Origin of the sequence: Delftia acidovorans NBRC 14950, assembly GCF_001598795.1 — a bacterium.
GTDB lineage: Bacteria > Pseudomonadota > Gammaproteobacteria > Burkholderiales > Burkholderiaceae_C > Comamonas > Comamonas acidovorans.
The window spans coordinates 111,723-226,727 of record NZ_BCZP01000003.1 but is presented as its reverse complement, the minus strand read 5'-3'; the positions used below and the strand labels follow the sequence as shown (position 1 = coordinate 226,727).

Annotated in this window: 92 protein-coding genes, 1 CRISPR repeat array and 1 riboswitch (2 of these 94 running past the window's edge); of the genes, 48 read left to right on the top strand and 44 right to left on the bottom strand. The window is 65.6% G+C overall.

Annotated features, from left to right (window positions below; translation table 11 throughout):
- Positions 1-920, top strand: partial view of a PTS sugar transporter subunit IIC/EAL domain-containing protein gene (locus DA1_RS05415; protein ID WP_034391269.1) — the 3' portion only. 1,189 nt of this gene lie to the left of the window's left edge; 920 of the gene's 2,109 nt are visible here — the last part of the coding sequence; the start codon falls outside the window, past its left edge; it ends in the stop codon at positions 918-920.
- 51 nt (positions 921-971) lie between these two features.
- On the opposite strand, the gene flhC is transcribed toward DA1_RS05415, so the two are convergent.
- From flhC to DA1_RS05390, 5 genes are all read right to left on the bottom strand, one after another.
- A complete protein-coding gene (gene flhC / locus DA1_RS05410) occupies positions 972-1,514 on the bottom strand; it encodes a flagellar transcriptional regulator FlhC (RefSeq protein ID WP_012204158.1) in 543 nt (180 codons plus the stop codon).
- Between the two features lie 27 nt (positions 1,515-1,541).
- Complete coding sequence (gene flhD, locus DA1_RS05405; protein ID WP_012204159.1) at positions 1,542-1,868, bottom strand: flagellar transcriptional regulator FlhD; 327 nt, start codon at positions 1,866-1,868, stop codon at positions 1,542-1,544.
- Between the two features lie 320 nt (positions 1,869-2,188).
- Complete coding sequence (locus DA1_RS05400; protein WP_034391272.1) at positions 2,189-3,094, bottom strand: sulfurtransferase; 906 nt, start codon at positions 3,092-3,094, stop codon at positions 2,189-2,191.
- Between the two features lie 93 nt (positions 3,095-3,187).
- A complete protein-coding gene (locus tag DA1_RS05395) occupies positions 3,188-4,093 on the bottom strand; it encodes a DMT family transporter (RefSeq protein ID WP_034391274.1) in 906 nt (301 codons plus the stop codon).
- Between the two features lie 323 nt (positions 4,094-4,416).
- Complete coding sequence (locus DA1_RS05390; protein ID WP_034391277.1) at positions 4,417-5,559, bottom strand: aromatic ring-hydroxylating oxygenase subunit alpha; 1,143 nt, start codon at positions 5,557-5,559, stop codon at positions 4,417-4,419.
- Positions 5,560-5,899: 340 nt separating this feature from the next.
- Here DA1_RS05390 and xseB point away from each other — a divergent pair, with 340 nt between their 5' ends.
- From xseB to DA1_RS05365, 5 genes are all read left to right on the top strand, one after another.
- The gene (gene xseB, locus DA1_RS05385) at positions 5,900-6,136 is read left to right on the top strand and encodes an exodeoxyribonuclease VII small subunit (protein WP_034391280.1); all 237 of its coding nucleotides are present in this window, start codon (positions 5,900-5,902) and stop codon (positions 6,134-6,136) included.
- Positions 6,137-6,144: 8 nt separating this feature from the next.
- Positions 6,145-7,095 carry a polyprenyl synthetase family protein gene (locus DA1_RS05380; RefSeq protein WP_012204164.1) on the top strand — a complete coding sequence of 317 codons (951 nt, stop codon included), beginning with the start codon at positions 6,145-6,147 and terminating at the stop codon, positions 7,093-7,095.
- A gap of 203 nt (positions 7,096-7,298) precedes the next feature.
- On the top strand, positions 7,299-9,179 hold the full coding sequence (dxs, locus tag DA1_RS05375) for a 1-deoxy-D-xylulose-5-phosphate synthase (protein WP_034391284.1): 1,881 nt from the start codon (positions 7,299-7,301) through the stop codon (positions 9,177-9,179).
- 249 nt (positions 9,180-9,428) lie between these two features.
- A complete protein-coding gene (locus DA1_RS05370) occupies positions 9,429-10,511 on the top strand; it encodes a TRAP transporter substrate-binding protein (protein ID WP_012204166.1) in 1,083 nt (360 codons plus the stop codon).
- 282 nt (positions 10,512-10,793) lie between these two features.
- Positions 10,794-11,873, top strand: coding sequence for a TRAP transporter substrate-binding protein (locus DA1_RS05365; protein ID WP_034391287.1), 1,080 nt, complete (start codon positions 10,794-10,796; stop codon positions 11,871-11,873).
- 146 nt (positions 11,874-12,019) lie between these two features.
- On the opposite strand, the gene DA1_RS05360 is transcribed toward DA1_RS05365, so the two are convergent.
- From DA1_RS05360 to DA1_RS05350, 3 genes are all read right to left on the bottom strand, one after another.
- Positions 12,020-13,849 (bottom strand): TRAP transporter large permease, encoded by a 1,830-nt coding sequence (locus DA1_RS05360; RefSeq protein ID WP_034391290.1) that lies wholly within the window; start codon positions 13,847-13,849, stop codon positions 12,020-12,022.
- 17 nt (positions 13,850-13,866) lie between these two features.
- On the bottom strand, positions 13,867-14,475 hold the full coding sequence (locus DA1_RS05355; RefSeq protein WP_034391292.1) for a TRAP transporter small permease subunit: 609 nt from the start codon (positions 14,473-14,475) through the stop codon (positions 13,867-13,869).
- 176 nt (positions 14,476-14,651) lie between these two features.
- Entirely contained in the window at positions 14,652-15,818 is a 1,167-nt protein-coding gene (locus DA1_RS05350; RefSeq protein ID WP_034391295.1) for a helix-turn-helix domain-containing protein, read from the bottom strand.
- A gap of 268 nt (positions 15,819-16,086) precedes the next feature.
- On the opposite strand from DA1_RS05350, the gene DA1_RS05345 reads away from it, so the two are divergent.
- The 7 genes from DA1_RS05345 to DA1_RS05315 all read left to right on the top strand — a co-directional run bounded on the left by DA1_RS05345 (position 16,087) and on the right by DA1_RS05315 (position 24,249).
- The gene (locus DA1_RS05345; protein WP_013803615.1) at positions 16,087-16,563 is read left to right on the top strand and encodes a (2Fe-2S)-binding protein; all 477 of its coding nucleotides are present in this window, start codon (positions 16,087-16,089) and stop codon (positions 16,561-16,563) included.
- 29 nt (positions 16,564-16,592) lie between these two features.
- Entirely contained in the window at positions 16,593-18,983 is a 2,391-nt protein-coding gene (locus DA1_RS05340) for a xanthine dehydrogenase family protein molybdopterin-binding subunit (protein WP_034391298.1), read from the top strand.
- A gap of 10 nt (positions 18,984-18,993) precedes the next feature.
- Positions 18,994-19,785 carry an FAD binding domain-containing protein gene (locus DA1_RS05335; RefSeq protein ID WP_034391301.1) on the top strand — a complete coding sequence of 264 codons (792 nt, stop codon included), beginning with the start codon at positions 18,994-18,996 and terminating at the stop codon, positions 19,783-19,785.
- A gap of 172 nt (positions 19,786-19,957) precedes the next feature.
- Positions 19,958-20,899 (top strand): AAA family ATPase, encoded by a 942-nt coding sequence (locus tag DA1_RS05330; RefSeq protein ID WP_034391304.1) that lies wholly within the window; start codon positions 19,958-19,960, stop codon positions 20,897-20,899.
- Positions 20,896-22,152 (top strand): vWA domain-containing protein, encoded by a 1,257-nt coding sequence (locus DA1_RS05325; RefSeq protein ID WP_034391306.1) that lies wholly within the window; start codon positions 20,896-20,898, stop codon positions 22,150-22,152. The genes DA1_RS05330 and DA1_RS05325 overlap by 4 nt, the downstream gene beginning before the upstream one ends.
- Before the next feature lie 38 nt (positions 22,153-22,190).
- Entirely contained in the window at positions 22,191-22,922 is a 732-nt protein-coding gene (locus DA1_RS05320; protein ID WP_034391308.1) for an SRPBCC family protein, read from the top strand.
- A 256-nt stretch (positions 22,923-23,178) separates the two neighbouring features.
- Positions 23,179-24,249: an XdhC family protein gene (locus DA1_RS05315; protein WP_034391311.1), complete on the top strand. Its 1,071-nt coding sequence runs from the start codon at positions 23,179-23,181 to the stop codon at positions 24,247-24,249.
- On the opposite strand, the gene DA1_RS05310 is transcribed toward DA1_RS05315, so the two are convergent.
- Positions 24,246-24,632 (bottom strand): nuclear transport factor 2 family protein, encoded by a 387-nt coding sequence (locus tag DA1_RS05310; protein WP_034391312.1) that lies wholly within the window; start codon positions 24,630-24,632, stop codon positions 24,246-24,248. The two genes, DA1_RS05315 and DA1_RS05310, sit on opposite strands and share 4 nt — an antisense overlap.
- A 421-nt stretch (positions 24,633-25,053) precedes the next feature.
- On the opposite strand from DA1_RS05310, the gene DA1_RS05305 reads away from it, so the two are divergent.
- From DA1_RS05305 to DA1_RS05290, 4 genes are all read left to right on the top strand, one after another.
- Entirely contained in the window at positions 25,054-26,670 is a 1,617-nt protein-coding gene (locus DA1_RS05305; protein ID WP_034391314.1) for an efflux RND transporter periplasmic adaptor subunit, read from the top strand.
- A gap of 46 nt (positions 26,671-26,716) precedes the next feature.
- On the top strand, positions 26,717-29,848 hold the full coding sequence (locus tag DA1_RS05300) for an MdtB/MuxB family multidrug efflux RND transporter permease subunit (protein WP_034391316.1): 3,132 nt from the start codon (positions 26,717-26,719) through the stop codon (positions 29,846-29,848).
- 345 nt (positions 29,849-30,193) lie between these two features.
- The gene (locus DA1_RS05295; protein ID WP_034391318.1) at positions 30,194-33,355 is read left to right on the top strand and encodes a multidrug efflux RND transporter permease subunit; all 3,162 of its coding nucleotides are present in this window, start codon (positions 30,194-30,196) and stop codon (positions 33,353-33,355) included.
- Positions 33,356-33,378: 23 nt separating this feature from the next.
- A complete protein-coding gene (locus DA1_RS05290; protein ID WP_034391319.1) occupies positions 33,379-34,878 on the top strand; it encodes an efflux transporter outer membrane subunit in 1,500 nt (499 codons plus the stop codon).
- A 3-nt stretch (positions 34,879-34,881) separates the two neighbouring features.
- On the opposite strand, the gene DA1_RS05285 is transcribed toward DA1_RS05290, so the two are convergent.
- Positions 34,882-35,247, bottom strand: coding sequence for a hypothetical protein (locus tag DA1_RS05285; protein ID WP_012204183.1), 366 nt, complete (start codon positions 35,245-35,247; stop codon positions 34,882-34,884).
- Between the two features lie 100 nt (positions 35,248-35,347).
- Between DA1_RS05285 and DA1_RS05280 the strand changes: the two genes are divergently transcribed.
- Complete coding sequence (locus DA1_RS05280) at positions 35,348-36,034, top strand: ABC transporter ATP-binding protein (protein ID WP_034391321.1); 687 nt, start codon at positions 35,348-35,350, stop codon at positions 36,032-36,034.
- 23 nt (positions 36,035-36,057) lie between these two features.
- Here DA1_RS05280 and DA1_RS05275 read toward each other — a convergent pair whose 3' ends face one another.
- The 4 genes from DA1_RS05275 to DA1_RS05260 all read right to left on the bottom strand — a co-directional run bounded on the left by DA1_RS05275 (position 36,058) and on the right by DA1_RS05260 (position 38,928).
- Positions 36,058-36,870: a LytR/AlgR family response regulator transcription factor gene (locus DA1_RS05275; RefSeq protein ID WP_034391322.1), complete on the bottom strand. Its 813-nt coding sequence runs from the start codon at positions 36,868-36,870 to the stop codon at positions 36,058-36,060.
- A gap of 159 nt (positions 36,871-37,029) precedes the next feature.
- Positions 37,030-38,118, bottom strand: coding sequence for a sensor histidine kinase (locus DA1_RS05270; RefSeq protein WP_034391325.1), 1,089 nt, complete (start codon positions 38,116-38,118; stop codon positions 37,030-37,032).
- Positions 38,119-38,147: 29 nt separating this feature from the next.
- Positions 38,148-38,483 carry a 2TM domain-containing protein gene (locus DA1_RS05265; RefSeq protein WP_034391326.1) on the bottom strand — a complete coding sequence of 112 codons (336 nt, stop codon included), beginning with the start codon at positions 38,481-38,483 and terminating at the stop codon, positions 38,148-38,150.
- Positions 38,484-38,517: 34 nt separating this feature from the next.
- Positions 38,518-38,928, bottom strand: a complete 411-nt coding sequence (locus DA1_RS05260; RefSeq protein ID WP_034391329.1) for a DUF2306 domain-containing protein — start codon at positions 38,926-38,928, stop codon at positions 38,518-38,520.
- Positions 38,929-39,250: 322 nt separating this feature from the next.
- On the opposite strand from DA1_RS05260, the gene DA1_RS05255 reads away from it, so the two are divergent.
- On the top strand, positions 39,251-41,416 hold the full coding sequence (locus DA1_RS05255) for a TonB-dependent receptor (protein ID WP_034391331.1): 2,166 nt from the start codon (positions 39,251-39,253) through the stop codon (positions 41,414-41,416).
- Between the two features lie 18 nt (positions 41,417-41,434).
- Complete coding sequence (locus DA1_RS05250; protein WP_034391333.1) at positions 41,435-42,664, top strand: PepSY-associated TM helix domain-containing protein; 1,230 nt, start codon at positions 41,435-41,437, stop codon at positions 42,662-42,664.
- Positions 42,665-42,992: 328 nt separating this feature from the next.
- On the opposite strand, the gene DA1_RS05245 is transcribed toward DA1_RS05250, so the two are convergent.
- Positions 42,993-43,271, bottom strand: coding sequence for a PsiF family protein (locus DA1_RS05245; RefSeq protein WP_043781210.1), 279 nt, complete (start codon positions 43,269-43,271; stop codon positions 42,993-42,995).
- 193 nt (positions 43,272-43,464) lie between these two features.
- Between DA1_RS05245 and DA1_RS05240 the strand changes: the two genes are divergently transcribed.
- Positions 43,465-44,292 (top strand): undecaprenyl-diphosphate phosphatase, encoded by an 828-nt coding sequence (locus DA1_RS05240; RefSeq protein WP_034391335.1) that lies wholly within the window; start codon positions 43,465-43,467, stop codon positions 44,290-44,292.
- A gap of 150 nt (positions 44,293-44,442) precedes the next feature.
- Here DA1_RS05240 and DA1_RS05235 read toward each other — a convergent pair whose 3' ends face one another.
- The 3 genes from DA1_RS05235 to mutS are packed head-to-tail and all read right to left on the bottom strand — an operon-like array spanning position 44,443 to position 49,011.
- Positions 44,443-45,312: an alpha/beta fold hydrolase gene (locus DA1_RS05235; RefSeq protein WP_034391336.1), complete on the bottom strand. Its 870-nt coding sequence runs from the start codon at positions 45,310-45,312 to the stop codon at positions 44,443-44,445.
- Positions 45,309-46,367, bottom strand: a complete 1,059-nt coding sequence (locus tag DA1_RS05230) for a proteasome-type protease (RefSeq protein WP_034391338.1) — start codon at positions 46,365-46,367, stop codon at positions 45,309-45,311. Before DA1_RS05230 ends, DA1_RS05235 begins: the two co-directional genes overlap by 4 nt.
- 55 nt (positions 46,368-46,422) lie before the next feature.
- Entirely contained in the window at positions 46,423-49,011 is a 2,589-nt protein-coding gene (gene mutS, locus DA1_RS05225; protein ID WP_034391340.1) for a DNA mismatch repair protein MutS, read from the bottom strand.
- 240 nt (positions 49,012-49,251) lie between these two features.
- Between mutS and DA1_RS05220 the strand changes: the two genes are divergently transcribed.
- Entirely contained in the window at positions 49,252-49,899 is a 648-nt protein-coding gene (locus tag DA1_RS05220; protein WP_230590732.1) for an Arm DNA-binding domain-containing protein, read from the top strand.
- Between the two features lie 142 nt (positions 49,900-50,041).
- The gene (locus tag DA1_RS30265) at positions 50,042-50,965 is read left to right on the top strand and encodes a hypothetical protein (protein WP_155294186.1); all 924 of its coding nucleotides are present in this window, start codon (positions 50,042-50,044) and stop codon (positions 50,963-50,965) included.
- Positions 50,966-50,990: 25 nt separating this feature from the next.
- On the opposite strand, the gene DA1_RS31115 is transcribed toward DA1_RS30265, so the two are convergent.
- From DA1_RS31115 to DA1_RS05210, 4 genes are all read right to left on the bottom strand, one after another.
- Positions 50,991-51,446, bottom strand: coding sequence for a hypothetical protein (locus DA1_RS31115; protein WP_162269874.1), 456 nt, complete (start codon positions 51,444-51,446; stop codon positions 50,991-50,993).
- Between the two features lie 107 nt (positions 51,447-51,553).
- Entirely contained in the window at positions 51,554-52,069 is a 516-nt protein-coding gene (locus DA1_RS30250) for a hypothetical protein (protein ID WP_155294187.1), read from the bottom strand.
- Between the two features lie 253 nt (positions 52,070-52,322).
- On the bottom strand, positions 52,323-52,844 hold the full coding sequence (locus tag DA1_RS05215) for a glycoside hydrolase family protein (RefSeq protein ID WP_051940571.1): 522 nt from the start codon (positions 52,842-52,844) through the stop codon (positions 52,323-52,325).
- Between the two features lies 1 nt (position 52,845).
- Positions 52,846-53,085, bottom strand: a complete 240-nt coding sequence (locus DA1_RS05210; protein WP_043792502.1) for a holin — start codon at positions 53,083-53,085, stop codon at positions 52,846-52,848.
- Between the two features lie 128 nt (positions 53,086-53,213).
- Between DA1_RS05210 and DA1_RS31240 the strand changes: the two genes are divergently transcribed.
- The gene (locus DA1_RS31240; protein ID WP_034391344.1) at positions 53,214-53,411 is read left to right on the top strand and encodes a TonB-dependent receptor; all 198 of its coding nucleotides are present in this window, start codon (positions 53,214-53,216) and stop codon (positions 53,409-53,411) included.
- Positions 53,412-53,486: 75 nt separating this feature from the next.
- Here DA1_RS31240 and DA1_RS05200 read toward each other — a convergent pair whose 3' ends face one another.
- From DA1_RS05200 to DA1_RS05190, 3 genes are all read right to left on the bottom strand, one after another.
- The gene (locus tag DA1_RS05200; protein WP_034398283.1) at positions 53,487-54,584 is read right to left on the bottom strand and encodes a DNA glycosylase AlkZ-like family protein; all 1,098 of its coding nucleotides are present in this window, start codon (positions 54,582-54,584) and stop codon (positions 53,487-53,489) included.
- A gap of 53 nt (positions 54,585-54,637) precedes the next feature.
- Positions 54,638-55,570: a DUF4349 domain-containing protein gene (locus DA1_RS05195; RefSeq protein WP_034391346.1), complete on the bottom strand. Its 933-nt coding sequence runs from the start codon at positions 55,568-55,570 to the stop codon at positions 54,638-54,640.
- Between the two features lie 65 nt (positions 55,571-55,635).
- A complete protein-coding gene (locus tag DA1_RS05190) occupies positions 55,636-56,463 on the bottom strand; it encodes a hypothetical protein (protein WP_034391347.1) in 828 nt (275 codons plus the stop codon).
- Positions 56,464-56,818: 355 nt separating this feature from the next.
- On the opposite strand from DA1_RS05190, the gene DA1_RS05185 reads away from it, so the two are divergent.
- The 3 genes from DA1_RS05185 (at position 56,819) to DA1_RS05175 (ending at position 60,283) form a co-directional block, all read left to right on the top strand.
- Positions 56,819-58,063, top strand: a complete 1,245-nt coding sequence (locus tag DA1_RS05185) for a class I SAM-dependent methyltransferase (protein ID WP_034391349.1) — start codon at positions 56,819-56,821, stop codon at positions 58,061-58,063.
- A gap of 473 nt (positions 58,064-58,536) precedes the next feature.
- Positions 58,537-59,310 carry an SDR family oxidoreductase gene (locus DA1_RS05180; RefSeq protein WP_034391351.1) on the top strand — a complete coding sequence of 258 codons (774 nt, stop codon included), beginning with the start codon at positions 58,537-58,539 and terminating at the stop codon, positions 59,308-59,310.
- A gap of 40 nt (positions 59,311-59,350) precedes the next feature.
- Positions 59,351-60,283: a LysR family transcriptional regulator gene (locus DA1_RS05175; protein ID WP_034398284.1), complete on the top strand. Its 933-nt coding sequence runs from the start codon at positions 59,351-59,353 to the stop codon at positions 60,281-60,283.
- Here DA1_RS05175 and DA1_RS05170 read toward each other — a convergent pair.
- A complete protein-coding gene (locus DA1_RS05170; RefSeq protein WP_034391352.1) occupies positions 60,237-61,361 on the bottom strand; it encodes a sterol desaturase family protein in 1,125 nt (374 codons plus the stop codon). The two genes, DA1_RS05175 and DA1_RS05170, sit on opposite strands and share 47 nt — an antisense overlap.
- Positions 61,362-61,529: 168 nt before the next feature.
- Positions 61,530-61,901 carry a hypothetical protein gene (locus DA1_RS30245; protein WP_155294188.1) on the bottom strand — a complete coding sequence of 124 codons (372 nt, stop codon included), beginning with the start codon at positions 61,899-61,901 and terminating at the stop codon, positions 61,530-61,532.
- Positions 61,902-62,585: 684 nt separating this feature from the next.
- On the opposite strand from DA1_RS30245, the gene DA1_RS29480 reads away from it, so the two are divergent.
- The gene (locus DA1_RS29480) at positions 62,586-63,305 is read left to right on the top strand and encodes a glycoside hydrolase family 25 protein (RefSeq protein ID WP_080736815.1); all 720 of its coding nucleotides are present in this window, start codon (positions 62,586-62,588) and stop codon (positions 63,303-63,305) included.
- Between the two features lie 152 nt (positions 63,306-63,457).
- Positions 63,458-64,288, top strand: a complete 831-nt coding sequence (locus DA1_RS29475; protein WP_080736816.1) for an N-acetylmuramidase domain-containing protein — start codon at positions 63,458-63,460, stop codon at positions 64,286-64,288.
- 769 nt (positions 64,289-65,057) lie between these two features.
- Here the strand turns inward: DA1_RS29475 and DA1_RS30240 are convergent.
- The 3 genes from DA1_RS30240 to DA1_RS05155 all read right to left on the bottom strand — a co-directional run bounded on the left by DA1_RS30240 (position 65,058) and on the right by DA1_RS05155 (position 67,345).
- Positions 65,058-65,660, bottom strand: coding sequence for a HEPN domain-containing protein (locus DA1_RS30240; RefSeq protein WP_155294189.1), 603 nt, complete (start codon positions 65,658-65,660; stop codon positions 65,058-65,060).
- The gene (locus DA1_RS29470; protein WP_080736817.1) at positions 65,660-66,691 is read right to left on the bottom strand and encodes a ParA family protein; all 1,032 of its coding nucleotides are present in this window, start codon (positions 66,689-66,691) and stop codon (positions 65,660-65,662) included. The genes DA1_RS30240 and DA1_RS29470 overlap by 1 nt, the downstream gene beginning before the upstream one ends.
- A gap of 366 nt (positions 66,692-67,057) precedes the next feature.
- Positions 67,058-67,345, bottom strand: coding sequence for a helix-turn-helix domain-containing protein (locus DA1_RS05155; RefSeq protein ID WP_034391358.1), 288 nt, complete (start codon positions 67,343-67,345; stop codon positions 67,058-67,060).
- Positions 67,346-67,486: 141 nt separating this feature from the next.
- Between DA1_RS05155 and DA1_RS05150 the strand changes: the two genes are divergently transcribed.
- The gene (locus DA1_RS05150) at positions 67,487-67,870 is read left to right on the top strand and encodes a hypothetical protein (RefSeq protein ID WP_034391360.1); all 384 of its coding nucleotides are present in this window, start codon (positions 67,487-67,489) and stop codon (positions 67,868-67,870) included.
- Positions 67,871-67,907: 37 nt separating this feature from the next.
- Here the strand turns inward: DA1_RS05150 and DA1_RS05145 are convergent, their stop codons facing one another.
- Positions 67,908-68,258, bottom strand: a complete 351-nt coding sequence (locus tag DA1_RS05145) for an ArsR/SmtB family transcription factor (RefSeq protein ID WP_034391362.1) — start codon at positions 68,256-68,258, stop codon at positions 67,908-67,910.
- A gap of 345 nt (positions 68,259-68,603) precedes the next feature.
- Here DA1_RS05145 and fusA point away from each other — a divergent pair, with 345 nt between their 5' ends.
- Positions 68,604-70,706 (top strand): elongation factor G, encoded by a 2,103-nt coding sequence (gene fusA, locus DA1_RS05140; protein WP_013803524.1) that lies wholly within the window; start codon positions 68,604-68,606, stop codon positions 70,704-70,706.
- Positions 70,707-71,150: 444 nt separating this feature from the next.
- Here fusA and DA1_RS05135 read toward each other — a convergent pair whose 3' ends face one another.
- Positions 71,151-72,065: an inositol monophosphatase family protein gene (locus DA1_RS05135; RefSeq protein ID WP_016449664.1), complete on the bottom strand. Its 915-nt coding sequence runs from the start codon at positions 72,063-72,065 to the stop codon at positions 71,151-71,153.
- A 216-nt stretch (positions 72,066-72,281) separates the two neighbouring features.
- On the opposite strand from DA1_RS05135, the gene DA1_RS05130 reads away from it, so the two are divergent.
- From DA1_RS05130 to DA1_RS05075, 12 genes are all read left to right on the top strand, one after another.
- Positions 72,282-73,091: an RNA methyltransferase gene (locus tag DA1_RS05130; RefSeq protein ID WP_034391364.1), complete on the top strand. Its 810-nt coding sequence runs from the start codon at positions 72,282-72,284 to the stop codon at positions 73,089-73,091.
- A gap of 35 nt (positions 73,092-73,126) precedes the next feature.
- Positions 73,127-73,951, top strand: coding sequence for a serine O-acetyltransferase (gene cysE / locus DA1_RS05125; RefSeq protein WP_013803521.1), 825 nt, complete (start codon positions 73,127-73,129; stop codon positions 73,949-73,951).
- Positions 73,952-74,013: 62 nt separating this feature from the next.
- Entirely contained in the window at positions 74,014-74,676 is a 663-nt protein-coding gene (locus tag DA1_RS05120; RefSeq protein WP_012204232.1) for a nitroreductase, read from the top strand.
- Between the two features lie 63 nt (positions 74,677-74,739).
- Positions 74,740-74,865: riboswitch (TPP riboswitch) on the top strand.
- Between the two features lie 265 nt (positions 74,866-75,130).
- Entirely contained in the window at positions 75,131-77,074 is a 1,944-nt protein-coding gene (thiC, locus tag DA1_RS05115) for a phosphomethylpyrimidine synthase ThiC (RefSeq protein WP_034368871.1), read from the top strand.
- Between the two features lie 172 nt (positions 77,075-77,246).
- Entirely contained in the window at positions 77,247-79,490 is a 2,244-nt protein-coding gene (locus DA1_RS05110) for a CRISPR-associated helicase/endonuclease Cas3 (protein ID WP_034391365.1), read from the top strand.
- 41 nt (positions 79,491-79,531) lie between these two features.
- Positions 79,532-80,206: a type I-C CRISPR-associated protein Cas5c gene (gene cas5c, locus DA1_RS05105; RefSeq protein ID WP_034391366.1), complete on the top strand. Its 675-nt coding sequence runs from the start codon at positions 79,532-79,534 to the stop codon at positions 80,204-80,206.
- On the top strand, positions 80,203-82,035 hold the full coding sequence (gene cas8c, locus DA1_RS05100) for a type I-C CRISPR-associated protein Cas8c/Csd1 (RefSeq protein ID WP_034391367.1): 1,833 nt from the start codon (positions 80,203-80,205) through the stop codon (positions 82,033-82,035). Before cas5c ends, cas8c begins: the two co-directional genes overlap by 4 nt.
- Positions 82,032-82,913, top strand: coding sequence for a type I-C CRISPR-associated protein Cas7/Csd2 (gene cas7c, locus DA1_RS05095; RefSeq protein WP_034391368.1), 882 nt, complete (start codon positions 82,032-82,034; stop codon positions 82,911-82,913). The genes cas8c and cas7c overlap by 4 nt, the downstream gene beginning before the upstream one ends.
- Positions 82,914-82,940: 27 nt before the next feature.
- Complete coding sequence (cas4, locus tag DA1_RS05090) at positions 82,941-83,597, top strand: CRISPR-associated protein Cas4 (protein ID WP_034391369.1); 657 nt, start codon at positions 82,941-82,943, stop codon at positions 83,595-83,597.
- A complete protein-coding gene (gene cas1c / locus DA1_RS05085) occupies positions 83,582-84,622 on the top strand; it encodes a type I-C CRISPR-associated endonuclease Cas1c (RefSeq protein WP_034391370.1) in 1,041 nt (346 codons plus the stop codon). Before cas4 ends, cas1c begins: the two co-directional genes overlap by 16 nt.
- A gap of 129 nt (positions 84,623-84,751) precedes the next feature.
- Positions 84,752-85,042, top strand: a complete 291-nt coding sequence (gene cas2, locus DA1_RS05080; RefSeq protein ID WP_034391371.1) for a CRISPR-associated endonuclease Cas2 — start codon at positions 84,752-84,754, stop codon at positions 85,040-85,042.
- Positions 85,043-85,225: 183 nt separating this feature from the next.
- A CRISPR array of direct repeats spans positions 85,226-90,143; the repeat unit is 32 nt; unit sequence GTCGCGCCCCGTGCGGGCGCGTGGATTGAAAC.
- A 495-nt stretch (positions 90,144-90,638) separates the two neighbouring features.
- The gene (locus DA1_RS05075; protein ID WP_034391372.1) at positions 90,639-91,694 is read left to right on the top strand and encodes a porin; all 1,056 of its coding nucleotides are present in this window, start codon (positions 90,639-90,641) and stop codon (positions 91,692-91,694) included.
- Positions 91,695-91,719: 25 nt separating this feature from the next.
- On the opposite strand, the gene DA1_RS05070 is transcribed toward DA1_RS05075, so the two are convergent.
- The 6 genes from DA1_RS05070 to yjgA form a co-directional block, all read right to left on the bottom strand.
- Complete coding sequence (locus DA1_RS05070; protein ID WP_034391373.1) at positions 91,720-93,111, bottom strand: efflux transporter outer membrane subunit; 1,392 nt, start codon at positions 93,109-93,111, stop codon at positions 91,720-91,722.
- A gap of 1 nt (position 93,112) precedes the next feature.
- Positions 93,113-95,059 carry a MacB family efflux pump subunit gene (locus tag DA1_RS05065; protein WP_034391374.1) on the bottom strand — a complete coding sequence of 649 codons (1,947 nt, stop codon included), beginning with the start codon at positions 95,057-95,059 and terminating at the stop codon, positions 93,113-93,115.
- 2 nt (positions 95,060-95,061) lie between these two features.
- Positions 95,062-96,243, bottom strand: a complete 1,182-nt coding sequence (locus tag DA1_RS05060) for an efflux RND transporter periplasmic adaptor subunit (RefSeq protein WP_034391377.1) — start codon at positions 96,241-96,243, stop codon at positions 95,062-95,064.
- 200 nt (positions 96,244-96,443) lie between these two features.
- Positions 96,444-97,655, bottom strand: a complete 1,212-nt coding sequence (locus DA1_RS05055; RefSeq protein ID WP_012204238.1) for an ABC transporter substrate-binding protein — start codon at positions 97,653-97,655, stop codon at positions 96,444-96,446.
- A 207-nt stretch (positions 97,656-97,862) separates the two neighbouring features.
- Positions 97,863-98,468 carry a molybdopterin adenylyltransferase gene (mog, locus tag DA1_RS05050; RefSeq protein WP_013803515.1) on the bottom strand — a complete coding sequence of 202 codons (606 nt, stop codon included), beginning with the start codon at positions 98,466-98,468 and terminating at the stop codon, positions 97,863-97,865.
- Positions 98,461-99,138 carry a ribosome biogenesis factor YjgA gene (gene yjgA / locus DA1_RS05045; RefSeq protein ID WP_034391380.1) on the bottom strand — a complete coding sequence of 226 codons (678 nt, stop codon included), beginning with the start codon at positions 99,136-99,138 and terminating at the stop codon, positions 98,461-98,463. Before yjgA ends, mog begins: the two co-directional genes overlap by 8 nt.
- Before the next feature lie 66 nt (positions 99,139-99,204).
- Between yjgA and pmbA the strand changes: the two genes are divergently transcribed.
- Positions 99,205-100,614 carry a metalloprotease PmbA gene (gene pmbA / locus DA1_RS05040; protein WP_012204243.1) on the top strand — a complete coding sequence of 470 codons (1,410 nt, stop codon included), beginning with the start codon at positions 99,205-99,207 and terminating at the stop codon, positions 100,612-100,614.
- Positions 100,615-100,668: 54 nt separating this feature from the next.
- On the opposite strand, the gene DA1_RS05035 is transcribed toward pmbA, so the two are convergent.
- Complete coding sequence (locus DA1_RS05035) at positions 100,669-101,508, bottom strand: fumarylacetoacetate hydrolase family protein (RefSeq protein WP_034391382.1); 840 nt, start codon at positions 101,506-101,508, stop codon at positions 100,669-100,671.
- Positions 101,509-101,866: 358 nt separating this feature from the next.
- Here DA1_RS05035 and DA1_RS05030 point away from each other — a divergent pair, with 358 nt between their 5' ends.
- Entirely contained in the window at positions 101,867-103,615 is a 1,749-nt protein-coding gene (locus DA1_RS05030; RefSeq protein ID WP_080736819.1) for a methyl-accepting chemotaxis protein, read from the top strand.
- A gap of 8 nt (positions 103,616-103,623) precedes the next feature.
- Here DA1_RS05030 and DA1_RS30235 read toward each other — a convergent pair whose 3' ends face one another.
- The 3 genes from DA1_RS30235 to DA1_RS05020 form a co-directional block, all read right to left on the bottom strand.
- On the bottom strand, positions 103,624-104,169 hold the full coding sequence (locus tag DA1_RS30235) for a hypothetical protein (protein ID WP_155294190.1): 546 nt from the start codon (positions 104,167-104,169) through the stop codon (positions 103,624-103,626).
- Positions 104,132-104,713, bottom strand: coding sequence for a hypothetical protein (locus DA1_RS30230; protein ID WP_155294191.1), 582 nt, complete (start codon positions 104,711-104,713; stop codon positions 104,132-104,134). Before DA1_RS30230 ends, DA1_RS30235 begins: the two co-directional genes overlap by 38 nt.
- 208 nt (positions 104,714-104,921) lie before the next feature.
- Positions 104,922-108,293 (bottom strand): mechanosensitive ion channel domain-containing protein, encoded by a 3,372-nt coding sequence (locus DA1_RS05020; RefSeq protein WP_034391385.1) that lies wholly within the window; start codon positions 108,291-108,293, stop codon positions 104,922-104,924.
- Positions 108,294-108,665: 372 nt separating this feature from the next.
- Here DA1_RS05020 and DA1_RS05015 point away from each other — a divergent pair, with 372 nt between their 5' ends.
- Genes DA1_RS05015 through DA1_RS05005 form a run of 3 tightly spaced genes read left to right on the top strand, consistent with a single transcriptional unit; the run spans position 108,666 to position 113,528 of the window.
- Entirely contained in the window at positions 108,666-110,588 is a 1,923-nt protein-coding gene (locus DA1_RS05015; RefSeq protein ID WP_034391387.1) for a PrkA family serine protein kinase, read from the top strand.
- A 46-nt stretch (positions 110,589-110,634) separates the two neighbouring features.
- On the top strand, positions 110,635-111,903 hold the full coding sequence (locus DA1_RS05010) for a YeaH/YhbH family protein (protein ID WP_012204248.1): 1,269 nt from the start codon (positions 110,635-110,637) through the stop codon (positions 111,901-111,903).
- Positions 111,900-113,528, top strand: a complete 1,629-nt coding sequence (locus DA1_RS05005; protein WP_012204249.1) for a SpoVR family protein — start codon at positions 111,900-111,902, stop codon at positions 113,526-113,528. Before DA1_RS05010 ends, DA1_RS05005 begins: the two co-directional genes overlap by 4 nt.
- A gap of 12 nt (positions 113,529-113,540) precedes the next feature.
- On the opposite strand, the gene DA1_RS05000 is transcribed toward DA1_RS05005, so the two are convergent.
- Together DA1_RS05000 and DA1_RS04995 are read right to left on the bottom strand one after the other, a co-directional pair.
- On the bottom strand, positions 113,541-113,849 hold the full coding sequence (locus tag DA1_RS05000) for a hypothetical protein (protein WP_034391390.1): 309 nt from the start codon (positions 113,847-113,849) through the stop codon (positions 113,541-113,543).
- Between the two features lie 62 nt (positions 113,850-113,911).
- Positions 113,912-115,005, bottom strand: the 3' portion of a protein-coding gene (locus DA1_RS04995) for an ammonium transporter (RefSeq protein WP_034391392.1). Its footprint extends 238 nt past the window's final position; 1,094 of the gene's 1,332 nt are visible here — the last part of the coding sequence; its start codon lies off the right edge, out of view — the gene reads right to left on this strand; its stop codon occupies positions 113,912-113,914.

Below are 115,005 nucleotides of genomic sequence, written 5' to 3'. Positions count from 1 at the left end.
CCTACGTGCGGGCCATCGACCGGCTGGGCCAGGACGACGGTGCCATCGTGCTGCACGCGCTGGACACCACGTTCTCGCGCCTGCCCGAAGAGGCCGGGCTGATCGTGCGCGATCCGCTGGTGCAGGCGCACCAGGCGCAGGCCCGGCGCGAGACCATGCTGGCGCATATCCGTCGCATCAGCGAGTACGAGTTCCACCTGGAATTCCAGCCCCAGGTCTCGCACCGCAGCGGCCTGTGCCTGGGCTGCGAGGCCCTGCTGCGCGCGCGGGACGCGCAGGGCCGCTTGCAGCAGCCCGGCAGTTTCCTGCGCTGGCTGGCTGATGCGGGGCTGATGCGCGAGGTGGACCTGTGGGTGGCGGGCGCTGCTGTGCGCCAGAGCCGGCACTGGCGCCAGGAGGGCTTTGCCATGCCGATCAGCATCAATGTGTCGGGTGCCACGTTGACCTCGCCCGAGTACTGCTCGCGCCTGATGCTGCTGCTGGCCCAGGCCAGGGGGCAGGTCGGCGTGGAGATCACGGAGGAAGAAATGGTGGGCGATGTGGAGGCGATCCGCCGCGCCATAGGGCAGATCCATGCGCTGGGCGCCAAGGTGTCCATCGATGACTTCGGCACCGGCTTCTCTTCCATGAGCTACCTGCACCAGTTCGATGTGGATGCCATCAAGATCGACCGCAGCTTCGTCGTGGCCAGCGGCCATGCCAAGGGCGAGCTGGTGCTGGACGGCCTGCTGCGCTTTTGCGAGGCGCTGCAGCTGAATGTGGTGGCCGAGGGCGTGGAGACCGAGGCGCAGTTGCAGGCCCTGGGCTTCGAGGGCGATCTGCTGGTGCAGGGCTGGTACTTCAGCCGCGCCCTGCCGGGCGAGAAACTGCCGCAGTTCGCCAGGGACTGCGCCGCCAGGGCAGGCGGCGGGACGGTCTAGATTCCTGGATTCCTGTGGCGGCATCGCGGGTGCGATGCGCAGTGCAGATCATCAGTGCAGCATCAGCGAGCCGGCGCTCTTGCTCTTGCCGGCGCGTGCGGGCGGATTGCACAGGCCGCACTGGTAGTGGCGCTCGTTCTCGTAGGGCTCGGTCACGAACTGGCCCTTGCACACCGTGCACTGGGTGCGGGTCAGCATCTGCGCATCGACGAACTTCACCAGGCGCCATGCGCGGGTGAAGGACAGCAGCGCTTCCAGCTCGGCGGCCTGGATCTGCTCGGTATAGAGACGGTAGGCCTTGGTCAATTGTTCAACGGCATCCAGCTCGGCGCCCTTGGACAGGTATTCGTAGATATTCAGGAACAGCGAACTGTGGATGTTCTCCTGCCAGGTCAGGAACCAGTCGGTCGAGAACGGCAACTGGCCCTTGGAAGGCGACTTGCCGGCGATCTCCTTGTACAGGCGGATCAGGCGCTCGTAGGACAGCGTGGTCTCGGATTCGAGCACCTGCATGCGTGCACCCATCTCGATGAGCATGGCGGCGCGCTCGATCTGCTTGGACTCGTTCAGGACACTTTTGGCGGGGGTGGACATGGCGGGCTCCAGAGTTCTTCAGGCGGATCAGAGGACTTCGGAGACGCGGCTGGCCATCAGGATGTTGGCGTGCAGCGTGTTGGTCGCACCGTTGCCGATCTTGTTGCTGCTGTGGTTGGTCAGCAAGCTCCAGACCATTTCGTCGTCGACCCGGAAGCTGGCGAGCAAGGTGTTGCGCGAGGCCAGCTTCAGCACCTGGGCTGCCGACAGTGCGGCCAGCAGGTCGCACGATTCTTCGTTCAGTCCCAGGCGGAACACCGCTTCGGCCTTGTCCTGGCGGATCAGGGTCTGGGCCAGCATCAGGTAAGTGAGGTTGGCTTCGCGGATTTCGGCAAGCAGCTGTTCATTGTTCATAGGACCATCCTTTGCATCTCGGCAGCCGCAACGCCCGGGTAGAAACAAGATGTTCAACCTGTTGCGATCTGTTGAGATGGATTGTGGAGGAGGGCCCTTCGCCGTTGAAGTCGGGGCAGGTCTGCGCCGGATGTCTGGTTGTGAGACGGCGTTTGTAAGATTTACCTTACACCTGTAGCAAGGTTTGGATGACTCGATTTCGCTCAGGCCAGGCCGTCTGGGGGCTTGGGAGCAGGCCGCTGCAGTGGCGTTGTTGCATGTCGGCCTTTTGACACAGTGCTGTCATTGTGCAGCCTCCCCAAGGGGAGGCATAAGCCGAATTAGCCGCGCTCCACCGGCCTCTTCGGGTCACTGCACCACTCGCTCCAGCTGCCCGCGAACAGCCTTGCAGGCGGCAGTCCCGCAATGCGCATGGCCAGCAGGTTGGGCAGCGCGCTCACGCCGCTGCCGCACTGGTGCACCACGCTGGCCGGATCGCGGCCTGCCAGCAGCTGTTCGAACTCCGCGCGCAGCAGGGCGGCAGGCTTGAAGCGGCCGTCGGCGGCGATGTTCTCGGTGAAGGGCCGGTTGAGCGCGCCTGGGATGTGGCCGGCCACAGGGTCCAGCGGCTCGACCTCCCCGCGGTAGCGGGCCGGGGCGCGAGCATCGACCACGGTCTGGCCTGCGCTGCCCAGTGCATCGAGCACCTGCTGCGCCGTTGCCAGTTGCTGCAGCGGCTCGCGCAGCTCGAAGTTGGACTGGAAGCGCGCGCTTTCCTCGCCCGATGCCACGGGCTGGCCTGCGGCCTGCCAGGCCTGGAGACCTCCGTCGAGCACGGCCACATCGCCATGGCCGGCCCATTGCAGCATCCACCACAGGCGCCCGCAGTGGTTGGCACCGTTGCGGTCATAGACCACGGCCTGCATGTCGTTGGAAAAACCGATGCTGGACAGCCACACGGCAAAGCGTTCGCGGTTGGGCAGCGGGTGGCGGCCGCCCGAGGCGGCCTGCTCGCTGGCCGCCACGCTGCCATGGGCGCCGGGCACGCCGTGTTTTGCGCTGAGGTCATGGTCCAGATCGGCGAAGACGGCGCCTGGAACATGGGCCTGCAGGTACTGGGCCTTGCCGGCCGCAGGCTGGGTCAGGTCGAAGCTGCAGTCGAAGACCATCAGCGGACGGCCGCTGGCCTGCAGCGCGGCCAGCTCCTGGACGGAGATCAGGGTCTGGTAGGAGGTGTTGGAAGTCATGGATGCGGAACTCCGAAGGCCTGTGCAGGCGGTGGTGCGCCTGCGGCAAAAGATCCGATCCATTATGCGACGGCCCCAGGCGGGCCGGCGGCGTCAGCCGCGCGAACGCAGGGCCGTGGCCAGGGCGCCGCTGGCCACGATCAGGCCAATGCCGGCCCAGCCGATCAGCGGCACGCTTTCGCCGAACATCGCCAGGCTCAGCAGGGCCGCGAAGACGATGCCCGAATACTGCAGGTTGGCCACGACCAGGGTGTTGCGGCTGTTGCTGGCCGAGGCGTAGGCCGCCGTCATGCAGACCTGGGCCACGGCGGCCAGCACGCCCACGGGCAGCAGCCACAGCGCGCGCCAGCCCGGCCAGGCGGACACGCCCGTGAAGCACATGGCCAGGGCACCGGCCACGGCCGAGCCCAGTGCGAAGTAGAAGACCACGCGCGCCTCGGGCTCGCCCATGCGCGACAGCGTGGCCACCTGCATATAGGCCATGGCGGCGAACACCCCGCCGATCAGGCCGCCCGCGCTGGCCACGAATTCCTGCGGCGCCGCGCTGGGGCGCAGCACCAGGATCACGCCCACGAAGCCCAGGGCCACGGTGGCGACCAGGCTCCAGGGAAACGGCGGCAGCGCGCGCAGCGCATGCGATTCGGGCTGGCGGCGCAGCTGGTGGCGCAGCAGCAGGCCCTGGCCGATCAGAAAGACCGCCATCCAGATGCTGCTCATGGAGTTGAACGTGGCCGCCGTGGCCAGCGGCAGATGGCCGATGGAGTAGAACCAGGCGCCCATGGACGTCACGCCCACGAAGCTGCGCCAGGCATGCTCGCGCGGATAGCGCGTGGCCAGCGAGATGCCCTGGTGGCGCGCCAGCCACCACAGCGCCACCATGCTGACCAGCCCGCGGTAGAAGACGATTTCCGCCGCGTTGAAATCCTGGGAGGCGAACTTCACACACACACTCATGACCGCAAAAACGAATGCGGCCGCCACCATCCACAGGGCTTGCATATAAATGACCGGATAGAGCCGCACAAGGACCGCGGCGCTGGACGAGAAAAGGGTTGGGTTTTGTTTTTGGCGCATGCCGCCTGGCTGCGTACGGCCCAGGGCCGTGGCAGGGACACGCGCAAGGAACTGTATTGCATAAGCCAAGACATTGGACTTGCCTCGGGATGCATTGCCGCCGCCAGCCCTGCCCATTGGGCACATCAGGGCGCTTGCATTCAGAGGAGCTGGGCAGCAGGCCTGCCGCTCAATGCAGACGGCCCAATGCCAGCGGCCTAATGCAGACGGCCCGCACGAATGCGGGCCGTCGGGAGAGCGGGAGCAGATCAGCGTGCGGGGACTGCTGCGTCACCCATCACGCCGCGATACCACTCATGGAAGTGCTGCATGCCGTCTTCCATGGGGCTCTGGTAGGGGCCGACCTCGTTGTCGCCGCGCTCATACAGTGCCCTGCGGCCGGCGTCCATGCGCTCGCCGATCTCGTCGTCCTCGATGCAGGTCTCCATGTAGGCGGCCTTTTGCGCCTGCACGAATTCGGGCTCGAAGGCCGCGATCTCTTCGGGGTAGTAGAACTCGACCACGTTCAGCGTCCGGTCCACCGCCAGCGGGTGCAGGGTCGAGACCGTGAGCACGTGCGGATACCACTCCACCATGATGTGCGGGTAGTAGGTCAGCCAGATCGCGCCGCGTTCGGGCAGCTCGCCGTTGCGGTAGGCCAGCAGCACGTCGTGCCACTTCCTGTAGGTGTCCGAGCCGGGCTGGGCAAAGCCGGGCGCCACGCCCACGGTCTGAACCGAGTACTCCTTGGCAAACTCCCACTGCAGGTCGTCGCAGGTCACGAAGTTGCCCAGGCCCGGGTGGAAGGGGCCCACGTGGTAGTCCTCGAGGTAGACCTCGATGAAGGTCTTCCAGTTGTAGTTGCACTCGTGCATCTCGACATGGTCGAGCACGAAGCCCTCGAAGCTCAGCTGCTCGCGCAGCTTCATGCCGGCCAGGTCGGACTCGATGTCGCGGCCGTTGTCCTCGAACAGCAGGCCGTTCCACTCGCGCAGCCGGTAGTTGTTCAGGTTCAGGCAGGGATCGTGGCTGAAGTGCGGTGCGCCCAGCAGCTCGCCGCTGGTGCTGTAGGTCCAGCGGTGCAGCGGGCAGACGATGTTGCCCCCCGCATGGCCCTTGCCTTCGGTCATCAGATTGCCCCGGCCCTTGAGCATCACGGCCTGGCGGTGGCGGCAGACGTTGGAGATCAACTCCACCTGCCCCCTGGCATTGCGCACCAGAGCGCGGCCTTCCTTTTCCTGGGGCAGGGCGTAGTAGTCGCCTATCTCGGGAACGGCCAGTTGGTGGCCCACGTAGCGCGGGCCGCGTTGAAAGATGGTCTCCAACTCGCGCTGGAACAACGCAGGGTCGAAGTAACTGGAAACTGGTAGTTGGCTTGCGGCCTGCTGCAGTTGAAGACTTAAATCAGACATGGGTGACCTGACCTAAAGACTCCCCACAGGGAGGGTGCGCGTGCGCACGGGATTGGAAAAAGCAAAACCGGCCGTTCCTGGACATGGAGGCAGGCTTCACGACGTGAAAAGAAGCGGCGCCCGAGGCGCTGTCTCTTGTCGATGAGCCCGACCGTATGCCCAGGCAAGGGGCCGGTTTGACGGGGAATGGGATTATAGCCCGTGGGGTTATTTCCGGATGCCCGGTACGTGTATTGCGCGCGCCGGATGCCGCCTGTCAAGGGCTGTCCGGTTATTGGCGGCACGGTCATGGAGGGGCGCCTAGAATCGTCGGTTCCCCACAACGCACCGCCATCGCACCATGCCCAAGGCTGCTCCCAAGGCTCTTGCCGAGCCCAACAGTTACGAATCCGCGCTGCAGGAGCTGGAGCAGCTCATCGCGCAGATCGAGTCGGGCCAGCTGCCTCTGGAGCAGATGCTGACAGGCTACCAGCGCGCGGCGCAGCTGCTCGGCTATTGCCGCGGCCAGCTCGACGCGGTGCAGGAACAGGTCAAGGTGCTTGACGAGGGGACGCTGGCCCCGTGGAGCCAGGATTGAAGATTGCCATGAGTGCCGTGATGACTTGCGCTTCCGATGTTTCCCAGCCGGCCGGCCCCGGCGCGCTGGATTTCCCCTGCTGGATGACCGATCGCCTGGCGCGCACCGAAAGCGCGCTGTCGCAATGGGTGGGCGTGGATGCGCCTGCGGGCCTGGGCGAGGCCATGCGCTACGCCGTGCTCGATGGCGGCAAGCGCCTGCGCCCGCTGCTGGTCTGGGCCGCCGCCGAGGCCGTGGATGGCCTGCAGCCCGCCGCCGTGCGCGCCGGCTGCGCGGTGGAGCTGATCCATGCCTATTCGCTGGTGCACGACGACATGCCCTGCATGGACAACGACGTGCTGCGCCGTGGCAAGCCCACGGTGCATGTGCAGTTCGGCGAAGCCTCGGCCCTGCTGGCTGGCGATGCGCTGCAGGCGCTGGCTTTCGAGCTGCTCGTTCCCGAGCCCGATCAGGCCGGCAGCATGCCGGACGCCCTGCAGGCGCGGCTGTGCCGGCTGCTGGGCCGTGCCGCAGGCGCGCAGGGCATGGCCGGTGGCCAGGCCATCGACCTGGCCAGCGTGGGCCTGCAACTGAGCGAGGCCCAGCTGCGCGAGATGCACCGCCTCAAGACCGGCGCCCTGCTGCATGCCAGCGTGCTCATGGGAGCGGCCTGCAAGGAGGGCGTGGATGCCCAGGCCTGGCAGGCGCTGTCCGACTACGGGCAGGCGCTGGGCGTGGCCTTCCAGGTGGTGGATGACATCCTCGACGTGGTGGCCGACTCGGCCACCCTGGGCAAGACGGCCGGCAAGGACGCGGCCAACGACAAGCCGACCTACGTCTCGCTGCTGGGCCTGGACCAGGCCCGCGCCCATGCCGACGAGCTGTGCGCCCTGGCGCACGCGGCGCTGGCGCGCAGCGGCCTGCCGGACACGCGGGCCCTGGCGGCACTGGCCGACATGGTCGTGAGCCGTACTCACTGACAATGAAGCACCCCCTGAGTCGCTTCGCGCCTTCCCCCTCTCTACCCGCTTCGCGGGGGAGGGGGACGACACCCTCGCTGCGGGGCGGCCCTTGCTCGGTGTCCCTTGGTGGGGGTGCGCTACTTGCAAGGGTGGCGTTCGATGCCACAGGCAACTGATACGAAAATATGGGCGATGGTCTTGCGGCCATCAAGATATCTAGCATGACCACGAACACCTACTCCCTGCTGCAGACCATCGACGATCCCGCGGATCTGAGGCGTCTGTCGCGTGCCGAACTCAAGACCCTGGCCCAGCAACTGCGTGCCTATGTGCTGGACAGCGTCTCCAAGACCGGCGGGCATCTGAGTTCCAACCTGGGGACGGTGGAGCTGACGGTGGCGCTGCATGCGGTGTTCGACACGCCCTACGACCGCGTGGTCTGGGACGTGGGCCACCAGACCTATCCGCACAAGATCCTCACGGGCCGGCGCGAGCGCATGGCCTCGCTGCGCCAGTTCGGCGGCCTGTCGGGCTTTCCGCAGCGCGCCGAGAGCCCGTACGACACCTTCGGCACGGCGCACTCCTCCACCAGCATCTCGGCCGCCCTGGGCATGGCCCTGGCTGCCAAGCAAAAGGGCGAGGACCGCCGCGCCATCGCCGTCATCGGCGACGGCGCCATGACGGCCGGCATGGCCTTCGAGGCGCTGAACAACGCCGGCGTGACCGATGCCAACCTGCTGGTCATCCTCAACGACAACGACATGAGCATCAGCCCGCCCGTGGGCGCGCTCAACCGCTACCTGGCCCAGCTCATGAGCGGGCAGTTCTACGCCAAGGCGCGCGACATGGGCAAGAGCGTGCTCAAGCAGGTGCCGCCGCTGCTGGAGCTGGCCAAGCGGCTGGAGCAGCAGGCCAAGGGCATGGTCGTGCCGGCCACGCTGTTCGAGAACTTCGGCTTCAACTACATCGGCCCCATCGACGGGCATGACCTCGATTCGCTGATCCCCACGCTGGAGAACATCAAGAGCCTCAAGGGCCCGCAGTTCCTGCATGTGGTCACCAAGAAGGGCCAGGGCTACAAGCTGGCCGAGGCCGATCCCGTGGCCTACCACGGCCCCGGCAAGTTCGATCCCAGCGTGGGCCTGGTCAAGCCGGCCACGCCCCCGAAGCAGACCTTCACCCAGGTCTTCGGCCATTGGCTGTGCGACATGGCGGACAAGGACCAGCGCCTGGTGGGCATCACCCCCGCCATGCGCGAGGGCTCGGGCATGGTGGAGTTCCACAAGCGCTTTCCGGGCCGCTACTACGACGTGGGCATTGCCGAGCAGCATGCGGTCACCTTCGCGGCCGGCATGGCCTGCGAGGGCCTCAAGCCCGTGGTCGCCATCTATTCGACCTTCCTGCAGCGCGGCTACGACCAGTTGATCCACGACGTGGCGCTGCAAAAGCTGCCCGTGGTCTTTGCGCTGGACCGCGCAGGCCTGGTCGGCGCCGATGGTGCCACGCACGCAGGTGCGTATGACATCGCCTTCGTGCGCTGCATTCCGCACATGAGCATGGCCTGCCCGGCCGACGAGCGCGAATGCCGCCAGCTGCTCACCACCGCCTACGAGCAGGACCATCCCGTGGCCGTGCGCTACCCGCGTGGCGCGGGCGTGGGTGTGGCGCCGCTGGAGAGCCTGGAGGGCCTGCCCTTCGGCAAGGGCGAGGTGCGCCGCGAGTCTGCCAAGAAGCAGGTCGCCATCCTGGCCTTCGGCACCCTGCTGTACCCGGCCCTGGCTGCGGCCGAGGCGCTGGACGCCACCGTGGTCAACATGCGCTGGGCCAAGCCGCTGGACGAGGAACTGCTGCGCCAGGTGGCCTCCACGCACGAGCTCATCGTCACCGTGGAAGAGGGCTGCATCATGGGCGGCGCAGGCAGCGCCGTGGCCGAGTCGCTGCAGGCCGCCGGCATCACGCGCCAGCTGCTGCAGCTGGGCCTGCCCGACGAGTTCATCGAGCACGGCGATCCCGCCAAGCTGCTGGCCCTGCAGGGCCTGGATGCGGCGGGCATCGAGGCCTCGGTGCGCGCCCATCTGGCACCCGAGCGCGCGGTAGCCTGAGCGGCGCCGGGCGGCCGGCCAGCCGAGCAGAACTACGCGGGGGAAAACCCCGTCCGCGCTTGCTTTGCGGCGTTTTTAGAATCGATACCACCTGATACAGTGTGAATGCACGTGCGAACGTGCGTTTTTTTTGCCGCCGGGTCGCCCCAAGGCAAAAAGCGGCCCCCTCGGGGTGGCCGCGGACCTTGCGCAGCAAGGGGGGCGTAGGGGCTTTTTCTGACTGACACAACACATCGCGGAGAGACATTCATGGACCGTCGTTCGATCATCAAACATGCGGGAATCGCTGGCGTGCTGGCTGTGGGAGCCGCACCCGCAGTCCATGCCCAGGAGGCGATCCGCTGGCGTCTGGCTGCGAGCTTTCCCAAGTCGCTGGACACCATCTTCGGCTCGGCCGAAATGTTCTCCAAGACGCTGAAGGCGATGTCGGGCGGCAAGTTCGAAGTCTCGGTGCATGCGGCCGGTGAGCTGATGCCCGCCTTCGGCGTGGTCGACGGCATCCAGAACGGCACCATCGAGATGGCGCTGACGGCGCCCTATTACTTCACCGGCAAGGACTACATCTTCGCCTTCGGCTGCGCCGTGCCCTTCGGCCTGACCGCCCGCCAGATGGATGCCTGGATGGAGCACGGCGGCGGCCGCAAGCTCATGGACGAGTTCTATGCTCAGTACAACATCAAGAGCCAGAGCGCCGGCAACACGGGCACCCAGATGGGCGGCTGGTTCCGCAAGGAAATCAAGTCGGTGGCCGATCTCAAGGGCCTGAAGATGCGCCTGGGCGGCGGCCTGTTCGGCGACGCCATGCTCAAGCTTGGCGTGGTCGCCCAGAACATGCCCGTGGGCGAGGTCTACCAGGCGCTTGAAAAGGGCACGCTGGATGCCGTGGAATTCGTGGGCCCCTACGACGACCAGAAGCTGGGCTTCAACAAGGTCGCTCCCTACTACTACTACCCCGGCTGGTGGGAAGGCGGCGCCGAGCTGGAGTTCTTCATCAACACCAAGGCGTATGCGGCCCTGTCGCCCGAGTACAAGGCCATGGTCGATGCAGCCTGCAACGTGGCGGCACGCGACATGACGGCCAAGTACGACGCCAACAACCCCGTGGCGCTCAAGAAGCTGGTGGCCGACAAGACCCAGCTCAAGGCCTTCCCCAAGGACTTCATGGACGCCGGCTACAAGGCCGTCATGGAGATCATGGCCGAGCATGACGCCAAGTCGCCCATGTTCAAGAAGATCAACCAGAGCCTGCGCACCTTCCAGCGCGACCAGCTGCTGTGGGAGCGCTTCTCGGAGTTCCGCTACAACAGCTACATGACCACGGCCAAGCTGTAAGGCCAGATCTCCAGCCAGCAGCACGCACAAGGACGGTCCATGCCTTCCAAGCCTGCAGGCCAAGCCCGCGTCCCCTCTGCGAAATGCAGCGGGGACGGCGGGCTTTTTTGCCGCCGGGCCGCCCCAAGGCAAAAAGCGGCCCCCTTGGGGGGCAGCGGACCTTGCGCAGCAAGGGTAGCGTGGGGGCTTTTTTGTTCCGATGATGTATGTGGGCCGGGCTGCCAAGAGCAGTCCGGCCTTTTTTGAATGCTCTCAAGCAGAGCGAACCAGGAGGAGACAGTGATGGACAGAAGAAAAGCACTCAAGCACGCCGGTCTGGCCGGTGTGTTGACTGCCGCAGCGGCACCGGCCGTTCACGCGCAGGCGGCAATACGCTGGCGCCTGGCGTCGAGCTTCCCGCGCTCGCTGGACACCATCTACGGCTCGGCCGAGGTGTTCTCCAAGGCGATCAAGGAGATGTCGGGCGGCAAGTTCGAGGTCTCGGTGCATGCGGCCGGCGAGCTGATGCCTGCCTTCGGCGTGGTCGATGGCGTGCAGAACGGCACGGTGGAGATCGCGCACACGGCGCCTTACTACTTCTTTGGCAAGAATGAGGCCTTCGCCATTGGCGGCGCCATTCCGTTCGGCATGAACTCGCGCCAGCTCACGGCGTGGATCGTGGACGGCAACGGCGGCAAGCTGATGCGCGAGTTCTATGCCGAATACGGCATCGTCAACTTCCTGGGCGGCAACACGGGCGCCCAGATGGGGGGCTGGTTCCGCAAGGAGGTGAAGACACCCGAGGACATCAAGGGCCTGAAGTTCCGCATCGGCGGCTTCGCGGGCCGGATCATCGAGCGCATGGGCGGCGTGCCCCAGAACATCCCGGGCGGCGAAATCTACCAGGCGCTGGAAAAGGGCACCATCGATGCGGCCGAATGGATCGGCCCCTATGACGACCTCAAGCTGGGATTCAACAAGGTCGCTCCTTTCTACTACTACCCCGGCTGGTGGGAAGGCAGCCTGAACCTCGAGTTCTACGTGAACCAGAAGGCGCTGGCCGCGCTGACGCCCGAGCAGCGCGCCATGGTGCAGGCCGCCTCGCACGAGGCCCATGTGGTCACCCAGGCCCGCTACGACGCGCGCAATCCCGGCGCGCTCAAGCAACTGGTGGCCAGCAAGGCCAAGGTGCTGGCCTTCCCGCAGACCGTGCTCGATGCTTCCTACAAGACCACCATGGCGGTCTATGCGGAGCTGGCCGAGAAAAATCCTGCGTGGAAGAAGATCTACGGCGACTACCGCAACTTCCAGCGCGACGAGGTGCTGTGGTTCCGCTTTGCCGAGGCGCGCTACGACGCCTTCATGTCGGCGCAAAAGCTGTGAAGTCGCGGCGCCCTCGGGCGTCATGCGGGAAAGCCGGGCACTGCCCGGCTTTTTTCATGGGCGCAGGGGACCGGCGCACGCCGGGGCCCGAACGAAAAAAGGCCCCGCGGTTGCGGGGCCTTTGCTGTCCTTGAGGGAGCTTGCGATCAGCTGCCGGACTTGCTCTCGCCCGGCGTGGCCGGTTGCTCGCGCTGCAACTGGTCCTGCAGCGCCTTGAGTGCATCGTCCTCGCTGCCCGGGGCCGAAGGCTCGCCAGGCGTTGCTCCGGGGGCAGGCGACTGGTTCGCGCCGTCGCCGTTGAACATGGGGTCGTTGAAGTCGATGGCCTCGGGCATGGATGCCTCCATCTCCTGGCGCACCTTGTCCAGGTCGTACTCCACCTTCTTGTCCAGCCCGCTGGAGACGATGCCGGGGAAGATGATGATCAGGGCCACCATGAACAGCTGCAGCACCACGAAGGGAATGGCACCTGCATAGATCTGCATGGTGGTCACGGGCTCGGTCATCTTCTTGGTGACCTTGTCCACGTAGGCCTTGGCGGGGGCCACGCTGCGCAGGAAGAACAGCGCGAAGCCGAAGGGCGGGTGCATGAACGAGGTCTGCATGTTCACGGCCAGCAGCACGCCGAACCAGACCAGGTCGATGCCCAGCTTGTCGGCCACGGGGGCCAGCAGCGGCACGACGATGAAGGACAGCTCGAAGAAGTCCAGGAAGAAGGCCAGCACGAAGATCATGATGTTGACCACGATCAGGAAGCCGATCTCGCCGCCGGGCAGGGACACCAGCAGTTCCTCCACCCACTTGGGGCCGTCCACGCCCTGGAAGGTCAGGCCGAACATGGTCGCGCCGATCAGGATGAACATCACGAAGCACGACAGCTTGGTGGTGGACATCAGCGCCTGCTTGAGCAGGTCCATGTTCAGGCGGCCGCGAGCGAAGGCCATGATGGCCGCGCCCAGCGCGCCCATGGCGCCGCCTTCGGTGGGGGTTGCAACGCCCAGGAAGATGGTGCCCAGCACCAGGAAGATCAGCAGCAGCGGCGGGATCAGCACGAAGGTCACGCGCTCGGCCATGCGGCTGAGCAGGTGCAGGCCCGTGAGCTTGTTGAACATGGCGGCGATGAAGGCCAGGGCCACGCCGAAGCACATGGACACCACGATGGTCTCGTCCAGAGCGACCTTCTCCACCACCTCGCCGGACCACCAGGTGTGCAGCTGGGGCATGTACTGTCCCACCACGATGGAGGCGGCCACGCACAGCAGCGTCAGCACCAGGGTGGAAGGCAGGCCGGAATTGCCATTGGGCTCGCGCAGCGTGCGCGCCTCGGGCGGCAGGGCGGGCACCATGGCGGGCTTGAAGATGGCCAGCACGACGATGAACAGCGCATAGCAGCCCGTCAGCATCAGGCCCGGCAGGAAGGCGCCCTTGTACATGTCGCCCACGCTGCGGCCCAGCTGGTCGGCCAGCACGATCAGCACCAGGGATGGCGGAATGATCTGCGCCAGCGTGCCGGAGGCCGCGATCACGCCCGAGGCCACCCGGCGGTCATAGCCGTAGCGCATCATGATGGGCAGGGAGATCAGGCCCATGGAGATCACCGATGCCGCGACCACGCCCGTGGTCGCCGCCAGCAGCGCACCGACGAAGATCACCGCAAAGGCCACGCCGCCGCGCACGGGGCCGAAGAGCTGGCCCACGGTCTCCAGCAGGTCCTCGGCCATGCCGCTTCGCTCCAGTATCAGCCCCATGAGGGTGAAGAACGGTATGGCCAGCATCGTCTCGTTCTGCATGATGCCGAAGATGCGCAGCGGAAGGGCCTGCAGCAGGGCTTCGGGCAGCACGCCCAGTTCGATGCCGACAAAGGCGAAGAACAGGCCGCAGGCGCCCAGGCTGAATGCCACGGGAAAACCCACGAGCAGGAAAAGTATCAGCCCCGCGAACATGATCGGGGCCAGGTTGTGGATTACGAATTCCATGATGTCTGTTTCCCCGATCAGGCGCTTTGCCCGCTTTTGTCCTTGGCACCTGCCAGCCCGCGCAGGGCGTCGGCCAGGTCTTCCTCGGCGGTCTTCTCGCCCTTCTTGGCCGTGGGATCGTCGATCAGGCCCTTCAGGAAAGCGATGCGCTTGATCAGCTCCGACATGCCCTGCAGCAGCAGCAGCCCGAAGCCGATGGGGATCATCAGGTAGACGGGCCAGCGCACCAGGCCGCCTGCGTTGCCCGACATCTCGCCGGTCTGCATGGCCTGGATCACGAAGGGCGTGCCGAACCACAGGATGGCCAGCGCCATGGGGGTCAGGAAGAAGACGAAGCCGAAGATGTCGATCCAGATCTGCGTGCGCTTGGACAGGCGGCTGGCGATCACATCCACCTTCACATGCTCGCCCTGCAGCAGCGTGTAGCCGGCGGCCAGCAGGAAAGAGGCCGCGAACAGGTACCACTGCACTTCGAGGTAGGCGTTCGAGCTGGTGTGCAACACCTTGCGCACGATGGCATTGATGCCGCTGATGACCGTGGAGGCCAGGATCAGCCAGATAAGCCATCGCCCGACCAGGCTGTTGAGCCAGTCGACCCCCCTTGAGAATTTGAGCAAAGCCTGCATGGTGTCTCCAAAAAGTAGGCTGTATTGGGTCCGTCGCCGTACGCCAGCCTGTAGGCCGGCGCGCAGCGCTCTTGTCGGCGCATGGACCAAAGCCGTCGATTCTACGGAGACCCGACCGCCACAGGCGGCCTGCTCCCCCTAAAAGAAATCCGTGTGAACCCGAGGAAACGTCCCGTTCAAGTGGTGGTGTGTGGCTTGCGGGCCCCCAGTTTGCGGTACAGCGTGGCGCGGCTGATGCCCAGCGCGCGGGCGGCCCGGGTCACATTGCCCTGGGCGTCCTGCAGTGCCTGCTCGATCAGCACGCCCTCGCTGGCGCGCAGCGGGCTGGGCTGGGCGGCTGTGGCCAGCGCTGCCGTGCCCAGCGCGGGCAGCAGCTGGCGCAGCTGGGGGCCGGGCTGCACCAGGGCCTGCAGCCGCAGGCCCGACCACAGCGGCAGGCGCAGCGGCTCGTTGGGGCGCTGGCGTGCATGGTCCACCAGCGCCGTCCAGGGCATGGCCAGCAGTTCGCTGCAGTGCAGCGGCTGGCCCGGCAGCGATAGCGGCTGGGGCACGAGCTGGCGGGCCAGGGTATTGCTGCCCGCCACATGCCCTTCGGCGTCCACGGCCAGCAGGCCTTCGCCCTCCTGGCCCAGCGGCCCGCCGGGCCAGTTCAGGTGCAGCAGCAGGGCATGGGGCAGGGCGCGCAGCAGCCGGTCCTCGATGGCGCGGGCACAGCGCAGCGCCAGGTGCATGAGTTCGGGCCGCTCCGGCACATCCACGCCCGTGATGTCCAGCATGCCCAGGCAGCTCCCGTCCGGGCCGGACAGCGGCGCACCCGCGCAGCTGTAGTGGCGGTTGGCCTCGAAGAAATGCTCGGCCCGGTGCAGCCAGACGGGGCTGTGCTCGGCCAGGGCCGCGCCAATGGCCGTGGTGCCCACGCCCTGCTCGGACAGGTCCACGCCCACGCGGGCAATGGCCTGCACGCGGATGTCGCTGCGCTCCAGCGGCCCCTGCACCTCCAGCACCGTGCCGCGTGCATCGGTCAGGAGGCTGAAGTAGTGCATGGCGCCCACCGCGCCCACCAGCTGGGCCATCACGGGGCGAGCGGCCTGCAGCAGCATCTCATGGCCATCACGGGTCTGGCGCAGCGCATGCGGCCCCAATGCTTCGTAGACCACGCGCTCGTCCGGGCGGCGGCCTGCCGCCAGGCAGCGCTGCCAGGAGCGCCACAGCCAGGGTGCGATGCCGGGCGGTGAACCGGCCAGCGCCTGATCGCCGAAAACCAGGCTGCGGGCCCGGGCGACCTGCTGGTGGCGCGGATCGGCGGGGCAGGGCTGCGCGGCGTCGGGGCTCAGGGCGAACATGGGGCGGGAACTCCTGTGGCTGGCTGGCAAGGGATTGCGAACGGGCTGGCAGGCGGGCACGGTCGAAGCCGGGGCGCGCAGGCGCAAGCGGTGCGGGCTGCGGCTGCGGTGACGACTGTGTCATTTTGAGAATATCCGCGCCGCCCGGCCCGGGCTTGCGGGTCAACCCTAGAACGGGCGCCTGCGGGCAGGGCGACCATGGCAGGCGAGGTTCCCGGCGTTCCCCCACGTTCCAGATCACCGCCGATCACAGGCAGGAGACAGCACGATGAATGTCCAGCTCACCGTCAACGGGCGCGCGCAGCGCATTGATGTTCCTCCCAACACCTTGCTCGTGCATGCGCTGCGCGAGCACCTGCGCCTGACCGGCACGCATGTGGGCTGCGACACCAGCCAGTGCGGGGCCTGCACCGTCATCGTCGACGGCCACGCCGTCAAGTCCTGCGCCATGCTGGCCGTGCAGGCCGAAGGCTGCGAGGTGCGCACCATCGAAGGGCTGGCGGATATCGACGGCGGCCTGCACCCCATGCAGGCGGCCTTCAAGGAGTGCCACGGCCTGCAATGCGGCTTTTGCACGCCGGGCATGGTCATGAGCGCCGTGGACCTGTGCCAGCGCCAGCCGTGCGCGGGCGATCGCGAGATCCGCGAGGCGCTGGAGGGCAACCTGTGCCGCTGCACGGGCTACCAGAACATCGTGGCCGCCGTGAAAAAGGGCAGCCAGGCCATGGCAGGGCCTGCGGCCTGAGCGCCGCAGGTCACCACAAGGAGACAGCCATGGGTGCATCCGACTTTTCCAAGCTCCCCCACATCGGCGAGCCCGTCAAGCGCAAGGAGGACTACCGCTTCCTCACGGGCGCGGGCCAGTACACCGACGACATCGCGCTGGCCGCCCAGGCCCATGCGGTGTTCGTGCGCTCGCCGCACGCGCATGCGCGTGTGCGCTCCGTTTCCACCGATGCGGCCAGGGCCGCGCCCGGCGTCATCGGCGTGCTCACGGGCGCCGACGTGGCGGCCGACAAGATCAACGGCCTGCCCTGCGGCTGGCTGATCACCAGCACCAACGGCGAGCCCATGAAGGAGCCGCCGCATCCCATCCTGGCGCTGGACACGGTGCGCTACGTGGGCGACCAGGTCGCCATGGTCGTGGCCGAGACGCTGGAGCAGGCACGCGACGCGGCCGAGCTGGTGGAGGTGGACTACGACCCGCTGCCCGCCGTGGTGCTGGTGGCCGACGCGGCGGCCGGCAGCGTGCCCGGCGCGGTGGTGCACGACATCGCCCCCGACAACCACTGCTACAAATGGGCCATCGGCGACAAGGCCGCCGTGGATGCGGTGTTTGCGGGCGCCGCCCACGTCGCCCAGCTGGACCTGGTCAACAACCGGCTGATCCCCAACGCCATGGAGCCGCGCGCGGCCATCGGCAGCTACAGCCGCGCCAATGACGAGTACACGCTGTACGTGGCCAACCAGAACCCGCACGTCGAGCGGCTGTTGATGACGGCCTTCGTCATGGGGCTGCCCGAGCACAAGGTGCGCGTGATCGCGCCCGACGTGGGCGGCGGCTTCGGCTCCAAGATCTTCCTGTATGCCGAGGATGTCTGCCTGACCTGGGGGGCGCGCAAGCTCAATCGTTCCATCAAGTGGACGGCAGACCGCAGCGAGTCCTTCCTCACCGACGCCCATGGCCGCGACCATGTCAGCCATGCCGAGATGGCCATGGACGCCAGCGGCAAGTTCCTGGCCATGCGCGTGCACACGGATGCCAACCTGGGCGCCTACCTGAGCACCTTCGCCAGCGCCGTGCCCACCATCCTCTATGCCACCTTGCTGGCGGGCCAGTACGCCACGCCCCAGGTCTATGTGGAAGTCGATGCCTGGTTCACCCACACCGCACCCGTCGATGCCTACCGGGGCGCGGGCCGGCCCGAGGCCACCTACCTGCTGGAGCGCCTGGTCAGCCGCTGCGCCTGGCAGCTGAACCTGACCCAGGCCGAGATACGGCGGCGCAACTTCGTCACCAGCTTCCCCTACCAGACGCCCGTGGCCCTGCAATACGACGTGGGCGACTATGGCGCCTGCATGGACAAGGCCGAGGCCCTGGCCGACGTGGCCGGCTTTGCCGCGCGCCGTGCCGACAGCGAGGCGCGGGGCCTCAGGCGCGGCCTGGGCTACAGCAGCTACATCGAAGCCTGCGGCCTGGCGCCCAGCAACATCGCGGGCGCCCTGGGCGCGCGGGCAGGCCTCTTCGAATGCGGCGAGGTGCGCGTGCACCCCACGGGCAGCGTCACCGTGTTCACGGGCTCGCACAGCCATGGCCAGGGGCACGAGACCACCTTTGCCCAGGTGGTGGCCGCTCGCCTGGGGATACCCGTGGAGAACGTGGACATCGTCCACGGCGACACGGGCCGTGTGCCCTTCGGCATGGGCACCTATGGCTCGCGCTCCATCAGCGTGGGCGGCGCGGCCATCATGAAGGCGCTGGACAAGATCGAGGCCAAGGCCAAGAAGATCGCAGCCCACCTGATGGAGGCCAGCGACGCCGACATCGACTTCGCGGGCGGCGAGTTCACGGTGCGCGGCACCGACAAGAAAATCCCCTTCGCCCAGATCGCGCTCACCGCCTATGTGCCGCACAACTACCCGTTGGACAAGCTGGAGCCCGGCCTCAACGAAACCGCCTTCTACGACCCCACCAACTTCACCTTCCCCGCAGGCACCTACATCTGCGAGGTCGAGGTGGACCCGGCCACGGGCGTGGTGCGCGTGGACCGCTTCAGCGCCGTGGACGACTTCGGCACCATCATCAATCCCATGATCGTCGAAGGCCAGGTGCACGGCGGCGTGGCCCAGGGCATAGGCCAGGCGCTGATGGAAAACTGCGTCTACGACCGCGAGACCGGCCAGCTGCTCACTGGCAGCTTCATGGACTACGCCATGCCGCGCGCCGACGACTTCCCCGAATTCAAGCTCGGCACCGTCTGCACGCCCTGCACGCACAACCCGCTGGGCACCAAGGGCTGCGGCGAGGCGGGGGCCATAGGCTCGCCGCCCGCCGTCATCAATGCCGTGCTCGACGCACTGCATCCCCTGGGTGTCAGGGACCTGGACATGCCGGCCAGCCCGCACCGTGTCTGGTCGGCCATCGACGCCGCAGCCACCTCCTGAGGAGAGCGCCATGTACGCATTCACCTATGAAGCCCCGGGCACCACGGCCGACGCCGCCGCGCTGGCCGCGCAGGGCGGCCAGTACCTGGCCGGCGGGCAAAGTCTGCTGCCATCGATGCGCCTGCGCCTGGCGCGGCCCGAACAGATCGTGGACCTGAACCGCGTCCAGGGCCTGGCCGGCATCGCCGTCAACGGCCAGACCGTGGAAATCCGCGCCATGACGCGCCATGCCGACGTGGCCGCCAACCCGCAGGTCCAGGCCGCCATCCCGGCCCTGGCCGAGCTGGCCGGCGGCATCGGCGACCGCCAGGTGCGTGCGCGCGGCACCATCGGCGGCTCGCTGGCCAACAACGACCCCGCTGCCTGCTACCCCAGCGCCGTGCTGGGCCTGGGCGCCACCGTCGTCACCGACCGGCGCGAGATCGCGGCCGACGACTTCTTCCAGGGCATGTACACCACGGCGCTGGGCAGCGGCGAGCTGATCACGGCCGTGCGCTTTCCCGTGCCGAAGAAGGCCGCCTACCTCAAGTTCAAGCAGCCCGCCTCGCGCTTCGCCCTGGTGGGCGTCTTCGTCGCCCAGACCGACGGCGGCGTGCGCGTGGCCATCACGGGCGCCGGGCTCAGCGTGTTCCGCCATGCGGGGCTGGAGGCCGCGCTCAACCAGAGCTTCACGCCCGACGCGGCTGCCCAGGTGCTGATCGACCATGCCGACCTCAACAGCGACCTGCATGCCAGCGCGCGCTACCGGGCGCAATTGATCAGCGTGCAGACGCAAAGGGCTGTCTCTCAAATGTTGGGGTGACTATGGTGACCCCCTGAGTCGCTTCGCGCCTTCCCCCTGGAAGGGGGGCATACGGGCAGCCGGCGACACCCTCGGTGCGGGGCGGCCCTTCCTCGGTGTCCCTGAGTTGGATTGCGCCAGTTTTGCGCAGCGCAGACGAAGCGCAGTTCCATGACGATTGGATAAGGACTGAATGAAGGTTCCCGAGCAAGCCATTGCCTCCATAGACGCCCTGGTCGCCGCGCTGCAGGCCGAAGGCTATTTCGCCGACCGGCGCCTGGCCACGGCCGTCTTCCTGGCCCTGCGGCTGCAGCGGCCGCTGCTGCTGGAGGGCGAGCCCGGCGTGGGCAAGACCGCGCTGGCCCAGGCGCTGGCACGCGTGCTGGCGCGCCGCCTGATCCGGCTGCAGTGCTATGACGGCATGGAGCAGCGCGAGGCGCTGTATGAATGGAACTACGCGGCCCAGCTGCTGCACCTGCGTGCGGCCGAGCTGGCCTCGGCGCAGCCCGCGGCCGCACCGCAGCAGGACCGACTGCAGCGCGCCGAGCAGGAGGTGTACCAGGAGCGCTATCTGGTAAGCCGCCCGTTGCTGCAGGCCCTGCAGCAGCCCGAGCCCGGCGCCGTGCTGCTGATCGACGAGATCGACCGTGCCGACGAGCCCTTCGAGGCCTTCCTGCTCGAGTACCTGGGCGAGTACCAGGTCAGCATTCCCGAGCTGGGCACGGTGGCGGCGCGCGTGCCGCCCGTGACCGTGCTCACCAGCAACCGCACGCGCGACCTGCACGACGCCGTCAAGCGCCGCTGCCTCTACCACTGGCTGGACTATCCCGGGCGCGAGCGCGAGCTGGCCATCGTGCGCGCCCTGGTGCCCGGGGCCGGGCAGGCCCTGACCGCCCAGGTGGCGAGCTTCGTGGGACGGCTGCGCAGCCAGCCCTTTGCCGACGCCTTCCAGCGCGTGCCCGGCATTGCCGAAAGCGTGGAATGGGCCAAGGCCCTGGTGGCGCTGGACACCCTGGTGGTCGATCCCGAAGTCGTGCACGACACGGCCGGCATCCTCTTCAAGCAGCGCGAGGACGTGGCCGCGCTCACGCCTGAGCGGCTGCAGCAACTGCTGGCGCCGGAGCCCGCGCCGTGACGGCTGGTGCAGCCGGTGCAGCCGGTGCCGCCGATGGGGGCGAGCGCACCAGCTGGCTGGGCGATGCGCGCAGCGGCAAGCTCGCCGGCAACCTGGTCGGCTTTGCGCGTGCGCTGCGCCGTGCGGGCGTGCCCGTGGATGGCGGGCGCATGGCGCTGGCCCAGCAGGCCCTGTCCCTGGTCGGCCTGGCGCGCGAGGACATGGCCGCAGCGCTGGAGGCCGTATTTGTGAGCAACGCCCAGGACCGCGCCGTGTTCCGCGAACTGTTCGACGCCTACTTCCGCAATCCCGATGTGGCCCGGCAACTGCTGGCCCAGTTGCTGCCGCAGGCGCCCCGGCCGTCCGCGCCGCGCCACCGCCCGCGCGTGCAGGAAGCGCTGTCGCCCCGCCAGGCAGGCGAGGGCAGGGCCGCCGTCGATGAAGAGCTGAAGCTGGACGCCGCCATGACGGCCAGCGAGCGCCACCGCCTGCGCCATGCCGACTTCAACCAGCTCAGCGCCAGCGAATACCTGCTGGTGCAGCGCCTGGCCCGGGACATTGCCCTTCCCTTGCCCCGCTACCGCAGCCGCCGCACGCGCACCGGCCAGCGCGGCGCGGTGCCCGACTGGGCTGCCAGCCTGCGTGCGGCATCGCACCATGGCGGCGAAATGCTGCAACTGCTGCGGCGCGAACGCCGGCGCCTGCCGCTGCCCTGGCTGGCCCTGGTCGATGTCTCGGGCTCCATGGAGCGCTATGCGCGGCTGTTGCTGGCCTTCCTGCACGCGGCCACCAGCACGCAGCGCCATGCGGGCCTGCGCCGCCAGGTCTTCAGCTTCGGCACCGAGCTGCGCGACCTGGGCCCGGCCTTTGCCCAGGCCGATACAGACGCCATGCTCGAGCGCGCCAACGCCGCCATTGCCGACTTTGGCGGCGGCACGCGCCTGGGCAGCAGCCTGGGCGAACTGCGCCGCCTGCATGCGCGCCACCGGGTTTCAGGCCTGGTGGGCCGGCGCACCCTGGTGCTCATCATCAGCGACGGCCTGGACACCGGCGATGCCGCCGAGCTGGACCGCGAACTGGCCTGGCTGCGCCGCCACAGCGCGCGGCTGCTGTGGCTCAACCCGCTGCTGCGCTTTGACGGGTATGCCCCACTGGCCCAGGGGGCGGCCGTGCTGCATCGTCATGCCCATGCCATGCTTGCGGTACACAACCTGGAATCGCTGCAGCAACTGGCCGGTCACCTGGCGCGGCTGCTGGCGGTGCCAGGCCGCTGAGCCGCTTGCGGCCACCCCCATCGCAGAAAGGAATTGCCATGGAAATGCAAGCCAGCCGTTCCCTTGCCGTCAGCCAGCAGCAGGCCTGGGAGGCGCTCAACGATCCCGAAACGCTCAAGGCCTGCCTGGCCGGCTGCGACCGCTTCGAACCCCTGGGCGATGACCAGTACGCCGTGGGCATGGCGGTCAAGGTGGGGCCGGTATCGGCCAAGTTCAGCGGCAAGGTCACGCTGTCCGACATCACGCCGCCCGAGCGCTACCGCATCGCCTTTGAAGGCCAGGGCGGCGTGGCCGGCTTCGGCAAGGGCGAGGCCGACGTCACCCTCACCCCCGAGCCCGATGACGCCGCAGGCCAGCCGCGCTGCCTGCTCAGCTACAGCGTGCAGGCCCAGGTCGGCGGCAAGATCGCCCAGCTGGGCCAGCGGCTGATCGACGGCGCCGCGCGCAACATGGCCGACGACTTCTTCGCGCGATTCGATACGCTGATGCAGCAGCGCCACCCGCGCGCGCCGGCAGCGCCTGCCGATGCAGGCGACACCGCCGACCTGTCCCACCTGCCTGCCGGCCTGGCCGATGAAACCGGCCACATCGAGCCCACCGTGGACGCCCAGGCCTGGGAGCACGACGCCGCAGCCGGCGTGGCCACGCCGCTGGATGCCGCACCGGCCACCGAGGCCGAGGAACGCTCGCGCCGCGCCATCCCGCTGTGGTGCTGGGGGCTGGCCGTCGTCGTCGTTCTCGGGGCTGGCTGGCTGCTCTCGCGGTACTAGGGCGCTCCCCCTGAGCGGCTGCGCCGCTTCCCCCTCTCTCTCGCTTCGCGGGAGGGGGACGACGCCCTCGCCGCGAGGCGGCTCTTGCTCGGCGTCTCTGGCCTCAGATTTGTTGTGGCTTCTATGCTTCGCCCTGCGCTACCAAGCCCTTTTTACATGCTGCTGCACCCTTCTTGATGCAGAGAGACAATAGCCGCCGAAAAACGCCAGGCGCCCAGCTGCACAGGCAAGCCAGGTGCCGGCGTGGAGATTTGCAATGGAAAACCTGGATGTTCATGTTCTGCGCCACCTCGCGCAATGGCGCGCTCAGGGCGAGCGCGCGCTGCTGGCCACGGTGGTGCGTACCTGGGGCTCGTCGCCCCGGCCCATCGGCTCCATCATGGCCCTGGGGGCCTCGGGCGCCGTGGTCGGCTCCGTGTCCGGCGGCTGCATCGAGGACGACCTGATCGCCCGCTACAGCCACGCCTCGGATGCCGACGCCCTGCGCGACGGCGCGCCCCGGCTGCTGCGCTACGGCGTCAGCGCCGACGAGGCCCACCGCTTCGGCCTGCCCTGCGGCGGCACGCTGGAGCTGCTGCTCGAATTCAATCCCGACGCTGCTGCGCTGCAGCAACTCGTGCGATGGCTGGACGAAGGCCGCATGGTGCGGCGCACCGTGGACAAGGCCACGGGCCAGGTCGCCCAGCAGGTCAGCGACGCGCCCGAGCCGCTGGTGCATGCCGGGCAGCAGGTCGCCAACAGCTTCGGGCCCGAGTACCGGATGCTGCTCATCGGCGCAGGCCAGCTGTCCGAATACCTGGCCACCATGGCGCTGTTCAACGGCTTTGCGGTCACCGTCTGCGACCCGCGCGAGGAATACAGCCGCCACTGGAGCGTGGCCGGCGTGCAGCTGTCGCGCGAGATGCCCGACGACCTTGTGCGCACCATGCGCGCCGATGCGCGCACCTGCATCATCGGCCTCACGCACGACCCCAAGCTCGACGACCTGGCCCTCATGGAAGCCCTGGAATCCCCGGCCTTCTACGTCGGCGCCATCGGCTCGCGCCGCAACACCGCCCTGCGCCTGCAGCGCCTGAGCGAGCACTTCGGCCTGGGCGACGCGCAGCTGGCACGCCTGCGCGGCCCCATCGGCCTGTACATAGGCAGCAAGACCCCGCCCGAAATCGCCGTCAGCATCATGGCCGAGGTCCTGGCCGCCAAGAACGGCGTGGCCCTGCCACGCGGCATGACCGTGGAAGAAGGCAAGCTCGCCGCCGCCCAGCCCCCGCAGCCGCTGGAGGATGACGGGCCAGAGGGCATTACGCCGCTGGTGTGCGGGGTGGGTTAGACCACCGCATGGAAGGCCTTGTTGGCAATCTTCCAGCCGGCCTCGGTCTTGAGCAGCACGAAGTAGTCGATGAAGGTGATGGCGCCGTGCACCAGGGTGATCTTGGCGCTGGCCGCCGTGCCGCCGATGTCGATGGCGTCGATGCTGCGGCGGCGCGTGGCCTCGTCGGCGGCGGGCTGGCCCTTGAAGCGGGCGCAGTAGGTGTCGATGTCCCAGGAGGTCAGCGGGCCTTCGCGCACGCTTTCGATGCGGGCGGTGGGCATGAAGGCGGCGCGCATGTGGGCGCTGTTGTCCTCGGCATGGCCGCGCATGTACAGCTCCAGCGGCACGCGCACGGCGGCTTCTTCGGAATGGTCGGTCAGGCGTGGGTTGGCAGTCGTCATGGTGTTCTCCTGGGACGGATGGATGGCGGCCTGCGCTTGCAGGCCTGCGGCCGCGCATCGTAGCCACAAGCGCGGGGGGCAGTCCAACCGGGGGCGAGGCGCGGGCCGCGCCGGGGTGCAGTGCAATGCCTTGTTTTCAATGGACTTTTCGGTTCATGCGCCCCGCATTGGCCGTGCCTGGGTCAACAGTGTTTTGAGCGCCGTGCCCTGTCTGAGACCCTGCCGACGGGTGCTCGACCTGTTCCGAAAACGACCATGTCAGAGCGGGTAAAGCCGGGGTAAAGCGGGGGTAATGCCTGCGTAAAACGGCGATCTGCCTCGTTTTGGAGAGCATGGGACTGGCTACCATAGCCGCATCCGCCGCCGTTCCCTGTTCTGGGGCCGGACCCACGGTTTCCTCCCACGACTTCCCGCAGTGACCATGAAACGCCTGTCAAGCAGCCCCTTTGTTGCAGATGCCCACGGCGTACGCCAGCGCGGCCGGGTACGGCCCGCCCTGATGTGGGGCGTGGTGGCACTGGCCCTGGTGGCGGGGGGCGGGCTGTGGTGGTGGAACAAGCGGGCGCCGGCGCAGGGCGAGCAGGCCTCGGCCGGTGCACCCGGCCCGGGTGGCGGGCGTGCGGGAGGCGGCCGGCGCGGCCCCGGCGGGCCGGGTGGGCCTGGCGGCCCCGGCGCCATGGGTGCCCAGGCGCAGCCGGTGTCCGTGGGCGTGGTGGAGCGGCGCGACATGCGCGTGCTGATCAGCGCCATCGGCACCATGAACCCTCGCGCCACGGCCGTGGTGCGCGCCAAGGTGTCGGGCGAGTTGCTGCGCCTGCATTTCAAGGAAGGCGACGAGGTCAAGGCCGGCCAGCTGCTGGCCGAGATCGATCCGCGCAGCTTCCAGGCCAGCTTCAACCAGATCCAGGGCACGCTGCAGCGCGACCAGGCGCTGCTCAAGAACGCCCAGCTGGACCTGCAGCGCTACAAGGAGCTGCAGGCCCAGGATTCCATTGCCGGCCAGCAGGTCGATACCCAGGCTGCGCTGGTGCGCCAGTACCAGGGCACGGTGGCCGCCGACCAGGCCCAGGCCGATGCGGCCAAGCTGCAACTGAGCTACACGCGCATCACGGCGCCCATTGCGGGCCGGCTGGGCCTGCGCCAGGCCGACCGGGGCAATGTGGTCAATCCTTCGGATGCCAACGGCATCGTCACCATCACCCAGGTCAAGCCCATCGACGCGGTGTTCTCCGTGCCCGAGGCCCATGTGGGCACGCTGGCACGGCGCCTGGCCGAGGGGCGCGAGCTGCCCGTGGAGTTGTGGGACCGGGACCTGAAGCAGCAACTGGGGCGCGGCCGCCTCAATGCGGTGGACAACAGCATCGACATCGCCACCGGCACCATCAAGGCCAAGGCCGCTTTCGACAATGCCGAGGGCCGCCTGTTCGCCAACCAGTTCGTCAATGTCAAGCTGGAAGTGGACCGGCTGGAGCAGGCGCTGACCGTGCCGACCACGGCCGTGCAGAACAACTACGTCTACCTGGTCCAGGAGGATGGCACGGTGACGCAGCGGCGCATCGCCGTGGGCGTGACCGATGGCGACAGGGTGAGCGTGAAGGGCGAACTCAAGTCCGGCGAGCAGGTGGTGGTCGATGGCATTGACCGCCTGCGCGAAGGCGCCAAGGTCACGGTGATCGAGCCCGATAAGGTGCAGAAGGTGGACCAGGCCGTGCAGGATGCCTCCGGCCAGCCGCGCGGCATGCGCAATCTGCCGCCCGATGTGCGCGCCAAGCTGGCGACCATGAACCCCGACGAGCGCAAGGCCTACCTGCAGAAGCTGCGTGCCGAGCGCGGTGGGCAGCGCAATGGGGGTAACGGTGGCAGTGGCGGCAATGGCGGCAACGGCGGCAACGTGACCGCGCCGGCGGCCGAAGGCTCCGCGCCCGCAGGCCAGTCGCCGGCACCGTCGCCCGGATCGCCCCAGCCTTCGCCCGGCCCGGCACCTGCCGCGCCCTCTGCGCCTGCTGCCCCGGCGGCTCCCGCTCCGGCCGGGCGCTGAGCAGCGCCCCGGCACCTGAAGACTGCAAGCCCTTCCAGGCGGCCCCATGAATCTTTCCCGCATCTTCATCCTGCGACCCGTCGCCACATCGCTGCTGATGGTGGCGGTGCTGATCGCCGGCCTGCTGGCCTACCGGCTGTTGCCGATCTCGGCCCTGCCCGAGGTGGACTACCCCACCATCCAGGTCACCACGCTGTACCCCGGTGCCAGCCCCGACGTGATGACCTCCAACGTCACGGCGCCGCTGGAGCGCCAGCTGGGCCAGATGCCGGGGCTGTCGCAGATGTCGTCCACCAGCTCGGGCGGCGCCTCGGTGATCACGCTGCGCTTTGCGCTGGACATGGCCATGGACGTGGCTGAGCAGCAGGTGCAGGCCGCCATCAACGCGGGCTCCAACCTGCTGCCCAGCGACCTGCCCATGCCCCCGCTGTACAGCAAGGTCAACCCGGCGGACGCGCCCATCCTCACGCTGGCCATCACCTCGCCCTCGCTGCCGGTGATCCGCGTCAATGACCTGGTGGAGAACCGGCTGGCGCCCAAGCTCTCGCAGGTCAACGGCGTGGGCCTGGTGGCGATTGCCGGCGGGCGCCGGCCTGCCGTGCGCATCCAGGCCAACCCGACGGCGCTGGCCGGCCTGGGCATGACGCTGGACGATGTGCGCACCGCCATTGCCGCCGCCAACGTCAAGCAGGCCAAGGGCGGCTTCGACGGCCCGGCGCGCGCCTCCACCATCGATGCCAATGACCAGCTGCAGTCGGCGGCCGAGTACCGCAACCTCATCATCGCCTTCAAGAACGGCCTGCCCGTGCGCCTGTCCGACATCGCCCAGACCGTGGACGATGCCGAGAACACGCGCCTGGCCGCCTGGGCCGGCACGCCCGAAGGCGGTTCGCGCGCGGGCGTGATCCTCAACATCCGGCGCCAGCCCGGCGCCAATGTGATCGAGACGGTGGACCGCATCAAGGCGCTGCTGCCCCAGCTCAAGGAGACCCTGCCGGCCTCGCTGGACGTGCAGGTGCTGACCGACCGCACGGTGACTATCCGCGCCTCGGTCAACGACATGCAGCTGGAGCTGATGCTGGCCATCGCCCTGGTGGTGGCGGTGATCTTCGTCTTCCTGCGCAGCGCCTCGGCCACGCTGATCCCGAGCTTTGCCGTGCCGCTGTCGCTGATCGGCACCTTCGGCGTGATGTACCTGGCCGGCTTTTCCATCAACAACCTCACGCTGATGGCGCTGACGATCTCCACCGGCTTCGTGGTGGACGATGCCATCGTGATGATCGAGAACATCGCGCGCTTCGTGGAAAAGGGCGAGCCGCCCATGCAGGCCGCGCTCAAGGGCGCCAAGCAGATCGGCTTCACCATCATCTCGCTGACGATTTCGCTGATCGCCGTGCTGATCCCGCTGCTGTTCATGGGCGACGTGGTGGGGCGGCTGTTCCACGAGTTCGCCATCACCATGGCGGTGGCCATCCTGATCTCGGCCGTGGTCTCGCTGACGCTCACGCCCATGCTGTGCGCACGGCTGCTGCGCCACCAGCCCGAAGGGGCCGAGGAAGAGCGGCATGGCCGCCTGTACCACGCCACGGGCCGTTTCTTCGACCGCACCATTGCCGGCTACGGCCGCATCCTCACCTGGGTGCTGGACCGCCGGGGCCTGACCTGGATCGTCTTCCTGGCCACGCTGGCCGTGACCGTGCTGCTGTACTTTGCCGTGCCCAAGGGCTTCTTCCCGGACCAGGACACGGGCACCATCCAGGCCACGACCGAGGCCGACCAGTCCATCTCCTTTGCCGCCATGGCCGAGCGCCAGCAGGCCCTGGCCGAGCTGCTGCTCAAGGACCCGGCCGTGCAGAGCATCTCGTCCTTCATCGGCGTCGATGGCAGCAACACCACGCTGAACACGGGCCGGCTGCTGATCGACCTCAAGCCCCACGGCCAGCGCGATGGCGTGCCCGCCGTGCTGCGCCGCTTGTCCGACGATGCGCTGCAGATCCCGGGCATACGCCTGTACGCCCAGCCCGTGCAGGACCTGACCATCGAGGACCGCGTGGCGCGCACCCAGTACCAGCTGCTGATGTCCTCGCCCGACATGGCGCAGCTGACCACCAGCACCCAGGCCCTGGTCGAGCGCATGCACGACCTGCCCGAGCTGGTGGACGTGGGCAGCGACCTGCAGAACCAGGGCCTGCAGGCCTTCGTGCAGATCGACCGGGCCCAGGCCAGCCGGCTGGGCGTGACGGTCTCGGCCATCGACACGGCGCTGTACAACGCCTTCGGCCAGCGGCTGATCTCCACCATCTTCACGCAGTCCAACCAGTACCGCGTGGTGCTGGAAGTGGCGCCGCAGTTCAAGATCGGGCCCGAGTCGCTGCAGGCCATCTATGTGGCCTCCAGCGCGGGCGCGCCCGTGCCGCTGTCCTCGGTGGCCACGGTCAGCGAGCGGCCCATGGCCCTGGCCGTGAACCATGTGGGCCAGCTGCCCGCCGCCACCATCTCGTTCAACACCGCGCCCGGCGTGTCGCTGGGCCATGCGGTCAAGGCCGTGCAGGATCTGATGGCACAGCTGCGCACCGAGGGCCATATGCCGCTGTCGGTGGACGCCGCCTTCCAGGGCGCGGCCCTGGCCTTCCAGGCCTCGCTGTCCAACACGCTGCTGCTGGTGCTGGCGGCCGTGATCACCATGTACATCGTGCTGGGCGTGCTCTATGAGAGCACCATCCACCCGGTGACCATCCTGTCCACGCTGCCCTCGGCCGGCGTGGGCGCGCTGCTGGCCCTGCTGCTGGCGGGGCTGGACCTGGACATCATCGCCATCATCGGCATCGTGCTGCTGATCGGCATCGTCAAGAAGAACGCGATCATGATGATCGACTTCGCGCTGGAGGCGCAGCGCGAGGAGGGGCATACGCCGCGCGAGGCCATCTACCAGGCCTGCCTGCTGCGGTTCCGGCCTATCCTGATGACGACTTTGGCGGCTTTGCTGGGGGCTTTGCCGTTGATGCTGGGGACGGGGGTGGGCAGTGAGTTGCGGCATCCGTTGGGGGTGACGTTGGTGGGGGGCTTGCTGGTGAGTCAGTTGCTGACTCTGTTCACTACTCCGGTGATCTATCTGACTTTTGAGGGGTGGGCGCAGAGGTGGCGGGATCGTTCTTCTCGGGAGCGCGTTCATGCCTGAGCTTGCGCTCTTGTCTTGGCTGGCGCCGCTGGCCGGGTCTCGGCCCGGCAGCCGACCTACTTTCTTGCCTCGCAGCAAGAAAGTAGGCAAAGAAATGCGCCCCACTGCCCGCGACCCCTTCGCTTCGCTGCGGGGCCACCTGCGTCGTGGCGCTTGCGGGGTTCGCCGTGAAACTCACTTCGCGCTGGCGCGCTGCGTTCAGACAATCACGGCGAGTCAGATGACGAAGCAGTCCTGTCCTTCGGCAGGACTGCAACCCCGCAAGCACCACGACGCAGGCGCGGGCAGAAGGGGAGGTTGCTCGGGCCATCGCTTCGCTCGGCCTGGGATTTTTGGGGCTGGATCATGAGCCAGCTTTCCAATCTCTCGGCGCCGTTCATCTTCCGGCCCATTGCCACCATGCTGATGACCATCGGCCTGGCGCTGGCGGGGGCGGTGTCGTATTTCCTGCTGCCGGTGGCGCCGCTGCCGCAGGTGGACTATCCGACGATTTCGGTGTCGGCCAGCCTGCCTGGTGCAAGCCCCGACACGATGGCTGCCACGGTGGCGACGCCGCTGGAGCGGGCGCTGGGGGCGATTGCGGGGGTCAATGAGATCACGTCCAGCTCCAGCCTGGGCAGTACGCGCATCACGCTGCAGTTCGATCTGTCGCGCACGGTGGACAGCGCGGCGCGCGATGTGCAGGCCGCCATCAATGCGGCGCGCACGCTGCTGCCTTCGGGCATGCCGGGCAATCCTACGTATCGCAAGGTGAATCCGGCCGATGCGCCGATCATGATCCTGGCGCTGACGTCCAGCGCGCTGACGCGCGGGCAGATGTATGACGCGGCGTCCACCGTGCTGGCGCAGAAGCTCTCGCAGGTGGAGGGCGTGGGCCAGGCGTCCATCAGCGGCGGGGCGCTGCCGGCCGTGCGGGTGGAGCTGGACCCGGTGAAGCTGGCGGCCAATGGCGTGTCGCTGGACCAGGTGCGTACCGCCATTTCGGCCACGAATGCCAACCGGCCGCTGGGCGCGGTGGAGCGCGAGGACCATTACTGGCAGGTGACCGCCAATGACCAGGCGCGCGTGGCGGCCGACTATGCGCCGCTGGTGCTGCGCTGGAGCAATGGCAATGCGATCCGGCTGCAGGACGTGGCCGATGTCACGGATTCGGTGCAGGACGTGCGCAACTACGGCGTGGCCAATGGCAAGCCCGCCATCCTGCTGCAGATCTTCAAGCAGCCGGACGCCAACATCCTGGAGGCCGTGGCGCGCGTGCGCTCTTTGCTGCCGCAGCTCAAGGCGTCCATTCCCGAGGCCATCGATCTGACCATCGTGTCCGACCGCACGCCCACGCTGCGTGCCTCGGTGGTGGAGGTGGAGCGGGCGCTGGTGATCGCCGTGGCGCTGGTGATCCTGGTGGTGTTCCTGTTCCTGCGCAATGGCCGGGCCACGCTGATTCCGGCCGTGGCCGTGCCGGTGTCGCTGGCGGGCACGTTCGGCGTGATGTACCTGGCCGGCTATACGCTGGACAACCTGTCGCTGATGGCGCTGACCGTGGCCACGGGCTTTGTGGTGGACGATGCCATCGTGGTGCTGGAGAACGTGATGCGCCACATGGAGCGCGGCAAGACCGCGCTGCGCGCGGCGCTGGACGGGGCGCGCGAGATCGGGTTCACCGTGGTGTCCATGAGCCTGTCGCTGATCGCGGTGTTCGTGCCCATCCTGTTCATGGGCGGCATCGTGGGGCGGTTCTTCCGCGAGTTCGCGGTGGTGATGTCGGCGGCGATTCTGATCTCGATGGTGGTGTCGCTGACCACCACGCCCATGATGTGCGCGGCGCTGCTGCGGCCACAGCGCGTGCCGCAGCCGGGCCGGCCGCGCAACGGCCTGCAGCGCGCCTGGGACCGCTTCGGCGCCTGGGTGGGCCGGGCCGAGCGGCGTGCCATGTCCGGCTACCGCGCAAGCCTGGCCTGGTGCCTGCGCCACCAGCCGCTGGTGCTGCTGGTGCTGGCCGGCGTGGTGGCGCTGAACGTGCACCTGTACATGGCCATCGACAAGGGTTTCATGCCCAGCCAGGACACGGGCCGCGTGATGGGCTTCATCCGGGCCGACCAGTCCACCTCCTACCAGGCCATGGAGCAGCGGCTCAAGCGCTTCCTGTCCATCGTGCAGGAAGACCCGGCCGTGGAGTACGTGACGGGCTTCACGGGCGGCGGCCAGCGCAATGCGGCCAACATGTTCATGTCGCTCAAGCCGCTGGCCGAGCGCAAGGTGTCTTCCGACGAGGTGATCAACCGCCTGCGCGACAAGCTCAAGAACGAGCCCGGCGCGCGGCTGTTCATGGTCACGCAAAGCGATATCCGCATCGGCGGGCGGCAAAGCTCGGGCTCGTACGACTACACGCTGCAGGCCGACGACATCCAGGACCTGCGCACCTGGGAGCCGCGCATCCGCCAGGTGCTGTCGCAGCTGCCCCAGCTCACGGACGTCAACAGCGATGTGTCCGACTTCGGCCTGCAGACCTCGCTGGTGATCGACCGCGACGCGGCCACGCGCCTGGGGCTGACGGTGGCGCAGATCGACGGCACGCTCAACAACGCCTTCGGCCAGCGCCAGGTGGGCGTGATCTACAACCCGCTCAACCAGTACCGCGTGGTGATGGAGGCCGCGCCCCGCTACCTGCAAAGCCCAGAGACGCTGCGCGGTTTCTTCTTCGTGAACAACCAGGGCGTGCAGGTGCCGCTGACCTCGTTTGCGCGCATCACCACCACCAATACGCCGCTGTCCGTGAACCACGACCGGGGCACGCCGGCCAGCACCATCAGCTTCAGCCTGGCCGAGGGCGTGGCGCTGTCGGACGCCAGCGACGCCATCCGCGCGGCCGTGGCCGAGCTGGGCGTGCCCGTGTCGGTGCGCGGCAGCTTCAGCGGCACGGCCGGGGCCTTCCAGCAGGCGCTGTCCGGGCAGCCGCTGCTGATCCTGGCGGCCATCATCACCATCTACCTGGTGCTGGGCGTGCTCTATGAGAGCCTGGTGCATCCGCTGACCATCCTGTCCACGCTGCCCTCGGCCGGCGTGGGCGCGCTGATGGCGCTGATGCTGTTCAAGACGGAGTTCTCGCTGATCGCGCTGATCGGGGTGATATTGCTGATCGGCATCGTCAAGAAGAACGCCATCATGATGATCGACTTCGCGCTGGAGCGGCAGCGCGCCGGCCATGCCACGGCCGCCCAGGCCATCTACCGCGCCTGCGAGCTGCGGCTGCGCCCCATCCTCATGACCAGCCTGGCGGCCATCTGCGGCGCACTGCCGCTGGCCCTGGGCCGGGGCGATGGCGCCGAGCTGCGCCAGCCGCTGGGCATTGCCATCGTGGGCGGCCTGATGCTGAGCCAGCTGCTCACGCTCTACACCACGCCCGTGGTCTATGTGCTGCTGGACAGGCTGCGCCAGCGTGTCATGGGCCTGCGTGGCCGCGTGCAGGGCAAGGACCGCGGCACCCCTGTGCCCGCCGCATCACCCCAGTGAACCGAATTCGAAAGCCCAAGGCCATGCAGCTGAAGACACTCCAAACCCCGGCGATCTGGCTGGCCGCCGCGCTGCTGGCCGGCTGCTCCACGCAGAGCGCCTACCAGCGCCCCGCACTCGATGTGCCGGCCCAGTTCAAGGAAGCCACGCCCGAGGCGGCCGAGGCCGGCATCTGGCGGCCCGCAGATCCGTCGCGCGCGCAAGTGCCCGACAACTGGTGGGAGCTGTTCGGCGACGAGCAGCTCAACCGCCTGCAGCAGCAGGCCGCCACCGGCAACCAGAGCATTGCCCAGGCCGCCGCGCGCCTGCGTGCCGCGCAGGCGGCCGTGGCCAGCAGCCAGGCCGGGCTGTTCCCCACGCTGGGCAGCACGGCCGGCGCCACGCGCTCGCGCAGCGGCGGGGCTTCCGGTGCATCGGGTGCATCAGGCACGGGCGGCAACACCGGCAGTAGCGGCAACATCTCGACCAACTACTCGCTGGGCCTGAACGCCAGCTGGGAGCTGGACCTGTGGGGCCGCGTGTCGGGCACGGTCAGTGCCAGCCAGGCCAGCGCCCAGGCCAGCAGCGACGACCTGGCCGCCGCGCGGCTGTCGGCCCAGGCATCGATCACGCAGACCTATTTCTCGCTGCGCGCGGCCGACGCCAGCGTGCGGCTGCTGCAGGAAACGCTGCAGGGCTACGAGCAAAGCCTGAAGCTCACCAACAACCGCTACCGCGCGGGTGTGGCCTCGTCGGCCGATGTGGCCCAGGCCGAGGCGCAGTACAAAAGCACCCAGGCCCAGCTCATCGAGGCACAGACCAGCCGCGCCCAGCTGGAGCACGCCCTGGCCGCGCTGCTGGGCCTGCCGCCGGCCGCCTTCAGCCTGGAGGCCGGCGCCGAACTGCCGCCGCCGCCCGAGGTGCCGGCCATGCTGTCGTCCCAACTGCTGGAGCAGCGCCCCGACATTGCAGCGGCCGAACGCCGCGTGGCCGCCGCCAATGCCCAGGTGGGCGTGGCGCGCGCAGCCTTCTTCCCGGCGCTCACGCTGTCGGCCACGGCCGGCTACCGGGGTGCATCGCTGTCCAACCTGGTGAGTGCGCCCAACCTGTTCTGGTCGCTGGGCCCGTCGCTGGCGCTGGCGCTGTTCGACGGCGGCGCGCGCACGGCGGCCGTGGAGTCGGCGCGTGCCTCGCTGGACCTGGCCGCCGCCACCTACCGCCAGACCGTGCTGACGGCGTTGCAGGAGGTGGAGGACAACCTGGTCGCCGCATCCGCCCTGGCGCGCGAGCAGCAGGTGCAGATCGAGGCCGTGGCCGCCGCGCAGAAGGCGCTGGATGTCGTCAACAACCAGTACCGCGCGGGCACGGTGGCCTATCTGAATGTGCTCAGCGCCCAGACCACGGTGCTGTCGGCGCGGCGCAGCCTGATCGATGTGCGCAACCGGCGGCTGGCCGCCGTCAACACCTTGCTCAAGAACGTGGCCGGGTGGTGGCAGCCGCTGGGTCCGGCCTCCGTGCAGGGGCCGCAGGCTGTCCCGCGCTGATGTTCAGTCCTGCAGCTCGAAGGCCTGGCGCAATGCTTCGCCGAAGGCCGCGCTGCCGCTGATCGACAGGTTCACCGTGGTGCGGCCATCCCCCGCCGCCACGGATTGCAGGCGCGCCGTGGCTGCGTCAAAGCGCCAGGCCAGCGGCTGGCCGCCGTCGTCCTGGGCCTGCAGCTCGTAGTCCCAGTCGCCGCCTTCCTCGATGGGGCCGCGCCGGCCCTTGAAGCGGCGGTGCGCCCAGGCCAGCAATTGCTCCACCTCGGCCGCCAGCGCCGGTACGCGCGTGGCGGGCACGCTGGCCATGGCGTCCCAGCAGCCCGTGCCTTCGTCGTCTTCGCTGTAGTCGAAATCCAGGTAGTCGAGGGTCATGGTGGCGGTCCGCATGCGTAGTGCGTAGTTGGAAAAGGGAAAGCCCGGCATTGTGCCGCGTGCACAATCGCCCGCATCGCAGAACCGGAAAGACATTCAGATGGATACCGCACAGCAAACGATGGCGCCGCCGATGGTGAGCGCGCAGTCCCTGCGCTTCGGGCAGCCGGGCCTGCTGCTGTGGGATGGCGCCTCGCACGACTGGCCCGTGGGCCTGTGCCTGGTGCGCGGCGGCGAGGGCTGCGGCAAGACCAGCCTGCTGCAAATGCTGGCCGGCCAGTTGCCCTTGCAGGTCGGGCGCCTGGCGTATCCGCAGCAGCCGGACCCCTCGCAGCGCCCCGCGCTGTTCTGGCGCGACCCGCGCGCCGAACTGTCCAATGCCGAGCGCGCCCGGCCCGCGCAGGAATGGGTGCAGGCACAGCGGCAGTTGCACCCGGCGTGGAGCGAGGCGGCATGGCAGGCCCATGCCGACGGCCTGGGCCTGGAGCCCCACCTGCACAAGCCCCTGCTGGCCCTGTCCACGGGCAGCCTGCGCAAGCTGTGGATGGCGGCGGGTTGGGCCAGCGGCGTGCCGCTGCTGCTGATCGACGAGCCACTGGCCGCGCTGGACCGGGGGTCGATCGACCATGTGCAGCGCACGCTGGCGGGGCTGAACCGGGCCGGCCAGCAATCTGCGCCCGTGGCCGGGCATGGCCCCCGCTGCGTGATCGTCGCGCACTGGGACGAGATGCAGGGCGTGGCCTGGGACGACGTGCTGGACCTGCCCGATCAGCCGCCGCTGCGCTGACCGGAGCGCGTCTACATCGCCGCCTACATCGCCTTGAACCGCTGCGCGTAGAGGCGGCTGACGGCCAGTTTTTCCCCTCGCTCGCGCAGCTGCAGCCACAGCCGGCCAGCCTCGTCGCGCTGGGCATTGGCAATGGCCGCCGCACGCACCACCGTGCCGCGGTGCACCTGCCAGAATTCCTCGGCATCCAGACGGGGCAGCAGCTCCTTGAGCGGCGTGCGCACCAGGTACTCATGCGAGGCCGTGAGCACGCGCACGTACTTGTCGGCCGCCTCGAAGTAGACGACGTCGTGCACGGGCACCATCTGGATCTGCGTGCCCACGCCGGCCTGGATCATCTGCAGCGGCGGCTCGGTAGCGGTGGCGGCGGGGGCCGTGGCGCCGGCCAGGTGCCGCAATTGCTCCAGCGCCTGCGCCAGGGCAGCGCCGGCCGGGGCCACCGTGCGCTGGGCCAGCAGCTCGCGCAGGCGCTGCACGCTGCGCGCCAGCCGCTCGGGCTGCACGGGCTTGAGCAGGTAGTCCACGGCCTGGGCCTCGAAGGCGTCCATGGCGTACTGGTCATAGGCGGTCACGAAGACCAGGATGGGAAACGGCTGCGCTTCGGGCCAGGCGTCGGCCAGTTCGGCGGCAGCCTCCAGGCCGCTCTGGCCCGGCATGCGGATGTCGAAGAACAGCACATCGGGCTGCAGCGCCAGCGCCTGCCGGGCAGCACTCAGGCCGTCGCCCACCATGGCGGCAATCTGCAGCTCGGGCCAGGCGCGGGCCAGGGCCTGGCGCAGGTCCTCGGCCAGCAGGGGTTCGTCTTCGGCGATCAGGGCGCGGGGGGAGGAGGTCATTTCAGTCTTCTATTTCACTTGCGCATTGCCGACAGCGTATGAAACTGGCGCGGCCCAACTCAGGGACACCGAGGAAGGGCCGCCCCGCACCGAGGGTGTCGTTCCCCTCCCGCGAAGCGAGAGAGGGCGCCGTGCACACGGGGGAAGGCGCGAAGCGACTCAGGGGGTGCATTTGAGGGTGATGCGGGCGAGCGTGCCGCCTTCGGGCAGGGCGGCCAGTTCGAAGTGCGCGGCGTCGCCATAGCGGCTGGCCAGGCGTTCGCGCAGCTGGGCCGTGCCGAAGCGGCTGCCGGGCAGGGCGGGCGCACCGGAATCCAGGCCCATGCCGTTGTCGGTCACGGTCAGCTCCAACGGGCCGCCGTCCATGCGGCGCGCGCGCACGGCGATATGTCCGCCTTCCAGCTTGGGCTCCAGTCCGTGGCGTATGCAGTTTTCCACCAGGGGCTGCAGCAGCAGCGGCGGCACGGGCACCTGGGCCAGGTCCTCGGGCAGGTCCAGCGTGTATTGCAGGCGCGGGCCCATGCGGATGGACATCAGCGCCAGGTAGTCGCGCAGGCGTGCGAACTCTTCGCCCAGCGCATGCTCGGTGCTGCGCGAGCCGCCCAGCGTGGCGCGCAGGTAGGCGATCAGATGGTCCAGCATGGCCTGGGCGCGCTGCGGGTCGCTGGCCACCAGCACGCGCAGGTTGGCCAGGGTATTGAACAGCATGTGCGGCTCCAGCTGGGCCTGCAGCAGGGTGAGTTTGGCCTCGGCCGCCTGGCGGCGGGCCTGCTCGGCCTGCATCTGCAGGTGGCGCGAGTAGCCCAGCAGGAAGAAGGCCAGCGACATCACCGTGCTGGCGACGATGGTGACGGCCAGCGGTATCCACAGACGGTGCATCAGGGCCGTGCTGGCGTCGGGATCGGCCCACTGCCTGTAGGCCGTGCCGATCAGCGATCCGATCACGAACCCCGTCACGATGCCGGCCACCACCAGCGCGGCGCCGCGCCATCCGCCGGGCCAGGGAATGTCCTGGCCCCGCGTCAGGCGCCAGCGGCCCAGTTCGATGGTGAGCCAGCTGGTCAGGCCAATCGACAGCGAGTAGATAAGGTTCACGTCCCAGCGGCCATGGTTGCTCAGGCTGAATGCGGCGGCAATCAGGGCGCAGGCCGAGGTCGTTGCGATGCCGTGGCGCAGCAGCGTGGTCCGTTCCACGATGTGGCCCTGTGCGGCCCGCTGGGATGGGGCGTTGGATGCGAGGTCGGGCATGGAGAGCAATGGTAGTCCCATGGCGGCGTTCAGCGGGCGCGGCCCTGGCGTGACTGCAGCGCCTGCCGCTCACGCTCCACCATGCGCCCGTGCCAGCCGTTGCCCGGCAGGGCCAGCCAGACCACGGCCCCGTGGATGGCCAGCCCCAGGCCCCAGCCCAGGGCCGGGAAGATGGCCCAGTGCCTGCCCTGGGACAGCGACAGCGCCGCCAGCCCGAGGTTGACCAGCACATAGACGCTGGCGTGGATCATCCAGCCCATCTTGGCGCCTGCGCGGCGGCGCGCCATGCGCTCCAGGGCATCGTCGTCGTGGCGGGCAGAGGGATCGAGGGGATGAAGGGAATCAAGGGGATCGAGGGTGCGCATGGGAAGTTCTCCGTCAGGGGGAAGGAAAGCGGCGTCAGGCCAGGCCCAGCTGCTGCCACAGCAGGTCGCCCAGGTAGCGGCCGGGCAGCAGGGTGAACAGGCCCGCCACGACGCAGGCGCCGATGTAGACGCTGCGCATGATCTTGCGGTGGCCGGCGATGTTGCCGTGGTACAGGTGCCAGAACGAGCGGCCCAGGCCGGCAAAGGTCAGCGGCACCAGCAGGTGGACGGGCGTGTAGCCGGCCCAGTTGGGCAGGCGGTAGTCGCGGATGAAGCAGGCGGACACCGCCGCGCAGACCATGAGCGTGACGAAGGCGTAACCGGCCGCGCGGTGCAGGCGGGGATGGACGGTGGCCTGGCGGCGTGCCAGCAAGGCGATGGCACCCGTGGCCGTGGCCCCGAGGGCGGCGCTCATGTGGATGGCGATCAGCGGTGTCATTTGCATGGCGGTGTCCTGGCGTGCGGCCCGGTTCTGCGGGCCTGTATGGGACAGGACTGTCGCTGCCGGACGCGGGTCGGGCCAGCGCCATGCGACGGACGGGCGCCGGCAGGGTGCCAGATGCATCGGGGCGCCGCGAGCTGCAGGGATCTCCGTGGTCGTTGGAAGATTGCGGCTATGGGGAGTGCGCACAAACTATTGCGAAGGGCCTTTGAATTCAATCACTTGGAGGATTGCTTCGATGCAACAGATTGAGAAAATTCATAGCGGCGCCCTAACGTGGTTGGTAAGCTAACGGATTCTGTAAATCATTCTCAGTATCATCCTCATGCCCTCCATCCGCCCGATTTCCCTGGCCGTTCTCTGCCTGTGCAGCCAGCAGGCCCTGATTGCCCAGACCCGGGGCGGCGACCCCGTGCTGGAGGCCGTGACGGTGGAGGCCAGTGCCGACGCATCGGCCCAGGGCCTGTCCAAGCCCTTCGCAGGCGGCCAGGTGGCCACGGGCGCGCGCAACGGCGTGCTGGGCACGCTGGACTGGAAGAATTCCTCGTTCTCCACCACCAGCTACACGCAGCAGCTGATCGAAGACACCCAGTCCAAGAGCGTGGGCGATGTGCTGCTCAACGACCCGGGCGTGCGCCAGGCGCGCGGCTTCGGCAACTTCCAGGAGCTGTATGTGCTGCGCGGCTTCCCGGTGTACTCGGACGACATCGCCTACAACGGCCTGTACGGCCTGCTGCCGCGCCAGTACATCGCCTCGGAGTTCTTCGAGCGCGTGGAGGTGCTGCGCGGCGCCAACGCCTTCCTCAATGGCGCAGCACCGGGCGGCAGCGGCATTGGCGGCACCATCAGCCTGCTGCCCAAGCGCGCCGGCAACGATGCGCTGACGCGCGTGGGCGCCGGCATCCAGACGGGCGGCCAGGCCTTTGTCTCCACCGACATCTCGCGCCGCTTCGGCCCTGACCAGAGCACCGGCATCCGCCTGAACGCCGTGCGCCGCGACGGCGGCACGGGCGTGGATGGCGAAGACCGCTCGCTCACCGCCCTGGGCGTGGGCCTGGACTGGCGCAGCCGCAACGTGCGCCTGTCGGGCGACGTGGGCTACCAGCGCAACAGCTACAACGGCGGCCGCCCCAGCGTGACGCCGGGCAACTTCATCCCGGCCGTGCCCGACAACAAGACCAACTACGGCCAGAACTGGTCGTACTCCACCGAGCGCGACCTGTTCGCCACGCTGCGTGCCGAATGGGACATCAACGACACGACCACGGCCTGGGCCGCCGGCGGCCTGCGCCGCGGCAAGGAAGACAACTCCCTGAGCGGCGTGACCGTGAGCAATGCGGCCGGCGACACCACGGGCACGCGCTTCGACAACAAGCGCAAGGACAGCGTGGGCACGGGCGAGGTCGGCATCCGCACGCGCCTGGCCACGGGCAGCGTGGGCCATGAGCTGGTGGCCACGGCCAGCACCTACTCGGCCACCGAGCGCAATGCCTGGGGCATGGGCTTTGGCGTGGTCAACAACATCTACAACCCCTGGAGCAGCGCGCGCCCGGCGATGACGCTGTTCGGCGGCAATCTGGCCGATCCCACGCGTGCCGGTGAAACCCAACTCAACAGCTTCGCCATCGGCGACACGCTGACGATGCTGGACGAGCGCCTGCGCCTGACCGTGGGCGTGCGCCGCCAGAGCATCGAGCAAAGCAGTTACGACTACAACACGGGCGCGCAGACCGACAACTACAAGAAGTCGGCCACCACGCCCATGCTGGGCCTGGTGTTCAAGACCAGCGAGAACACCTCGATCTACGCCAACTACATCGAAGGCCTGACCAAGGGCGCCGTGGCGCCGCAGACGGCCAACGACCTGCCCGTGTCCAACGGCGGCCAGGTGTTCGCGCCCTACAAGTCGCGCCAGAAGGAAATCGGCTTCAAGTGGCAGGGCCAGCAGCTGGGCGCCACGGTGGCGCTGTACACCACGGACATGCCTTCGGCCTATGTGGCCAACCAGGTCTTCGGCCAGTACGGCAAGCAGCGCAACAGCGGCCTGGAGGCCACGGTCTTCGGCGAACCCGTCAAGGGCCTGCGCGTGCTGGGCGGCGTGACCTTCAGCGAGGCCAAGATCCGCGAGGCCGCCGATGCCACCACCATCGGCAACTACGCCATCGGCGTGCCCAAGCGCCTGCTCAACCTGGGCGTGGACTGGGATGTGCCCGGCGTCTCGGGCCTGGCCCTCAATGCGCGCGTAATGCACACCTCCAGCCAGTACGCCAACGGCGCCAACACGCTGAAGGTGGCCTCGTGGACGCGCACCGACATCGGCGCGCGTTATCTCATGGACATCGGCAACAACCGCTTGCTGACCCTGCGCGCGCGCATCGACAACCTGTTCGACAAGGGCTACTGGTCGTCCGTGGGCGGCTACCCGGGCGCCAACTACCTGGTGCAGTCCATGCCGCGCACCTTCTCGCTGAGCGCATCGGTGGACTTCTGAGCCGGAGCGATCTGAAGCATGCGCGCGTTGTGGACGGTGGTGCACCGCTGGATAGGCCTGGTGCTGGCCGGTTTCCTCACCATGGCCGGCCTCACCGGGGCCGTGCTGTCCTGGGACCATGAAATCGACGAATGGCTCAACGCCGACATGCTGGAGACCCCGGCACGCGGCCCGCTGAAGACCCCGCTGGAGCTGGCCGCCGCCGTGCAGGCCAGCGAGCCGCGCGCCGAGATCAGCTACATGACCCTGGGCCTGGTCGAGGGCGAAGCCGCCATGTTCATGGTGCGCCCCCGGCCCGACCCGGCCACGGGCCAGGCGCCTGCGCTGGGCTATGACACGGTCTTCGTCGATCCGGTCAGCGGCCACATCACCGGCCAGCGCAACGGGCGCAGCTTCGCGCTCAGCCAGCGCAACCTCATGCCCTGGCTGCGCCACCTGCACGAAAGCCTGCTGGCCCCGCGCTTTTGGGGCACGGACCGCTGGGGCTACTGGTTCATGGGCAGCCTGGCCCTGCTGTGGGTGGCCGACAGCTTTGTCGCGCTGCTGCTGACCTTTCCCGTCAAGCTCAGGAAAAGCACCCCGCGCCTGACGGCGGCCGTGGGATCGTGGTGGCGGCGCTGGCTGCCCTCATGGCGCGTGCGCTGGGGCGGCGGCGCCTACAAGCTCAACTTCGACCTGCACCGCGCGGGCGGCCTGTGGGTCTGGGCCGTCATCGTCATCGTGGCCTTCACCTCGTTCTCGCTGAACCTGTACCGCGAAGTCTTCTACCCGGTGATGAGCACCGTCTCCACCACCACGCCCGGCCCCTACGAAACCCTCAAGCCTGCGCCCCAGGGCACGCTCCTCGTGCCCAAGGTCTCGTTCGCCCAGGCCATCGCCATCGCCCAGAGCGAGGCCAAGCGCCTGGGCTTCGCCCAGCCCGCAGGCGGCATCTGGTGGGGCGGCGACTTCCCGTTCTACAACATCTCCTTCTTCGACCCGCACGACGAAACCGGCGCCATGGGCATGGGCCTGTCCAACATCTACGTCAGCTCGGACAACGGCGAAGTCCTGGGCACCTACCGCCCCTGGCACGGCACCGCAGCCGACGTCTTCGTCCAGCTGCAACTGCCCCTGCACAGCGGCCGCATCCTCGGCACCCCCGGCCGCGTGCTCATGTCCTTCGTCGGCGTGCTCGTCGCCGTCCTGTCGATCACCGGCGTCATCATCTGGTGGCGCAAGCGAAGGGCCAGGAAGATGACCCCCTGAGCGGCTGCGCCGCTTCCCCCTTCTCGCTTCGCGGAGGGGGACGCAGCCCTCACTGCGGGGCGGCCCTTGCTCGGCTGCCCGCGCTTGAGCCCTGCGAGTTTGAACGGCTGTCGGTAGTACACGGCTCCATTGATAGCCAAATCAGAAAACTATCCGCCTAAACAGCAAAGCCACCGAAAACGGTGGCTTTTTGCAATGCTTGACGGGCTCAAGGCCATCCCGACTGGCGCGCCCTAAAGCGAGGGACACCGAGGAAGGGCCGCCCCGCAGCGAGGGTGTCGTCCCCCCCGCGCAGCGAGAGGGGGAAGGCGCACAGCGCCTCAGGGGGTCAGTCCTTCTTCAAGCATTCGCTCATGAACGCCTTGCGCTCATCACCCTTCTTGCCCGTGGCGTCCACGTTGCAGGTCTTCATGCGTTCCTGCTGGCGCTTCTTGCCGTCGGACAGGCAGGACTTCATGAACTCCTTGCGCTCGTCGCCTTTCTTGCCGGTGGCTTCGGTGTTGCAGGTGCCCATCAGCTTTTGCTGGGCCGTGGGAGCCTTGTCCCCTGCGGCCATGCCCATGCTGCAGGCCAGGGAGACAACTGCCAGAACAACGATTTTTTTCATGATGGAATGGTTTTGAAGGCGCGCTGAAGTCCAGCGCACCCACATTGCAGCACAGTGCCGGGCGCGCAGCAACGTTGCGGGCTGCGCGTTGTAAAAGTTTGCGATTGCCGCTGACAGGCGGGCAGGCGGACACCGGCAGGCCATGGCCAGCGCAGATAATGGCCCACTTTTGCATTGCGACAGGACGCTTGCCGTGGACATTCTTTTGCTGGTCAAGGCCGCCATCATGGGCATCGTGGAAGGGCTGACGGAGTTCCTTCCCATCTCCTCCACCGGCCACCTCATCCTGGCCGGTTCGCTGCTGGGCTTCGACGATGCCAAGGCCAAGGTCTTCGACATCGCCATCCAGACCGGCGCCATCTTCGCCGTGGTGCTGGTGTACTGGCAGAAGATCCGCTCCACCGTGGTCGACCTGCCCACCAGCCGCCAGGCGCAGCGGCTCACGCTGAACGTCATCATCGGCTTCCTGCCGGCCGTGGTGCTGGCGCTGATCTTCGGCAAGTTCATCAAGGCGCACCTGTTCACGCCCACCGTGGTGGCCACCACCTTCATCCTGGGCGGCTTCGTCATCCTGTGGGCCGAACGCCGGCCCGCCTCGGCCATGCGCGTGCAGACCGTGGATGAGATGACGCCGCTGGACGCCCTCAAGGTCGGCCTGGTGCAGTGCCTGGCCATGATTCCCGGTACCAGCCGCAGCGGCGCCACCATCATCGGCGGCATGCTGATGGGCCTGTCGCGCAAGGCGGCGACCGACTTTTCGTTCTTCCTGGCCATTCCCACGCTGATCGGCGCCGGCGTCTACAGCCTCTACAAGGAGCGCGCCCTGCTGTCGGTGGCCGACATCCCCATGTTCGCCGTGGGCCTGGTGTTCTCCTTCATCAGCGCCTGGCTGTGCGTGCGCTGGCTGCTGCGCTACATCTCCACCAACAGCTTCGTGCCGTTTGCCTGGTACCGCATCGCCTTCGGCATCATCGTGCTGGTGACGGCCTTCACCGGGGTCGTATCCTGGAGCGAGGCCTGACAGCCTGCGCCGCCCATGCAAAAAGCCACCCCAAGGGTGGCTTTTTTTGTCGCCGGGCCGCCCCAAGACAAAAAGCGGCCCCCCCGGGGGGCAGCGGACCTTGCGCAGCAAGGGGAGCGTGGGGGTCTTTTTTGTGCCTGAAGCTCCGGTTCAGGCCTCGGAGCCCAGCAGGTTCAGCAGTGCGGCCTCGATGGCGGCGGCCGTGGCGTGGGGCCGCTCCATGGGGAACAGGTGGCTGCCGTCCAGCATCATCACGCGCCCGCGCGTGATGCGGCGCGTCAGGTCCATGCCCACCTGGCGCATCTCCACCGAGGCACGCCCGCCGATGAAGGCCGCCGGGCAGCGCAGCGGATGATGGTGCAGCAGCGAGGCCAGGTTGTGCGGCAAGGTGTTGTAGATGGCGGTCTCCACCTCGCGCGTGAAGTGCAGCATGCGCCGGCCGTCCACATCGGCCAGGCCGCCCTGCACATAGTCCTGGAGCACCTGCGGGTGCCATTGCGCAAACACCTTCTTGGCGCGGAAGTAGGCCAGCGCCTCCTCGTCGCTGTCCCAGGCATTGCGGCGGCGGGCGCTGATCTTGCCCGGCGAGACCGAGCCCACCAGCTGCGTGCGCTTGGCCACGCCCACGGCATTGGCACGCCAGCCGCTGAGCAATGGCGAGTCGATCAGCAGCACGCCGCGCGCCAGTTCGGGGTGGCGTGCAGCCGTCATCACGCTCAGGAAACCGCCCAGCGAATGCCCGACCAGAAAGACCGGACCGCCCACGCGCTCTACCTCGGCGCGCGTGAATTCGGCCAGTTGTTCGACCAGGTGGGGCCAGTTGTTGGTGACGGGAAAGCGCGGGTCATGGCCGAAGCGCTCCACGCCCTGCGCCGCGATGCCGCGCTCGGCCAGCAGCGAGAACAGCAGCCGGTAGGTGGGCAGCGCAAAGCTGTTGGCATGCGAGAAGACCACGGGCAGCGGTGCCGATCCCGTGCCCCCATCGCTGTCGGCCCGCTGCGCGGGCCGGGCCGCGTTCACGGCTGGGGCTCCTGGCCGGTTCGGTCCGGAGCATCCGGCAAGCCTTGCTGGTGGCCGGAGGGTTGCCCGGCGTCCGGCCGCATGGGCGATGCCGGGCCCGGCTGCAGGGGCGTCATGGGCGAGGTGGCCAGCCCGTCGGCCGTGGAGGTGCCAAGGCCTGCACCCGTGCCGCTGTGATAGGGCTGGCGCAGCGCCGCAGGCGGCAGCCGGCCCATGCTGCGCGCCGACGAGCGCAGGGCGCCTGCCGGCGCGGTGACCTTGGTCAGCGGCTGGGCCTGGCGGCTGTGCACGCGAATGGGCACCGCGGAATCGCTGCCCTCCCAGGCCGGGTCTTCGATGCTGTCGAAGACATGGCGCAGGCGCTCGCCCCAGCTGTCGTGCAGCATGCGGAAATACGGATTGCTCTCGTCGATGCTGACGATCTTGTCGGAGGCAAAGCGGTCCTTCTCGTACACGATCAGGTCCAGCGGCAGGCCCACCGAGAGGTTGGACTTGAGCGTGCTGTCCATGGACACCAGGGCGCACTTGGCGGCCTCGTCCAGCGGCGTGCGCGGCGTGATCACGCGGTCCAGCACGGGCTTGCCGTACTTGGACTCGCCGATCTGGAAGTAGGGCGTCTCGCTCGTGGCCTCGATGAAGTTGCCTGCCGAGTAGACCTGGAACAGTCGCATGTTCTCGCCCTGGATCTGGCCGCCCAGCACCAGCGAGATATTGAAGTCCACGCCCGAGCGCGACAGCGCCACGCCGTCGCGCTCGAACACATGGCGCACGGCCGCGCCCAGCACGCGGGCCGCATCGAACATGCTGCGCACGTTCCAGATGGTCAGCATGTCGCCCGTGGCCTCGTCGCGCAGTTGCTGGCTCTCCAGCAGCTCGCGAACGGACTGGGTGATGGACAGGTTGCCGGCCGACAGCAGCACCATGAAGCGGTCGCCGGGGTTCTCGTAGACCATGAGCTTGCGGAACGAGCTGATCTGGTCCAGGCCGGCATTGGTGCGCGAGTCGGCCAGGAAAACCAGGCCGGCGTTGAGCTTGATGGCAACGCAATAAGTCATGGAAGCGTCCGAATCTGCGGAAATGGCAAGTTTAGTGCGAGGCGATTGACCGCGTTCAGGCGGCGATCTTCTTGAGCTGGTAAAGGGCTTCCAGCGCCTCGCGCGGGCTCAGTGCGTCGGGATTGATGGCGGCCAGCGCCTGGGCCAGCGGATCGTGGCGGCTTTCGGGCTCGGGCATGTCGGGCGCATCGAACAGGTCCACCTGCAGGCGGCCCTCGTCGGCATGGGCCTCCAGTGCCTCCAGCGCATGGCGCGCGTGGTGCAGCACGCCGGCCGGCATGCCCGCCAGCTTGGCCACCTGGATGCCGTAGCTGCGGCTGGCCGGGCCGGGCTGGATCTCGTGCAGGAAGACGATGTCCTGGCCGGACTCCGCCGCGCTCACATGCATGTTCACGGCCGCGCGTGCCTTGGCCGGCAGCTCGGTCAGCTCGAAGTAGTGCGTGGCAAACAGCGTGAAGGCGCGCGTCCTGTCGTGCAGCTGGGTGGCGATGCCGCTGGCCAGCGCCAGGCCGTCGAAGGTGCTGGTGCCCCGGCCGATCTCGTCCATCAGCACCAGGCTGTGCGGCGTGGCCGAATGCAGGATCTGCGCGGCCTCGGTCATCTCCATCATGAAGGTGGACTGGGCATTGGCCAAGTCGTCGGCCGCGCCGATGCGCGTGTGGATGGCGTCGATGGGCCCCAGCCGGCAACTGGACGCCGGCACATGCGAGCCCATGCTGGCCAGCAGCACGATCAGCGCCACCTGGCGCATATAGGTCGACTTGCCGCCCATGTTGGGGCCGGTGATGATCTGCATGCGCGTGTTGGCGTTCATGCGCGTGTGGTTGGCGATGAAGCTGCCGCTGGAGGTCTCGGCCATGCGGGCCTCCACCACGGGGTGGCGGCCGGCCTCGATCTCGATGCAGGGATGGTTCACGAACTCGGGCGCGCACCAGTTCAGCGTCAGCGAGCGCTCGGCCAGCGTGCACAGCACGTCGATGGCGGCAATGGCACCGGCCACGCGCGTGAGCGCCGGCACATGGGGCTGCAGCTGGTCCAGCAACTGCTCGTAGAGGAATTTCTCGCGCTGCAGCGCCCGCTCCTGCGCGGACAGGGCCTTGTCCTCGAAGGCCTTGAGCTCGGGCGTGATGTAGCGCTCGGCGTTCTTCAGCGTCTGGCGGCGGCGGTAGCGCTCGGGCACCGCGTCCTTGTAGCTGTTGGTGATCTCTATATAGAAGCCGTGCACCTTGTTGAACTGCACGCGCAGGTTGGGAATGCCGGTCAGCAGCTTTTCCTTGGCCTCCAGCTCCAGCAGGAAATCGTCGCAGTTGTTCTGGATGGCGCGCAGCTCGTCCAGCTCGGCGTCGTAGCCCGTGGCAAACACGCCGCCGTCGCGCACCAGGGCGGCCGGCTCTTCCATGATGGCGCGCACCAGCAGCTCGGCGCAGCCCTCGGGCGGCTGCAGGTCGGCAAACAGCTGGGTCAGGTGGGCCGAGGGCGTCTGCCCGGCCTGGGCCAGCACGGCGGCCTTGTGCAGCGTGCGGCCCAGTCCCACCAGCTCGCGCGGGCGCACCTGGCGCAGCGCGGTGCGCGCCGTGATGCGCTCCACATCGCTCACGCCCTTGAGCTGCTCGCGCAACTGCTGCCAGGGCGCGGCCATGCCGCCTGCGCTGGCGCCCTGCAGCGCCCGCGTGGCCTCCAGCCGGGCCATGGCCTGCGTGCGGTCGCGGCGCGGCTCCAGCAGCCAGGCCTTGAGCAGGCGGCTGCCCATGCCCGTCATGCAGGTGTCCAGCAGGGAGAACAATGTGGGCGAATCCTCGCCGCGCAGCGTCTTGACCAGCTCCAGGTTGCGGCGCGTGGCCAGCGGCAGCGCAATCAACTCATCGTCGCGCTGCACCTGCAGAGCGTGGATGTGCGACAGGCTGCGGCCCTGCGTGTGCTCCGCATACGACAGCAGCGCGGCGCTGGCGCCATGGGCCAGCGGCAGGTCCTCGGCCTCCCAGGCCTTGAGGCTGGCCGCGCCCAGCAGCTCCAGCAGCTTGCGCTCGCCCAGGCCGCCGTCGAACTGCCAGTCGGGGCGCGGCGACAGCGGGCAGGCAATGGAGCCGCCATGGCGCAGCGCGAACAGGCTCTGCTCGAAACGCTCGGTCACGCCCGCGCTGTAGATCAGCTCGCTGGGCGCAATGCGTGAAATCCAGGCGCCCAGCTCATCGTGGGAACACTCGGCCAGATGGATGCGCCCCTGCGTCACCGCCATCCAGGCCAGGCCGCAGCGCTGGCGCCCGGCCGTGTGAAGGGACAGCAAGATCGCCTCGCTCTTGTCCGACAGCAGCTCACTGTCGGTCAGCGTGCCCGGCGTCACCACGCGCACCACCTTGCGCTCCACCGGGCCCTTGGCGGCGCCCACCTCGCCCACCTGCTCGCAGATCGCCACCGACTCGCCCAGCTTGATCAGCCGGCCCAGGTAGTTCTCCAGCGCATGGAAGGGCACGCCCGCCATCGGAATCGGCTGCCCCGCCGTCTGCCCGCGCGTGGTCAGCGTAATGTCCAGCAGCCGCGCCACCTTCTCCGCATCCCCGAAGAACAGCTCGTAGAAATCCCCCATGCGGTAGAAAACCAGCGTGTCGGGGTAGTTGATCTTGATGCCCAGGTACTGCTGCATCATGGGCGTATGTGACGCCAAAGGTATTTCGCTAAGTGCCTGATTCACTTCAATATCTTCGCTCATTACTTTTGAAATCAATCACTTGGGTTTGTTGACTGTTTTTATATACAGTCCAACTATGTCCCGCTTAAACCCATCTACACTGCGCACTTTGGCGTAAGTTTTTCGGCGTCCTTTTGAAGAAGTTACGCCGAACAGGTTGGGGCCGATTTGGAAACCTGCGCCGCATACGGAGGCGCCATGAGTTTCAACGCACGCCGGGCCAAGTCGCTGGAGCCGGGGGAGCACATTATTGTCGATCACGCCCCGGGCCTTCGCCTGGTGGCCACTGCCACGCGGCGCACATGGACATATCGGTACAAGAGCCCCGTGGACGGCGACATGCGCCAGATTGCCATGGGCCAATGGCCCGAGATGAGCTACCCCAGCGCGCTCGCTGTGTGGGAGCAGCTCAAGCGAAGACGTGATGCAGGTGAGGACCTGGCCAGGGAGAAGCGGCGTGCAGCCGCTGTCGCCCAAGCCCGATCCGATGTGCGGGGCCGCGACGGAATCTATACCGTGCGGTATCTGTTTGAGGACTACCTGCAGGGGCATGTTGAGCGGCACCGCAAGCCCAAGGGCAGCGCCGAAGCGCGGCGCCTGTTGGTCAACTACACCACCAAGATTCACGCTCTGGAGCCGGCAGACGTTGGGCGCAGCATGGCGTTCTCGCTGCTGGAAGGCGTGGCCGTCAAGACGCCCGTGCTGGCCAACAGCCTGCGCTCAGAGCTTGGGGCGGCCTGGGACTATGCGCTTGACGCGGGCCGGGTGGCGTCTATGTGCTGGTTGCCAATGAGCAGCTTTTCATCAAGCGCGTTACGCGGCGCATTGATGGGCAGTTGGAAGTGACGAGCGACAACCCGAATGTGCGCACTGTGGAGGTGCTCAATGGGTGCATCAGGTGCGTATCTGTGGGCGGGTTGTTTATGGGTGGAATGGGCGGCGGTTTTGATCTTTTTTAATTGGTTTGTTGTCCGAGATTTAGGTAAATATGTCGGAAATTGATAATGATAAGATTTTTGACAGACTCAAGACCCAAAGGGAAGAGTTAAATAAAAAGTATGTTGCCCAGCAGCTCTATGAAGTAGAAAGAATTAAAGGGCAGAGAAGTCGGAGAATACAAGGTCTTTCAGCAATGCTGTTTGGTCTTATTTTCACAGCTATGGCTGTATTTTCTTACGATTTACAAGGGTTAAGAGGGTTTTGGGTCTTTATTGCGGAGCGATTCTGGGTAATCTGTGGTGCTGGGGTTTCCATTTTTGGGTTGTCTTTATACATTAATAGTCTAAGCAATATATCAGACGTAGATGTGTTTCGGCGTGCCTCACTTATGGGCGGGGATATCCAGGGTGGTGATAAAAGATCTGCTGAAATTGGAGAGAATAAAGCACCTGATAGTTTCAAAGCTGCTATAGTTGAAATTACTAAATCATTACAGCAGCAGTCTGTGGTGTATGATGAAAAAGCCTCTGAGTTGCTCGATGCAGGTAGAGGCTATGCATTATTTGGTCTATCTTTTTTCTTTGTCTCCGTTGTTGTGTGGCAGGTGATATTTCATTTTTATGGATTTTCTAATGCGCATATCTTTGGGGTTGTCTCTTGTGCCTCATTATTTTTTGCTATCGAGATAATTAGTGCGTGGTATCTGCGTCAGTACCGTAATTATGTGGATGGGACAATCGAGTTATTGAAAATAAAAGCGATTTTTGACAAAATTATGTTGTTGAAGTTTGCATGTGATGAAGGTGATTCATCTTCAATACTGGAGACTCATCTTGGAAAATTGCTAGAGCGCGACTTTACTTGGCCCGATCGACCTAGTTCTGCGGGTCATGGAAGTCTTGACATCAAGACTTTGAAAGACGTAATTTCAATTGCTCAAAAATTCGTTAATAATTCAAAAGACGAAAAGTAGTTGTCTTTTTCTGTGGAGTGAGGTCTCATGGCGCTGACGAAATGCAAAGAATGTAAGAAAGAGGTTTCGACAAGCGCGTCTCTGCTTGAAGCCACTCGGGCGGCGTACTCCCCTCAGTGAGTCGTACAAAGTTATACTCCGTCAACTCTTCAGCGCTATAGCCTGCTTTTTGCAGCAGCACAGAAATATCAGCTGTTATACGGGTTACGGCTTTGCCATAAATTTCGGCATTGGGGCGGAGCTTCATGCTTGAAACCAAAATGCCATTAATGAGCGTTGGCCCGCCTTTCGGCGTCGCAGTAGCACCAGACTCGAAAACGGCGGCTGCACCCACCCGTGCAGAGCCACCCGGGATAATACGCCCAATCGTACTGGCGCCTCTGGTAAACACAGAGCTCAAGATTTCGCGGCCCGCACTGAAGGCGCTCAGGTGGAAGACACCATTCCGGGCGATTTGCGAGGCATGGGGGAAAAGATCCAAGCCGCTTTAGACTTCATTCGCACCATCTCACTGTGGGACTGAACATCTTAACTGTGAAATCCGTGAGGAGAATATTATTTATCCAATAGAAAAATGGCCAATAAATGTTATATTGAGCGCTCAACTATAATTCTGTAAATATCTTGGTTTGGAGATTCTTCTAGAGAGCATTCTTCGGCTTGAAAAATTATTCCAGAAATTTCAGAATTGACGGATGGATAATGAAGCTCTTCGATGTCGTCGTATTTTAATTTGAAAAAATCTTCAACTTTTGCTAATTTGTCACCAATGCCAATTGAATTCAAGAAAAGGCCTTGATATTTATTTGATAATGCTATAAGCACAAGATCTCCACTTGAGTTGAAATTCAGTTCAATTGATCCGAAGTTGTAATAATAACGGCCATTAATATGTGGAGAGTCTGGTGATGCATTATTTGTTCTAGTTGGAACAAAAATCCATCCAGATTCGTTTAATATGACTGACTGAACCTGTCCATCCTCCCTCTTCCATTGAATCGGATTAGTTATTAAATCGTTAATTTCACTGAAATTTATCCCTAAATCAAGTCCGGCAGCAGATTTTCCTGGAATTATGTCGGAGTGCAGGTTTATTTTATGCATTTTGCGCCTTTATTTCGATTTGGCCCATTGGTCATTAATTTTTGTTAATTGCAATCCTTGAGGATCAAGGATTATTGTATTTAAATTGGACTGGTAGTGACGTTCAGCCCAGCGCAGTAGGTCGGCCGTACGCGTACCGGTCCGGGTGCCGGGCATAGAGTCCACTTTGCAATCGCTCCGGTGCCAGGCACCGGCATAGACAGACTGTCAGTCAGCGCGGCCACTTAAACGCGCGACAACGCGAATAGCCTGCTCATGACAGCTCCCCCATTGGTTGAGCCGCATTCGACCCGCTCAAGCCCGTCTTGGGCGCCGTAACCGCACTACGGAAAGGGGCTGGTGAAGGAATATGCATCCGTCCCCCCATGTTCCCCCTCGGCGCGCGGTTGAGTCCCCGCGGCACCTGCGCGCTAAACATGTGGCTTTCGTCGGGGGTGCCCGCCTGCCCTGGCCCGACGTTGTAGATTAAGCTCAGGAAGGCGGCCAGGGTCTGGTCAGGTATGCCGTTGCGCACATGGGCGGGCACCCATCGCTCGAAGACTTCCCAGGCCTCCTGTATGCCCTGGCGGGTCAGCAGGTCGCATTCAGCCTGCGTGGCGCGGTCGCCCATCTGCACGCCACGGCTCCAGCCTTCGCAGATTGTGGGAATGCCGATGGGGTCGCGGTATGCGCCCAGCCTGCGGCCTTCCTCCACGGGCAGGAACTGAGCCAGCAGACCAGCCACCCCCACGGCCACCGCCGAGGCTCCTGCAGCAATCTTGATGTTGCTGGCCACTTCATAGGACGGTCTCCCCACCGGCCTCGTTTTCCAGCCAGGCGGTGAGCGCGCGTTCTTCGCGCCGGTCCTTGCGCCATTGCCAATACTGGCCCAGCAGCAGACCCACCACGCCGACGATGATGCCCACGATGACGCCGATTTCGGAAATCGTCAGCCCGCTGACCACGGCACTGATGGCGCCACCGTAGGTTGCCGTCTTACCGCCGATGATGGCGACTTTCTCGATGCTGTCTGCCACTGTTTTCTCCCTCTCGCTGAGCACCGACACCCCGCGCAGCCTGCTGCGCGTGTCCACCAGCTACGCGCTGCCCGGCGAATGGTCGGCCTGGAAGGTGGGCGCCAACCTCGGCGCAAAGCCATGCCCGCGTGGACACCGTGCAAAACCCCGGCCATGCCGTGCTGGACCTGCGCGCCTCGTACCGCATCAACCGCAACTGGACGGCGGCGCTCAACATCGGCAACGTGACCGACAAGGTCTACTGGGCCGCCGTGGGCGGCGCGCGCAACGGCACCCACTACGGCATGCCGCGCAATGCCACGCTCACGCTGCGCGGAACCTTGTGAACGGACTGCCCCTGAGCTGCCTTGCCGCTGCTCCTGTGGGGCGGCAACCACGCGCAGGGGGCGAGTGCATGCGCCTCAGCGCGGCGCCAGGAACTGCTCCATGCGCTGCAGCTCCTCATCCAGCGCGCTGCGAAAGGTGGCATCGCCGGGCGCCGCGCCGGCCACATAGCCGAATGACGGCTCCAGCCGGCCGTCGCGCGCCTGCAGGTTGGCCCAGCCGATCACCTGGCCGCGCCAGAGCATGGGCAAGGCGTAGTAGCCGAGCTGGCGCCGGGCCGGTGGCGTGTAGGCCTCGAACTTGTAGGTCCAGCCCCAGAGCAGCGTGAAGCGGCGCCGGTCCCAGACCACGGGATCGAAGGGCGCGAGCAGGCGCAGCCGCTCGTCAATGGCATGGCGGCGCGAGCGCGGGTTTTCGTCGGCGGGCCAGTACCAGGTGGTTCCGTCGATGCGGCAGCTGGCCAGCTGCTCGCGCGCCAGCCGCAGCGCCGCCTGGGTCTGCTGCGCCAGATGGGGGGCGCCGTAGCCCAGCAGGCGCACCAGGTAGGTCAGGCTGGGGGCTGGCAGCGGTGCGTACTTGCGCACCACCAGGTCGATCAGCGCGGCGGCGCGCCGGGCGCTGGCGGCGGGGCTGTCGTCGGCCGGCGGGTGAGCGATGGCCTCGTAGACGCGTGTGCCGCTGTCGCGGCGCTTGACGCGCAGCAGGCCCCGGTAGTGCATGCCGTCGAGCAACTGCGTGCTGGCGCTGCCCGAGCCGCCCCAGTAGTTCTTCACGCTTCCGTGCGAGAAATGCTGCTCCACCTCGCGCGGATGCACGGCGCCGCGCTCGCGCACAAAGGTCAGCACCTCGGCGGCCTTGCGCTGCGTCTCGGCATCCCAGGCCTTGCGGGCCTGGCGCGGGTGCATCAGCGCCAGGTGCTCGCTGGGCAGAAAGCCGTAGTTGACCAGGCAGTCCTCGTCGATCGCCAGGCGTGCGTAGCGGCGTTCCAGGTCGCCGGCGCGGTAGTCCTTGACGCGGTGGCGCAGCGTCAGGTCCTGCGCCCGGGCCGGGGCGCGGATCGGGTCTGCCTGCACAAAGCCCAGGCGCTGTATGGCCGCAGGCAGGGTGGTCGGTGTGAACAGGGTGCGCGCCACGGCATGGCGGCGCAGGTCGTCAAGGCTCGGTTCGGTGGGCATGGCTTGATTGGAGCACGGCAGTGCTGCCGTACTTCCTGATCCTGCCGTGCCGCTCAGGCCTTCCTGGCGCGCCTGCGGCGCCACAGCGCGCGCAGCACCCAGCCCAGCGGCAGCACCACCAGCACCAGCCAGGGCAGCACGGCCGCCACGAAGGTGATCAGCGCGGCCATGCTCTCGCCCAGCACATGGCCGGCATCGCGCAGCGCGCGGCCTATGGGGCTGTAGCTGGTGCCGCCCTGCACCAGGGCGCGGGTGGGCGTGAACTGGATCTGTATGTGCTGCTTGCTGGTCTGCTGCTCCAGCACCTTGCGCTGGGCGGCCATGGCGTCCAGCTCGGCTTGCGTGTCCGACAGCGTGCGCTGTATCTCCAGCAGGTCGGACATGGTGCGCTTGGTCGTGGTGTCGCGCAGCATCAGGCGCAGGCTGTCGCGGAACTCGGTGCGGTTCCTGATGCGCGCCTCCACGTCGATCACCTCGGCCGTCTTGTCCTCGCTGATGGTGTTCTGCGACACGATGGTGGCCACGCCGGCCAGCGTGCCCAGCAGCCGCTGCACATCGGCCGGCGCCACGCGCATCTCCAGCATGGCGTTGCCGGGCTGCTGGGGCGTCTCGCGCAGAAGGGATGCCGACAGCAGCTCGCAGCGCAGCGTGGCACACAGGTCGCGCACCTGGCCCCAGGCATCGGCCAGCTGCGCCTGCGGCACTTCCACGTTCAGCTCCTGGCGCACGGCCAGGAAGCGCTGGGCCATCTCGTCCTGCGCCGACGTCTCTGGTGCGGCTGCTGCCGCATCCTCGGCCTGCACGGTGGCGGCGCGGCCTTGCTTCATGCCGGCGCCGCCCGCCATGGGCGCGGGGGCGGGCGCAGATTCCATGGCTGCTGTGTCATGCCGCTGGTTGCAGCCCGCAAGGGCCAGCGTGGCAGCCAGTGCCAGCACGGCCGGCAAGGCCATGCGGGAGGGCAGAGTGGAAGGCCGGGGATGCGTCATGAATTTCCTCTTGAAAACAGGCAAGAACAGACCGCTGCCAGGACTCAAAGCTCAAGGCTCAAGGCTCAGGGCTTGCCGCCGGGGCCGAACATGGAGTCCACCTCGGACTGCAGCTCGAAGATGTCGGACACCGTGTAGAGCCAGTCACCCTTTTGCAGATGGCCGGGGTCCGGCGGCGTCTCCACGCAGGCCTTGACCAGGGTGAACTGGCCGGCCGGGTCGGGCAGGAACTTCAGGCCCGATATGGAAAACCGCGCCACCCGCCCCACGCCATCGTTGTAGCGTCGGCCCCGGGCGCGAACGTCGGCCAGTTCCGCCATCTGCGGCACATGGTCGAACACCGCGTCGTAGAACTCGACGATGGGGCTCTGGTTGGTCCTGGCGCAGCCGTGCACATACAGGGCGTGGAAGCGCCCGTCCAGCTCCATGGCCACCACGTCGGCCGCGCGGTAGAAGGTCAGGCTGTCGGGCAGGCCCGGCGAGCGTTTGGGCGGCGCGGGCGGCGTGTCCAGAAAGTCCTGGCGGATCTGCGCCGACTTGCGAAAGAAGTCATCGCTGAGCGCCACCTCGGCATTGAGCACATCGATGGCCGTGCACGCGGCCGCGTTCAGGCCCGCATCGGCCAGGCCGTTCCTGTGCAGCACGATGGCCAGGGCCAGCGCCGTCTTGTGCCGGTACAGCGCCGTTGCCTTGGCGTCACCGGCCTGCAGCACGCAGCTCCAGCGCCGCAGCAGGGGCGGCAGGGCATGGCCGCCGTAGTTGGCCGCAATAGCGGCATCGTGCCGGCCCAGCGCAAACGTGCGCGCCATCACGCGCGCCACGTCTTCCTCCAGGGTCTGCACCAGGGTATCGGCTGCCAGCTTGGACAGCGCCTGGGTATGGGTCATGGCCATGGCGTCACTGGCTCCAGTTCGATGGCAGGTTCCTGAAATCCGGCAGGCCATAGCCGCCGGTGCTGCGTTGTTCGTTGCGGTGCTTGATGCAGTGTTCGGTGCTCAGGTCATGGGCTTGCATGGGTCTGTCGCAGGCGCCTTCGCGCCGGGGCAGTTGGAACGCCGGCCAGTGTGCCCCAAGCCGGGCCGCTGGCGGGGTGTGGGCGCCATCGGGTCTGTATCGATCCGCTACCGGCGCGGGCTGCCGTGCTGACGTCTTGCCGTCACATGAACCGGCAAGACTGGTCATTTGCTTTTCATGCGGTTCATGCGGTTCATGTCAAAGGGGGCGCCGCCAGCCCCGGGGAGATGCACGATGTTCTGGGACAAGAAGCTCAGGCGCTGGGCCGAGGCCGTGCGTGCGCGGGCCGATCTGCCGGCGCGGCTGGTGCTGTGGAATGGCGAGCAGTTCGACTTCGGCCGCTTCGAGCAGCCGCGCGTCACGCTCACCGTGCGCAGCGCCTCGGCCCTGCCGCTGCTGCTGGACCCCAGCCTGGACCACCTGGGCCAGGCCTATGTGAAGGGCCAGATCGACATCGACGGCCGCCTGCCCGACATCATCGACTTCGGCTATGCGCTGGCTCGCCGCATGTCCAAGACCCAGGGCGCTGGCAAGGGGCCGGGGCGGCTGGCGCTTGCGGCGCGCGCGGCAAGGCGCTTCAGGCACAGCCGCAGCACGGACCGCGAATCCATCCAGTACCACTACGACGTCTCCGACGACTTCTACCGCCTCTGGCTGGACGAGGGCATGGTCTATTCCTGCGCCTACTTCGAGAACGGCGACGAGGACCTGGCCACCGCCCAGCGCAAGAAGCTGGACCACATCCTCACCAAGATCCGCCTGCAGCCCGGCCAGCGCCTGCTGGACATCGGCTGCGGCTGGGGCGCCCTGGTGCTGCGCGCGGCCCAGCACTTTGGCGCGCACTGCGTGGGCGTGACCCTGTCGCGCAACCAGTTCGAAGCGGCCACCGAGCGCGTGCGCGCCGCAGGCCTGGCCGACCGCATCGAGATCCGCCTGCAGGACTACCGCGACGTGCAGGGGCGCTTTGACCGCATCACCAGCGTCGGCATGTTCGAGCATGTGGGCCGCCGCAACCTGCCCATGTACTTTGCGCACATGCGCGAGCTGCTGGCCGATGACGGCCTGGCGCTGAACCACGGCATCACCTCCACCGATGCGGACGTGGGCGCCTCGGCCCTGGGTGGCGGCGCGTTCATCGACCGCTATGTGTTTCCTGATGGCGAGCTGCCGCACCTGAGCCTGGCGCTGGAGGCCATGCAGCGTGGGGGGCTGGAGGTGCTGGATGTGGAGGGGTTGCGGCGGCATTACGTGCGCACGTTGCAGTTGTGGCTGGAGCGGTTTGAGGCTTGTGTGCCGGAGATTCGGGCGTTGGTGGAGGAGGAGAGGTTTCGGATTTGGAGGGTGTATTTGGCGGGGTGTGCTTATGCGTTTGAGCACGATGACGTGTCTATCTTTCAGGTTGTTTGTCGGAGGGCGGGGCAGGGGGCTGCTTCGTTGCCTTGGTCGCGGAGGTATATGTACGAGCGCGAGCTGTCCTGATGTCTTGGGACACGGGCGGTGTGTAGCTTGTTCTTGACCCTGCCGGGGGGTGTTTTTTCGAGGCCGGGTCTCGGCCCGGCGGCCGACCCGCTTTCTTGTCTCGCCAAGAAACCGGGCCAAAGAAGGCGACCCGAATGCCCGCGACCCTCCGCTTCGCTGCGGGCAACCTGCGTCGTGGCGCTTGCGGGGTTTGCCGCAGAACTCTCTGCGCGCTTCGCGCTCCGCTCAGACAACTGCGGCAAGTCAGATCACGAAGCAAGCCTGTCCTTCGGCAGGCTTGCAACCCCGCAAGCGCCACGACGCAGGCGCGGGCATACGGGAGGGGGGAGCGGAGCGGACTGCCCCGGGGCAGGAGCCGCTGGGCGCGGCTGATTGTTCTGGTTTTCTGGATGATCCATCCCGGCTGCGCGGGTTTATCGCGGGGGGCGGGCTGCCTAAGCTGGGTGCTTCATCCAAGCACAAGGAGCGTTTCCATGGCAGACCATTCCATTCGCGGCAAGGTGGCGCTGATTGCAGGCGGCGCCAAGAATCTGGGCGGGCTGATTGCCCGTGATCTGGCGGGGCACGGCGCGCGGGCCGTGGTGGTGCACTACAACAGCGAGTCTTCACGGGCCGAGGCGGAGACCACGGTGGCCGCAGTGCGTGCGCTGGGCGCAGAGGCCGTGGCGCTGCAGGGTGACCTCACGCGCGCTGGCGCCGTGGAGCGGCTTTTTGCAGAGACCGTGGACGCCGTGGGCCGGCCGGACATTGCCATCAACACGGTGGGCAAGGTGCTCAAGAAGCCGCTGATGGAGATCAGCGAGGCGGAGTACGACGAGATGGCCGCCGTCAACGGCAAGTCGGCGTTTTTCTTCCTCAAGGAGGCGGGGCGCCATGTCAACGACCACGGCAAGATCGTGACCCTGGTGACTTCGCTGCTGGGCGCGTTCACGCCGTTCTATTCCTCCTACGCGGGCACCAAGGCGCCGGTGGAGCATTTCACGCGGGCGGCGGCCAAGGAGTTCGGGGCGCGGGGCATCTCGGTCACGGCCGTGGGGCCGGGGCCCATGGACACGCCGTTCTTCTACGGCCAGGAAGGCGCGGACGCCGTGGCCTATCACAAGAGCGCGGCGGCGCTGTCGCCGTTCTCGCCCTCGGGGCTGACGCATATCGAAGATGTGGTGCCCTTCATCCGCCACCTGGTCAGCGACGGCTGGTGGATCACCGGGCAGACCATCCTCATCAACGGCGGCTACACCACCAAGTAGGCCAAGTAGAAGGACTGCTGCACGGACTATGCTGCGTCCCATGGACCGACTCGACCGATACCGGATCTTCATGCAGGTGGCCGAGATGGGCAGCTTCATCAAGGCCGCCCACGCACTGGACCTGCCGCGCGCCACGGTCTCCGCCGCCGTGCAGCAGCTGGAGGAGCAGGTGGGCGCAAGGCTCTTGCACCGCACCACGCGCCAGGTCAGCCTGACGGCCGATGGCGCCCAGTTGCTGGAGCGTGTGCGCCCGTTGCTGTCAGAGGCCGAGGACGTGGAGCAGATGTTCCAGGCCCGCACGCGCCAGGCCACGGGCCGGCTGCATGTGGACGTGCCCAGCCGCATCGCGCGCCGCCTGCTGGCGCCTGCGCTGCCGGGGCTCATGCGCCGCCACCCGGGGCTGCAGCTGGTGCTGGGTTCGTCAGACCGCGCCATCGACCTGGTGCAGGAAGGCGTGGACTGCGCCGTGCGCGTGGGCACCTTGCATGACAGCAGCCTGGTCGTGCGCCCGCAGGGCTGCATTGCCCTCATCAACTGCGCCAGCCCCGCCTACCTGCGCGAGCACGGCCTGCCCGAGCAGCCGCAGGACCTGCTGCACGGCCACTGGAGCGTGGGCTATGCCTCGCCGCGCACGGGGCGGGAACTGCCCTGGGAATGGAGTGGGGCGAGCGATGTGGATGGGGTGGATGGAGTGGATGGGCCGCAGACCCTGGCCGTGCCCAGCCGCGTGGTGACCAACAATGCAGAAAGCTACATCGCCTGCTGCCGCGCAGGCCTGGGGCTGATCCAGATCCCGCGTTATGACGTGCAGCACCTGCTGGACACGGGCGAGCTGGTGGAAGTGCTGCCCGCCCACCGCGCAGCGCCCATGCCCGTGGCGCTGCTGTATCCGCACCGCCGCCAGCGCTCGCGCCGGCTGGCGGTTTTCATCGACTGGTTCGAGGCGCTGATGCGGCCGAACCTGGAGCCGTAGGCGCAACCCCGGCCGCCCCCGTCACCGCAGCCGCCCCGGCCGCAGGGTGGGGCTGGGCCCCGTCGTCGTCATGAATGGGCCGGTAACCGGGCCCGAAGGACACATCGCCCAGCCGCCAGCCATCGCGCCGGCGAAACGCCCCCCAGAACCGCTTGAGCGTATGCCACTGCATGGCCACCAGCCCGCGCTCGTTGTCGGCATCCACCTCGGGGTCGCTCACGCCCGTGGGGCGCACGGGTTCGTCGGTGTACAGCGCCGTGCCAAACAGCATGTCCCACCAGGGCAGCACCTGCCCAAAATTGCAGTTGTGGCGCGTGGGCCGCTCGGGGTCGCGCAGCATGTGGTGGTGGCGGTGAAACAGCGGGCCCACCAGCACGCGCTCACCCACCCGGCCCAGCCAGCCCAGGCGCAGCCGAACATTGGCGTGCGAGAAGTTCTGCACCAGCTCGCTCAGCAGCCCCAGCAGCGCAAATTCCGAAGGCTCCACCCCCATCGCCAGCCCCACCGTGGCCAGGATGAAGGACTGCAGCATGCCGTCCAGATAGTGGCTGCGGTCATTGCTCCAGCAGCTCATCTGGCGTTGGCTGTGGTGCATGCTGTGCATGGCCCACCACCAGGGAATCACGTGCTGGGCGCGGTGCATCCAGTAATACACCAGGTCGTAGACCACGTAGTACACCAGGAACAGCGCCACCGGATGGTCCGCAAACCACGGTACCCAATGCTTGAGCCCCGTCGCCTCCTCGGCCGCCGGCCCGCCGCCCAGCATGCTGGCAAACGGCATCAGCACCAGAAAACTGAACAGCGGAAACAGCCCCAGCAGCATCAGCAGCGTGTAGTTGCGGTCCACCGTGGTCAGCCGCCGGTCGCTCCAGCGCTCGGCCGGAAACAGGCTCTCCAGCGGCCGCATCACGCCCGCGATCAGGAACAGCTGCAGCCCGGCAATCAGCACCGCCTCAGCAATCTCACGCGGATCACCGGCCGCCTGGGCGATGTCCAGCCAGTGGACGGTGGGGGTTACGGCGTGGGTGGCGAGCCAGGTGATGGCTGCCTGCCACAGCTCGGTCAGTGAAGTCATGTCTTGTGCCTGCAAGAAGGGCCGGGGGAGGGCTGGGGGTTGCGGGCGGGATTATGGGGTGGGGGTGTGGAGGGAGTGTGTGCGAAGAGGGGGCGCAGCTCTTCGGGGCGCGTGTGCACTTGGCAAAGCTGGTACTGATGGAGCTCGAGATTTAACGGCCGAGTTCGGCTAGACGTAATCTTCTGGCGCCGCCCAAAGTGTGTCCAAGTCTTCATGAGCTCCGCAGTACTCAATTGTCTTGTCGAAATCATTTAGGGTCGAGGGCGGCTCGCCTACCTCAATGCTTTCATGCATGCGTATGAGATGCTGCAAATATTCCGCTGCATATGCGTTGTCTGGAGGCGAAGTATTGCTTCCGTATTTAATTTGAATTTTCACCCAAGCGCGGGATGCGTAAGCCCCAAACTCCTGACGTGCTGAAACCGGAATGCCTTGAATATCAAATTCACAGAATGGTGATGCGCGATTAGACATATCGATGAGCCAAATTAGCAGGGGTGCATCAGGCGCTGAAATTTCTTGGGAAATCAGATACAACATGCCCCAATTTCCGAGGTTGGAGCGCCAGAGTGCCCTACCATCTTCGAGTAGCAACTTTGATGACATACATATATTCTCCTTCAAGCAAAGCGCTTAAGCGGTAGTTAAGTGCGTTTCACATGCTATCTATGGTTGCAACGCCGCCTATTAGGAGGGTAAGTGCTGATCGATGCAGCCAATCTGCTTCGATGAAGGCAACCAACGAGCGTAACCTGCCGTAGACGCCCTGTCATTTCGGGCATTAGTTTGCAGGTCAAGATCACAACTGTCTCGCCGATCTGGCATCAGCTCTACTGCACTGTGCTCCCTTCGCTGCGGATCATTGGGCGAACCATTCGAGTGCCCTTCAAAGGTAGGTGCTGCTTGAGTTTTACTTTTGGCAAGCAGCATGGAACTGGCAATCCTATGGGGTGCTCTAATTAATTTGGCGGCGCTAGCCAGATGCACAGCAAGGGTAAGCCAGTAGAAAAAATCAATGGCGGCTTGCTACAGTACAGACCGTGGGGGATAAGATGGTCCCTGACTCCCCGAAAAAGTCCACTACTTATCCTTCTTTGACATAAGACTGTGAAAATTCCTAGGAATACAGAGGTCATATCTAAAGTTCCTGTGCCGAAAAAAAGAAGGTTGCGCTTAAACGATGTGGGTGGTACTGTAGATGATAGCTAAAAGGGGGAGATCTGTATGCGCTTTATTGCGGCAATTCTCGCGGCTTGCTTGTCCATGCCTGCAATCGGTACGGAGTTCGATTCCCCGTGGAAAGATACCAGTGTAGCGTTGGTGATCGATCCCTTTTATAGTAATCCCATTGATTGGGAAAAGCTTGCGACAGAGCGTCGTGTCGTGGCTGTGATACACAAGGCGACTATAGGTACAAAGTCCCTTGATCCTGCATATATGGAGCGCAAAGAAGAGGCTTTAAAACGGGGATATCTCTGGGGCTCATACCATTGGGGCGTAGCCGGCAATCCTCTTCAGCAGGCTGACTTCTACATTGACACCGTTAAGCCCGGCCCTGATGAACTCATAGCGTTGGACTTGGAGGATGCAAAGTCCAAGAAGCTCATGAATGTCGATGAAGCCATCGTATTCATAGAGCGGGTAAAGGTTCGAACTGGACGTTACCCAGTCCTGTATACGAACCATTCAAGTGCCAAACTCATCTCCGAGAAGTACAAGGGCAGCGTATTCTCTCATACCCCTCTCTGGTACGCGCGGTTCAAGCCCAAGGTCATAGATTTTCCGACTGGTGTTTGGCCCAGCTACACACTGTGGCAATTTTCCAGCGAGCTGCTGGTGCAGATCCGTCTCCCGGGAACCAAGAAGGATCTTGATGTTAATGTCTTCAACGGTACACCAGATGAACTGAAGGCTGCGTGGCCGTTGACGAAAATACTGCCTTGACCAAGCGATTTCTTATGAACTTGCATTGGTGAAAATAGCATACCGTCCTCTTGTGGATCTTTTTCAAAGATTTGGTTTTTGCAAACAATGAATCGCTAGTTTTTGTTTGTATATTTTTAGAGCAGGCCGCAGCCACTATTTGAGGTGTTATCATGCCAAATATTTCGTTAAATACATTTGTTGGAGTTGGACAGCCGCTCGTTGAAAGCGATATGCACTCGGCTCTTGAAATATTAGGCATGGATCCCGCATTCGATATGCCAAAGCTTTGGGCTGTTTTGCTTGTCGAGAGTCGAGGATTTGGATTCTTGTCTACGCGAAAACCAAAAATCTTGTTTGAGAAACATGTTTTCTTTAGACTCACTGAAGGAGCTTTCGCAGATAGTCATCCACTTCTTTGTTCAAGTACTCCTGGGGACTACAAGGGGGGCGAGGCTGAATATGTGCGTTTGCAAGAAGCGATCGATTTGTGCCGTGGCCGGGGTATTAAAGAAGAAAAAGCGATGCAGAGTGCGAGTTGGGGGCTGGGCCAGGTGATGGGTTTCAATGCGAAGGCATCAGGCTTCAAGAGTGCTTCGCAGATGGCAGAGCAGATGGCCGAGTCGGAGGCAATGCAACTCTCCGCAATGGCTAGTTTCATGCAGCATGAAGGAATGGATAAGTTTCTGCGTGAAGAGCGATGGGATCAATTCGCCTACCGATATAATGGACCAAATTATGCCGAGCGGGGATATCACCTCAAGCTGGAGCACGAATTTGATAAATTCAGCTCAGGCATCACTAGAGACCTTAGAGCCCGTGCTGTGCAAGGCGCGCTGATCTACCTTGGTTATCGACCCGGTGATCCAGATGGAATCGTGGGTCAAAACACAAAAAAAGCAATTGCCGCGTTTTGCTCCGATGAGGGTATGGGTTTAAGCAGTGAATTGGATGATCAAATTTTTCAGGCAATTATGAGCAAGGCGGGCCTTGAAATTTACTAGCCAAAATATTTGCTGTACAGCAAATATTGGAAAAAACAAATATGCAGCCCGTTGGCGTCGGCAAGAGCGCCTGCAGAGAATGATTCATTGCAGCCGGTTGAAGTATTTCTGCTCGCTAGTGAATACAGCCATTAATGTACGCTCGTTGATTGACATTCATGTCGGAGTAGCCAAGCCCGTGGGTTACATAGGTTGGTTGGTGTACTGAGTCGGGGCAGCATCAGGATCATATAGTTGCGGTTCACTGTGGCTAGGCATCGGTCGCTCCAGCGCTCGGCCGGAAGCAGGTTCGCCAGCAGCTGCATCCCCCCGCAATCAGAAAGAGCATCATCGCGCCAGTCGGCACTACCTCGGCATCTCGCACGAATCGCCGGTCGACTGGGTGATGCTCAGTCAGGGGACGGTGAGTGTCACAACCTAGAGAGACACTCATGTGGTGGCTGCTTGCCATAGCTTGGCGTCATGTGTTGTACATGCAAGAAGGCCCGGGGGAGCGGCTAGTGGTTGTGAGCAGCACCATCGGGGTAGAAAGGTTTTTGGGGGAGTGACAGAATTTGTCAATTGTTTTTTGCAACTTCGATTGGATGAAGTGCAATTACATCTCCTAGAGCGGAATCCATTGGGTAGAAAAGATCTAAATATGTGTATATTGGAATCTCGTATTTTATCTGATGTCTGCTTAAATATTTTTATATTAATGGTGGAGGGTTTGAAATTTCCATGATTTTGAATTGTTATGGAAAGGGGGATGATTTGAAATTATATGAGGTTAGTTCCAGCCGGTGGCGCATCCGTGGCGATGGGTAAGTTCATGTCGAAGTAGTTCGTCAGTGGTTTCTGCCAGAAAGGTTAGGAGCAATATTGCATCATGCAAATATGCTGAGTCCAGAATTCCTGGACTGTTAAGTCCAGGGATGTTGTTTGGAGTGGCGAAACCATGGGCGAAGGAGTGGCGGACATCCATGATTCCTTTCATGAATGCTTGAGTATCATTCTGTGTGTTAAATTTTGGGGTCCATATCCAGGAGGCATAGGGGTCCATTCCCGTGATATTGTAAATTAGCTCCCTTGCTTTTTCCCAGCTAGGGGTGTTAAGTTCGGCTGTAATTTTCTGAACTAGAGATTCAAACTGGACAATTAGTGTCCATGCTTTTCTATGAGCTTGTACACGAGTTTTGGATACAAACTCCTTAATTACTTCCTCTAAGTATCCTTCCCAGCAACCTACTGTCAGTGCAACTCCGCCTTTGAGCAGGACTTGATCGGTGAATTCCTGAGTGGTACTAGCTGTGCTAGTTGTGCCAACAAAGCTATGCATTACTCGGGCACCTATGACCGACTCTTTAAATTTTGTCAGTGCAGCAGAGGACATTAGAGCCTTTGGACGAGCTTGTTAATGGCTTTTAGGTATTTGTTAATAGCGATTAGGTTGACTTGTACAACTTCACCGTCAATATTATGGTGTCCTGATTGCATCTTGGAAAGAGGGCACCCTTCAGAGGATGCCACAACTGCGACAGAGTGATAGTCTGGCATTTCTGCAAAGAGATCTGACTGCTTTCTATGGTTTACAAAGTGCCGTTTGCCAGTAATGGAAGCGTTTTTAACCAACTCTTTAATCGGGGCGCTTTTGGCTTCAAAGGCAGAGCTGGGTTTGCCTCGATAGAATGTGGCTCTATTGCTCACAAATGTATGGATGCGCGGTAGATCGATTCCCTCATCCATCGAGCGCTTGGAAAAGCTAAGGCGAGCATATCCTTGTAACTCTGAGGATGCCATTCCATAAAGTAAGGCGAAAACGTTTTCAATTCCGCGGCGAGAACTGTCGTCAGCAGTGAAGGGAACTATGAGGTTTTCGGCTGAACACAAGGCAATTTGCGTGTACATTGAAAAGCTGGGATTGCAGTCTACAAAAGTAACAACATCCGACGCCGTGCTTGTTTCTGTAAAAGTTCGGACTAAATCAATGAGCCAGCGCATGACTTTAGCCCACGCGTCTGATGGGAGTGGAAGTTGCGCGACTCCTCGAATTGCTTCTGCCAAAAGCTCTAGCAGGTTATCGCCGGCCATTAAGGTAATATTTTCTGGAATATTATTATTAATAATCGACGGTTTGCACAGAAATTCGCTGATACTTGGTAGTAAGACAAATGGAGATGTTAGTCGTGCTTCAAAATATCCTCCGATGGAGCGACGAGGTTTCTCTCCATAAAAATCATTGAGAGCCGTTGCGGATGCCTCTTTTCCACCCAGAAACATCTCGGTAAGATTGGCTTGAGGACATAAGTCAAGCACCAGAACATCCTCGTCAGGGTTTTCTAACGCATACTCGCAAGCAAGTGAGAAAGTGAGGAAACTCTTGCCGACTCCTCCTTTATTATTCCAAAGTGCGTATCTGCTCATATTCTGTCTTTCAAGGTTAATATAAAAATTGCTAGAGAGTCAGTGGAGTTATGTAGAAGACAGATCTTCAAGCAAGTCGTGGGAAAAACTGTCTGCGTTTTTTACTTTGACTAGATAATATATCAGCGTTAGGCAAGATTGTAGATGCATCATGGAGTAATCCTGCGAGTAGGGCTTGCGGTGAGCCATCTGACGCTACTCTAGCTTGGCTCTTGGTGAAGAAAATTTCATAACTACCGTGGAGATAACACTGTAAATGGTGCACTGAGTATCGAGCATGTGAGTCAACGCTTTTCTAGTGCGACCAACTTGATTCTTCGGCTTGGCTTGGTTGGTGCTAACTGCTGACCTTCGCTATGTCGAACGCTAACTTACAACTCGCAGCACGTCCTCGGCTGCTCTCATCACCTCCGCCGCACTGCACCCCAGCCCCCGCGCAATCTTGAACACGATGACCAGCGTGGGCATGTGCTCCCCACGCTCCACCTTGCCCATGTGAGAACGCTCGATGTCGGCGAGGTTGGCCAATGATTCCTGGGAGATGCCGCGCTCGGTGCGAAGGGCGCGTACCGCCGCGCCGAAAGCCCGGGCAATGTCTGCATCGAATGAAGTGGCGCCGACTGGACGGCCGCGTTTGACAGGACGCTTTTGCATGGGCAAGAGCGTCAGTTTTTGATGCAATTTAAACCACGTTATATTTAACTCTTTTGTTGATCTTGGGCTGCTGCTGCCTTGCATCGGGCACAGCTTGGTACGAGGCCGAGACGCAGGCTTCAATCATCAGAGGAGGCTTCGATGGATCAAGACATCCGCACCGTTTCTCAACCCAACCTCGACGACTTGGCCATCGACGCCGTCCTGCACCTGGGCGCTGCCCTCGAAGTGCTGGAGCTGCACGCCAGCCACAAGGTCACGGCCATCAACTGCGTGTGCCGCGACCTGCTGCGCATCTACTACGCCAAGGCCGATCAGGCGCAGTCGCTGGAGCCGCAGGACAAGGAGCTGCTGGGCCTGCTGCACGACACGGCGGTGGATTTAGGCTATGCCGTCGAGGTGGTGGACCATCTGAATGGCGACGAGGCCGATGACCCCATCCTCTATGCCGTGAGCTATCTGCTCAAGGCGGCCAAGCGGTTTGCGGATGAGGGCGTTGCTGTGGCGCTTGCCGTGAAAGGGTAGGGCGCAGGGCTGCCGCCTGCGTTGCAGGGGCCTGGCTTCAGGGGCAGGGTTTGAGGTGGGTCGCCGTGGCCTGTTCGGTGAGCGGGTCTTCGGCCAGGGCCTGCAGCAGCGCATCCAGCAGGCCGGGAAAGCGCGCATCCAGGTCTTCGCGGCGCAGGGAAAGCAGGTTTTCGCGGCCATCGGGGCGCTGCCAGATCACGCCGCTGTCGCGCAGCACGCGCCAGTGGTGGGTCATGGTGGATTTGGACTGGCCCTGCAGCAGCGAGCCGCAGGCGCGCTCATGGCCTGCGGCCAGCGCGCGCACCACGGCCAGGCGCAGGGGGTTGCCCAGGGCGTTGAGCAGGTTTTCCAGGCGTATCTGTTCGCGGTCGGGGTGGTTGGCAAGCATGAATCGTCCTCAGGACTTGTGCAAACAGGTTGCAGCAACGCGCTGCGCCCTGTGGAAGAACGCTGGTGGCGTTCCTTCTTGCGCAAGTCGCAATCCTGTCGATGGGGCGCCACTGTGCCATGGAAGCAATGCCGCACGTCGCTGATGCGGCGTGGCGCGGGCAGTTATCTGGCAGACAGGGGCATGGCGTGGTGAAAACATGAATCGTTCTGCAAGAAGTTGCGGAAGATAGTACGATTGTCTTCGTACATTCCAATTGTCATCAACCCTCATTCAACCCCCGCGAGAATCCCAGCCCACGGCAGATCCACGCATCAACGCTTATCAGCACCCAGGAGTCCTTTCATGGCCCGCCATACCCCCATAGAACGCTATCGCAACATTGGTATCTCCGCGCACATCGATGCCGGCAAGACGACCACGACCGAGCGCATCCTGTTCTACACCGGGGTGAGCCACAAGCTGGGCGAGGTGCACGAGGGCGCCGCCATCATGGACTGGATGGAGCAGGAGCAGGAGCGCGGCATCACCATCACCTCGGCGGCGACCACCTGCTTCTGGAAGGGCATGGACGGCCGCTTTGACCAGCACCGCATCAACATCATCGACACCCCGGGCCACGTGGACTTCACCATCGAGGTGGAGCGTTCCATGCGCGTGCTCGACGGCGCCGTCATGGTCTATGACGCCGTGGGCGGCGTGCAGCCGCAGTCCGAGACAGTCTGGCGCCAGGCCAACAAGTACAAGGTGCCGCGCCTGGCCTTCGTCAACAAGATGGACCGCACGGGCGCGGATTTTCTGCGCGTGCGGCAGATGATGATCGACCGCCTCAAGGCCAACCCCGTGCCCATCGTGCTGCCCATTGGCGCAGAGCAGCAGTTCACCGGCGTGGTGGACCTGCTCAAGATGAAGGCCATCATCTGGGACGAGGCCACGCAGGGCATGAAGTTCGAGTACCAGGAGATTCCCGCAGCCATGGTGGCAGACGCCAAAAAGTGGCGCGAGTCCATGGTGGAGGCGGCTGCCGAGGCCAGCGAAGACCTGATGAACCGCTACCTGGAAGAGGGCGACCTGCCCGAGGCCGACATCCTGCGCGGCCTGCGCCTGCGCACCATTGCGGGCGAGATCCAGCCCATGCTGTGCGGCTCGGCCTTCAAGAACAAGGGTGTGCAGCGCCTGCTGGACGCCGTGGTCGAGCTCATGCCTTCCCCGCTGGAAGTGCCGCCCGTGGAGGGCCATGCGGAAGACGGCTCCATCATCGTGCGCCATGCCGATGACAGCGAGAAGTTCTCTGCCCTGGCCTTCAAGCTGATGACCGACCCCTTCGTGGGCCAGCTCACCTTTGTGCGCGTCTACTCGGGCGTGCTCAACAAGGGCGACAGCGTACTCAACTCCGTCAAGGACAAGAAGGAGCGCATCGGCCGCATCGTGCAGATGCATGCCAATGAACGCCTGGAGGTCGATGAAATCCACGCCGGCGACATTGCCGCCTGCGTGGGCCTGAAGGACGTGACCACGGGCGAGACCCTGTGCGACCCGTCCGCGCCCATCGTGCTGGAGAAGATGGTCTTCCCCGAGCCCGTCATCGCCCAGGCCGTGGAGCCCAAGTCCAAGGCCGACCAGGAAAAGATGGGTATCGCCCTGTCGCGCCTGGCCGCCGAAGACCCGTCCTTCCGCGTGCGTACCGACGAAGAATCGGGCCAGACCATCATCGCCGGCATGGGCGAGCTGCACCTGGAAATCATCGTGGACCGCATGAAGCGCGAGTTCAACGTGGAAGCCAACGTGGGCAAGCCCCAGGTGGCCTACCGCGAGACCATCCGCAAGAAAGTCACCGATGTGGACGGCAAGTTCGTGCGCCAGTCCGGCGGCAAGGGCCAGTACGGCCACGTGGTCTTCACGGTGGAGCCGCAGGAACCCGGCAAGGGCTTCGAGTTTGTCGACGCCATCAAGGGCGGCGTGGTGCCGCGCGAGTACATCCCTGCGGTGGAAAAGGGCGTGGTCGAGGCATTGACCAGCGGCGTGCTGGCCGGCTACCCCGTGGTGGACGTGAAGGTCACCCTGACCTTCGGCTCGTACCACGACGTGGACTCCAACGAAATGGCGTTCAAGATGGCGGCCATCTTCGGCTTCAAGGAAGCGGCGAGAAAGGCCAGCCCCGTCATCCTGGAGCCCATGATGGCCGTGGAAGTCGAGACGCCTGAGGACTACGCCGGCACCGTCATGGGCGACCTGTCCTCGCGGCGCGGCATGGTGCAGGGCATGGACGACATGGCCGGCGGCGGCAAGTCCATCAAGGCCGAAGTGCCCCTGTCCGAAATGTTCGGCTACGCCACCTCCCTGCGCTCGCAAACGCAAGGCCGTGCCACCTACTCCATGGAGTTCAAGCACTACGCCGAAGCACCGCGCAACGTGGCCGAGGCCGTGATCAACGCACGCGCGAGGTAAAAGAGGCGGCAAACGTGCAGTGGGCAGCATGCTGCCCCTGACCGTGGCCCCCTCTCACCCCTCCCGTATGCCCACGCCTGCGTCGGGCCGCCTGCGGGGTTGCAGTCCTGCCGAAGGACAGGACTGCCTCGTGATCTGACTCGCCGTGATTGTTTGAACGTAGCGCGCAGCGCGAAGTGAGTTTCACGGCGAACCCCGCAGGCGGCCCGGCGCAGGTTGCCCGCAGCGAAGCGAAGGGACGTGGACATTCGGGTCGTCTTTCTTTGGCCTACGTTTCTTTGACGAATCAAAGAAAGGTAGGTCGGCCGCCGGGCCGAGACCCGGCCTCGAAAAACACCCCCCCGGCAGGGACAAAAACAAGCGCCCCGTCCCAAATCCAAAGGCCCAATGAAAAACAGCCCCTTGAAGGAGCTGTTTTAAAGAGAGAGACAGGAGAAGCCGAAATCAGGCCTCAGGCTGCTGCTCAGACTCAGCAGTTTCAGCATCAGCGACGGGAGCCGCCTCTCCAGAATCAGACAGCGCCTGCCGCACACCAGCCTTCTCACCAGCCGAAGCAAACTTGCTGTACTTGCCAACGATGCCGACCAGCGCACCATAGATGCGCGGATTGCCCGCCAGGCATTCCTTCTGCTCCAGGAAATCCGCCTCGCCCGTGAAGTTGCCGACCAGGCCACCGGCCTCGGTCACCAGCAGGCTGCCGGCGGCCACGTCCCAGATCTGCAGGCCGCTTTCAAAGAAGCCGTCGGCAAAGCCGGCTGCCACGTAGGCCAGGTCCAGCGCGGCGGCGCCGGGGCGGCGCACGCCTGCGGTTTCCTGCATCACGTCGCCCAGCATGTTCATGTATTGCTTGAAGTTGTCGCCACGGCGGAAGGGGAAGCCGGTGGAGATCAGACTGTCCTTGAGCTGGATGCGCTTGGACACGCGGATGCGGCGGTCATTCAGGTAGGCACCGCGGCCGCGCGTGGCCGTGAACAGGTCGTTGCGCGAGGGGTCGTACACCACGGCGTGCTCCACCTTGCCCTTGAAGGACAGGGCAATGCTCACGCAGTACACGGGGAAGCCGTGGATGAAGTTGGTGGTGCCGTCCAGCGGATCGATGATCCAGACGTAGTCGGAGTTCTTGGCGCCGAACTCGTTGCCCGATTCCTCGGCCAGGATGCCGTGGCCCGGGTAGGCGCCCAGCAAGGTTTCGATGATGGCCTGCTCGGCCGCCTTGTCCACCTCGGTCACAAAGTCGTTGACCTGCTTTTGTGCGACACGCACGGATTCCACGTCAAGAGCCGCGCGGTTGATGATGGCGCCGGCGGCGCGTGCGGCCTTGATGGCCACGTTGAGCATGGGATGCAGGTTGGTCGACATAGATTGTGAGGCGTAGGCGGAGCAGCGGCTGTGCAAGGAGAGGACGGTCCTCTCTGGCAAAAGCAGGCTGTTTGACGCGGGTAAGAACGGAAAAAGCCGCGTCCGGCGATGCGGGGCGGCGACAATAGCGCGCAATTTTACCCGCCTTGTCCGTTTTGTGCTGCGCAACCTGTCCCGTCTTGGGGGCTCTGCCGGCGCCGGCAGGCCAGCGATGCCATGAAAACCCGATTCGTACTGATAGAAACCAGCCACGCCGGCAATGTGGGCGCCGCCGCCCGCGCCCTGAAGACCATGGGCTTTGACGACCTGGTGCTGGTGCGCCCGCGCTGGCCCAACGTGCTGCGCAAGGAAGAGACCATCCAGCGGGCCAGCGGCGCGCTGGACGTGCTGGGCAATGCGCGCGTGGTCGAGACGCTGGAGGAGGCGCTGGACGGCATCAGCCACCTGTGCGCCACGGCCATGACGCCGCGCGACTTCGGTCCGCCCACGCGCACGCCGCGCCAGCATTTCGAGCTGCTGCTCAGCGGGGCGCTGGATGTGCTGGCTGCGCCCGATGAGGCCGCGCCGCCCACCGATGCATCCGTGTCCGCACCGGCTCCCGCGCCGCGCTGCAACCAGTCGGGCGTGGCCTTCCTGTTCGGCTGCGAGCGCTTCGGCATGAGCAACGACGATGTCTACCGCAGCGATGTGGCGCTGTCGATTCCGTCCAATCCGCAGTTCGGCTCGCTGAACCTGGGGGCGGCCATCCAGGTGGTGGCCTACGAATGGCGCCAGGCGCTGGGCGGCTTTCCCGTGGTGGAGCACACGCCGGCGCCGCAGCGCGCCGACGCGGCCCAGGTGGCCGGCATGCTGGGCCATTGGGAGCAGGCGCTGGCCCATATCGGCTTTCTCGATCCGGCTGCGCCCAAGAAGCTGATGCCGCGCCTCAACCAGCTTTTCAACCGCTCGCAACTGACCGCCGAGGAAATCCACATCCTGCGCGGTGTTGCGAAGGCCATGCTGCAGAGCACCCCACCGAAACGCTAGACTGAGCGGTCTTGTCAACAATAACCAGCCCCTAGATGCTTGACCGCCTGCGCTCCGATATCCAGTGCATCCTCGACCGCGACCCTGCGGCACGCAGCACCTGGGAGGTCATCACCTGTTATCCGGGTCTGCATGCGATCTGGTTGCAGCGCCCGGCGCACTGGTGCTGGAACCACGGCCTCAAGTGGCTGGGGCGTTTCATCTCGCACATCGGCCGCTGGCTCACCGGCATCGAGATCCACCCCGGCGCCGTCATCGGCGAACGCGTCTTCATCGACCACGGCATGGGCGTCGTCATCGGCGAGACGGCCGTGGTCGGCGACGGCTGCACCATCTACCACGGCGTGACCCTGGGCGGCACCTCGCTGTACAAGGGCGCCAAGCGCCATCCCACGCTGGGCCGCGACGTGGTGGTCAGCGCGGGCGCCAAGGTGCTGGGCGGCTTCGAGGTGGGCGACGGCGCCAAGATCGGCAGCAATGCCGTGGTCATCAAGCCCGTGCCCGCAGGCGCCACGGCCGTGGGCATTCCGGCGCGCATCATCGCCAGCAAGAACGGCCACAGCGCCGATGTGACCGAGCACGACCTGGCATCTGCCAAGGCCGAGTCCATCAAGGTCCCGGCCTCTGCCGCGCCCCAGCCGTTCACGGCCTACGGCATCACCCAGGAAATGGACCCCGTGGCCCAGGCCATGCGCGGCCTGAGCGACGGCGCGGCCGCGCACGAGCAGCAGATCGCGCTGCTGTGGGAGGCCATTGCCAAGCTCTCGGCCGGCAGCAAGGTGGGCGACTGCGTGCCCTGTGAGTCCGAGCGCCCGCAGGCGTTCCAGAAGGACAAGATCGACCAGATCATGGGCAAGTAGGCCTGCACAAGATCACCAAAGATCCCCAAGATCCCCCAAGAAGACCGGAGACTCCGACCAGCATGAACGTTGAACAGGCCTTGCATGCGCGCCGCTCCGTGCGCGCCTTCCTGCCCCAGTCGCCCGATGCGGCCCTGGTGCGCTCCCTGATGGAACAGTCGGCACAAGCGGCCTCGGGCGGCAACCTGCAGCCCTGGCGCGTGCTGGCGCTGACGGGCGAGCCGCTGCAGCAGCTGCTGACCGCCGTTGCCGAAGCCGAGCCCCAGGACGCCCAGCCCGGTCTGTCCTACCCGCCCAACCTTTGGGAGCCCTACCGCAGCCGGCGCTTTGCCAATGGCGAAGAGCTGTACCAGTCGCTGGGCATTCCGCGCGACGACAAGCCCGCGCGCCTGGAGCAGCTGGCGCGCAACGGCCAGTTCTTCGGCGCGCCCGTGGGCCTGATCGTGGCGGTGGACGAGCGCATGGGCCTGCCGCAATGGGTGGACCTGGGCATCTACCTGCAGTCCTTCATGCTGCTGGCCTGCGCCAATGGCCTGGCCACCTGCGCCCAGGGCTTCTGGCGCCGCTACAACGACGCCGTGACCCAGGCGCTGGCGCTGCCCGAGGGCTACCACGTGGCCTTCGGCATTGCGCTGGGTTATGAGGACAAGGATGCCCCCATCAACGGCTGGCGTGCCACGCGCGCACCGGTGGCCGAATGGGCGCAGATGCGCGGCTTCGACTGAGCAGGGCTTTCAGGCCCCTGGGCAAACCCGCAGGGCAAGGGCGCCTTGCCATCCCCTATACTGCGCTCTGCTCCGGGGTGTGCTGATGCACTGAGATGCCAACCGGTCCATGCGCTGCATGGACCAGGCGGCGAACCCGACGAACTTGATCCGGTTGATACCGGCGGAAGAAGAGCGGGACCCTGAAGCGGGGCCGAAGTCAGAGGATGGAAGTCCGCCACGGCGGATACACGCAGGGCCGCAACGGCCAGGCAGGCCACCATCCGAAGCACATCGACCCTTGCCAACCAAGGCTGCTCGTGCGCCTTGGCGTGCGTGGCAACCAGGGGCCAAGGCCATACGGCCCTGGCAGGCCCACACTGGCATAGACCGGTGCGCGGCCTTTGGCACAGCCCAAGGAGTGTCCGGTTCCCGGAGCGTTGTTGATCGACGCTTTGAACGCAAGGAACCCGACATGAACGCTCCCGATTCCATCTTCACCCCCGCAGCCGGCGAAGCTCCAGACGCACAGCGTTTTTCCGACTTGCTGGCGCAGTCGCGCAAGCCGTTCCCGGCCTCCACCAAGAGCTATCTGCAAGGCAGCCTGCATGCCGGCCTGAGCGTGCCCGTGCGCGATATCCAGCTGACCAATGGCGAGCAGGTCAGCGTCTATGACACCTCGGGCCCCTACACCGACCCGGCCGTGGCCATCGACGTGCGCAGCGGCCTGCCCGGCGTGCGCAATGCCTGGATCGAGTCGCGCGGCGACAGCGAGTACTACGCCGGCCGCCTGCGCCAGGCCCTCGATGATGGCGGCAAGCGCGGCGAGGAAGACGAGCGCGTGGCCCGCCTGCGGGCCGAGGCCGCATCGCTGCAGCGCCAGCCGCGCCGCGCGAAAAGCGGCGGAAACGTCACCCAGATGCACTACGCGCGCAAGGGCATCATCACCCCCGAGATGGAGTACGTGGCCCTGCGCGAGAACGGCCGCCGCGAATGGATGGCCGAGTACCAGCAGGACGCCGCGCGCGAGGCACGCCTGGCCGGCAACGGCCTGGGCGCTGCCATCCCCAAGATCATCACGCCCGAATTCGTGCGCGACGAAGTGGCGCGCGGCCGCGCCATCATCCCGGCCAACATCAACCACCCCGAGATCGAGCCCATGGCCATCGGGCGCAACTTCAAGGTCAAGATCAACGCCAACATCGGCAACTCGGCCGTCACTTCCAGCATCGAGGAAGAGGTCGAGAAGCTGGTCTGGGCCATCCGCTGGGGCGCGGACAACGTGATGGACCTGTCCACGGGCAAGAACATCCACACCACGCGCGACTGGATCATCCGCAACTCGCCCGTGCCCATCGGCACCGTGCCCATCTACCAGGCGCTGGAGAAAGTGGGCGGCATCGCCGAGGACCTGACCTGGCCCATCTTCCGCGACACCCTGATCGAGCAGGCCGAGCAGGGCGTGGACTACTTCACCATCCACGCAGGCGTGCGCCTGGCCTACATCCACCTCACGGCCCAGCGCCGCACGGGCATCGTCTCGCGCGGCGGCTCCATCATGGCCAAGTGGTGCATGGCCCACCACCGCGAGAGCTTCCTGTACGAGCACTTCGAGGACATCTGCGACATCATGAAGCAGTACGACGTCAGCTTCTCGCTGGGCGACGGCCTGCGCCCCGGCAGCGCCTCGGACGCCAATGACGAAGCCCAGTTCGCCGAACTGCAGACCCTGGGCGAGCTGACCCAGCTGGCCTGGAAGCACGACGTGCAGACCATGATCGAAGGCCCCGGCCACGTGCCCATGCACATGATCCAGGCCAACATGACCGAGCAGCTCAAGCACTGCCACGAGGCGCCGTTCTACACCCTGGGCCCGCTGACCATCGACATCGCCCCCGGCTACGACCACATCGCCAGCGCCATCGGCGCGGCCATGATCGGCTGGTTCGGCACCGCCATGCTGTGCTACGTCACGCCCAAGGAACACCTGGGCCTGCCCGACCGCGACGACGTCAAGCAGGGCATCATCGCGTACAAGATTGCTGCCCACGCCGCCGACGTCGCCAAGGGCCACCCCGGCGCCCGCGCCCGCGACGACGCGCTGAGCCAGGCCCGCTTCGACTTCCGCTGGCAGGACCAGTTCAACCTGGGCCTGGACCCCGACACCGCCCAGGCCTACCACGACGAAACCCTGCCCAAGGACAGCGCCAAGGTGGCGCACTTCTGCTCCATGTGCGGCCCCAAGTTCTGCTCCATGAAGATCACCCAGGAAGTGCGCGAATTCGCCGCTGCCAAGGGCGTGGCCGAGCAGGAAGGCATTGCCGCCGGAATGCAGGCCAAGGCCGAGGAATTCAACCGCGCGGGCGGGGAGTTCTATATCCCCATCGTGGCGGCCAGCAGCGATACGACGGCGCGTTGAAATCCGCTGATTCCTGATCAGGAATGCGCTCTGTAGGCGGATATTTCCCCTATAGTCGGTCCAGCCTTGGACTGGTCAAATAAACACCGCAGGCGCTTTGGTGCCTGCGGTGTTTTTTCTTAGGACTATTCCTGTTTTGCCGAGAAATAGACGGAAGAATCTGAATTGTCTTATGGGTGACTTCTTTGCGCATTCCACAGCCAATGTTTCAAAGGCCGATTGGCAATCCCTGCCGGATCACCTGAAGGGTGTGGGCACATTGGCTCGACAGTTCGCACAGGCCTTCGGTGCCGGTGAGCTGGCTGAGATACAGGGCTGGCTGCATGATCTGGGCAAGTACACCGGGCCCTACCAGTTGCGTCTGCAAGGCGATGCTCTTCGTGTGGACCACTCCACCTGGGGTGCACGCATTGCAGCCAAGTACTATCCCGGCATAGGCCATTTGTTGGCCTACGGCATTGCAGGGCATCACGCAGGCTTGGCCAATGGCGATGGGCAGGGGGAAAAATCCACATTGCGTCATCGGCTCGATGATGCTTATGAATTGCCGCAACTCGATCCCTCGTGGAAGCGCGACATCGCATTGCCCGCCAAGCTGCCAATGGTCGATCTCAAGCCTTGTGACGGCAAACGCAAGAATTTCCAGTTGGCATTTTTCACACGCATGATGTTTTCATGCCTGGTCGATGCCGATTTTCTCGATACGGAGCGCTTTTATCTGAAGACGGAAAGCCGTCCCGATCATCGCAGCGCGGGTGAGCCGGCCCCCAGCCTGCAGGCCTTGCGCGAGCAGCTCGACCACTTCCTGGCAGGTTTGCCAACGGGGGGTGACGTCAACCCCATTCGCTCAGGCATCCTGCAGCATGTGCGTGCGCGGGCGGAACTGTCGCCTGGGCTGTTTTCCTTGACGGTGCCCACGGGTGGGGGCAAGACGCTGGCCTCGCTGGCCTTCGCACTGGACCACGCCATACGCCATGGCCTGCGTCGCGTGATCTTCGTGATTCCATTCACCAGCATCGTCGAGCAGAACGCCGCCGTATTTCGCAGAGCCCTGGGCCCGCTGGGCGACGCCGCCGTGCTGGAGCACCACAGCGCTTTCGTGCAGACCGAGCCGCCGCGCGACGACCCCGAAAAATACCAGGCGCAGAAGAAGCTGCAGCTGGCCATGGAGAACTGGGACGCGCCCATCATCGTCACCACGGCCGTGCAGTTCTTCGAAAGCCTGTTTGCCGCCCGGCCATCGCAATGCCGCAAGCTGCACCGCATCGCGGGCAGCGTGGTCGTGCTGGACGAGGCCCAGACCATGCCTCTCAAGCTGCTGCGGCCCTGCGTGGCGGCCATCGACGAACTGGCGCGCAACTACCGCGCGAGCGTGGTGCTGTGCACCGCGACCCAGCCTGCACTTTTGGCGCCAGATTTCGAGGGCGGCCTGAACGAAGTGAGGGAACTGGCGCCCGACCCGGACCGGCTGTTCAAGCAACTGGAGCGCGTGCGCGTGCGGCACCTGGGCGTGCTGGACGACGAGGCGCTGGCCGGACACATGCGCTCGCGCGAACAGGTGCTGTGCATCGTCAACAACCGCCGCCATGCGCGGGCCGTCTACCAGGCCATGGCCGATCTGCCCGGCGCACGCCATCTGACCACGCTGATGTGCGCAAGGCACCGCAGCGAGGTGCTGGCCGAAGTGCGGCAGATGCTCAAGGAAGGCAAACCCTGCCGGCTGGTATCGACGAGCCTGATCGAGGCCGGCGTCGATGTGGACTTTCCCTCCGTGCTGCGTGCCGAGGCGGGCCTGGACTCCATCGCCCAGGCCGCTGGCCGCTGCAACCGGGAGGGGCGGCGCGCCAGGGATGCCAGCGAGGTGCTGGTGTTTCTGCCGGGCAATCCGGATTGGGCGCCGCCACCTGAACTCAAGCAGTACGCGGAGAAGGCGCGAGAAGTGCTCAGGCAGTTCGAGGCGCAGCCTCTGGCCCCCGAGGCGATCAAGCGCTACTTCTCGCTGCTGTACTGGCAAAAGGGCTCGCAGGCCCTGGATGTGCCGGATCTGCTGGGGCAACTGACGGCAAGCCGCTTCGACAGCCTGCCGATGGAAACCCTGGCGGCGAAGTTCCGGCTTATCGACAGCGTGCAGATGCCGGTGATCGTGCCGTATGACGACAAGGCCAGGGACGCGCTGCGGGCGTTGGAGCATGCGCAAGGCAGCGTGGGCCTGGCACGCAGCCTGCAGCCCTATCTGGTGCAACTGCCGCGACAAGGCTTTGATGCGCTGCGCAAGGCCGGGGCCGTGGTGCCGGTGGCCGAGAGCAAATGGGGTGATCAATTCATGGTGCTGGCGCACGAGGGCTTGTACGACCCGCGCCATGGCATCCATTGGGATGAGCCCGCGCTGATCCAGACCGAGCATTTGTGCTGGTAGCGCAGGCAACGGTGTCTTGCCGCTGAAGGAGAGGAGAGGGCATGGGATTTGGAGTGAAACTGAAGGTCTGGGGTGAGCGCGCCTGCTTCACCAGACCCGAGATGAAAGGTGAGCGTGTCAGCTACGACGTCATCACGCCTTCGGCCGCGCGCGGCATTCTGGAGGCCATCCACTGGAAGCCGGCTATACGTTGGAGCGTAGACCGCATCCACGTTCTGAAGCCGATCCGCTTTGAATCGATACGGCGCAACGAGGTCGGCAGCAAGATCTCTCCGGCCAGTGTGTCCAAGGCGATGAAGGCCGGCTCCACGGAAGGCTTGGTCACGCATGTGGACCAGGATCGTCAGCAGCGCGCAGCTACGGTGCTGCGCGACGTGGCCTATGTGATCGAGGCGCATTTCGAGCTCACGCCCAAGGCAGGCGCCGAGGACTCGGTGGGCAAGCACCTGGACATCTTCAACCGCCGAGCGCGCAAGGGCCAGTGCTTTCAAATGCCCTGCCTGGGCGTGCGCGAGTTTCCGGCGGACTTCGGCCTGCTCGAAGACGGCGAGGCATTGCCCACGCCGCACGAAAGCCTGCTGCCCGAGCGGGACCTGGGCTGGATGCTGCACGACATCGACTTTGCCAACGGCATGGCCCCGCGCTTTTTCCGCGCCAGCATGTCCGGTGGCGTGATCGCCGTGCCGCCCTGGCACAGCGAGGAGCTCAAGTCATGATCCTGCAGGCGCTTGCCACCTACTACCAACGGCTGCTGGAACGCCGCGAGGAGGGCCTGGCGCCCTTTGGCTACAGCCCCGAGAAGATCAGCTACGAGATCCTGCTGGCCGCCGATGGCCATGTGGTGCAGGTCAACGACATCCGAGACACCACGGGCAAGAAGCCGCTGCCGTGCGTGATGAACGTGCCCCAGCCTGAGAAAAGGACGGTGGGCATCAAGTCCAACTTCCTCTGGGACAAGACCAGCTATGTGCTGGGCGTGAGCGCCACCAGCAAGCGCGCGGACAAGGAGCATGAAGCCTTCAAGGCCTTGCACCGCGAGCATCTGGCCGGCACGCAGGACGCGGGCCTGAAGGCCTTGCTGGGCTTTCTCGATGCCTGGACGCCGCAGCAATTCGAAGCGCCCCATTTCACCCCGGACATGCTCGATGCCAACATGGTGTTCCGCATGGATGGCGAAAAGGCCTATCTGCACGAACGCCCGGCCGCTCAGGCCCTGCGTGCCCGGCTTCTGGACAGCGACGACGGTGGACAAAGCGGTCAGGAATCGGTGGCGACCTGCCTTGTGAGCGGCGAAAGTCTGCCCGTGGCGCGCCTGCACCCGGTCATCAAGGGCGTCAGCGGTGCGCAGAGCTCTGGCGCCTCCATCGTCTCCTTCAACCAGGAGTCATTCACTTCCTACGGCAAAAGTCAGGGCGACAACGCACCTGTCTCGGAGCAGGCCGCCTTTGCCTACACCACCGTGCTCAACCACCTGCTGCGGCGCGGCGAGCATAACCGCCAGCGCCTGCAGATCGGTGATACCAGCATCGTCTTCTGGGCCGAGGCTGCAGATGGCCAGGAGGCCGAACAGGCCGTACGGGCCGAGTCGCTGCTGGCCGACCTGCTCGATGACCGTCCCTCGGACGACCAGGAGGCCGCGCGCATCCGCATCGAACTGGAAAAGGTGCAGAAAGGCCGGCCGCTCAGCGACATCGACCCCAGGCTTGAGGAAGACACGCGCATGTACGTGCTGGGCCTGGCGCCCAATGCCTCGCGCATCTCCATCCGTTTCTGGGAGGTTGGCACGCTGGGCCTGTTTGCGCGCCGCCTGGCGGAGCATGCCCATGACTTCGCGCTGGAGCCACAGCCTTGGAAGACGGCCCCGTCGGCCTATCGCGTGGTCTTGGCCACGGCACCGCACCGTGAGGGCAGCGCGCCCAAGATGGACGACGCCATGAGCAATCTCGTAGGCGAGTTCATGCGCGCCGTGCTCACCGGCCGCCCCTATCCACGCAGCCTGCTGGCCAACGTGCTGATGCGCATGCGCAGCGACGGCCATCTGTCGGGGCTGCGCGTGGGTATCTGCAAAGGCATTCTGGCGCGTGAGCGCCGCCTCGGAATCAACAGTGACAAGGAGGAGATCCCCGTGAGTCTGGACAAGGAATCCACCAACGCGGCCTACCGGCTGGGCCGCCTTTTCGCCGTGCTGGAAAGTGCCCAGCGCCAGGCGTTGGGCGGGCAGGTCAACGCGACCATCCGCGACCGCTACTACGGCGCCGCCTCGGCCACGCCGGCATCGGTATTTCCCATGCTGCTGCGCAATGCGCAAAACCATCTGGGGCGGCTGCGCAAGGACAGGCCGGGCGCTGCCGTGAACCTGGAAAAGGACATCGGCGAGATTGTCGAAGGCCTCACCGACAGCTTCCCGCGCAGCCTGCGCATCGAAGACCAGGGCCGTTTCGCCATCGGCTACTACCACCAGTCGCAAAGCCGCTTCAGCAAATCGGTTGCCAACGACGACGGCAACGATTCCACAGAAGACACCTCCGAGGAAGCCTCCGCATGACCGCCATCGCCCACCGCTACGAATTCGTCTACCTGTTCGACATCACCAATGGCAATCCCAATGGCGATCCCGATGCCGGCAACCTGCCTCGCCTGGACCCCGAGACCAATCGAGGCCTGGTCACCGATGTCTGCCTCAAGCGCAAGATCCGCAACTTCGTGAGCCTGGACAAGGACGATGCACCGGGCCATGCGATCTACATGCAGGAAAAGGCCATCCTGAACCACCAGCATCGCAAGGCCTACGAGGCCATCGGCATCAAGCCCGAAGACAAGAAACTGCCCAAGGACGAAGCCAAGGCCCGCGAGATCACGGCCTGGATGTGCGCCAACTTCTTCGACATCCGCACCTTCGGCGCTGTCATGACCACGGGCGTCAATGCCGGTCAGGTGCGCGGACCCATACAGATGGCCTTCGCCACCTCCATCGACCCCGTGGTGCCGCTGGAAATCTCCATCACGCGCATGGCCGTCACCACGGAAAAAGAGGCCGAAGCCCAGAGCGGCGACAACCGCACCATGGGCCGCAAGCACATCATTCCCTACGGCCTGTACCGTGCCCATGGCTTCATCTCGGCCAAGCTGGCCGAGCGCACCGGGTTTTCCAACGAGGACCTGGACCTGTTCTGGCGCGCGCTGATCAACATGTTCGAACATGACCGCTCCGCTGCACGCGGCGAGATGGCGGCGCGCAAACTCATCGTCTTCGAACATGAAAGCGCCATGGGCAACGCGCCTGCGCATGTGCTGTTTGACGCCGTCAAGGTGGAGTCCGCACAGCCGGCCGATGCGGGCGCTCCCCGGCGCTTTGCTGACTACCGTGTGCACATCGACACTGCGGCCGTGCCTTCGGGCGTGACCCTGCGGGAACTGATCTGAGACGGGTGGCAAAGCCGCCGACGCACCATGAGCGAAGACGACGCCATTGCCCTGTCGGCATTGCAGCACTACCTGTACTGCCCAAGGCAATGCGCCCTCATCCATGTCGAGCAACTGTGGGCCGAAAGCCGGCATACGGCTGAAGGCCGGCTGCTGCACGAAAAGGCCGACAAGCCCAGGGCCGAGCGGCGCAAGGGTGTGCGCACTGTCACGGCCATGCCGCTGGCCGAGACGCGCCTGGGCATCACCGGCATTGCCGACGTGGTGGAGTTCCACCAGGGCCCACAGGGCGAGCGAGCGTTTCCCGTGGAGTACAAGCGCGGCCGGCCCAAGGCCCACCGTGCCGATGAAGTCCAGCTCTGCGCCCAGGCGCTGTGCCTGGAGTCCATGCTGGGCCAGCCGGTAGAGGCGGGCGCCCTTTACTACGGCGAGGCCCGCAGGCGTACCGATGTTGGCTTCGACGAAGAACTGCGTCAGCTCACCTGCAGCACCATTGCTGCGGTGCGCTCCATGCTGGAGTCGGGCACCACGCCAACGGCGCGCTACAGCCCCCGGCTGTGCGATGCCTGTTCGCTGCTGGACCTGTGCCAGCCCAGGCTGTTGGGGCGAACCCAGAGTGTCAATGCCTGGCTGTCAGCGCAATGGGGCCAGCAGATGGAAGAAGGTCCATGCGACGGCAACTGAACACCCTGTACGTGACCACCGAAGGCGCCTGGCTGCGCAAGGACGGTGCCAACATCGTGATGGAGGTCGAGCAGCGCGAGCGTGCCCGGCTGCCGGTGCACATGCTCGAGAGCCTGGTCTGCTTCGGGCGCGTGCTGGTGTCTCCACCGCTGATGGGCTATTGCGCCGAGCAGGGCATCTGCACCAGCTTTCTCACGCCCAACGGGCGCTTTCTTGCGCGGGTGGAGGGGCCTGTTTCCGGTAACGTGCTGCTGCGTCGTCAGCAGTACCGGGTCAGCGATGATCCGGGCCGTTGCGCCGCCATCGTCCACAACATCCTGCTGGGCAAGCTGCACAACCAGCGCGCGGTCCTGGGCCGGGCACTGCGTGACCACGGCGACAAGCTGGAGCCCGAAGCCGAGGCAGCACTGACGCACGCCTACAAGCGCCTGGGGCGCATTGCGGAAAAACTGCCCGGAGAAACCAGCCTGGACATGCTGCGCGGCTACGAGGGCGAGGCGGCGCAAGCCTATTTCGGCGTGTTCGACATGCTCATTCGCGTGGACAGCCCCGCCATGCGCTTTCACGGGCGCAGCCGGCGCCCGCCGCGCGACGCGGTCAATGCCTTGCTGTCCTTTCTCTACACCCTCGTCACGCACGACTGCCGCTCAGCACTCGAAAGCGTGGGCCTGGACCCCGCCGTGGGCTTCCTGCACTGTGACAGGCCCGGGCGCCCCAGCCTGGCGCTGGACTTGCTGGAGGAATTTCGCCCCCTGCTGGCGGACCGGCTGGCGCTGTCGCTGATCAACCGTAAACAGCTGGGTGAGCGCGACTTCCAGACCATGGACAACGGCGCTGTCCTGCTGACCGAAGCATCACGCAAGACCGTGCTGACCGCCTACCAGGAGCGCAAGCGCGAAGAACTGCGCCACGCCTTCATCGAAGAAAAAGCCGCCATCGGACTGTTCCCCTTTATCCAGGCGCAAATGCTGGCCCGCCACCTGCGCGGTGATCTCGATGCCTATCCGCCATTCCTTTGGAAATGAAACATGATCCCCACGCTCCCTTTGTTGCGCAAGGTCCGCTGCCCCCGGCCGGGCACTCCCTCGCCGGGCGCCCCCGAGGGAGCCTCTTTTTCATCTTGGGGGCCAGGCGATGAAAAATGAGGTGCGCCGATGATGGTCCTGGTGAGCTATGACGTCCGTACCCAGGACCTGGATGGTGCCCGCCGCCTGCGGCGCATCGCCAAGGCCTGCCGGGACTTCGGCCAGCGTGCGCAATACTCCGTCTTCGAAATAGAAGTGGACGCCGCGCAATGGGTCGCCCTCAAGGCGCGGCTGATGCAAATCATCGACCCCGCCCAGGACAGCCTCAGGTTCTACTACCTGGGCCAACACTGGCGCAGCAAGGTCGAACACATCGGCGCAAAGCCCGTGCTGGACCTCGACGCCCCCCTCGTCTTCTGAGCCTCCGCGCGAACCCCAAGTGACCGCCGCCTGCCCTTGAGGTTCGCGGCCGCGCAAGCTGTTGTTTTCAAAAGGGGGTGGGCGAGCGAATGGCTGAACGCCGATCCTGCGGCATGACAGTGCCGCCTGGTTCGCGGAAGCCTGGCTTTTTTCATAGCGGTGAAATTGCTCTATAAGTACCCCGTCGCGCCCCGTGCGGGCGCGTGGATTGAAACCTCAAAGCTGGTCAGGTAGTCATCGGCGGTGCCGTCGCGCCCCGTGCGGGCGCGTGGATTGAAACTCTGGAAGCTTGATCGCATCGCTCGGAGTCTTCAGTCGCGCCCCGTGCGGGCGCGTGGATTGAAACACCAGCGCTGATGCTGCTTGTGCGGCTGGCTTGCGTCGCGCCCCGTGCGGGCGCGTGGATTGAAACCCTAACGCTGGATACTGGCGGAGGCTGTACCTTGCGTCGCGCCCCGTGCGGGCGCGTGGATTGAAACCCCACACGTCCCCCCGCTATGACGATGTGACAAAGTCGCGCCCCGTGCGGGCGCGTGGATTGAAACTCTTACGGGGAGGTAACTATTCCATATTCGCGCGTCGCGCCCCGTGCGGGCGCGTGGATTGAAACAGCCGCATCTGTGGGCCGCTGAGCATCCTGTCCTCGTCGCGCCCCGTGCGGGCGCGTGGATTGAAACTGCAGATGTGATGTCGTGCGAAGTGCCCGACACCGTCGCGCCCCGTGCGGGCGCGTGGATTGAAACGTCGCGGCGGACCAGGAAGTCAGCCGGGTGCAGTAGTCGCGCCCCGTGCGGGCGCGTGGATTGAAACCAGCACTATCGATGAGCTCGCAGAAATGTCGGGCGTCGCGCCCCGTGCGGGCGCGTGGATTGAAACAAACCCAGGCTGCAGGATTTCCCGCATACATCCCCGTCGCGCCCCGTGCGGGCGCGTGGATTGAAACAAGGCTGTGGCCGTGTATGAGTACCAGGCACGCGTCGCGCCCCGTGCGGGCGCGTGGATTGAAACAGCGTGGACTTATTGCAGGCGCTGCTATGGCAGCGTCGCGCCCCGTGCGGGCGCGTGGATTGAAACTTCCGCTTCGTCAGGCCGCTCAGTCACCATGCGAGTCGCGCCCCGTGCGGGCGCGTGGATTGAAACCCTCAGAACTGGTCACAGGCAAGAACCTGGACAGGTCGCGCCCCGTGCGGGCGCGTGGATTGAAACGACAAGAGCGCAAGAATGCTGCTTGGGAGCGCTTCGTCGCGCCCCGTGCGGGCGCGTGGATTGAAACATAGTTCACTTTGGAACAAGCATGGAAAACACATGTCGCGCCCCGTGCGGGCGCGTGGATTGAAACTACGCAGCCTTTATTGGCATCCTGGGGGCTGTAGTCGCGCCCCGTGCGGGCGCGTGGATTGAAACTGCTGCGCCCGGGGCGGGTATGTCGTATGCGGCTCGTCGCGCCCCGTGCGGGCGCGTGGATTGAAACGATCATGAACGCCGCCCAGGCGCGCAGGCGCCAATGGTCGCGCCCCGTGCGGGCGCGTGGATTGAAACCAACTTTTTCGACCGCTCTGTCGATAGTTGTATTGTCGCGCCCCGTGCGGGCGCGTGGATTGAAACGTCATATGCGGGAGCAGTCCATGGGCGATCCGAGTCGCGCCCCGTGCGGGCGCGTGGATTGAAACTCGCCCGTGCGGCTGTAGTGCCACTTGCGCAGACCGTCGCGCCCCGTGCGGGCGCGTGGATTGAAACTTTGCTGGGTCCAATGCGCCGCAAACTGAGCTACCGGGTCGCGCCCCGTGCGGGCGCGTGGATTGAAACCATCAGAGGACCACCAGAGACAGGACGAAGGCCATGTCGCGCCCCGTGCGGGCGCGTGGATTGAAACAGCCAGCGTGGCCAGGCCGCTCCTGCCCTGCGGGTCGCGCCCCGTGCGGGCGCGTGGATTGAAACGAGTTCAGAAGCACCGTCGAATAGATCAGCCTGGTCGCGCCCCGTGCGGGCGCGTGGATTGAAACATCAAGCGCATCGGCGGTAAAGCTTGATGATGGCGTCGCGCCCCGTGCGGGCGCGTGGATTGAAACGACACCCTCCTGCAGTTCATTGAGAACTGCGGCGTCGCGCCCCGTGCGGGCGCGTGGATTGAAACGCCGGGTTGCGTGCAGATGAAGTAGCCAGACATGTCGCGCCCCGTGCGGGCGCGTGGATTGAAACGCACGTCCTGGCTATCACGCCGACAGCGCCGAGGGTCGCGCCCCGTGCGGGCGCGTGGATTGAAACGAGGCCGACTACCGCGGCGTGCTGCTGCGCGTGGACGTCGCGCCCCGTGCGGGCGCGTGGATTGAAACACCAAGATGCAGGTCCGCTACGGGGCAACGTGGGTCGCGCCCCGTGCGGGCGCGTGGATTGAAACATCGTGCCGATGGTCCGGGTTGCCCGGGCCAATGTGTCGCGCCCCGTGCGGGCGCGTGGATTGAAACGCCGATCTGGTCAAAGCAGCTACACCGCTTCGGCGTCGCGCCCCGTGCGGGCGCGTGGATTGAAACTACGGTGCCCCAGGGCGATTATTGCGCTCGTAATGTCGCGCCCCGTGCGGGCGCGTGGATTGAAACCCTGCAGTGGTGCATGCTAATTTCTCACGCCCTGGTCGCGCCCCGTGCGGGCGCGTGGATTGAAACACGCCTGGACAGACGCGCGTTCTGCCCGCGCCCCGTCGCGCCCCGTGCGGGCGCGTGGATTGAAACCACGATGACGCGGAAAAGCTGCAGCCCCTGGTCGTCGCGCCCCGTGCGGGCGCGTGGATTGAAACGGCACAGACGTGGCGCCGCTGGCATCGCTCAACGTCGCGCCCCGTGCGGGCGCGTGGATTGAAACGATGACACGAAGTTGATCGAAGAGCTGGAGAAGGTCGCGCCCCGTGCGGGCGCGTGGATTGAAACTCCTGCTGTAGCGCCGCGCGGCGAGTGCGTGTGGTCGCGCCCCGTGCGGGCGCGTGGATTGAAACATCATCCTGGCCGCCTGCGTGAGTAAGCAATGGGGTCGCGCCCCGTGCGGGCGCGTGGATTGAAACCTCACGGATTGCGCAAGCCGCGCCGGAGCAGAAACGTCGCGCCCCGTGCGGGCGCGTGGATTGAAACTTCGATGCCATGTCTATTACAAGCGGCGGCATTGGTCGCGCCCCGTGCGGGCGCGTGGATTGAAACCAGACGCTGCCCCCGTGGTAGCTCACGGGCTTGGGTCGCGCCCCGTGCGGGCGCGTGGATTGAAACATATGCGGTTTACCAAGGAAATCTATGTCTACCGTCGCGCCCCGTGCGGGCGCGTGGATTGAAACGGGGCCCGCTGGACTGGAGCGCTGCGCTTCGCGGTCGCGCCCCGTGCGGGCGCGTGGATTGAAACACTCGGGGGCGCGGGCGTTACCTGAACAACAATGTCGCGCCCCGTGCGGGCGCGTGGATTGAAACATCGCGGGGTCGTCGCTCGCATACCAGGAGAGAAGGTCGCGCCCCGTGCGGGCGCGTGGATTGAAACTTCACGCGCAGCAGCACTGCGCCCCAGCCACCGGGTCGCGCCCCGTGCGGGCGCGTGGATTGAAACCCCCACCGGTACCCCCGCCCGTGCCGCCCCCGTTGTCGCGCCCCGTGCGGGCGCGTGGATTGAAACTGGAGCCAGCGCACGCAGCGCGTGGCCTCTGCTGTCGCGCCCCGTGCGGGCGCGTGGATTGAAACGTACGAGTGGGCAATGGCATCGACAGATCTTCGCGTCGCGCCCCGTGCGGGCGCGTGGATTGAAACGTACGAGTGGGCAATGGCATCGACAGATCTTCGCGTCGCGCCCCGTGCGGGCGCGTGGATTGAAACGGCTGCCGAGCAGTTGCCCCTGTTTCGCTGCTCGTCGCACCCCGTGCGGGCGCGTGGATTGAAACATCTCGAACGAGGCGATTGCCACGCGCTCGCCCTGTCGCGCCCCGTGCGGGCGCGTGGATTGAAACCTCGATGCTGAGCTGCACATCTCCCTGGTCGGCCAGTCGCGCCCCGTGCGGGCGCGTGGATTGAAACACGCAGGGGCCAACGCTGGACGCGGCCATTGCAGTCGCGCCCCGTGCGGGCGCGTGGATTGAAACTATTTGTTCTTTGGTCACTTCGCCCAGGCGCATCGTCGCGCCCCGTGCGGGCGCGTGGATTGAAACTTTTTTGGGTGGTTGGGTATTCCCCAATCCAGCGTCGCGCCCCGTGCGGGCGCGTGGATTGAAACCAGCAACTCAAGTCCCAGCTCACAGCCAATCTGAGGTCGCGCCCCGTGCGGGCGCGTGGATTGAAACTGTCGCCACGTACTACCTTGGCACACATTGCGCGTCGCGCCCCGTGCGGGCGCGTGGATTGAAACTGCAGCACGTCCTTGACCTGCGACTCAACGAAGGGTCGCGCCCCGTGCGGGCGCGTGGATTGAAACAAGCAACTGGAGGCGCCCCAGGCCAGCGAGAAGGTGTCGCGCCCCGTGCGGGCGCGTGGATTGAAACGCTCCGCTGTTCGACTTCGACGGCATGGGCATCTACGTCGCGCCCCGTGCGGGCGCGTGGATTGAAACTTCGGCGTGGCCGTGCGCAAGGCCAACGAGCGCGTGTCGCGCCCCGTGCGGGCGCGTGGATTGAAACAAGCGGCGCTCCAGACGCTCCACGTCTTTTTTCGTCGCGCCCCGTGCGGGCGCGTGGATTGAAACCTGTCCGTGCCAACCTTTCTCATCGGCAGGCCAAGGTCGCGCCCCGTGCGGGCGCGTGGATTGAAACTCTCCAGTCCAGAAATGCCAAACGCCAGCGCAAAGGTCGCGCCCCGTGCGGGCGCGTGGATTGAAACCATTTCGCCCTCGATGCCCGCCAGCAGCACAACGTCGCGCCCCGCGCGGGAGCGTGGATTGAAACTCCCAGCGCATGGCCAAGCTCTCCGAGGTGCGCAGGTCGCGCCCCGTGCGGGCGCGTGGATTGAAACGAGCGTTGCGCAGCGGGCCTCCAGCTCCATCAGGGTCGCGCCCCGTGCGGGTGCGTGGATTGAAACGACGCACTGCTCAACTACGCGGGCTCCGTGCACGTCGCGCCCCATTCGGGCGCGTGGATTGAAACGACCCTGGCACCGGTGCCTACCTCAACGACATCACCTTGTGCCCCATGCGGGCGTGGATTGAGACATCTCGCACCATCTGCACGAGGTCTATGAGATCTGTTGGCGCCCCATACGGGCACGTGGATGGTATCCCCCGTTTGCACTGCAGCCTCGTGTGGTGAAGCATGGGGAACTTGGGAGTTTGTGGCGGTCATGCCCCATCCTCGAACGTCGCTCAACCCCCCTTCCAGGGGAAAACCCCCGGGCGCCCGCGCCGCAAATGCATAGGTCTGCGCATGAATCGTTCAGGCCCGGTGCCATCCCTGCGGAGAATTCATGAAAGGAGCCTGCAGGGCATCGCAACCACGGGGCTGCATGCACCCGCAATAACAAGAAGCACAAGAACAAGAAGCACAAGAAAAAGGGCTGGCGACCGGTTTCAAGCTGCTCCCATGGCAGCCGTGCTGCGGCCATGGGGATTTTCGCCAATCGGCAATGTCAAGGAGGAGAGGGATATGAATAAACGCATGATCCGCAGCGCTGGCCTGGCCGCGCTGGCGCTGGGCACGGCCCTGGCGGCCCAGGCCCAGAGTTCGGTCACGCTCTATGGGCGTGTGGTCGCGGGGGTGGACTACCAGAGCAATGTGTACGACCCGGCCACGGGGGGCTCTGGCAATCTGTGGCGGGCCGTGGGCAACCAGTGGGGAACGAGCATGCTGGGTTTCAAGGGGGAGGAGGACCTGGGCGGCGGGCTGCATGCGCTGTTCACGCTGGAGTCGGGCTTCAGCATCGACGATGCCAAGTTCAACGGCGCAGGTTTCTTCAACCGCCGCACCTTCGTGGGCCTGCGCAGCGGCTGGGGTACGCTGAAACTGGGCAAGGACCTGTCGATCTCGGATGCGCACTGGGCACTGGACCCCACGGGCCAGCAGTTCATAGGCTCGGCTACGCTGGTGCGGGGGCGCAACTGGGGCGGGCATGACAACATGATCTCGTACGAGACGCCCAGCTGGGGCGGCCTGCGCGTGCTGGCGCTGACCGGCCTGGGCGAGCAGCCCCAGGGCGCATCGCGGCTGCGCAAGGATGCGCTGTCCGTGTCCTATACCGCGCCCACGTTCGAGTTGCGTGCCATCTACGATGTGGCCCGCGATGCCAATGGCCGCTTCAGCGATCTCTACACCACCTCCCGCAACCTGACGCTGGGCGGCACGGTGACGCTGTCCGCGCTCAAGCTGTTCGCGGGCTATGAGCAGCTGTCCGCGCCTGACAGCGCGGCCGGCGTGCCCAACAAGGCGCGGCAGTACTGGATGGGCGCGCGCTACAAGGTGTCAGGCCCGCTGACGCTGATCGGGGCGGGCTACCGCACCACGGTCAACAAGGGCGGCGGCAGCGCCAACCTGTTCATGGCGGGCGCCGACTACGCGCTGTCCAAGCGCACGCTGCTGTACGCCAGCGTGGGCAATGTGCGCAATGGCGGCAATGCGAACTTCTCGGTGGAGACCACCAACAACAACCCGGCGCCGGGCGGCAGCCAGACCGGCTTCTACGTGGGCATGGCGCATTCGTTCTGACTCTGGCGGACCCTGGGTGGTGGCTTCAGGAAGCCGGCCACCCTCCGCCTAGGGCCTTGTGCAGCGTGAGCTGGTTCTGCAGGCGTGCCAGGTGCAGCGCGGACAGGGCCAGCTGCGCTGCGCGGCGGCGCTCCTGGGCGTCCAGCCAGGTGCGCAGCGGCACCTGGCCGGCGCGGTAGCGCGCTTCGTACAGCCGCGTGATTTCCACGGATTCCTGCGTGGCGCGCTGCTGGGCCTCTTCCTGGAGGGCCAGTTCGGTGCGGGCGGACAGGGATTTTTCCGTTTCGGCCAACGCGGCGTACAGCGTTTTGCGGAAGTTGACCACCGCCTCTTCGTACTGGCTGCGTGCAATGGCGGTGTTCAGCCGCATCTCGCGCACATTGAGAAACGGCAGGGCCAGGTTGGCGCCCAGGGCTGCCACGGGATTGGCCAGCACATCGAGCAGGGTGCTGCTGGAGGTGCCCAGGCTGCCGGTGAGCGATAGCCGCGGGTAGTAGCTGGCGGCCGTGGCATCGCTGCCGGCCAGGGCGCCGCGCAGCCGCAGTTCGGCGGCGCGCAGGTCGGGGCGGCGTCCCAGCAGATCGGCGGGCAGGCCCGCCTGCACGGCGGGCAGGTCTGCCACGGGCAGCGCCAGGGGCTCGCCACCGGGCGGCTCGGCGCCCTGCAGCAGTTCGGCCAATGCCTGGCGCAGTTCGGCGCGGGCCTGGGTGTATTGGCTCAGCAGGGCCTGCTGCTCGGCCAGGGCCTGCCGGGCCTCGCGAAGCTCCAGGCCGGACACTGCGCCGCTGCGGTACTGGGCCTGCACCAGGTCGATGGTGCGGCGCACGTACTCCAGGCTTTGGCGTGACATGTCCAGGCGCTCGTTGGCCAGCGCCAGTTGCCAGTACAGGCTGGCCGTGGTGGTGGTCAGCGACAGCGCCACGGCATCCTTGTCCTGCACGCTGGCCTGTGCTTCGAAGACAGCGGCATCGCGCTGCGCGCCCAACCGGTCGAACAGGTCCAGCTCCCAGGCCACGCCCAGTGTGGCGCTGGCGTTCTCCAGGGTGCTGCGCTGGCTGCCAGACAGCGGGCGGCTGGCGCCCGTGCCTACGCTGCCGCTGGGCTGGGGCAGCAGCGCATGGCCTGCCAGTTGCGCCTGCAGCGCGGCACGCCGCACGCGGATGCCGGCCGTGGCCATGTCAGGGTTGCGCGCCAGCGCCAGGTCAATCCAGGCATCGAGCCGTGGATCGCCGAAGCCGCGCCACCAGGCATCGGTCATGGGCGTGGGCGTGGGCGTGGCTGCCGGGTGCGATGCCTGCGCATGTTCGAACTGCGCGGGCAGCGCCACCTGTGGCGCTTCGTAGGGGGTGCGCGTGATGGCGCCGCAGCCCGCAAGGGCCACGGCGCATGCCAGCGCGCTGGTCTTGAGCATATGCATGTCAATCTCTGGAGAGGGCCTGGACGGGGTCCAGGCGCGCCGCGCTGCGCGCGGGCAGGAAGCCGAAGGTGATGCCTATGAGCGAGGAGCAGGCGACGGCCAGCACGATGGAGGCGGCCGAGAACGACAGCTGGAAGCTGGAGCCCGACAGGCTCACTGCCAGGCCCAGGCCCAGCGCCAGAGAGACACCCAGGATGCCGCCCACGATGCAGACCAGCACGGCCTCGATCAGGAACTGCTGAAGGATGTCCGACTGGCGCGCGCCGATGGCCATGCGCACGCCGATCTCGCGCGTGCGCTCGGTCACCGACACCAGCATGATGTTCATCACGCCGATGCCGCCCACCAGCAGCGCGATCATGGCGATGGCCGAGACCAGCAGCGTCAGCGTGGTGCTGGTGCGCGTGATGGCCTGGCGGATCTGGTCGGAGTTCCAGACGAAGAAGTCCTTGGTGCCGTGGCGTTCCGTGAGCAGGCTGGTGGCCGCCTTCAGCGCGATCTCGGCCGGCACCTCGTCCTTGATGCGCAGCGTGATGCTGTCCAGGTGGTACTTGCCGACCAGGCGCGTGGCGGCTGCCGTGTAGGGCACGAAGAAGGTGGGCGTGGAGCCGCCGAAGCTGTTTTGCGCGGGGCGCAGCACGCCCACGATCTCCACGGGCATCTCGCCCAGCATCACCACCTCGCCCAGCGGGCTGGGGTTGCCGGGGAAGAGCGCGGTGGCGGCCTTCTGGTCGATGACCGCGACCTGGGCGTGCAGGTCCACGTCGCGCTGGTCGAAGAACCGCCCTGACGCCAGGCGCAGGCCCTTCACGCGGAAGTGCTCGAAGCCCACGCCCGTCACCTGGGCCATGGCCGCGTTCTCGCGGTACAGCGCCGTGACGCTGACCGATACGTTGGGCGTGGCGCTGTCCACGTAGGGCTGCTCGGCCAGGGCCTGGGCATCGGCGGCGACCAGGGTCTCGATGGCGGCGGCGCGCGTGTCGCCGAAGTCCTTGCCGGGGAAGATGTCCAGCGTGTTCGTGCCCAGCTCGCTGATCTGGTTCATCACCTGCTGCTGCGCACCGCGCCCCAGCGCCACCACCGAGACCACGGCAGAGATGCCGATGATGATGCCCAGCATGGTCAGGAAGGTGCGCAGGCGGTGAGCGTTCATGGCCCGCAGCGCCATGCGCAGCGCTTCGCCGAAGCGGTCGCCGAACATGCGCCAGGAGGCGGAGCGCGGGGCGGCTGTGGCCTCCAGCGGGGGCTTGCTTTCATGCGGGGCGCTGCGCCGGTCCGCGATGATGGCGCCGTCGCTGATCTCGATCACGCGCGAGGCGTGGGCCGCCACGGCCATGTCGTGCGTGACCAGGATGATGGTGTGGCCGTCGGCATGCAGCTCCTGCAGGATGCGCATGACCTGCTCGCCGCTGGCCTTGTCCAGCGCGCCGGTGGGCTCGTCGGCCAGGATGACGGCGCCGCCGTTCATCAGCGCGCGGGCGATGGACACGCGCTGCTGCTGCCCGCCCGACAGCTGGCCCGGCCGGTGCTGCATGCGGTCGGCCAGGCCCAGGCGTTCGAGCAGGGCGGCCGAGCGCGCATGGCGGTCCGTGGGCGCCGTGCCGGCGTAGACCGATGGCAGCTCCACATTGCCCTGGGCCGTGAGGTCGGCCAGCAGGTGGTAGCGCTGGAAGATGAAGCCGAAATGCTCGCGCCGCAGCGCGGCCAGCGCATCGGGGCCCAGCTCGCCGGTCTCGCGGCCGGCGATGCGGTAGCTGCCCGAGGTCGGATGGTCCAGGCAGCCGAGGATGTTCATCAGCGTGGACTTGCCCGAGCCCGAGGCGCCGACGATGGCCACCATCTCGCCGGCCTCGATGGTCAGGTCGATGTCCTTGAGCACGGCGACCGTGGTGTCACCCGCGGGGAACTCCCTGCGCAGTCCCCGCATCTGCAGCAATGGCTGGTCCATGCTCACATTCCCATGGGGTCGGCGGCGGGGGCGTTGTTCGGGCCCGCCTCGCCGATCACCACCTGCTCGCCTGCCTCCAGGCCCGACAGCACCTGGGCCTGGGCATTGGTGCGCAGGCCGATGCGCACCTTGCGCTCGGCGACCTTGCCTTCGCCGTCGCGCACGCGCACGGTGTAGCTGTCGTCCTCTGCCCGGCTGCCCAGTGCGGCGGCCGGCACCAGCACGGCCTTGTCGGCCTGGGCCACGCGCACGGTGACCTGGGCGGTCATGGAGGGGCGCAGCTTGCCGTCCGGGTTGGGCACGTCGAACTGGGCGTTGTAGTAGATGGCCTTGGCGGCGGGCGTGGCCGCAGCGGGCGAGGCGCCGCCGCCCGCGTCATTGACGATGGAGGTCGGTGCGGGCTCGATGCGCTCAATCTTCGCCATGTGTTTTTGGCGGTTGCTGCCCAGCGTGGTGAACCATGCGGTCTGGCCGAGCTGGATCTTGTCCACGTCAGCCTCGGCAATCTCGGCACGCACGGTCATCACGTCGAGCTTGGCCAGCATGACGATGGTGGGCGTGGTCTGGAAGGAGTTCAGGGTCTGGCCCTGCTTGGTGACCACGGCCACGATCACGCCGTCCATGGGCGCCACGATGCGGGTGTAGCCCAGGTTGATGCGCTCGGTCTCCACCTGGGTGCGTGCCTGCTCGATCTGGGCCTGCAGGGCGCCGACCTCGGCCTGGGCCGTGTCCAGCGCCGCCTTGGCGGCCTCATGGTCGGCGCGCGAGGTGGCGTCGGCCAGCAGCAGTTCCTGCTGGCGCTGGAAGGTGAGCCGGGCCTGGACGAGGGCCGCGCGCCGCGCGGCCAGCTGGGCCTGCAGCGCGGTGACCGAGGCCTCGGCATTGCGCAGCTTGATGCGCTGCGGCTGGGCATCGACTTCGGCGATCAGGTCGCCGGCCTTGACCTGCTGGCCCAGTTCCACATGCAGGCGCTTGACCTGTCCGGAGACCTGGGCGCCTACGGCAACCAGCTCCTTGGCATGCAGCCGGCCTACGGCCAGCACGGTCTGCTCCAGGTTGCCCACGGTGACGGCGGCCGTCGCGTACCGGGTGGCGGGCTTGGCGCTGGCCTTCCACAGTGCGCCCCCGGCGATGATGCAGGCGCCCACCACGGCGCCAATGGTCCACTTGCGATTGAACTTCATTCTTCCCCTGCCGCGCGGTCGGCCGCAGGGGAAGAAGTTCCTGCCCGGCGCCGCGCCCAATGCTCGAACTTACCAGTCTGGCGCGGTTCGATGTCCCGGCATTGACCAAGGCATGGAGATTCAGTGGAGAAAAGCGAGAGGCGGGAGCGGCCGGGCTGCCCCCCGGCTCACCGCAAGTTCAGCGCCAGTTCAGCGCCAGTTCAGCGCCAATATTGGCACTTGCTCTCTGCCTTCGTCGTCCAGACCTGCTCGGCCGGCAGCTTCTTGACCAGCTTGTAGTAGTCCCAGGTGCCCTTGGATTCGGCGGGGGATTTCACTTCCATCAGGTACATGTCGTGCACGTAGCGGCCGTCCTCGCGCAGGTAGCCACTGCCGAAGAAGTCATCCATCTTCATGCCGCGCCAAGTGGCCATGACCTTGTCGGCGTCCAGCGTGCCGGCCTTCTCCACGGCCTTGAGCCAGTTCATGGTGGCCGAGTAGTCGGCCGCCTGGATCTCGCTGGGGCGGCGCTGGGTCTTGGCCATGAAGGCATCGGCGAACTTGCGCGAAGCATCGTTCATGTCCCAGTACCAGCTGGTGGTGAACTGCATGCCCTGGGTGTTCTTCAGGCCCAGGCTGTGCACGTCGGTGAAGAACACCAGCAGGCCGGCCAGTTTCATGTCCTTGGTCACGCCGAACTCGCGCGCGGCCTTGATGGAGTTGATGGTGTCGCCACCCGCGTTGGCCAGGCCCAGGATCTGGGCCTTGGAGTTCTGTGCCTGCAGCATGAAGCTGGAGAAGTCGCTGGCGTTCAGCGGCGTCTTGACCGAGCCCAGCACCTTGCCGCCGCGCGCCTCGATGATCTTGGTGGTATCGGCCTCCAGCGCATGGCCGAAGGCATAGTCGGCCGTCACGAAGTACCAGCTCTTGCCGCCGGCCTCCACCACGGCCGCGCCCGTGCCCTTGGCCAGGGCCACGGTGTCGAAGGCGTAGTGCACGGTGTAGGGGCTGCACTGCTCGTTGGTCAGCGCCGAGCTGCCGGCGCCGTTGTCGATGAAGACCCGCTTTTTCTCCTGCGCCACCTTGGCCATGGACAGGGCCGTGGCCGAGTTCGTGCCGCCAAACACCAGGCTGATGCCCTGCGTGTCGATCCACTCGCGCGCCTTGCTGGCGGCAATATCGGCCTTGTTCTGGTGGTCGGCCGTCAGCAGCTCGATGGGCTTGCCCAGCAGCTTGCCGCCGTAGTCGTCAATGGCCATCTGAATTGCCACGGCGCCGTTCTTGCCCTCGACATCGGCATAGAGACTGGACATGTCGGTGATGAAGCCGATCCGAACCTTGTCCTGCTGCGCCAGGGCCGGCGTTGCCAGTGCGGCGGCGCACAGTGCCAGGGCCAGCGGTGTCATCAGCGATGTCTTGGGGCGTTGCTGCATGAAGTCTCCTTGCTTTGGATGGAAAAAGCCCGCTGCTGTTGCGCAGGGGCCGGGGTGATTCCATGCTGGCAGGGACAGGGGCCTGCCGCATTGGGGCAAGCACGGGCTTGGTGGCCCCGGTGCGACAGTCAAGCCGTGCGGCCGCAAAAAAGGCAGCCCTGAGGCTGCCTTGTTGGATGCACCTGAGGGGCCTCCTGGCCCTAGACCTCAGTCAGCAGTGCGCGGCGCGCGCACGGCATTCTTGGGCCGGAAGGCCTTGCAGACGCTGTCATCCGTTTCCAGATAAGGCCCGCCGATCAGGTCCACGCAATAGGGCACGGCCGCAAAAATGCCGTTGACCGTTTGCGTGCCATCAGGGTTTTGCAGGCCTTGCAGAGTCTCGGCAATGGCCTTGGGCTGGCCCGGCAGGTTGATGATCAGGCTCTTGCCGCGGATCACCGCCACCTGGCGCGACAGAATCGCCGTGGGCACAAAGGCCAGGCTGATCTGGCGCATCTGCTCGCCAAAGCCCGGCATTTCCTTGTCGGCCACGGCCAGGGTGGCTTCGGGCGTGACATCGCGCAGAGCGGGGCCGGTGCCGCCCGTGGTCAGCACCAGGGAGCAGCCCGCATCGACCAGTTCGATCAGCGTGGCGCTGATGCCGGCCTGCTCGTCGGGGATCAGGCGCGGCTCGAACGTGATGGGGTTCCTGAGTGCGCGGGTGAGCCAGTCCTGCAGGGCCGGCAGGCCCTTGTCCTCATAGACGCCGCTGCTGGCACGGTCGCTGATCGAGACGATGCCGATGCGCACAGCGTCATGGACGGGTTCACTCATCGTCAGCTTCCTCGCCAGCGCCGTCACCGTCCTCGGCAGCCTCGCGGCCCGTGCCGCCCAACTGCTGGCGAACCAGCTGGAACAGGTCGCGGTAGGCGCGGCCCTTGCGCTGGGCCAGGCCGGTGGATTCCTGCACATTGGCCTCATGGGCGCCCGGCATGTCCTTGCGGGCCTGGCGGATCAGGGCGCGCAGCTGCTGGGTGTCGGTGTCGGGGAAATGGTCCAGCCAGATGGACAGGGCCGATTCCTCGGCAATCAGGCGGTCGCGCCATTGCTCGGCGGCGTGCAGGGCCATCTTCTCGGCGGCCGAGCCGTTGTGCTGCTCGTCCAGTGCCGCGCGCACGGCGGCGATCTCGGTCTCGTCCAGCTTGCGCATGAGCTTGCCGACGAATTGCATCTGGCGGCGCTTGCCTTCGAAATTGGTGATGCGCTTGGCCTCGGCCAGGGCATCGGCCAGCTGGTCGGGCAATTGCAGGCGCTTGAACAGGTCGGAGCGCAGCGTCAGCAAATCCTTGCCGAGGTCCTGCAGGGCGTCGGACTCGCGCTTGAGATCCGTCTTGCTGGAGTCGGGGGTGCCTTTGAGTTCGGCCTTGAGCTGCAGGTCGAGTTCGCTGCCTTCGGCAACGAAGTGACCTTTGACGTAGTAGCCTTTTTTGGGTTTGCGTGACATGGGGTAGGGGACAAATGCAGTGGCGGCGCGGAGAGCGCTGCAGTGGCGGCTATCATAGCCGCCGCTATGAAAAAACCCCGTCCCCGCTCGGCAAGCACCGCCAAACCGCAGGCTGATTCCGGCTTCAGCTACAGCCAACCGTTTTTTGAAGACTTGGTGGACCGTGCCCTGGTCCACGCCAAGAAGCTCGGCGCCACCAACGCCGGGGCCGAGGCTTCCGAGGGCTGCGGCCTGAGCGTGAGCGTGCGCAAGGGGGCTTTGGAGACCGTGGAGCGCAACCGCGACAAGTCGCTGGGCGTGACCGTCTACCTGGGCAACCGCCGTGGCAACGCCAGCACCTCGGACTTCTCGGATGCCGCCATCCAGCAGACCGTGCAGGCCGCCTACGACATCGCACGCTTCACCGCCGAGGACCCCATGGCCGGCCTGCCCGATGCGGCCGACATCGCCCAGCCCGGCACCCACCGCGACCTGCAGCTGTTCCACCCCTGGGACCTCACCAGCGAGGCTGCGGCCGAACTGGCGCTGCAATGCGAGGAAGCCGCGCTGCGCACGCACAAGCGCATCACCAACAGCGAAGGCGCGGGCGTTTCGGCCCAGCAAAGCCATTTCTTCAGCGCCCACACCAATGGTTTCCGTGGCGGCTACGCCAGCTCGCGCCACAGCCTGTCGGTGGCGCCCATCGCCTCGCTGCCCGGGCGCAATGGCGAGATGCAGCGCGACGCCTGGTACAGCTCCATGCGCAACGCGGCCGACCTGGCCTCGCCCGAAGCCGTGGGCCGCTACGCCGCCCAGCGCGCCCTGAGCCGCCTGGGCAGCCGCAAGATCCCGACCACCGAATGCCCGGTGCTGTTCGAGTCCACGCTGGCCGCAGGCCTGCTGGGCAGCTTCGTGCAGGCCGTCAGCGGCGGCGCGCTGTACCGCCGCAGCACCTTCCTGCTCGACTCGCTGGGCAAGCCCGTCTTCCCCAAGCACATCGACATCACGGAAGACCCCTTCATCCTCGGCGGCAAGGGCAGCTCGCCCTTCGACGAGGAAGGCGTGCGCGTGCAGGCCCGCAAGGTGGTGGATGCCGGCCGCGTCGAGGGCTACTTCCTGTCCAGCTACTCGGCCCGCAAGCTGGGCATGAAGACCACCGGCAATGCCGGCGGGTCGCACAACCTGGTCATGACCTCGCGCCGCACCAAGGCCGGCGACGACCTGCCCGCCATGCTCAAGAAGCTGGGCACGGGCCTGTTCGTGATCGAGCTCATGGGCCAGGGCGTGAACTACGTGACCGGCGACTACTCGCGCGGCGTCAGCGGCTTCTGGGTGGAAAACGGCGAAATCGCCTTCCCCGTGCATGAGATCACCATCGCCGGCAACCTCAAGGACATGCTCAAGGGCATCGAGGCCGTGGGCGCAGATGCCTACAACTACGGCGCCAAGACCGTGGGCTCGATCCTGATCAACCGCATGAAGGTGGCGGGCAGCTGAGCGCTGGTTCAGCTCAAAAATAAAGCGGCTTTTTGAAGCCGCTTTTTTGTGGATCTACACCACTCGCTGCCTCTGCACGCCCAGCCCCTCGATCCCCAGCTCCATCACATCGCCAGCCTTCAGATAGCGCGGCGGCTTCATGCCCATCCCGACTCCCGGGGGCGTGCCGGTGATGATGAGGTCGCCGGGCTCCAGCGTCATCACGCGGCTGCAGTGGCTGATGAGTTCGGCGCAGCCAAAGATCATGGTGCGCGTGCTGCCGCTCTGGCGGCGCTCCCCGTTCACATCCAGCCATAGCTGCAGGGCCTGCGGATCGGGCACTTCGTCGCGCGTGACCAGCCAGGGGCCGATGGGGCCGAAGCGGTCGAAGCCCTTGCCCTTGCTCCATTGGCCACCGCTGCGGTCGATCTGGTATTCGCGCTCGGACACATCGTTGGCAAGGCAGTAGCCGGCCACATGCTCCAGCGCATCGGCCACGGACACATTGCGCGCGCGCTCGCCGATGACGATGCCCAGTTCCACCTCCCAGTCCATGCGTGTGCTGTCTTCGGGCAGGGGGATGTCGTCGTCGGGGCCGCAGGCGCAGCTGGGCCATTTGGCGAAGAGGATGGGCTCCTTGGGAATGGGCATGCCGGCTTCCTCGGCATGGTCGCGGTAGTTCAGGCCGATGGCGACGAACTTGGACATGCCGCTCCAGGGCATGCCGATGCGCACCGGGCCTTGCACCAGGGGCAGCCTGGCGGGGTCGATGGAGGCCAGGGCCCGCAGCGCCTCGCGGCCCAGCAGGCGGGGCGTGTAGTCGTCCAACAGGGCGGACAGATCGCGGATCTGGCCTTCGGCATCCAGCAGGCCGGGCTTTTCCTGGCCCTCGGGGCCGAATCTCAGCAGTTTCATGGAGTCTCCTCTGGAGTTCCTGGAGTGGGGCGCTATGCCGTCTGCAGGTGCTGTTGAGCAGCTGCAGGTGCGCAGATGCCGGCGCCCATTGTGAGGAGTGTCTCGCACATTCTGGGAATGACGGGGCCTTGTCGGTGCGCGGGATATCCATGCGCCCACTGCCTCCGATCACGACCGCTGGCAGCCCGATGCCTGCATGCCGGCAAGGCGCTGTCCTACTGGATGTGCAGGGTTTGGGAAGGCGACGTAGCTGATTCAAATTGTCAAATTTGTTCCTGAATGTGTTTCTTCCGTGCCAGCAGTCTGGCCGGTTTGCGTAGGTGGTTCGAGGGAGAGCGACGTGGGTTTTCTGAGGCGTATGAAGTTGGGAACCATGCTGGGCATGGGTTTTTTCGCGGTGATCGTGGTTTGCGTATGCGTGGCGGCCTTCGGCTGGATGAAGTTGCATGACCAGGGCGAGCAGCTGCGCGTGCTGGCCGAGGACCGCATGGGCAATCTGGCCCGGCTGCAATCGCTCAAGGACAACGCCAATGCGTCGGCGCGGGTGGTGCGCAATCTGGCGCTGATCACCGATCCGGCGCAGATGGCCGAGGAGAGCCGCCGGCTGGATGAGGTGGTTGCCAGGAACGGCCTGGTCATGAAGGAGTTGGACCAGCGCCTGCAGACCGAGCAGGCGCGCCGGCTCTTTGCGGACATACGGCAGGCGCGCCAGCCTTTCGTGGAGACCATGCGCCAGGCCGGTGACCTGGGCCTGGCCAACCAGGGCGATGCCGCCAGGGATCTGATCATGGGGCGCCTGCGCTCCTTGCAGACGACCTATTTCGATGCGGTCGAGGCACTGGTCGATTACCAGAAGGCACAGACGCAGGCCACGGTGGACGGCTCGCTGCGCCGCGTGGCCGAAGACGGCGTGGCCATGCTGGTGCTGACGCTGCTGGCCGCCGCGCTGGGCGGTCTGGTGGCCTGGATGATCACCAGGACGGTCAAGCAGCAATTGGGCGGAGAGCCCTCCTATGCCGCCGGGGTGGCGCGCCAGATCGCGCAGGGCGATTTGTCCGTGCGGGTGCAATTGGCGGCCGGCGACACCTCCAGCCTGCTGCGCGCCATGGAGGACATGCGGGCCGGCCTGGCGCGCGTGGTTGCCGATGTGCGGCAAAGCAGCGAATCCATCGCGACCGGCGCCAGCCAGATTGCCTCGGGCAATGCGGACCTGAGCCAGCGCACGGAAGAGCAGGCCAGCAATCTGGAGCAGACCGCTGCCTCCATGGAGGAGATGAACGCCACCGTCAAGCTCAATGCCGATACGGTGCGTACCGCCACCCAGCTGGCCGCTTCGTCGAGCCAGGCCGCCACCGGCGGCGGCAAGATCGTGGACCGCGTTGTGGCCACCATGGAGCAGATCACCGCGAGTTCCCGGAAGATCGAGGACATCATCGGCGTGATCGACTCCATTGCCTTCCAGACCAACATCCTGGCGCTCAATGCCGCCGTGGAGGCGGCGCGGGCGGGCGAGCAGGGGCGCGGCTTTGCCGTGGTGGCATCCGAAGTGCGCAGCCTGGCCCAGCGCAGCGCGGGGGCAGCCAAGGAGATCAAGGCCCTGATAGGCGAGAGCGTATCCAAGGTGGACGAGGGCTCGGGCCTGGTGAGCGAGACGGGTTCCGCAATGAAGGACATCGTCCAGCAGGCGCAGCGCGTTGCCGACCTGATCGGCGAAATAGGCGCGGCCACGGCCGAGCAGGCCGACGGTGTGGCGCAGGTGGGCGATGCCGTCGTACAGCTCGACCAGGTCACGCAGCAGAATGCGGCCCTGGTCGAGGAATCGGCGGCGGCTGCCGCAAGCTTGAACGCGCAGGCTGCCAGGCTGGTCGATCTGGTCAGCCTGTTCAAGCTGGACGGGCTGTCCTCACCTGCCGATCAGGCTCCTGTCGCGAAGCCCGCCGTGGCCTCCGGCATGCGTGGTCTGCCTTCAGGTGCCGACAGCTTGCCTCGCCAGTCCGGGGCGCAGGCCGCCATGCGGGGCGACAGCAGATCCACATCCACGGCAATGCGGGTGCCTGGCCCCCGCACTGCAGCCGAGCGCGCTGGTGAGAACTGGGAAGTGTTCTGACCCTGTGTTCATCGGGCCGCGTTGTAGTACCAGTGCAGCGGCTCGCAGTCCATGTCGGGACGGCCAGCCGCTGCATAGGCCTGCAGGCAACTCACATGGTTTTCAATGCGCGTCTTTTCCTCTTCGGACAATGTTCCCAATACCATGTTGGCCGAAAGCGCAGAACGGTAGAGCTTGAGCGCGTAGTTCATGTCCAGTGGAAGCTTTTCTTGAATATCGCCCTCTCGCTTTCTGACCATGGCGAGCATTTGCAGTTTGACGTCCACATATCTATACAAGGCTTCGGGGGAAGGATAGAGTCGCATACTCGTTCCAAAGGATTTGGCGGCGGGAGACCATGCTTTACGTTGAAAGTCTTTCATGCCGTGCTGGTAGAAGTTCTGCGCCGCGGTTTGGTCTGCATGCCGATTTGTTTGAAGCCAGTTGCGTACAAAGTCAGCATCGCCCACCTCTTCCGATGCCAGGAGATCTTCTGGACTTTTTTCTTGTGCATAGCATCCAGCGAGAATCAGGGCGCTAGCGAACCACGGAAACCATGCCAACAGTTTTGCCATCACCACTCCTGCAGAGAATTAGATATTGATAAAGTGAATTCCATTGCGCCGGATCCACGGTGATGCATCCGGCACTTTCGTGCCCTGGGTGCAGGTATCTATCGTTGCGAAAAGGAGTTGCACTTCCATTGTTGAGGAAAAACCAATTTTTGGCATAGGGTGTTTTATGTAAATATGCAGACCCTATTGAGTGTGGGAAATCTGGGATTTGAACAGGGTGCGTTCCTGTTTTAATAGGATTTTCGTCGTCTGTAAAAGCTCGGACACGACCCCCTGGATAGATCAGGGTCTTGCGGCTCAAAATGAATTGAATGATTGCAGCAGGCCGATATGCGGGAGCCTGTTTTCGGAGGTATCCCTGTTTCACAGAAAACCTGTTGCCACTTTCGACGCCCTCCTTGAGGATGAAATGGTCGCGCCCATTCGAGCTGGATTCCATCTCGGTGGCAATATGCTCCGGCAGCGCAACAATAGCGCCCGAAGGCTCGCGCCTGACATTGAGCCAGCCATCCGTTCCTGCACTGGTATATCTTCTTTCCGCCATTGCCCCTCCCAGGATTTGAAGCGTCCGCAGACATCGTTGTGAGATGCCGATTGTGTGCGGATTGCCATTCAGTTGGAGGAGGAAATGAAGGGGGAGGAAATTTTTCAGAATGATCCTAGGATATATGAGTCACGGTGATTTGAGGGTGGAATGCCGTGGTGCCCATGGCCCGCCACTCCATGGGTCGAGAGTGGCGGGTTTCAATGTCTCATGCAGCCGGCTGGGGCGGTGTCTGCGGCGCCGGCTGCCCCGCAGGATTTGCCGGCATGTTGCGCACATGCAGGTCCAGCTGCGGGAAGGCCACGGCAATGCCAGCGTCCTTGAGCCGGTCGTTGACGCGGCGGTTGAGGTCGTGGCGCACGGGCAGGCGGTCTTCGACCTTGCCCACGTAGGCGCGCAGCTCGAACCGCTGGCCGTTGCCTTCCAGCGCCATGAACCAGCAGTTGGGCTCGGGTTCGCGCAGCACCTGGGGGTGTTCCCTGGCAATGCCCAGCAGCATGTCGCGCACTCGCTCGGGGTCATTGCCGTGGGCCACGGGCACGTCGATCACCAGGCGGGTCACGTCGTCGCTCAAGGTCCAGTTCGTCACCTGGCCGGTGATGAAGGTCTTGTTGGGGATGACGATTTCCTTGTTGTCGAAGTCCAGCACCGTGGTGGCCCGCGTGCGGATGCGCGTGACGGTGCCGGTGAGGGTGTCGATGGTGATGACATCGCCCACGCGGAAGGGCCGCTCCACCAGCAGGATCAGGCCCGAGACGAAGTTGGCGAAGATCTCCTGCAGGCCAAAGCCCAGGCCCACGGTGAGCGCCGCCACCATCCACTGCAGCTGGCCCCAGCGCAGGCCCAGCAGCGTGAAGGCGCTGACCGTGCCCGCGATGGTGATGGCGTAGCGCGCCAGCGTGGCCAGGGTGTAGCGCGCGGAGCTGCTGATGCGGTTGGAGGCCGACAGCGTCACTTCCAGCAGGCCCGGCAGGTTGCGTGCAAAGCTGAAGGTGAGCAGCAGGATCATCACGCCCAGCAGCGCGTCCATCAGGCTCACGGGGGCGGCATGCGCAATGCCGTCGGCGCCGGTGTTGGTGGTGTACCAGAGCACCACGCCTTCGGAGCGCAGCAGCGCAGGCAGCACGGGCAGCCAGGCGTAGACCAGGGTCAGCACGACCAGCACCTGCTGCAGCAGGCCCAGCAGCCGGTGCGCCTGGGCGCCCACGGTGACCAGGGCCATCTGGGTGGCTTCGTCGGTGGGTGCCTTGCCGGTGTCCACGCCCGAGCCGCTCTGGGCCAGCCTGGCGGCTTCGCGCAGCCGGTTCAGCGCCAGGCGCCGTTCGCCCAGCAGCAGCCAGCGCCGCAGCAGGTTGACCACGACCTCGACCGCGCCCAGGAACACGAAGCTGGCCATCAGGGCCTGGATGAATTCGGTGGCCGTGTAGACATAGCCGAGCACGATGCCCACGGCCAGCGCGCTGAGCATGAGCATCAGCACCACGCTGACGATCTGGCCCCAGTGGATGCCGGGCCGCTTTTGCTGCATGACACGGCGAAAGTACAGCCAGGCCATCCAGGCTAGGCCCAGCGACAGCATGAGGATGGAGATGCGGCCCCAGGTGCTGATGGCGTGGTTGTCATGGCTGTAGAAGGCCAGGCCGCCCAGCAGTTCGGCGGGCACGATCAGCCAGGCGGCGCGGCGCACCATCTGGCGCAGCATCTGCACGCGAGCGGCCGGCCAGCCGAAGTGGGCCAGTGCCAGTCCGCCCGGGCAGAACAGGGCGTTGAGCAAGGTGGCCACGAAGATGAAATCGCTGAGCTGGACCAGGGTGGCGCCCAGCGGCTCCAGCGCCGTGCCCACGGTTTCGGGGCCTTGCAGCAGGCTGCCCAGCGCCGCGGCCGCAAAGCTCCAGGGCAGGGTGTAGAGCAGGCTCCAGCCCAGCGCGAGCAGGCTCAGCCCGAAGTTGTCGCGCATGAAGTCGCCCACGCGCACGGCGATGGCCTGCAGCTGGCGCAGCGCGTAGCGGCGCAGGCCCAGCAGCAGGGCCACGATCAGGCCGACGGCGCCAAAGGCCCAGGGATCGTTCCAGATGCTGGCGGCCAGGGCGCGCGCGGTTTTCCAGGGGGAGCTGCTGCCTTCGATGTCCTGCTCCAGCGCCTGCCACTCGCTGAGCCAGGTGCGGTCCATGGGGCGGTGGCTGGGGAACCACAGCAGTTCCTTGTCCAGCACCTGGCGCAGTTCGTTGCCGCTGCGCAGGGCGGCGCGCAGGGCTTCATCGGTCTGCTCCAGCACGGCAATGCGGCGCAGCAAAACGGGCTGCAATTGATCGGTGAGCGCCACCTGCCGGGCCAGCAGGGCGGTCTGCTGTGCCGAGGTGGATGCATTGATGGCAGTGGTGACGCTTGCGGCAGGCTCAGGTGCCGCCACGCCGCCTGCATCCGCAGCGTCGGCCGGGGCCTGTGCCGCCGTGTCCGCGCCCGGGTTCTGGCGCCATTTGCTGGAGTTGAACAGCATCAGCCGCAGCTCGGCCAGTTGGCGCTGCACGGCGCGGTGCCTGGACTGCAAGGTGTTGCCGGAGGACAGCTCCACGCGCTGCTGCCACAGCCACTGGCCCACGGCCGCGCTGCCACCGCCCAGCCGCAGGCGTGCCTGGGTGTCGCGCAGCGTGGCGCTCAATTGGTCGCGGACATATTCGTCATTGGCCAGGGTCTTGCGCTCCTGCGCCAGTTCATTGGAGTTCTTGAGGATCTGCGCGGCCAGCGCCGCATTGCGCTGGGCCAGGTCGCGTATGGCGGGATCGGCGGCGGAAGCGTGCTGGGCGGCCAGCTCCATCTCCTGCACCTGTTGCTCCAGTTGCTGGCGGCTGCGCTCGGCAATGCGCTGGGTCAGCCAGGCGGCGCGCGGCATGCGCTCCAGCAGCTCGCGGCGCTGGGCCTGCAGCTGGGCGGCCAGCAGGCGCTGGCGGGCTTCGATGGTGGACTGCTCTTCCTGGCGCAGCGCCAGCTCCAGCAGGGCGCGGCGGTGCTCCGCGCTGCGCCGTGCCTGGCGGGCCTGGGTGAGGTCGGGGGCCTCGCCGGGCTCGGCGGTCACGGGCTCGGCGTTTTCCTGCGCGCGTTGTTGGAGGATGGACAGATCGATGCGTCCCGGGCCGGGCTGGGACACCAGGTTGGCCTGGTCGGCCGCGGATTTTTCGATGCCCACCTTGAGTGCGGCGATGGCATCGCGCTCATCGGCCAGCAGGCGTTCCAGCACTTCCTGGCTGGCGTTGGCGGGAACGCGTTCCTTCCAGCGATCGAACAGGCTGCCCAGCTGCTCGTCGCTCAGCGGCGCGGGCAGGGCCGGCACGGGCGTGCGTGCCCTGGCGCGCAGGCGGTCCAGTTCCTGCGCCAGCGCATCGGCTTCCTTTGTGGCCGATGCGGCGGCATCCAGTTGGGCCTGAATGGCGTTGCTTCGTTCCTTGTCGGACGCGGAGCCACCGCCCAGCGTGCCCTGCAAGGCACCCAAAGGGCCTGCTGCCGGTGCGGCCTTGGCCAGGCCCGGTGCCAGCAGGGCGAGCAGCAGGCCGAGCACCAGGCACATGGCCCACAGCAGGTGCATCGGCGTCACGGCAGCCAGTTTGCGCGATGGGCGACCGGCGGCAAGTAGGGGGTTGTCGGCAGGAGACATCGGTTCTGAATTCGGGCCTGTGCCGCTGTGTGAGTGCGGACTATCATTTGTCAAAAGTGGGAGCGTCAGGCGCTGTATTCACGGGCCTTGCTGAAGGCCCGGCTGGCTCAAGCCCCTGTCCCGGCGCCGCAAAAAGCGGGGTAGTCCAGGAACCTGACATTGTGACCTCGCGCGCAATGCAGACATGTGGGACGTATGAGCTATTCAAAGCCGATGCAAGGTGCTACAACAGTTCCACACGGTAGCGAATGCCTTGCAACTTCGCGGCACTGTTCGCCCTCGGGTGCCGCCGGGAGAGGTCGTATGGATGTCATCAGCAACTCGGCTGCACGTTACGTTCGCCTTCGCGAAGAAGAGATGTCGCTGGACGAATTTCTCGCCCTGTGCCAGCGCGATCCCATGGCTTACGAAGGTGCTGCCCAGCGCATGCTGGCAGCCATCGGCGAACCTGAAATGGTGGACACGCGCAATGATCCACGCCAGTCGCGGCTGTTTGCCAACAAGGTCATCCGGCGCTATCCGGCCTTCGCCGAGTTCTACGGAATGGAAGACTCCATCGAGCAGGTGGTGAGCTTCTTCCGCCATGCGGCCCAGGGCCTGGAAGAGCGCAAGCAGATCCTCTATCTGCTGGGTCCCGTGGGCGGTGGCAAGAGCTCCATCGCCGAGCGCCTCAAATACCTGATGCAGAAGGTGCCGTTCTACGCCCTCAAGGGCTCGCCCGTGAACGAGTCGCCCTTGGGCCTGTTCGATCCAATGGAAGACGGGCCGCTGCTGGAGGAGCAGTTCGGCATTCCCCGGCGCTGCCTCAACCATGTTCTGTCGCCCTGGGCCGTCAAGCGCCTGGAGGAGCTGGGCGGCGACATCCGCCAGTTCCGCGTGGTCAAGCGCTATCCCAGCATCTCCAGGCAGGTGGGCATTGCCAAGACCGAGCCCGGCGACGAGAACAACCAGGACATCTCCAGCCTGGTGGGCAAGGTGGACATCCGCAAGCTGGAGAACTTTGCCCAGGACGACACCGACGCCTACAGCTACTCGGGCGGCCTGTGCCTGGCCAACCAGGGCCTGCTGGAGTTCGTGGAAATGTTCAAGGCGCCCATCAAGGTGCTGCACCCGCTGCTGACGGCCACGCAGGAGAGCAACTACAAGGGAACGGAAGGCTTTGGCGCCATTCCCTTCGACGGCATGGTGCTGGCCCACAGCAACGAGAGCGAGTGGAAGGCCTTCCGCAACAACCGCAACAACGAGGCCTTCCTGGACCGCGTCTACATCGTCAAGGTGCCGTACTGCCTGCGCGTGTCGGAGGAGGTGCGCATCTACGAGAAGCTGATCCGCGAGTCGTCCCTGGCCAGCGCCGTGTGCGCGCCCGGCACGCTCAAGATGATGGCCCAGTTCGCCGTGCTCACGCGGCTGAAGGAGCCCGAGAACTCCAGCATCTTCAGCAAGATGCAGGTGTATGACGGCGAAAGCCTCAAGGACACGGACCCGCGCGCCAAGAGCTTCCAGGAGTACCGCGACTATGCGGGCGTGGACGAGGGCATGTCAGGCATCTCCACGCGCTTCGCGTTCAAGATCCTGTCCAAGGTCTTCAACTACGACAGCACCGAGGTGGCGGCCAACCCGGTGCACCTGATGTATGTGCTGGAGCAGCAGATCGAGCGCGAGCAGTTCCCTGCCGAGCTGGAGACCAAGTACACCAGCTACATCAAGGAATACCTGTCGCCGCACTATGCCGAGTTCATCGGCAAGGAAATCCAGACCGCCTATCTGGAGAGCTACAGCGAGTACGGCCAGAACATCTTCGACCGCTACGTCACCTACGCCGACTACTGGATACAGGACAGCGAGTACCGCGACAACGATACCGGCGAGGCCTTCGACCGCAACGCGCTCAACGCCGAGATGGAGAAGGTCGAGAAGCCCGCGGGCATTGCCAATGCCAAGGACTTCCGCAACGAGATCGTCAACTTCGTGCTGCGCGCGCGGGCCAACAACCAGGGCAAGAACCCCAGCTGGACCAGCTACGAGAAGCTGCGCGTGGTGATCGAGAAGAAGATGTTCTCCAATACCGAGGAGCTGCTGCCCGTGATCAGCTTCAACGCCAAGGCCAGTGCCGAGGACGCGCGCAAGCACGAGGACTTCGTCACCCGCATGGAGGCCAAGGGCTATACGTCCAAGCAGGTGCGCCTGCTGTGCGAGTGGTACCTGCGCGTTCGCAAGAGCAACTGACGGGTGGGTGCGCCGCCCTTCGGCGCGCCCGGGCTGGGGGGAACAGATGGCATTGCAAATCATCGATCGCAGGCTGGCCGGCAAGAACAAGTCGGTGGGCAACCGCGAGCGCTTCGTGCGCCGCTACAAGGCGCAGATCGCCGAGGCGGTGCGCCGCGCGGTGGACAAGCGCGGCATCCGCCACATGGAGGAGTCCGAGAGCGTCTCCATCCCGCGCAAGGACATCCGCGAGCCCGTGTTCCACCACGGGCAGGGCGGCGTCCATGACACGGTGCACCCGGGCAACACCGAGCATGTGCGCGGCGACCGCATTGCCCGGCCGCAGGGCGGCGCAGGTGGCGGCGGCTCCCAGGCCAGCGACAGCGGCGAGGGCGAGGACGACTTTACCTTCACCCTGACCAAGGAAGAGTTCATGGAACTGTTCTTTGAAGACCTGGCCCTGCCGCGCCTGCTGCGCACCCACATCGGCAACACCATGCAGTACAAGACGCGCCGCGCCGGCTACAGCCACGACGGCACGCCGCACAACCTGGCCCTGCTGCGCACCATGCGCGGCGCCCTGGGTCGGCGCATTGCGCTGACCAAGGCGCCGCACCGCGAACTCAAGGCACTGGAAGAGCAACTGCAAGCGCTGCTGGCGCAGGACGATGGCACCAGCGAGGCGGCGGCCGAGCTGCAGCAGCGCATCGATGCGCTGAAGCTGCGCATGGGCACGGTGGCCTTTCTCGACCCCATCGACCTGCGGTTTCGCAACCGCACGCGCGTGCCTGCGCCCATCAGCCAGGCCGTGATGTTCTGCGTGATGGATGTGTCCGGCTCCATGGACCAGGATCGCAAGGACCTGGCCAAGCGCTTCTTCATCCTGCTGTACCTGTTCCTGACACGGCACTACGAGAAGATCGACATCGTCTTCATCCGCCACCACACGCAGGCGGCCGAGGTCAGCGAGGACGAGTTCTTCCACTCCCAGGAAAGCGGCGGCACGGTGGTCAGCAGTGCGCTGGTGCTGCTGGACCAGATCATCCGCGCGCGCTATCCATCCGGGGACTGGAACATCTACGTGGCCCAGGCCAGCGATGGCGACAACTTCGGCGACGACGGCTCCAACTGCCGCAACCTGCTGGTCGAGAAAATCCTGCCGCTGGTGCGCTACTTCGCCTATGTGCAGGTGGTGCAGGAAGAGCAGAGCCTGTGGCAGGAGTACAGCCAGGTGCTGCCGCTGTTCTCGCACTTCGCCATGCGCAAGGTGTCGGACGCCAGCGAGATCTATCCCGTGTTCCGCGACCTGTTCAAGAAAGAGGGGGTATCGGTATGAACCTCTCTCACTATCCCGTGCTGGCGCCCCGCCATGCCACGCCGCAGTGGAAATCCCATCTGGCCAGCGACCGGGCCCAGCGCATCGTGCCCTCCGCGCCGCTGCCGGCGGGGGCGCGGCCAGCCGAGCCTCTGCCCGATCCCAGCGACTGGACCTTCGAGCTCATCGAACGCTATCACGCAGCGATTGCGGCCACGGCAGAGCGCTACGGCCTGGACACCTATCCCAACCAGCTGGAAGTGATCTCGGCCGAGCAGATGATGGACGCCTACGCCAGCGTGGGCATGCCCGTAGGCTACCGCCACTGGAGCTATGGCAAGGAATACATGGCGACGGAGAGGCGCTACCGGCGCGGCCACATGGGCCTGGCCTACGAGATCGTCATCAACTCCAACCCCTGCATCAGCTATCTGATGGAGGAGAACACCACCGCCATGCAGGCCCTGGTGATCGCCCATGCGGCGTACGGCCACAACAGCTTCTTCAAGAACAACTACCTGTTCGGCATGTGGACGGATGCGGGCAGCATCATCGACTACCTTGTCTATGCGCGCGACTTCATCTCCCAGTGCGAGGAGCGCCACGGCCTGACGACGGTGGAGCAATGGCTGGACTCCTGCCACGCGCTGTCCAACCTGGGCGTGGACCGTTACCGCCGCCCCTCCAAGAAAAGCCTGGCGCGCGAGCGGGCCGAGCGCGAGCAGCGCGAGGCCTATGCCCAGCAGCAGGTCAACGAGCTGTGGCGCACCCTGCCGGCCCGCCCGGGCAAGGACAGCGCGGCGCAGCACAGCGAGCGCTTTCCCAAGGAGCCCGAGGAAAACCTGCTGTACTTCATCGAGAAGAACGCCCCGCTGCTGGAGCCCTGGCAGCGCGAGATCGTGCGCATCGTGCGCAAGATCGCCCAGTACTTCTACCCGCAGCGCCAGACCCAGGTGATGAACGAGGGCTGGGCCACGTTCTGGCACTACACCCTGCTCAACACCCTGTACGACGAAGGCTGGCTGACCGACGGCGTGATGATCGAATGGCTGTCCTCCCACACCAACGTGATCTACCAGCCCCCGGCCGGACACCGCGCCTACAGCGGCATCAATCCCTATGCGCTGGGCTTTGCGATGTACCGCGACATCCGCCGCATCTGCCAGGACCCGACCGAGGAAGACCGCCGCTGGTTCCCCGACCTGGCCGGCACGCCCTGGCTGCCGGCGCTGCACCACGCCATGCAGAACTTCAAGGACGAGAGCTTTGTCGGCCAGTACCTGAGCCCGCAGCTGATGCGCGACATGCGCCTGTTCTCCATCCATGACGATGCCAGCGAACGCGAGCTGCTGGTCAGCGCCATCCACGACGACGACGGCTACCGCACCCTGCGCCAGACCCTGTCGCAGCAATACGACCTGGGCGCGCGCGAGCCCAATATCCAGGTCTGGAACGTGAACCTGCGCGGCGACCGCTGCCTGACCCTGCGCCACACGCGCTACCAGGGCCGGCCCCTGTCCGACGATGCGCTGGAAGTGCTCAAGCACGCAGCGCGCCTGTGGGGCTTTGGCGTGCAGCTGGAAAGCGTCAACGGCGATGGCGACGCGCCCGTGCTGCTGCACTCCGTGCCCGCTCCACCGGCCTGATCAAGCAAGACGCTAGCGCAGCGTGCCCACGTACTTGCGGTTTTCTGCGCGCTGGCGCATCAGCTCGCCGGCGCGCTGCATGAGCGGCGAGCGCTCGGCGGGCCCGGCCAGCGCGGCATTCCAGGCCGCTTCGAAGCGATGGGTCCATTCCACCAGTTCGGGCGTGCTGCGCGTCCCTTCCTGCTCCCGGGCGAAGCGGATGATTTCGGCGGCGTATTCGGCATTGGCTGCCAGCCATTCGGTATCGGTCACGCGGCCGCAGCTTCTGCGCAGCAGCACATGCAGGTGCGCGGCAATGGCCAGGAGTTCGCTTTCGGGCATGTAGTGGGCACTCCTTCGGTTTGACGATCATCGGGCGCCAGGCCGCTTTGCGGCTCGGCCGTTCATCCACTCAGGCGCTCGCGGTGCAGCGCCAGGTCCAGGCCCTGCAGCTCGCTTTCCTCGTCCACGCGCAGGCCGATCAGCATGTCCAGCAGCCACAGCAGCACGGCCGTGGCCACCAGCGTGAACAAGGCCACGGCCAGCACGCTCACGGCCTGGGTGAGCACGCTGCCCTGCACGCCGCCGATCTGCGGACTGGCAAACACGCCGGTGAGCAGCGAGCCCACGATGCCGCCCACGCCATGCACGCCAAACACATCCAGCGAATCGTCCGCACCCAGCAGCCGCTTGAGTCCCGTGGCGCCCCAGTAGCAGGCGACACCGGCGATCAGGCCGATGCACAGCGCCGACAGCGGCGTCACGAAGCCGGCCGCCGGCGTGATCGCCACCAGCCCGCCCACCAGGCCCGAGCACAGCCCCAGCAGCGTGGCCTTGCCGCGCACCACATACTCGGCCAGCGACCAGGCCAGCGCGCCCGCGCTGGCGGCAATGTGGGTGACGGCCAGTGCCAGGGCCGCGCGGCTGTCCCCGGCCAGCGATGAGCCGGCGTTGAAGCCGAACCAGCCCATCCACAGCAGGGCCGCGCCCATCATGGTCAAGGCCAGGTTGTAGGGCTCGAAGGGCTCGTGCCCGTAGCCGCGGCGCGGCCGCAGGAACCAGGCGCAGACCAGGCCGGCCACGCCCGCGTTCACATGCACCACGGTGCCTCCGGCAAAGTCCAGCGCGCCCATGCGCGCCAGCCAGCCCCCGGGCTCCCACACCCAGTGCGCCACCGGCGCATAGACCAACAGGCTCCACAGGCCCACGAAGATCAGCATGGCACCGAAGCGCATGCGCTCCACCCAGGCGCCCACCAGCAAGGCGGCGGTGATCACGGCAAAGGCCAGCTGGAACATGGCATAGGCCGCTTCGGGCACATGCGGCGCCAGGTGGCTCACGGCCACCAGGCCCTTGGCGGCGTTGAAATCCAGCCCCGCGAACCAGGCGCGCGAATCACCGCCTATCCACGCATTGCCGGGCGTGAAGGCCAGCGAATAGCCGAGTGCAAACCACAGAATGCTCACCAGGCAGGCAATCGCCACCACGCTGGCCATGG

What these genes read in the sequence shown, in the direction of transcription:
- flhC (WP_012204158.1), bottom strand. Translation starts at nt 1,514, where the DNA reads ATGTCCACCCCCGCCAAAAGTGTCCTGAACGAGTCCAAGCAGATCGAG.
- flhD (WP_012204159.1), bottom strand. Translation starts at nt 1,868, where the DNA reads ATGAACAATGAACAGCTGCTTGCCGAAATCCGCGAAGCCAACCTCACT.
- DA1_RS05400 (WP_034391272.1), bottom strand. Translation starts at nt 3,094, where the DNA reads ATGACTTCCAACACCTCCTACCAGACCCTGATCTCCGTCCAGGAGCTG.
- DA1_RS05395 (WP_034391274.1), bottom strand. Translation starts at nt 4,093, where the DNA reads ATGCAAGCCCTGTGGATGGTGGCGGCCGCATTCGTTTTTGCGGTCATG.
- DA1_RS05390 (WP_034391277.1), bottom strand. Translation starts at nt 5,559, where the DNA reads ATGTCTGATTTAAGTCTTCAACTGCAGCAGGCCGCAAGCCAACTACCA.
- xseB (WP_034391280.1), top strand. Translation starts at nt 5,900, where the DNA reads ATGCCCAAGGCTGCTCCCAAGGCTCTTGCCGAGCCCAACAGTTACGAA.
- DA1_RS05380 (WP_012204164.1), top strand. Translation starts at nt 6,145, where the DNA reads ATGAGTGCCGTGATGACTTGCGCTTCCGATGTTTCCCAGCCGGCCGGC.
- dxs (WP_034391284.1), top strand. Translation starts at nt 7,299, where the DNA reads ATGACCACGAACACCTACTCCCTGCTGCAGACCATCGACGATCCCGCG.
- DA1_RS05370 (WP_012204166.1), top strand. Translation starts at nt 9,429, where the DNA reads ATGGACCGTCGTTCGATCATCAAACATGCGGGAATCGCTGGCGTGCTG.
- DA1_RS05365 (WP_034391287.1), top strand. Translation starts at nt 10,794, where the DNA reads ATGGACAGAAGAAAAGCACTCAAGCACGCCGGTCTGGCCGGTGTGTTG.
- DA1_RS05360 (WP_034391290.1), bottom strand. Translation starts at nt 13,849, where the DNA reads ATGGAATTCGTAATCCACAACCTGGCCCCGATCATGTTCGCGGGGCTG.
- DA1_RS05355 (WP_034391292.1), bottom strand. Translation starts at nt 14,475, where the DNA reads ATGCAGGCTTTGCTCAAATTCTCAAGGGGGGTCGACTGGCTCAACAGC.
- DA1_RS05350 (WP_034391295.1), bottom strand. Translation starts at nt 15,818, where the DNA reads ATGTTCGCCCTGAGCCCCGACGCCGCGCAGCCCTGCCCCGCCGATCCG.
- DA1_RS05345 (WP_013803615.1), top strand. Translation starts at nt 16,087, where the DNA reads ATGAATGTCCAGCTCACCGTCAACGGGCGCGCGCAGCGCATTGATGTT.
- DA1_RS05340 (WP_034391298.1), top strand. Translation starts at nt 16,593, where the DNA reads ATGGGTGCATCCGACTTTTCCAAGCTCCCCCACATCGGCGAGCCCGTC.
- DA1_RS05335 (WP_034391301.1), top strand. Translation starts at nt 18,994, where the DNA reads ATGTACGCATTCACCTATGAAGCCCCGGGCACCACGGCCGACGCCGCC.
- DA1_RS05330 (WP_034391304.1), top strand. Translation starts at nt 19,958, where the DNA reads ATGAAGGTTCCCGAGCAAGCCATTGCCTCCATAGACGCCCTGGTCGCC.
- DA1_RS05320 (WP_034391308.1), top strand. Translation starts at nt 22,191, where the DNA reads ATGGAAATGCAAGCCAGCCGTTCCCTTGCCGTCAGCCAGCAGCAGGCC.
- DA1_RS05315 (WP_034391311.1), top strand. Translation starts at nt 23,179, where the DNA reads ATGGAAAACCTGGATGTTCATGTTCTGCGCCACCTCGCGCAATGGCGC.
- DA1_RS05310 (WP_034391312.1), bottom strand. Translation starts at nt 24,632, where the DNA reads ATGACGACTGCCAACCCACGCCTGACCGACCATTCCGAAGAAGCCGCC.
- DA1_RS05305 (WP_034391314.1), top strand. Translation starts at nt 25,054, where the DNA reads ATGAAACGCCTGTCAAGCAGCCCCTTTGTTGCAGATGCCCACGGCGTA.
- DA1_RS05300 (WP_034391316.1), top strand. Translation starts at nt 26,717, where the DNA reads ATGAATCTTTCCCGCATCTTCATCCTGCGACCCGTCGCCACATCGCTG.
- DA1_RS05295 (WP_034391318.1), top strand. Translation starts at nt 30,194, where the DNA reads ATGAGCCAGCTTTCCAATCTCTCGGCGCCGTTCATCTTCCGGCCCATT.
- DA1_RS05290 (WP_034391319.1), top strand. Translation starts at nt 33,379, where the DNA reads ATGCAGCTGAAGACACTCCAAACCCCGGCGATCTGGCTGGCCGCCGCG.
- DA1_RS05285 (WP_012204183.1), bottom strand. Translation starts at nt 35,247, where the DNA reads ATGACCCTCGACTACCTGGATTTCGACTACAGCGAAGACGACGAAGGC.
- DA1_RS05280 (WP_034391321.1), top strand. Translation starts at nt 35,348, where the DNA reads ATGGATACCGCACAGCAAACGATGGCGCCGCCGATGGTGAGCGCGCAG.
- DA1_RS05275 (WP_034391322.1), bottom strand. Translation starts at nt 36,870, where the DNA reads ATGACCTCCTCCCCCCGCGCCCTGATCGCCGAAGACGAACCCCTGCTG.
- DA1_RS05270 (WP_034391325.1), bottom strand. Translation starts at nt 38,118, where the DNA reads ATGCCCGACCTCGCATCCAACGCCCCATCCCAGCGGGCCGCACAGGGC.
- DA1_RS05265 (WP_034391326.1), bottom strand. Translation starts at nt 38,483, where the DNA reads ATGCGCACCCTCGATCCCCTTGATTCCCTTCATCCCCTCGATCCCTCT.
- DA1_RS05260 (WP_034391329.1), bottom strand. Translation starts at nt 38,928, where the DNA reads ATGCAAATGACACCGCTGATCGCCATCCACATGAGCGCCGCCCTCGGG.
- DA1_RS05255 (WP_034391331.1), top strand. Translation starts at nt 39,251, where the DNA reads ATGCCCTCCATCCGCCCGATTTCCCTGGCCGTTCTCTGCCTGTGCAGC.
- DA1_RS05250 (WP_034391333.1), top strand. Translation starts at nt 41,435, where the DNA reads ATGCGCGCGTTGTGGACGGTGGTGCACCGCTGGATAGGCCTGGTGCTG.
- DA1_RS05245 (WP_043781210.1), bottom strand. Translation starts at nt 43,271, where the DNA reads ATGAAAAAAATCGTTGTTCTGGCAGTTGTCTCCCTGGCCTGCAGCATG.
- DA1_RS05230 (WP_034391338.1), bottom strand. Translation starts at nt 46,367, where the DNA reads ATGACTTATTGCGTTGCCATCAAGCTCAACGCCGGCCTGGTTTTCCTG.
- mutS (WP_034391340.1), bottom strand. Translation starts at nt 49,011, where the DNA reads ATGATGCAGCAGTACCTGGGCATCAAGATCAACTACCCCGACACGCTG.
- DA1_RS05220 (WP_230590732.1), top strand. Translation starts at nt 49,252, where the DNA reads ATGAGTTTCAACGCACGCCGGGCCAAGTCGCTGGAGCCGGGGGAGCAC.
- DA1_RS30265 (WP_155294186.1), top strand. Translation starts at nt 50,042, where the DNA reads ATGTCGGAAATTGATAATGATAAGATTTTTGACAGACTCAAGACCCAA.
- DA1_RS30250 (WP_155294187.1), bottom strand. Translation starts at nt 52,069, where the DNA reads ATGCATAAAATAAACCTGCACTCCGACATAATTCCAGGAAAATCTGCT.
- DA1_RS05200 (WP_034398283.1), bottom strand. Translation starts at nt 54,584, where the DNA reads ATGCCCACCGAACCGAGCCTTGACGACCTGCGCCGCCATGCCGTGGCG.
- DA1_RS05195 (WP_034391346.1), bottom strand. Translation starts at nt 55,570, where the DNA reads ATGACGCATCCCCGGCCTTCCACTCTGCCCTCCCGCATGGCCTTGCCG.
- DA1_RS05190 (WP_034391347.1), bottom strand. Translation starts at nt 56,463, where the DNA reads ATGGCCATGACCCATACCCAGGCGCTGTCCAAGCTGGCAGCCGATACC.
- DA1_RS05185 (WP_034391349.1), top strand. Translation starts at nt 56,819, where the DNA reads ATGTTCTGGGACAAGAAGCTCAGGCGCTGGGCCGAGGCCGTGCGTGCG.
- DA1_RS05180 (WP_034391351.1), top strand. Translation starts at nt 58,537, where the DNA reads ATGGCAGACCATTCCATTCGCGGCAAGGTGGCGCTGATTGCAGGCGGC.
- DA1_RS05175 (WP_034398284.1), top strand. Translation starts at nt 59,351, where the DNA reads ATGGACCGACTCGACCGATACCGGATCTTCATGCAGGTGGCCGAGATG.
- DA1_RS05170 (WP_034391352.1), bottom strand. Translation starts at nt 61,361, where the DNA reads ATGACTTCACTGACCGAGCTGTGGCAGGCAGCCATCACCTGGCTCGCC.
- DA1_RS30245 (WP_155294188.1), bottom strand. Translation starts at nt 61,901, where the DNA reads ATGTTGTATCTGATTTCCCAAGAAATTTCAGCGCCTGATGCACCCCTG.
- DA1_RS29480 (WP_080736815.1), top strand. Translation starts at nt 62,586, where the DNA reads ATGCGCTTTATTGCGGCAATTCTCGCGGCTTGCTTGTCCATGCCTGCA.
- DA1_RS29475 (WP_080736816.1), top strand. Translation starts at nt 63,458, where the DNA reads ATGCCAAATATTTCGTTAAATACATTTGTTGGAGTTGGACAGCCGCTC.
- DA1_RS30240 (WP_155294189.1), bottom strand. Translation starts at nt 65,660, where the DNA reads ATGTCCTCTGCTGCACTGACAAAATTTAAAGAGTCGGTCATAGGTGCC.
- DA1_RS29470 (WP_080736817.1), bottom strand. Translation starts at nt 66,691, where the DNA reads ATGAGCAGATACGCACTTTGGAATAATAAAGGAGGAGTCGGCAAGAGT.
- DA1_RS05155 (WP_034391358.1), bottom strand. Translation starts at nt 67,345, where the DNA reads ATGCAAAAGCGTCCTGTCAAACGCGGCCGTCCAGTCGGCGCCACTTCA.
- DA1_RS05150 (WP_034391360.1), top strand. Translation starts at nt 67,487, where the DNA reads ATGGATCAAGACATCCGCACCGTTTCTCAACCCAACCTCGACGACTTG.
- DA1_RS05145 (WP_034391362.1), bottom strand. Translation starts at nt 68,258, where the DNA reads ATGCTTGCCAACCACCCCGACCGCGAACAGATACGCCTGGAAAACCTG.
- fusA (WP_013803524.1), top strand. Translation starts at nt 68,604, where the DNA reads ATGGCCCGCCATACCCCCATAGAACGCTATCGCAACATTGGTATCTCC.
- DA1_RS05135 (WP_016449664.1), bottom strand. Translation starts at nt 72,065, where the DNA reads ATGTCGACCAACCTGCATCCCATGCTCAACGTGGCCATCAAGGCCGCA.
- DA1_RS05130 (WP_034391364.1), top strand. Translation starts at nt 72,282, where the DNA reads ATGAAAACCCGATTCGTACTGATAGAAACCAGCCACGCCGGCAATGTG.
- cysE (WP_013803521.1), top strand. Translation starts at nt 73,127, where the DNA reads ATGCTTGACCGCCTGCGCTCCGATATCCAGTGCATCCTCGACCGCGAC.
- DA1_RS05120 (WP_012204232.1), top strand. Translation starts at nt 74,014, where the DNA reads ATGAACGTTGAACAGGCCTTGCATGCGCGCCGCTCCGTGCGCGCCTTC.
- thiC (WP_034368871.1), top strand. Translation starts at nt 75,131, where the DNA reads ATGAACGCTCCCGATTCCATCTTCACCCCCGCAGCCGGCGAAGCTCCA.
- DA1_RS05110 (WP_034391365.1), top strand. Translation starts at nt 77,247, where the DNA reads ATGGGTGACTTCTTTGCGCATTCCACAGCCAATGTTTCAAAGGCCGAT.
- cas5c (WP_034391366.1), top strand. Translation starts at nt 79,532, where the DNA reads ATGGGATTTGGAGTGAAACTGAAGGTCTGGGGTGAGCGCGCCTGCTTC.
- cas8c (WP_034391367.1), top strand. Translation starts at nt 80,203, where the DNA reads ATGATCCTGCAGGCGCTTGCCACCTACTACCAACGGCTGCTGGAACGC.
- cas7c (WP_034391368.1), top strand. Translation starts at nt 82,032, where the DNA reads ATGACCGCCATCGCCCACCGCTACGAATTCGTCTACCTGTTCGACATC.
- cas4 (WP_034391369.1), top strand. Translation starts at nt 82,941, where the DNA reads ATGAGCGAAGACGACGCCATTGCCCTGTCGGCATTGCAGCACTACCTG.
- cas1c (WP_034391370.1), top strand. Translation starts at nt 83,582, where the DNA reads ATGCGACGGCAACTGAACACCCTGTACGTGACCACCGAAGGCGCCTGG.
- cas2 (WP_034391371.1), top strand. Translation starts at nt 84,752, where the DNA reads ATGATGGTCCTGGTGAGCTATGACGTCCGTACCCAGGACCTGGATGGT.
- DA1_RS05075 (WP_034391372.1), top strand. Translation starts at nt 90,639, where the DNA reads ATGAATAAACGCATGATCCGCAGCGCTGGCCTGGCCGCGCTGGCGCTG.
- DA1_RS05070 (WP_034391373.1), bottom strand. Translation starts at nt 93,111, where the DNA reads ATGCATATGCTCAAGACCAGCGCGCTGGCATGCGCCGTGGCCCTTGCG.
- DA1_RS05065 (WP_034391374.1), bottom strand. Translation starts at nt 95,059, where the DNA reads ATGGACCAGCCATTGCTGCAGATGCGGGGACTGCGCAGGGAGTTCCCC.
- DA1_RS05060 (WP_034391377.1), bottom strand. Translation starts at nt 96,243, where the DNA reads ATGAAGTTCAATCGCAAGTGGACCATTGGCGCCGTGGTGGGCGCCTGC.
- DA1_RS05055 (WP_012204238.1), bottom strand. Translation starts at nt 97,655, where the DNA reads ATGCAGCAACGCCCCAAGACATCGCTGATGACACCGCTGGCCCTGGCA.
- mog (WP_013803515.1), bottom strand. Translation starts at nt 98,468, where the DNA reads ATGAGTGAACCCGTCCATGACGCTGTGCGCATCGGCATCGTCTCGATC.
- yjgA (WP_034391380.1), bottom strand. Translation starts at nt 99,138, where the DNA reads ATGTCACGCAAACCCAAAAAAGGCTACTACGTCAAAGGTCACTTCGTT.
- pmbA (WP_012204243.1), top strand. Translation starts at nt 99,205, where the DNA reads ATGAAAAAACCCCGTCCCCGCTCGGCAAGCACCGCCAAACCGCAGGCT.
- DA1_RS05035 (WP_034391382.1), bottom strand. Translation starts at nt 101,508, where the DNA reads ATGAAACTGCTGAGATTCGGCCCCGAGGGCCAGGAAAAGCCCGGCCTG.
- DA1_RS05030 (WP_080736819.1), top strand. Translation starts at nt 101,867, where the DNA reads ATGAAGTTGGGAACCATGCTGGGCATGGGTTTTTTCGCGGTGATCGTG.
- DA1_RS30235 (WP_155294190.1), bottom strand. Translation starts at nt 104,169, where the DNA reads ATGGCAAAACTGTTGGCATGGTTTCCGTGGTTCGCTAGCGCCCTGATT.
- DA1_RS30230 (WP_155294191.1), bottom strand. Translation starts at nt 104,713, where the DNA reads ATGGCGGAAAGAAGATATACCAGTGCAGGAACGGATGGCTGGCTCAAT.
- DA1_RS05020 (WP_034391385.1), bottom strand. Translation starts at nt 108,293, where the DNA reads ATGCACCTGCTGTGGGCCATGTGCCTGGTGCTCGGCCTGCTGCTCGCC.
- DA1_RS05015 (WP_034391387.1), top strand. Translation starts at nt 108,666, where the DNA reads ATGGATGTCATCAGCAACTCGGCTGCACGTTACGTTCGCCTTCGCGAA.
- DA1_RS05010 (WP_012204248.1), top strand. Translation starts at nt 110,635, where the DNA reads ATGGCATTGCAAATCATCGATCGCAGGCTGGCCGGCAAGAACAAGTCG.
- DA1_RS05005 (WP_012204249.1), top strand. Translation starts at nt 111,900, where the DNA reads ATGAACCTCTCTCACTATCCCGTGCTGGCGCCCCGCCATGCCACGCCG.
- DA1_RS05000 (WP_034391390.1), bottom strand. Translation starts at nt 113,849, where the DNA reads ATGCCCGAAAGCGAACTCCTGGCCATTGCCGCGCACCTGCATGTGCTG.